Here is a 115,343-nt window from a genome sequence, read left to right on the forward strand (position 1 = left end):
GGACAACGGGGAACACGTCGCACGCTACATTACTATTTTGTGGCGCAGGATATTCATGAACGCGCAAGCTCCTCACATATTCAGTATCAAACGCTACGCGATCATTTCCGTCACAGCGATGTGATGTTCCGTTTCCAGCGGTTGATGTCGATGCAAGGGCAAGCCTGTTCACAATTATCTCGCTGTATTTTATTGCGCACGCCTTACCAGCACGATCCGCACTTTGAGCGAGCCTTCACCCATATAGATGCTGCACTTGAGCGCATGCGCGCCAGTGGTGAACCTGCCGACCTGCTCAATACGCTGGGTTTTTTACTGTCAAACCTACGGGCAATCGACGCGCAGCTTGCTACCATCGAATCCGAACAGGCTCAGGTACTCTCGCGCAATGAGTCTGAAAATCAGCTTGCCGATGACAGTCCCCATGGATTCAGTGATATCTGGTTACGTCTGAGCCGTAATTTCACCCCTGAGTCTGCTCTGTTTCGCCATGCCGTTCGCATGTCGTTAGTACTCTGTGTTGGTTATGCCATTATCCAGATAACCGGCATGAATCACGGATACTGGATCTTGCTGACCAGCCTGTTTGTCTGTCAGCCAAACTACAACGCCACCCGACATCGCCTGGCGCTCAGGATTATCGGCACGTTGGTTGGGATTGCCATTGGTTTACCGATCCTGTGGTTTGTGCCCTCTCTCGAGGGGCAACTGATACTCCTGGTGATCACTGGCGTACTGTTTTTTGCCTTTCGCAACGTCCAGTATGCGCATGCCACCATGTTTATCACGCTGCTGGTGTTACTGTGCTTTAACCTGCTCGGCGAAGGTTTTGAGGTTGCGCTGCCGCGTGTCATCGATACGCTAATTGGCTGTGCTATCGCCTGGGCTGCTGTCAGTTTCATCTGGCCAGACTGGCGTTTTCGTAACCTACCACGGGTAATTGAACGGGCGACTGACGCTAACTGCCGCTACCTTGATGCAATTCTCGAACAATATCATCAGGGTCGTGATAATCGTCTGGCCTACCGTATCGCTCGCCGTGATGCGCATAATCGTGATGCTGAACTCGCCTCCGTGGTATCAAACATGTCGAGCGAGCCGGATGTCACGGCCCAAACCCGCGAAACGGCGTTCCGTTTACTGTGTCTCAACCATACGTTTACCAGCTATATTTCTGCGCTAGGCGCACATCGCGAACAGTTGACCAATCCAGACGTTTTGGCATTGCTGGATGACGCTGTTTGCTATGTTGATGATGCCCTTCACCATCAACCCGCTGACGAGCAGCGTGTATACCAGGCGTTAGAAGGGCTGAAGCAGCGAATTCAGCATCTGGAACCACGCCCGGACAGTAAAGAGCCGCTGGTCGTTCAGCAAGTTGGGCTATTGATCGCTCTACTCCCGGAGATCCGGCGATTACAGCAGCAAATTGACGTGCTGCCGTCTAATACCCCGGTTCCGGCGTAAGAGAACTTACCCACTCAACCAGCTCCTGGCGACGCGTCGCCGGGAGTGCGGCTTCATGTATCCCCCCTACCGCGCCTTCAAGGGCATAGAGTACTTTTACCGTCAGAGCCGGGTTATTTTGCCGAAGTTTCAGCCAGCACATTTGTGCTCCCAACGATCGCATGGTCCCCTCATCTTTAATTCCAGCTTCATTCAGCAGGGTCTCCAGATGAAACGTCATATTCGGCAATTCCCGCAGACGATGCTGGGCAAAGCGACTTTGTTTCTCCTTAACCGCAGCATCCAACGAATATCGCGATAACGACACCAGTTGCTGCTGGTTTTGCCACAGGGCATCGTTCACCTGGTAATAATTAAGTACAAGAGGACGTCCGCGCTTAATAAATGTCAGCCAGACAGGAGAATTTTGTACACAATACTGGGCGCTCTGCTCACAGGCGCGAAGATACAGCTCACCATTAGCGACCATGGCAAAGACCGTATCGCCAACCGTCAGACTGTAGCCACCAAACAGTGAGCGATAGTGAATTGTCCCCAGAGAAGCCAGATATTCCTGCGATTTATAGATCCTTGCATAAGAAAGCTCTTTCATAAAAATCCTTTTTAAATCATAACGTAAGCAAATGATTTTCAGTAGCGGATCCGTTAATGACGAAAATAGGCAACTTATGCGTATGGGGCAAGATGAATTTTATTTTTCCCGTGACGACGACTAAAAATTGCGAACCTGTTTCCGAAAATAAGGTTGATCTTTGTTGATGGCAGGGTTACTGTATATCCATACAGTAACTCACAGGGCTGGATTGATTATGTACACTTCAGGCTATGCAAATCGTTCATCGTCGTTCTCTTCCACATCAAGCAACATTGCGCGCGTTTCATCAGAGAACGCAACCGCTGGGCTTATCAGTGAAGTTGTCTATCGCGAGGACCAGCCCATGATGACACAACTGCTGCTGCTTCCCCTGCTGCAACAGTTAGGGCAACAATCACGCTGGCAGCTGTGGCTGACGCCTCAGCAAAAATTAAGTCGGGAGTGGGTGCAGTCAGCTGGACTTCCATTGACGAAAGTCATGCAAATTAGTCAGCTCTCCCCCTGCAATACGCTGGAATCAATGATTCGTGCGCTACGCACGGGTAATTACAGTGTTGTCATTGGCTGGCTGGCGGAAGAATTAACGGAAGATGAACATGCCGAACTGGTCAAAGCGGCTGATGAAGGTAATGCGATGGGTTTTATCATGCGTCCGGTTCGCGCCCAGACACTTGCGGGGAGACAGCATTCCGGGCTAAAAATTCACTCGAATTTGTATCATTGAGTAAAATTAGGATTTATCCTGGAATTTTTTTTCATCTCTCAATTTGTCTTTGAGCTGTAATGTGTTTTTCGTCTGAACGCTTGTCAGAAGCGGTTTTCAGGATATCCTCAGTACATTTATTCAGCTATAAATGTTAAATATTGTGTATACAAGCCTTTTTTTTTCATATGCCTGACGGACTTCACACTTGTAAGTTTTCAACTACGTTGTAGACTTTACATCGCCAGGGGTGCTCGGCGTAAGCCGCAGATATCGGTAGAGTAACTATTGAACTGGTCCCCGGGTGAAGGATTTAACCGTGTTATCTCTCTTCGGAGATATTCATGGCGAATTTTGGATGATAACGAGGCGCAAAAAATGAAAAAGACAGCTATCGCAATTGCAGTGGCACTGGCTGGTTTCGCTACCGTGGCGCAGGCCGCTCCGAAAGATAACACCTGGTATACTGGTGCTAAACTGGGCTGGTCTCAGTTCCATGATATTGGCAACAACCGTATCGACAACAACGGTCCGACCCACGAAAGCCAACTGGGTGCCGGTGCGTTCGGTGGTTACCAGGTTAACCCGTACGTTGGTTTTGAAATGGGTTACGACTGGTTAGGCCGTATGCCATACAAAGGCAGCGAGCAGAATGGCGCTTTCAAAGCTCAGGGCGTTCAGCTGACCGCTAAACTGGGTTACCCAATCACTGACGATCTGGACGTTTATACCCGTCTGGGTGGTATGGTTTGGCGTGCAGACGCTAAAAACAACAAAGGCTTCAAAGACCACGACACTGGTGTATCCCCAGTATTCGCTGGTGGCGTAGAGTACGCAATTACTCCTGAAATCGCTACCCGTCTGGAATACCAGTGGACCAACAACATCGGTGACGCGAACACCGTTGGTGGTCGTCCAGATAACGGTCTGTTGAGCGTTGGTGTTTCTTACCGTTTCGGCCAGCAGGAAGAAGCAGCTCCAGTAGTTGTTGCTCCGGCTCCGGCTCCAGAAGTACAGACCAAGCACTTCACTCTGAAGTCTGACGTTCTGTTCAACTTCAACAAAGCAACTCTGAAACCAGAAGGCCAGCAGGCTCTGGACCAGATGTACAGCCAGCTGAGCAACCTGGATCCGAAAGACGGTTCCGTAGTGGTTCTGGGCTTCACTGACCGCATCGGTTCTGACGCTTACAACCAGGCGCTGTCCGAGAAACGTGCTCAGTCCGTTGTTGATTACCTGATCTCTAAAGGTATTCCTTCTGACAAAATCTCTGCACGTGGCATGGGTGAATCCAACCCAGTTACTGGCAACACCTGTGACAACGTGAAAGCTCGCGCTGCACTGATCGACTGCCTGGCTCCGGATCGTCGTGTTGAGATCGAAGTTAAAGGCATCAAAGACGTTGTAACTCAGCCTCAGGCTTAAGTTATCGTCTTATAAAAAACCCCGCTATGCGGGGTTTTTTTTCATCTGTTTTCATCCAAAGTAAGCCACGTGTTAAACCACCCGACCGCTACTCTTTTCCCAGCAACGCCTGTAAATCCTGTTTCAATGTCGACATTTTGTTCGCGTACTTCTCTTTATGCTCTGCGTCTTCAATTAGCTGCACAATAGTTTCAGAAAGCGTTTTTCCGCGCCGCTGCGCAAGACCAGCCAGACGCTGCCAGACCATGAACTCCAGATCGATGGATTTCTTCCGCGTATGCTGATGCTCAGCATTAAAGTGCCGCTTGCGCCTCGCACGTATGGTTTGTTTCATACGATTAAGCAGCGCAGAATTCATGTGTTCTTCAATCCAGGCATTAACCCGAACCGGTTCATTCTCGAGGGTTAGCAATAAATCAACGGCTTCTTTGGCAGCGCTGGCCTCGACGTAACGGGTGATTAATTCCCCCTCACGATGCTTCTTCACCAGATACTTCCATTTCCAGCCGCTTTCAAGGTTTTCAAGTTGTTGATATTTCATTGCGATCTCAATGTTACCGTGTAACTCTTATCAGAATATCAGCTTTTTCGGCATCTGAAGAAAAGAATATCCAGCCTGTGAACTGCCGCGCGTCATCACAACCGTTTCGCGGCGCTTTCCAGGTGTTTAGTGGTGAGGGTTACGGTATAATCTCGTTTTTTACAACAGACTAAAAAACATCAACTTTGACCATTACGAAACTTGCATGGCGTGATCTGGTTCCTGATACCGACAGTTATCAGGAAGTATTTGCACAGCCGCACGTCACTGACGACACCGACACCTTACTTAGTGATACTCAGCCACGTTTACAATTCGCGCTAGAGCAGCTTCTTCAGCACTGGACAACATCCTCGTTCATGTTGGTAAAAGCACCGGAAGAGCTTGAGTATCTCAACCTTATTGCAAAGGCTGCACGTCCCTTGCACACGGATGCAGGAAGCCTGACTGGCGGTCATTACGACATCTCCGGTCACACTATTCGTTATCGTACAGCAGAGAAAGCGGAAGACAATTTTGCGACGTTGACGCAGGTGGTCAGCGCTGACTGGGCCGAAGCCGAACAACTGTTTGGCTGTCTGCGTCAGTTCAATGGAGAAATTACGCTGCAGCCAGGTCTGGTACATCAGGCCAATGGAGGTGTGCTGGTTATCTCATTGCGCACGCTGTTGGCCCAACCTCTGTTGTGGATGCGCCTGAAAGCCATTGTCAGCCACGAACGTTTTGATTGGGTAGCTTTTGATGAGTCTCGCCCGCTGCCTGTCTCCGTTCCCCCTATGCCGCTTAAACTGAAAGTTATTTTGGTGGGTGAGCGTGAATCGCTGGCGGATTTCCAGGACATGGAACCAGAGCTGGCTGAGCAGGCCATTTACAGCGAGTTTGAAGATAATCTGCAGATAGTGGATGCCGAAACCATGACGCAATGGTGTCAGTGGGTCACGCATATCGCCATACGCAATAATTTGCCCTACCCCGCTCCTGATGCCTGGCAGGTTCTGATCCGTGAAGCCGTTCGCTATACCGGTGAACAGGATACATTGCCGCTTAACCCGCTGTGGATCACCCGACAGTTCAAAGAGGTGGCTCCGTTATGCGAGGGCGAAACCTGCAACGCTGAGCAGTTCAGCCTGATGCTGGCTCAGCGCGAATGGCGTGAGGGATTCCTGGCTGAACGCATGCAGGATGAAATTCTGCAAGAGCAGATCCTTATCGAGACAGAAGGCGAGCGTATTGGCCAGATCAACGCCTTGTCGGTAATTGAGTTTCCAGGCCACCCACGCGCATTTGGCGAGCCTTCTCGTATCAGTTGCGTCGTGCACATTGGCGACGGCGAGTTTACGGATATTGAGCGCAAAGCCGAGCTCGGCGGAAATATTCATGCCAAGGGTATGATGATTATGCAGGCGTTCCTGATGTCGGAACTCCAGCTTGAGCAACAAATCCCCTTCTCTGCCTCACTGACCTTTGAGCAATCTTACAGCGAAGTGGACGGTGACAGCGCGTCTATGGCAGAACTGTGCGCATTGATTAGCGCCCTCGCCGACGTTCCTGTTAATCAAAGTATCGCCATTACAGGTTCTGTCGATCAGTTTGGTCGGGCACAACCTGTCGGTGGTCTGAATGAGAAAATTGAAGGTTTCTTCACCATCTGCCAGCAGCGCGAACTGACAGGCACGCAGGGCGTTATCATTCCTTCGGCTAACGTCAGACACCTCAGCCTGCAGCCTGCGCTGCTACAGGCCATAGAAGAAGAAAAATTCACTATCTGGGCGGTGGACGACGTGACTGATGCGCTGCCACTGTTGTTAAATCTGGTGTGGGATGGCGAAGGCCAGACAACGCTGATGCAAACCATTCAGGAGCGTATTGCCACGGCAACGCAACAGGAAGGTCGTCACCGTTTCCCATGGCCGCTACGTTGGCTGAACTGGATTATTCCGAACTGATCGGACTTGTTCAGCGTACACGTGTTAGCTATCCTGCGTGCTTCAATAAAATAAGGCTTACAGAGAACATGGTAGATAAACGCGAATCCTATACGAAAGAAGACCTTCTTGCCTCTGGTCGCGGTGAGCTGTTTGGCGCTAAAGGGCCACAACTGCCAGCACCAAGCATGCTGATGATGGACCGTGTCATCAAGATGACCGAAACCGGTGGCAACTTTGACAAAGGTTATGTTGAAGCTGAACTGGATATCAACCCGGACCTGTGGTTCTTCGGTTGTCACTTTATCGGCGATCCGGTGATGCCGGGCTGTCTGGGTCTCGACGCCATGTGGCAACTGGTTGGATTCTATCTCGGCTGGCTGGGCGGTGAAGGTAAAGGCCGTGCGCTGGGCGTAGGCGAAGTTAAATTCACCGGCCAGGTTCTGCCGACCGCGAAGAAAGTCACTTACCGCATTCACTTCAAACGCATCGTTAACCGTCGCCTGATCATGGGCCTGGCAGATGGTGAAGTGCTGGTTGATGGTCGTCTGATCTATACCGCAAACGATCTGAAAGTGGGTCTGTTCCAGGACACTTCCGCGTTCTAATCCAGAACTGCGAAGCAGCCAGACATTAACGTTTCCCCGTTTTTTCAGGTGTGCAAAAAGGCGAAACCTCCGCTCTGCGGAGGTTTCTTTTATCTAAAGAGACAGAATCAGGCCATTAAAACCCTATCCCCCATGGCTTCTCGCCAGCCTCCCAGCCAGTATGACCTCTGATTCAGCGTCTGATAGGGACACATTTCTTTTGAGCGTCCGGCAATGCCGGCCTGATATCCACGTTGATGTGCCCGTTCCAGGCGATCTCGTTTTTGTCTCTTCATGCCTCGTTTCCCTCATTTTTGGGTCTGGTGGAAAAGAAAACAGTGATTACTAAGTGTGCAATCACACTAAACGAATACCCCTAAACATCAGGCTCGTCAATGCGCAAAATTCACGCCAGTGTCATATTTGTGAGCTACTCGCTAAATCATTTGTACAAAAATAGTCAGTCAGAACAGCTATCTCCACGGCTAAAAAAATAAAAAAAACCGCCCCGGGCAATGAACCAGGGGCGGTATAATTTACAATTATTTAAGCTTAAGGGATGCGTTTCAGCTCTTGAGCAATGGCCATTGCTTCCTGACTCCAGGCATTGGCAAGAACCTTCACCATCTCATCGTAGCCGTCTTTAGTCTGTACAGCTTCGATGTGGAATGGACGTTTGATCAGTTGTCCCTGATGATTCAGCAACCATTCACCGCTCACGATAACCTTACCATCGTACCGACCGTGGAAGCCGGTTACGGTAACGTTCAGCGTGTCCTGAGTGCTTCCCAGCGGCTGTGAAGCGACAACCCAGCCAGGCAACTGCATACTGAGGTTCGCAACCAGCGTATTGCGCAATTGCTGATCTAATGGGCTGGCCCAGAGATTATTATTGGCTATCACATATTGCACATCGCTGGTCTGGTAAACCACCCCATTACCGGCCAGATAATCAGGTACCGCAATCTGTTCAACCCACAGCAGACGGTTTCCCTGATTGGCAGAGCTCTGCACACCGCCTTGTGCGATAGGGAGCTGGTAATAGCTTTTATTTTCTCCGCTGGAGCTGCATGACGTCAGCCAGACCGCCATCATCACCACTAGCCACTTTTTCATTGTTTCGCCCTCTTCGGCTCTGGATCTTTTTTGTCCTTCGCTTCAAATACCAGCGCATTACTCTTATCGTTCAGCGTTTTCAGTACCGGTTGCAGTTCACGCAGTACCTGATCAAGACGCTGCATATCCGCTACCATCTTGTTGTAGGCCGCGGAACCAGGCTGGAAGCCCTGCATACTACGATTTAGTTCACGCAGCGTGTTCTGCATATCCGCCGGCAGATCCTGCATCGACTGACTGGACGTGATCTTGTTCATGTTATCCAGCGTGGTTTGCAGATGTTTCATTGTGCGCTGGCTTTCCGACAGCGTATTAGTTGCCTGCTCAATCATCGGGTTCAGCGGCAGATTGTTAATCTTATCCAACGCTTCCATCAGACGCTGTTGGATCTGCGCCAGACCACCGCTCACGGTCGGAATAATTTGATAACCATTAAATTCGCGCACACCAGTAATCGGCGGCTCTTTCGGGTAGAAGTCGAGATCGACATACAGCGCGCCGGTTACCAGGTTCCCGGTTTTGAGCGATCCTCGTAATCCGCGTTTAAGCAGTTGCTCCAAATGAGCGCCAACATCGGTATCCTCTCCCAGTTGCGCCTTCAGACGTTCTGGTTCAATACGCACCAGCACCGGAATGCGGTAATCATTGTTAAATACCTGACGCATATTCGGTGAGAAGAAAGGTACTTTACTCACCGTACCCAAGCGGATGCCACGGAATTCCAGCGGTGCACCAGGCTGTAGGCCACGAATCGAATCTTTAAAGAACATCAGGTAATCAATATGATCGGTATACAGTGAATCCTGAATACTTTTTTGATCGTCATAAAGATTAAACGCTGATTGTTGTGCGACCGGCTCGCCCTGCTCTAAACCTTCTGGCACATCAAAACTTACACCACCGCCAAACAGCGTGGAGAGCGATCCCATTTCTACGCGCATACCTGCTGAGGTAAGATCTACGGCGATCCCGCTGTCTTTCCAGAAACGTACATTGCTGGTCACCAGACGATCGTTAGGCGCATTGATGAAAAGCTGATAGCTGATCGTACGCTTTTGCGCATCAAATGTGCTGGTTTCAACCGAACCTACACGATAGCCGCGGAAAAGTACCGGATCGCCTGGACTCAACTGACCGGCTTTTTTGCTGTCCAGAATCACACGGATCCCTTTTGCATCTGGCGGGGCCAGCGGCGGTGAATCCAGCAGTTGGTAATTTTCCAGCTTACTGCCTTTATTGCCAGGCTGCAGTTCAATATAAGCCCCGGACAATAGCGTGCCGAGTCCACTGATACCTTCACGTCCAACCTGCGGCTTCACCACCCAAAAGACAGAATCTTTATGCAGCAGCTTTTCCATTCCGGAGTTAAGACGCGCTTTAATCTCCACATGGGTCAAATCATCAGTCAGGGTTGCGCTCTCGACGATACCGACATCCACGCTGCGGCTTTTAATCGTCGTTTTGCCCCCTTCAATACCTTCGGCATTGGTGGTAATAAGCGTGACCTGTGGCCCCTGATGACTGTAGTGATAAAACAGTACCCACGCGCCAATGAGTGCAGTGACGATAGGGAATATCCATACGGGCGACCAGTTTTTTACCTTTTGCACTTTGGCTTCCCCACTTTTAGATTCCATGCTGTCAGGACTCCTCATGGCCTGGTTCTGGTTCACGGTCCCACGACAGACGCGGATCAAATGTCATCGCAGAAAACATTGTCATAATGACGACTAAAGCAAACATCAAAGCACCCATTGCAGGATAAATGTTCATTAACCCTCCCATGCGCACCAGCGCAGAGAGTACCGCAATCACAAAGACGTCGATCATTGACCAGCGACCGACAAATTCCACAACTTCATAAATCAGGTGCATACGTTCGCTGTCGCGTTTGCCATGCCCTTTGGCATCCCAGCATAGCCAGGCAATGGCGATCATTTTCAACGTCGGCACCATAATACTGGCGATAAAAATAACCGCAGCCACCGGATAAGAGCCTTCGCTCCAGATTAAAACCACCCCCTCAAGTATCGTTGATGGCAGCTTTGACCCGAGCAGATCGGTAATCATAATCGGCAAAATATTGGCAGGAAGATAAAGCATGATTGACGTAAACAGTAATGCCAACGTCCATTGCAGACTGTTTTTACGCCGCACATAGCCTTTCGTCTGGCAGCGCGGACACACCCGTTCATTAGCGGGAAGTATCGCAGTGCAGCAAGAGCAGGAACGCAGTCCCTGTCGAATGCCGGGTACACCAGGTTTTAACTCCAGCTTAATCACTGGCATTGGCGCAATATCATCCCACAGCCAGCGACGGTCAACGCACTGGAATGCGCGCAGTTGCAAAACGCAAAAGAAGCACCACGGAATAAAGCTGCTGCCCACGCCGATATCGCCGTAAGCCATGAGCTTAACGAAGCTGACCAGCACGCCGGCGAGGAAGATTTCCGCCATCCCCCAGCTTTTTAACTGGAACAGGACGCGTGCAAGACCCGCCTTAAGTCTTGCGGGCATCTGCACCCGATTCACCAGCAGCAGGATAGTCAGCAGGCAAAACGCGGGGACCAACTGCACGAATAATAAAAAGAAGGTGCCGAGACTGGCGTAGTCTTCAGAAAAGAGAACGCTGGGGATCTCCAGCAACGTGACTTCGCTGCTCACCCCTGCAACGTTCATATTCACAAAGGGGAAGAGGTTTGACAGAAGCAGCATGAATAATGCTGCTAAAACATAGGCGGTAGGACGCTGCCGCGGCGCGTCCCACTCCACCGTTAACGTAGTGCCACATCGTGGACATGCCGCTTTCTGACCATGCTCAAGGCGAGGTAACGCCACCAGCATGTCACACTGCGAGCACAAAATATGCTTCGCGGCATGGTGATGTTCGCACATATGTGCTCCTTTAAATTATGCGCCGTTCTTCAAAGACTCAAGATACTCCCAGCGCTCAAAGGCTTGCTCAAGTTCTTGTTCCGCTTCGTTCAGACTAGCTAATACCTGTTGTGTTTGCTCATGTGGCTGACTGAAAAAAGCGGCGTCAGCAACCTGCGCTTGTAGCCTTTCCAGTTTAGCTTCCAGTTCTTCAAGCTGCGCGGGGAGTTGCTCGAGTTCGCGCTGCAGTTTATAGCTTAGTTTGCTCGTGCCACGTTTGACAATTTCTGCTTTAGGAGCAACGGCTTCCTCTGTTTTTTTCGTGACCGGTTGTTTAAACGCCACATACTGAGATTGCTGGCTGCGCGCATCATGATAACCACCGACATAACGACCAATTTTACCGCCGCCTTCGAAGATCCAGCATTCAGTTACAGTATTATCCACAAACTGACGGTCGTGGCTTACCAGCAGTACAGTCCCCTGATAGCTATCAATTAGTTCTTCGAGCAGTTCCAGCGTTTCGACGTCAAGATCGTTCGTTGGTTCATCGAGAATCAAAAGATTGCTGGGTTTCAGAAAAAGACGCGCCAACAGCAGGCGATTTCGTTCCCCACCAGAAAGCGCACGCACTGGCGTCATCGCGCGTTTCGGATGGAACAGGAAATCCTGCAGATAACCCAGCACATGGCGAGGTTTACCGTTAACCATCACCTCTTGCTTACCTTCAGCCAGGTTGTCCATCACGGTTTTATCTGGATCCAGTTCGGCGCGGTGCTGATCGAAATAGGCCACTTCCAGCTTGGTGCCGACGTGAATGCGTCCACTGTCAGCCTGAAGCTGGCCTAACATCAACTTCAGCAGCGTTGTTTTGCCGCAGCCGTTCGGTCCGATTAGCGCAATTTTGTCGCTACGTTGTACCTGTGCGGAGAAATCTTTTACCAGCTGCTTTCCATCAACCTGGTAATCCACGTTCTCCATTTCGAAAACAATCTTGCCTGAACGGCTCGCCTCTTCGACCTGCATCTTCGCCGTGCCCATCACTTCGCGGCGTTCGCCACGCTCGCGACGCATGGCTTTCAGTGCGCGCACGCGGCCTTCGTTGCGGGTACGGCGCGCTTTGATCCCCTGACGGATCCAGACCTCTTCCTGCGCCAGCTTGCGGTCAAACTCTGCATTTTGTAACTCTTCTACGCGCAGAGCTTCTTCTTTCTCCAGCAGATACTGATCGTAATTCCCCGGATAAGTCACCAGCTTGCCACGATCGAGGTCGACGATACGTGTCGCCATATTGCGTATAAATGAACGGTCATGGGAAATGAAGATGATTGTCCCATTGAAGGATTTCAGGAACCCTTCCAGCCAGTCGATGGTTTCAATATCCAGGTGGTTCGTTGGTTCATCCAGCAGCAGTACACGCGGATTACTCACTAACGCGCGGCCCAGCGCCGCTTTACGCAGCCAACCTCCTGAAAGCGAAGAAAGTGCGGCGTTTGGATCCAGCCCCAACTGCTCCAGCACTTCATTAATACGGCTTTCGAGCTGCCACAGATTGTGATGATCGAGCATTTCCTGAACCCGCGCCATCTCATTCAGATTTCTGTCACTCGGATCAGTCATCACCAGACGCGAAATATCGTGATAACGCTTGAGATACTCGGCCTGCTCTTCGATACCCTCGGCAACGAAATCATACACGCTGCCCTCAACATTACGCGGCGGATCCTGTTGCAGACGCGCCACAACCAGATCCTGCTCATAAATGATACGCCCGTCGTCAAGCCCCTGCTCACGGTTCAGGATCTTCATCAGCGTCGATTTACCTGCGCCGTTACGGCCAACCAGACAGACGCGTTCGTTATCTTCGATATGCAGTTCTGCATTATCAAGAAGCGGCGCATCGCTGAACGACAGCCATGCACCATGCATACTGATCAATGACATTTATTTATCCTTTCAGGCTGCGGTAATCAGCCAGCAATTGTGGATCTGACGGTTACGGGCAAAATCCTGGGAAAGCGTTTTTTGGGTAATTTCTTGTGCTTTCAATCCCAGTTCAGCCAAACCGTCGAGATCCATACGGAACCCACGTTTGTTGTTGGAGAACATGATCGTGCCGTCTTTACGCAGCAGACGTTTCAGATCTTTCATCAGCGCCAGATGATCGCGCTGCACATCAAACGAATCTTCCATACGTTTTGAGTTAGAGAACGTCGGCGGATCGATGAAAATCAGATCAAACTGTTCATTCGCATCACGCAGCCAGCCCAGGCAATCGGCCTGAATTAAACGGTGAGCGCGACCGCTCAGGCCGTTCAGACGCAAGTTGCGTTCCGCCCATTCCAGATAGGTACGCGACATATCGACCGTCGTAGTACTACGCGCACCGCCCAATCCTGCATGTACGCTGGCGCTGCCGGTGTAGGAAAACAGGTTGAGGAAGTCCTTACCTTTACTCATCTGCCCCAGCATGCGGCGCGCAATACGGTGGTCGAGGAATAAACCCGTATCAAGGTAGTCAGTCAGGTTCACCCACAGGCGCGCGTTGTACTCGCTTACCTCAATGAATTCACCCTTCTCATTCATCTTCTGATACTGATTCTTGCCTTTCTGTCGCTCACGGGTTTTCAGCACCAGTTTGTTTGGCGCGATTTCCAGTACTGACAGCGTGGCGGCAATGATGTCGAACAGGCGTTGACGTGCTTTTTGCGCATCAACCGTCTTCGGCGGGGCATATTCCTGAACCACGACCCAATCACCGTAACGATCTACTGCAACGTTGTATTCCGGCAGGTCAGCGTCATACAGGCGATAGCATTCAATGCCTTCCTGACGCGCCCATTTTTCCAGCTTTTTAATATTCTTGCGCAGGCGGTTGGCATAATCTTCCGCTACCGTAGCAGGCTTGCTGTCCGCAGTGGTCTCTGCGACGTGATAATTCTTCTGCACACAATCCAGCGGCCCGTTTTTCGCTTTGAACTGCTTGTCGGCACGTAATTGCAGGCTGCTGAGCAGATCCGGCGAGGCACTGAACAGCGACAAATTCCAGCCGCCAAACTGGTTTTTCATCGTACGGCCCAGCAGGCTGTGCAGGGCAATCAGCGCCGGTTCGCTATCCAGACGTTCGCCGTAAGGCGGGTTACTGATAACTGTCCCATAGGGTCCTTTCGGCAGCGGATTGCTCAATTTGGCGACATCTTTCACGTCAAACGTCATCAGATCGGCGATACCGGCGCGGCGAGCATTACTACGCGCTTTTTCAATCACGCGCGCATCGCTATCGGATCCATAAAAATGCGAGGTATAGTCAGCCAGTCCCTTACGCGCACGCACCTGCGCTTCGGCTTTAACTTCTTGCCAGACGGCTTCGTCGTGTTGCGCCCAACCGCTGAAGCCCCAGTATCCACGGTGCAGACCCGGCGCGCGATCGGTCGCCCACATTGCCGCTTCAATCAGCAGCGTGCCGGAACCACACATCGGATCGAGTAACGGGGTTCCCGGCTGCCAGCCAGAACGCATAACAATTGCCGCGGCCAGCGTCTCTTTAATCGGTGCCTGACCCGCGCGATCGCGATAGCCACGCTGATGCAAACCGTCACCGCTCAGATCGAGCGCAATGCTGGCAGTATCTTTGTTCAACCAGACGTTGATGCGCAGATCCGGAGATTCACGATCCACATTCGGACGCGACATATTTTTGCGGGTAAAGGCATCGACAATCGCATCCTTGACCTTCAGCGCGCCGTACTGGCTGTTACGAATGGTCTCGTTCAGTCCGCTAAAATGGACGGCAAACGTAGCACCAGGGTTAAATATCTCTGTCCAGTCGATTGCCTGAACGCCGAGGTACAGATCAAGATCGCTGTAGACCTTGCACTCTCCCATCGGCAGGATAATGCGCGAGGCCAGGCGGCTCCACATCAGGCTCTGGTAAACAAGCCGCGTGTCGCCCTTAAAATGGACCCCACCCTGAACGACCTGACACTCCAGCGCGCCGAGGTTTTCCAGTTCAGTTTTTAACAGCTCTTCCAGCCCGCGGGCCGTACTGGCAAACAGAGAATTCATAATGTCACTTTTACTCCGAGAAAATTGCTGCGCATTATAGCTAATATGGGCTGTATGTCATAAAGTTGAAGGCTTATTTTCATTCGAGGGGCTGTACAGTGGTCACGTTAACCCGACTTTTTATTCATCCGGTTAAATCAATGCGCGGCATTGGGCTTACGCATGCCCTGGCAGATATTAGCGGTCTCGCCTTTGATCGCATATTTATGATCACTGAACCTGACGGAACATTCATAACCGCCCGCCAGTTCCCACAAATGGTCCGTTTTACGCCTTCCCCATTCCATGATGGGCTGCATCTTACGGCGCCAGACGGCAGCAGTGCGCTCGTACGATTTGCCGACTTCGCCCCCCAGGATGCACCAACAGAAGTATGGGGAAACCATTTTACCGCGCGCATTGCGCCAGTGGCTATTAACCAGTGGCTTAGCGGCTTTTTCTCCCGTGAAGTGCAGTTACGCTGGGTCGGCCCGCAGCTGACGCGCCGTGTAAAACGCCATGTTGATGTTCCTTTATCCTTCGCTGATGGTTATCCCTATCTGCTGGCCAACGAAGCATCCCTGCGCGATCTGCAACAGCGCTGTCCGGCAAGCGTCAAAATGGAACAGTTTCGCCCCAATATAGTGGTTTCGGGAGCTGGTGCCTGGGAAGAAGATACCTGGAAAGTGATTCGTATTGGCGACGTCATTTTTGATGTAGCAAAACCCTGTAGCCGCTGTATTTTCACGACAGTTAGCCCGGAAAAAGGCCAGAAACATCCATCCGGTGAACCGCTTGCCACATTGCAAACCTTCCGTACTGCGGTAGATAACGGCGATGTCGATTTCGGTCAGAATCTTATCGCGCGTAACAGTGGCGTTATTCGCGTCGGCGATGAGGTAGAAATTTTGGCAACCGGCCCCGCCAGAGCGTACGGCGCGGCTGAATCAGACGAAACTACACCCGAACAACAACCTGATGCCACGGTGCTTATTGACTGGCAGGGACAGACCTTTCGCGGAAATAATCAGCAGGTATTGCTTGAGCAGTTGGAGAACCAGGGTATCCGGGTTCCCTATTCATGCCGGGCAGGCATTTGCGGATGCTGTCGAATTCGACTGGTAGAAGGCGAAGTTAGCCCGTTGAAGAAATCAGCGATGGGGGACGACGGAACGATTCTGTGCTGTAGCTGTGTTCCCAAAACGGCAATCAGGCTGGAGAGCTAAACCGCCTGCTCAAGGCTGAAACTGTCAACAACGGCCTGCGGTTTCAGTCTGTCATTCATTATTTTAATCGCATCGCCAAGCTGCATCGTACGCCCGGCGATAACCACACCAGGTTGCGCAAGCAGGCAAAGTGCGGCGTTTTCACCCGGCTCAACCACTAACAGGTTTACCTGTTCATCGGTATCGCTTAAATCAACACAGGCAGCGTCACCCACGACCGGCGACCAGTTAATACCGTGTGCGACAAAGTGCCAGCTTTTCGGCATTTGCGGTTTGAGATAACGGATCGCCACCAGCGCATTGAGCACCAGTTCCGCTTTTTGTTCTTTGGCTAAATCCAGGTAGCGACATTTTTCTTCAAAGGAAAAATAAAGCGCGGCGTCATCAACACAAAAGCCTGACGGAGAAAATGCATCAGGAGTGAGCATTTTACGAGCAAAACGCGAACGGAATAACATGCCATTGGCTAAATCGAGCATCATACGATCGTGCTCTTCATCATAATACCAGCGCCAGTTATCGTCGGGTTTAATTCGCATCAGTTTCTCTCCTTTCCTTAATCATCACCGTTACGACAGTATCCTTTTGCCGCTTCGTTTATTGCCCTAATAATAAAAGCTCAGAATGTTTAAATAAGCAACAGTAAAGGAATATAAAACAACCAGGGCTAGAAATAAAGCCCTGGTTTGTGATTAAGGTAGCATTCAGATATTGCTGACGATTTCTTTTATCAACGGCGGACCTTTAAAAATAAAGCCCGAATAAATCTGTACGAGGGTTGCACCAGCAGCTATTTTCTCACGTGCAGCAATCACCGAGTCGATACCACCAACGCCAATAATCGGCAGCTGACCTTTTAATTCCTGAGACAACTGGCGAATAATTTCTGTACTTTTTAATTGTAACGGTCGACCGCTCAGACCACCCATTTGATCGCAATTTTTCATTCCCTGAACAAGAGAACGATCGAGGGTGGTGTTAGTCGCAATTACGCCATCAATATTATGACGAACTAAACTATCGGCGACCTGGATCAGTTCTTCCACAGAAAGATCCGGCGCGATCTTTACCGCCACCGGAACATATTTATGGTGGATCGCTTGCAGATCGTTTTGCTTATTTTTAATTGCCGTCAGGAGATCGTCCAGCGCTTCGCCGTATTGCAGCGTACGTAATCCCGGCGTATTCGGTGAAGATATATTAATCGCGATATAACCAGCATAAGCATAGACTTTTTCCATACAAATCAGATAGTCATCTTTGCCGTTCTCTACTGGGGTATCTTTATTCTTACCAATATTAATCCCCAGAATACCGTCAAAATGCGATTTTTTAACGTTCTCAACCAGGTTATCAACCCCGTGGTTATTAAACCCCATGCGGTTGATCAGACCTTCTGCATCGACCAGACGGAACAGACGCGGTTTATCGTTACCCGGCTGAGGGCGTGGCGTCACGGTACCAATCTCAATGGAACCAAATCCCATAGCGCCGAGCGCATCAATGCACTCCCCGTCTTTATCCAGTCCGGCAGCAAGCCCGAGCGGATTTTTGAACGTCAACCCCATACAGGTGACCGGTTTTGCCGGTACTTTCTGGCGCACAAGCGCTTCAAGCGGCGTGCCGGTAATACGACGTAATTGCTGGAATGTCAATTCATGAGCGCGCTCTGGATCGAGCTGAAAAAGGGCTTTACGAACGAAGGGGTAGTACATGAACTCTCCTGGATTCCCGGTGTGCAAACCGGGGGCGTATTATGTGCTATCGCGAGCAAAAAGGGAATTGACCTGCGGCAATAAATAGCAATCGTTTTCCTTGCCTCTGCCTTTTTATTCAATTTCCAACTTTTCTATGCCGTATAAATCATTTCGATAAACAAAATCTCTCTGCCAGACTGCTCAAATTGTTATTGATGTTAACAAAAAGCAAACAATTGGTTATAAGGGGAGATTGAAAATATGCGCGTCATCACTTTGGCGGGAAGCCCACGCTTTCCCTCTCGCTCCAGCGCGTTACTGGAATATGCCCGAGAAAAACTGCACGGTCAGGATGTCGAAGTCTTTCACTGGAACCTGCACAATTTTGCCCCGGAAGATCTGATCTATGCTCGTTTCGACAGTCCAGCGCTGAACACATTTATCGAACAATTGCAGGATGCAGACGGGCTGATTGTCGCAACACCAGTCTATAAAGCCGCTTACTCTGGCGCCCTGAAAACCCTGCTCGATCTACTCCCCGAGCGGGCGCTGGAAGGGAAAGTGGTTTTGCCGCTGGCGACCGGCGGCAGCGTGGCGCATTTACTTGCCGTCGATTACGCGCTGAAACCGGTACTGAGCGCATTAAAGGCCCAGGAGATCCTGCACGGTGTGTTTGCTGATGATTCACAGGTAATTGATTATCAACATAAACCTCAGTTTACGCCCAACCTTCAGCAGCGTCTGGACAGTGCGCTCGATACCTTCTGGCTGGCGTTGCATCGTCGCGATGTCCAACTTCCTCAACTGAACACCCTGCGAGGTGCCGCCCATGTTTGATCTTCTCAAGCGTCACACGTCATGGCTGGCATTGACCGGGTTGTTGTCGCTGTCAACTCTGGGGCATGCCGCAGAATCGGCCCCCGATGCCCTGCGTATTGGTTACCAGAAAGGAAGCGTCAGTATGGTGCTGGCCAAAAGCCATCAGCTACTGGAGAAACGCTACCCGCAGACCAAAATCTCGTGGGTTGAATTCCCGGCTGGACCGCAAATGCTGGAAGCACTCAATATCGGCAGTATCGACCTCGGCAGCACCGGTGATATTCCACCAATTTTTGCCCAGGCCGCCGGAGCCGATCTGGTTTACGTGGGCGTCGAGCCGCCCAAACCGAAAGCCGAAGTGATTCTGGTGCCGAAAAATAGCCCGATCCAGAGCGTCGCGCAGCTTAAAGGACATAAAGTCGCCTTCCAGAAAGGTTCCAGCGCCCACAATTTACTGCTCCGGGCGCTGCAACAGGCCGGACTGAAATTTACCGATATTCAACCGACCTATCTGACTCCCGCCGATGCACGAGCGGCCTTTCAGCAAGGAAACGTTGATGCGTGGGCTATCTGGGACCCCTATTATTCCGCCGCATTACTGCAAGGTGATGTGCGCGTACTGAAGGACGGCTCAGACCTTAAGCAAACCGGTTCGTTTTATCTCGCCGCCCGTCCTTATGCCGAGAAAAATAGCGCTTTTGTACTTGGCGTACTGGATACCTTTAGCCAGGCCGATGCGTTAACGCTCAACCAGCGCCAGCAAAGCATTACCCTGCTGGCCAAAACCATGGGGCTGCCCGAACCGGTGATTGCGTCTTATCTGGATCACCGTCCGCCAACCACCATTGTGCCAGTCAACGCCTCCGTTGCTGCCCTGCAACAACAAACCGCCGATCTGTTTTATGACAACCGTTTGGTGCCGAAAAAAATCGATATTCGCCAGCGTATCTGGCAACCCACTCAGCAGGCAGGAGAAAAATTATGAGTCTGAACATGTTTTGGTTTTTACCCACCCACGGTGACGGTCATTATCTTGGAACGGAAGAAGGTTCGCGCCCGGTCGATCACAGTTATCTGCAACTAATCGCGCAAACGGCCGATCGTCTTGGATTTACCGGCGTCCTGATCCCAACCGGTCGCTCTTGCGAAGATGCCTGGCTGGTCGCCGCTTCGATGATCCCGGTCACCCAGAGATTAAAGTTTCTGGTCGCGCTGCGCCCAAGCGTCACCTCGCCAACGGTTGCCGCACGTCAGGCTGCGACGCTCGACAGACTCTCAAATGGCCGGGCGTTATTTAACCTGGTGACCGGCAGCGATCCACAGGAGCTGGCAGGTGACGGCGTGTTCCTCGATCACACAGAACGATATGAAGCCTCTGCTGAATTTACTCAGGTCTGGCGGCGCTTGCTGCAAGGTGAAACGGTGGATTTCAACGGCAAACATATTCATGTCCGCGGCGCGAAGCTGCTTTTCCCTCCCGTACAACAACCCCGGCCACCGCTTTATTTCGGCGGCTCGTCTGATGTCGCACAAGACCTTGCTGCCGAGCAGGTTGATCTCTATCTGACCTGGGGCGAGCCGCCGGAACAGGTGAAAGCGAAGATTGAACAGGTGCGGGCCAAAGCAGCGGCGCTCGGGCGCAAGATCCGCTTTGGTATTCGTCTGCATGTGATCGTACGGGAGACAACCCACGAGGCGTGGCAGGCAGCGGATCGTCTGATAGCCCACCTGGATGACGACACCATTGCCAAAGCCCAGGACGCCTTCTCAAGAACGGATTCGGTTGGTCAGCAGCGAATGGCTGCACTGCACAATGGTAAACGCGACAAATTGGAAATTAGTCCGAACCTGTGGGCAGGCGTTGGACTGGTACGCGGTGGCGCGGGTACCGCGCTGGTCGGAGATGGTCCGACTGTCGCGGCGCGTATCAACGAGTATGCCGCGCTGGGAATCGACAGCTTTGTGTTGTCCGGATACCCACATTTGGAAGAGGCATACAAGGTTGGCGAGCTGCTGTTCCCGCATCTGGATGTTGCTATACCGGAAATTCCGCAGCCGCAATACCTGCAACAACAAGGTGAAGCGGTGGCAAACGAATTTATCCCGCGCAAAGTCGCGCAAAGCTAAGGAGCGGCTAATGGCAACGCCGAAAAACAGATGGTTATTACGCCTCGCGCCCTGGTTTTTACCGGTAGGTCTGGTGGCGCTCTGGCAGCTCGCATCTTCAATGGGCTGGCTGTCCACTCGCATCCTGCCCTCTCCGGAGGGTGTTATCGAAGCCTTCTGGACGCTTTCCGCCAGCGGCGAGCTTTGGCAGCATCTGGCCATCAGTTCCTGGCGCGCGCTAATCGGATTCTCCATCGGTGGATCGATTGGCCTGACGCTGGGACTGATCAGCGGTCTTTCGCGTTGGGGAGAACGTCTGCTGGATACCTCAGTGCAGATGCTGCGTAACGTACCGCATCTGGCGCTGATCCCGCTGGTGATTCTGTGGTTCGGCATTGATGAATCCGCCAAGATCTTTCTCGTTGCGTTGGGCACGCTGTTCCCGATTTACATCAACACCTGGCATGGGATTCGTAGTATCGATCGTGCACTGGTAGAAATGGCGCGCAGCTATGGATTATCCGGCTTTTCACTGTTTGTTCATGTGATCCTCCCCGGCGCCCTGCCCTCGATTATGGTCGGCGTACGTTTTGCTCTCGGTCTGATGTGGCTGACGCTGATTGTGGCAGAAACCATTTCTGCCAATGCTGGTATTGGTTACCTGGCGATGAACGCCCGCGAATTTCTGCAAACCGATGTGGTCGTGGTGGCCATTATTCTCTACGCCTTGCTCGGCAAACTTGCCGACGTCAGCGCCCAATTGCTGGAGCGAGTCTGGCTACGCTGGCACCCGGCTTACCATGTAAAGGAGGCTACCGTATGAATACCGCTCGCTTGAACCAGGGTACGCCGCTATTGCTGAGCGCCGTGACAAAACAATACGCCGCCAATACGGTGCTCAATCAGTTAGATTTGCATATTCCGGCCGGACAGTTTGTTGCCGTGGTTGGCCGCAGCGGCGGTGGTAAAAGTACGTTGCTGCGTCTGCTGGCAGGGCTGGAATCGCCGACCTCAGGCGCATTACTTGCCGGAACCACCCCACTGGCGGAAATTCAGGATGATACGCGTATGATGTTCCAGGATGCGCGTCTGCTGCCATGGAAGACGGTTATCGATAATGTGGGCCTGGGTCTGAAAGGTCAGTGGCGCGATGCGGCCCGAGATGCGCTGGCCGCCGTTGGGCTGGAGAGTCGTGCTCACGAATGGCCGGCTGCGCTATCCGGTGGACAAAAACAGCGTGTAGCCCTGGCACGGGCATTAATTCATCGCCCCGGTTTGCTGCTGCTGGATGAACCCCTCGGCGCTCTGGATGCCCTAACCCGCCTTGAAATGCAGGATCTGATCGTCTCTTTATGGCAAGAGCACGGCTTTACCGTACTGCTGGTCACTCATGACGTCAGTGAAGCGGTGGCAATGGCCGATCGCGTGTTGCTGATTGAGGACGGAAAAATCGGACTGGATCTTACGGTGGATATTCAGCGCCCCCGCCGTTTGGGATCGGGACGGTTAGCCGATCTGGAAGCGGAAGTGTTGAACCGGGTTATGCAGCGTGGCGACAATGAAGTTCAGTTACGCAAGCAGGGTTAAAAATGCCGGATGGCGCTACCGCTTATCCGGCCTACGCGTGAATGGTAGGCCGGACCCATCCGGCAATATTATCAGGCTAACGCTTTAGAGATCTTCTCGAACAGATCGCCTGAGAGATTCTCCAGACCTTTCAGCTTTTCCAGCGCCGCACGCATTTTCGCCTGACGTTTTGCATCATAACGTTTTAAGCGAATCAGCGGCTCAATCAGACGTGACGCCACCTGCGGGTTACGACTATTAAGCTCAGTCAACATGTCGACCAGGAACTGATATCCACTACCATCTTCCGCATGGAATGCCGCCGGGTTGCTACCTGCAAAGGCACCGATCAGCGAACGGATTCGGTTCGGGTTACTCATACTGAAAGAGCGATGCTTCAGCAGGCCGCGTACGGTTTCCAGCACGTTTCTCGCCGGGCTGGTGGATTGCAGGATAAACCATTTATCCATCACCAGACCGTCATGGTGCCACTTATCATCATACTCTTGCATCAACGCGTCGCGACAAGGTAGCTGCGCCGCGACTGCCGCGGACAGCGCCGCCAGCGCATCGGTCATATTGTTCGCTTCACGGTACTGCTTGCTTACCAGCGTGTCAGCCAGATGGGTTTCGCCAAAGGCCAGGAAACGCAGGCAGGCGTTACGCAGCGTACGCTTGCCAATATCGGCATGCTCAACGCGGTACTCATCAAGATGATTAGCGTTATAGATGGCGAGGAATTCATCTGCCAGTTCGGCGGCCAGCGTGCGGGTTAATGCTTCGCGTACTTCGGTTATCGCCACCGGATCGATGATGTCGAACAGTTCAGCTATTTCATTTACTGAAGGCAGCGTCAGGATCTCTGCCGCCAGCGCCGGATCGATTTTCTCATCCAGTAAAATTGCGCGGAATGCATCAGCCACGTGTACCGGCAGCGACAGCGGTTGTCCCTGCTGATGACGGGCAACGTTAAGCTTAATATAGGTCGCCAGCAGGCTTTGCGCCGCGTCCCAACGAGAGAAATCGTTACGCGCATGACGCATCAGGAAGGTCAGCTGCTGATCGCTCCATTTGTATTCCAGTTTTACCGGCGCGGAGAATTCGCACAGCAGCGCCGGAACCGGCTGGAAGTAGACGTTATCAAAGACAAACGTCTGCTCTGCCTGGGTGACGTTGAGTACAGAATTCACCGGGTGCCCGCCTTTTTGTAGCGGGATCACTTTCCCTTCGTTGTCATACAACTCGAGGGCGAAAGGAATATGCAGCGGCTGTTTTTCGGCCTGATCCGGCGTGGCCGGCGTGCGCTGGCTGATCGTCAGCGTGTACTGCTCAGTTGACGGATTGTAGTCATCACGCACGGTCAGAATCGGCGTACCGGACTGACTGTACCAGCGGCGGAAATGGGAGAGATCAACGTTAGAAGCATCTTCCATCGCCTGCACGAAATCATCACAGGTTGCAGCACTGCCGTCATGACGCTCAAAGTACAGTTGCATCCCTTTCTGGAAGTTAGCCTCACCGAGCAGGGTGTGGATCATACGAATCACTTCAGCGCCCTTTTCATACACGGTCAGGGTATAGAAGTTGTTCATTTCAATGACCATATCCGGACGGATAGGATGTGCCATCGGGCTGGCATCTTCAGCAAACTGCAGACCACGCATGGTGCGCACATTGCTGATGCGGTTTACCGCGCGTGAGCCGAGATCGGAACTGAACTCTTGATCGCGGAACACGGTTAAGCCTTCTTTCAGGCTCAACTGGAACCAGTCACGGCAGGTCACACGGTTGCCGGTCCAGTTGTGAAAATACTCATGACCGATAACGCGCTCAATATCGAGGTAGTCTTTGTCGGTGGCGGTATCGGTACGTGCCAGCACATATTTGGAGTTAAAGATGTTCAGACCTTTATTCTCCATCGCGCCCATATTGAAGAAATCCACGGCGACAATCATATAGATGTCGAGGTCATACTCGAGGCCAAAGCGCTCTTCATCCCATTTCATGGAGTTTTTCAGCGAGGTCATCGCCCACGGCGCGCGATCCAGATTACCGCGATCGACGTAAAGTTCCAGCGCCACTTCACGCCCGGAACGGGTAGTAAAAGTGTCGCGCAGGACGTCAAAATCACCGGCCACCAGCGCAAACAAATAGCACGGTTTCGGGAACGGATCCTGCCACTGTACCCAGTGACGACCATTTTCCAGTTCGCCCTGCGCCACACGGTTACCGTTGGAGAGCAGGAACGGATATTGGGTTTTATCGGCGATAATTTTGGTGGTAAAACGCGCCAGGACATCAGGCCTGTCGAGATACCAGGTAATATGGCGGAAACCTTCCGCTTCACACTGGGTGCACAGCGCGTCGCCAGACTTGTACAGCCCTTCCAGCGCTGTATTGGCCGCCGGGCTAATTTCATTCACGATACGCAGCGTAAAACGTTCCGGCAACTGACTAATGACCAGAGCGCCCTCTTCTTCTTTATACTCTGTCCACGGCTCGTCGTTCACGTGGATCGACACCAGGGTCAGATCTTCGCCATTCAGGCGCAGGGGCACATCGGACGCGCCATGACGGACAGCCTGGCTCACTGCGGTGACCACGGTTTTTTCAGCATCCAGGTCAAAGGTCAAGTCAATATCAGTAATCTGGTAATCCGGCGCACGATAGTCGTGACGGTATTTGGCTTGTGGCTGTTGTGTCATAAAAAAACCTTTAGCATCTTTAATAGAGTCTCGGCTTCAGTCTATTCCTGTTGCGTAAATCGCGCTACGCAGAATGTTCATCTTTTCAGGCACAAACACCCTTTTTGCTACATTTTCATAACACGTGGCACGAATTGCCCTCGACCAGAAAGAGAGCTTATGGTGTGATCGGGGTTCAATAAATCGCTAAACAGGGTATACTCCAGCGGTTTTCTTAGTTGTTTATTGTACTAAACGCTCCCGTGAGAGGATGCTACTGCGCACCTATGACACAATTCGCTTCTCCTGTTCTGCACTCGCTGCTGGATACAGACGCTTATAAGTTGCATATGCAGCAAGCCGTTTTTCACCACTACTACGATGTACAAGTAGCGGCTGAATTTCGTTGCCGTGGCGATGACCTGCTCGGTATTTATGCCGATTCTATTCGTGAGCAGGTGAATGCTATGCAGCACCTGCGACTGCAGGAGGATGAGTACCAGTGGCTCTACGGCCTGCCTTTCTTTAAAGCTGATTACCTTACCTGGTTACGTAATTTCCGCTATAACCCGGAACAGGTTTGCGTCACCAATGATAACGGCAAGCTAAACATCCGCTTAACCGGTCCGTGGCGTGAAGTGATCATGTGGGAAGTCCCGCTGTTAGCGGTGATTAGCGAACTGGTACACCGTTACCGTTCACCTGAATCAGGCGTCCCGCAGGCACTCGATGAGCTGGAAAGCAAACTAGTAGAATTCTCTGCTTTAACGAAAGATGTCGATATGTCCCGCTTCCATTTGATGGATTTCGGTACGCGTCGTCGTTTTTCGCGCGAAGTACAGCAGGCTATCGTTAAACGCCTGCAGCAAGAGCCCTGGTTTGTTGGCACCAGTAACTACGATCTGGCCCGCCGCCTGTCATTAACCCCAATGGGTACGCAGGCGCATGAGTGGTTCCAAGCTCATCAGCAAATCAGTCCAGAACTTGCCACCAGCCAGCGCGTAGCCCTGGCAGCCTGGTTAAATGAATACCCTGATCAACTCGGCATTGCATTAACCGATTGCATCACCATGGACGCATTTTTACGCGACTTTGGCGTTGAGTTTGCTACCCGCTATCAGGGTCTACGCCATGACTCAGGCGATCCGGTGGAATGGGGTGAAAAAGCCATCGCCCATTATGAAAAACTGGGGATTGATCCGCTGAGCAAAACGCTGGTCTTCTCAGATAATCTCGATCTGAAAAAAGCGATTGAACTCTACCGCCACTTCTCTTCCCGCGTACAGTTGAGTTTTGGTATTGGGACACGGCTAACATGCGACATTCCGCAGGTTAAGCCACTCAATATTGTGATCAAGCTGGTGGAATGTAACGGCAAACCGGTGGCGAAGTTATCTGACAGCCCGGGTAAAACCATCTGCCACGATAAAGCATTTGTTCGTGCACTGCGCAAAGCCTTCGATCTCCCGCATATCAAAAAAGCCAGTTAAGCCTTCCAGGGAGCCATTTTGGCTCCCTTTTTCGCGTTTATTTCCGAAATCTTTCACTCCAGCTACGAATTCTGCTTGTCTGATTGCAGATGCCAGGTAACATAGGTATCCCCCCATTACGGGTGGACATGTGTTTATATATCCGACTATTAACAGAGAGAATATTATGAGCGTTGTGCCTGTAGCCGACGTACTCCAGGGCCGCGTAGCCGTTGACAGCGAAGTCACCGTGCGCGGATGGGTGCGTACCCGCCGAGATTCAAAAGCTGGCATCTCCTTCCTCGCCGTTTATGACGGTTCCTGCTTTGATCCTGTACAGGCCGTCATCAATAATTCTCTGCCCAATTACAATCAGGACGTACTGCGCCTGACGACGGGTTGTTCAGTTATCGTAACGGGTAAAGTCGTTGCGTCTCCTGGACAAGGACAGAGCTTTGAAATTCAGGCCACTGAGGTTGAAGTAACGGGCTGGGTTGAAGATCCTGACACTTACCCAATGGCAGCTAAGCGTCACAGCATTGAGTATCTGCGTGAAGTGGCGCACATGCGTCCGCGTACCAACATGATTGGTGCGGTAGCGCGTGTACGTCATACGCTGGCGCAGGCTCTGCATCGTTTCTTCCACGAGCAGGGTTTCTTTTGGGTATCGACTCCGTTGATCACCGCTTCCGATACGGAAGGTGCCGGTGAAATGTTCCGTGTTTCTACGCTGGATCTGGAAAACCTGCCGCGTAACGATCAGGGTAAAGTCGATTTCGACAAAGACTTCTTTGGTAAAGAGGCCTTCCTGACCGTTTCCGGTCAGCTGAACGGTGAAACCTACGCCTGCGCCCTGTCTAAAATTTATACTTTTGGCCCGACGTTCCGTGCAGAAAACTCTAACACCAGTCGTCACCTGGCAGAGTTCTGGATGCTGGAACCAGAAGTGGCTTTTGCTGACCTGAACGATGTTGCAGGCCTGGCTGAAGCGATGCTGAAGTACGCGTTTAAAGCCGTACTCGCAGAGCGTGCGGATGATATGAAATTCTTCGCTGAACGTGTCGACAAGGACGCGATTTCACGCCTGGAACGTTTCATTGACGCTGACTTCGCGCAGGTGGATTACACCGACGCGGTAAGCATTCTGGAAAAATGCGGTAAACAGTTCGAAAACCCAGTTTACTGGGGTGTGGATCTGTCTTCTGAGCATGAACGTTACCTTGCTGAAGAGCACTTTAAAGCGCCGGTGGTAGTGAAAAACTACCCGAAAGATATCAAAGCGTTTTATATGCGCCTTAACGAAGACGGTAAAACCGTTGCTGCAATGGACGTACTGGCCCCGGGAATCGGTGAAATCATCGGTGGTTCTCAGCGTGAAGAGCGCCTGGACGTGCTGGATGCCCGTATGCTGGAAATGGGTCTGAACAAAGAGGATTACTGGTGGTATCGCGACCTGCGTCGCTACGGTACCGTTCCGCATTCCGGCTTCGGATTGGGCTTCGAGCGTCTGATCGCTTACGTCACCGGCGTACAGAACGTCCGTGATGTTATTCCGTTCCCGCGTACTCCACGTAACGCCACCTTCTAAACGTGCGTTATTGTTTTGAAGGCCAGCATTGCTGGCCTTTTTTATACCCTTTTCGTGTTATCTGGATACCCATCTCACGTTAAACGCAACCTTTCAATCTCCTCCACCTGTTACGTAATATTTCATCGCAATACATTTGCACAAAAAATAATCAGCAATTTTATTGTGGATTAGCATTTTCTGATTAAATAGTACATTTTTCAGCCTCTCGCACGGCACTCCAGACGTCCAAAAATCGTTACCTGTAAAATCCGAACTTTCCGGCAGAACGGAGAAAAAATGACCTTAGCAAAATTAAACATAAGAAAATCATATAAATAGAAATAAAAACGAGAATTTTAAGCGCAGGAGCATCCGAAGTTTGACGCTGTTCACAAAGTTGCACAAAAATAACATTTTGTTACACATTTTTTCTTTTTGAAACCAAATCTTTATATTTGTAGCACTTTGACGGTAGCGAAACGGTAGTTTGAATGGAAAGATGCCTGTCAGACACATAAAGACACCAAACTCTCATCAATAGTTCCGTAAATTTTGATTGACGGAATTTATTGGCGGCAGTGGCAGGTGTCATATAAAAACCGATGAGGGTAATAAATAATGATGAAGCGCAATATTCTGGCAGTGGTTATCCCTGCTCTGCTGGTAGCCGGGGCAGCTAACGCTGCAGAAGTTTATAACAAAGATGGCAACAAAGTAGACGTATACGGTAAAGCCGTTGGTCTGCATTATTTTTCCAAGCACAACGGTGATAACGCCTACGCTGCTAACGGCGATCAGACATATGCCCGTCTTGGTTTCAAAGGGGAAACTCAGATTAACGACCAACTGACCGGTTACGGCCAGTGGGAATACCAGTTCAGCGGCAATAACGCAGAAGGCGGTGACGATGCCCAGAAAGGCAACAAAACCCGTCTGGCGTTTGCTGGTTTGAAATTTGGTGACGCAGGCTCCTTCGATTACGGTCGTAACTACGGCGTTGTATACGATGCTCTGGGTTACACCGATATGCTGCCAGAATTCGGTGGTGATACCGCTGCTTCTGACCAGTTCTTCTCCCAGCGTAACGGCGGTCTCGCAACCTACCGTAACTCTAACTTCTTCGGTCTGGTTGAAGGCCTGAACTTCGCTGTACAGTACCTGGGTAAAAACGAACGCTCTAGCAGCCCAACCCGTTCTAACGGCGACGGCGTTGGCGGTTCCGTAAGCTACGAAATGGATGGCTTCGGTATCGTCGGTGCTTACGGCGCAGCTGACCGTACCAACGCGCAAGAAACGCTGACCTACGGTCGCGGTGCAAAAGCTGAGCAGTGGGCTGCTGGTGTGAAATACGATGCGAACAACATCTACCTGGCGGCGAACTACAGCGAAACCCGTAACGCAACCCGTATCTCTAACGGTTACGCTAACAAAACTGAAGACGTACTGTTGGTTGCTCAGTACCAGTTCGACTTCGGCCTGCGTCCGTCCCTCGCCTATACCAAATCTAAAGGTAAGGACATCGAAGGAATCGGCGACGTAGATCTGGTGAACTACTTCGAAGTAGGTGCGACTTACTACTTCAACAAAAACATGTCCACCTATGTTGATTACATCATCAACCAGATCGATTCTGACAACAAACTGGGCGTAGGCTCTGACGACACCGTTGCAGTGGGTATCGTTTACCAGTTCTAATAGCAGACCTCTTTGTTAAATGCCTAAAAAACAGGACTTCGGTCCTGTTTTTTTATATCTGCTAGCGGATTCTTGCGTCTTAAAAAAACACCTCAGCTTTTCGTCAGTAACGGTTGGCATTTTGTAAATCTACCGTTAACCTGATAGCGGACTTCCCTTCTGTAATCACTATGGAACCTCGTCATGTTTGAGAACATTACTGCCGCTCCTGCCGACCCCATTTTGGGTCTGGCTGATTTGTTTCGTGCCGATGACCGCCCTGGAAAAATAAACCTGGGGATCGGTGTATATAAAGATGAGACAGGCAAAACGCCGGTACTGACCAGCGTTAAAAAAGCCGAGCAATATATACTAGAAAATGAAACCACCAAAAATTACCTTGGCATTGACGGTATTCCAGAGTTTGGTCGCTGCACTCAGGAATTACTGTTTGGTAAAGAAAGTTCGCTGATCAACGATAAGCGTGCACGTACCGCACAAACCCCTGGCGGCACTGGTGCACTGCGTGTGGCAGCTGATTTCCTGGCAAAAAATACGTCGGCTAAACGCGTATGGGTGAGCAATCCAAGCTGGCCGAACCATAAGAGCGTCTTTAACTCTGCAGGCCTGGAAGTTTGTGAATACAACTATTACGATGCAGCAAACCACTCGTTAGATTTTGATGCGCTGCTGGCAAGCCTCAGCGAAGCGCAGGCTGGCGACGTGGTGCTATTCCACGGCTGCTGCCATAACCCTACCGGTATCGATCCTACGCTGGAACAGTGGCAAACGCTGGCTCAGATGTCTGTCGAAAAAGGTTGGTTACCGCTGTTTGACTTCGCATACCAGGGCTTTGCCCGTGGCCTGGAAGAAGATGCAGAAGGTCTGCGCGCATTTGCGGCTCTGCACAAAGAGCTGATCGTTGCCAGCTCCTACTCCAAGAACTTTGGACTGTACAATGAGCGTGTAGGCGCCTGTACGCTGGTTGCTGCGGATGCTGAAACCGTTGACCGTGCGTTCAGCCAGATGAAATCAGCCATTCGCGCTAACTATTCCAACCCACCAGCACACGGTGCATCCGTAGTGGCCACGATTCTGAGCAACGACGCGCTGCGTGCCATCTGGGAACAGGAACTGACTGATATGCGCCAGCGCATTCAGCGCATGCGTTTACTGTTTGTGAATACGTTGCAAGAGAAAGGTGCAAACCGCGATTTCAGCTTTATCATCAAACAGAACGGCATGTTCTCGTTTAGCGGCCTGACCAAAGAGCAGGTTCTGCGTCTGCGTGAAGAGTTTGGTGTCTACGCTGTCGCTTCCGGACGCGTAAACGTGGCAGGAATGACGCCAGACAACATGGCGCCACTGTGCGAAGCGATTGTCGCAGTACTGTAATCTATCGCGCACAAAAAAGGCCGCAATAGCGGCCTTTTTATTTATTAAACGAATTACCAGACAGGCATTTCATCTTGCAGGAACGGGTTATGTAAGCGTTCATTACCCAGCGTAGAGAGTGGGCCGTGACCCGGAATAAACGTTACGTCATCGCCTAACGGCAATAGTTGACGTTTAATCGAATCGATTAGTTGGCTGTGATCACCGCGCGGGAAATCGCTGCGCCCTACGCCACCTTTGAAAATCACGTCACCAGAAATCAGTAACTTTGATTGCTCATCAAAGAAGACCACATGTCCCGGTGTATGACCCGGACAATGCAGAACCTGTAACGTCACGTTGCCAACGCTTATCCGGTCACCTTCATTCAACCAGCGATCGGGCGTCAGCGGCTCACAATCTCCCAGGCCAAACATGCGGCTCTGAGCAGGGAGTCCCTGTAACCAGAACTCATCTTCTTTTTCCGGACCAATAACCGGTACACCATAATGTTGTGCCAGTTCAGCCGCCGCTCCAACATGGTCAAGATGACCGTGAGTAAGCAGGATCTGCATTAACGTCAGACCGCTGGCATCCACTTCCTGTTTGATTTTCTCGGCATCGCCGCCGGGATCGACCAGCGCGGCCAGACGAGTCTGCTCACACCAGATTAGCGAGCAGTTCTGGGCGAATGCAGTGACCGGAATAATACGATAGTTCATACAGCTCCTGTTTCATTAAGCTTATGGATCACCAGTGCCGTGCAGGGCCGGTGTCAATATGCACAAAGTTACTGCTGGGGTAGTATCCTACACCACCTGCGCGCATAGATAACGCAGCTTTGCGAATATTACTTAATGCGATGCCTTCAATATGGAAATCCATGGCCTGACCTTTAGTGTGGTAGCTTTTCTTAGCCACACCACGGCTACGTGCACGGAGTTCATTATTGGTATCGATAGAGCGATAGCCTGAAATCAGCTGTACGGGTTTACGCGTGCCCAGCAGGCCCTGCAGACGGAAGAGTTGATCAAACAGTCCCGGGTCAATGGATTTCACTTTATTGGCCCGAAAATCACGGAAAAAGTGGTTAAGTTTTGCTAATTCGTCCTGAATATAGCCCCTGCCATCAAAAAACTCTGCTTTTATTGACTCACCGGTATGCAGGTTATTCAGAGTCAATATACGCGGACGTGGGGTAGAGAGTGTTGCAAACGCAGGCGTAGGCAAGATGGCAGCGCCGAGGGCAATACCACCAAGCGCCAGCAGTTTGCGGCGATTAGCGTCAAATTTGTCCATGGTATTAAGGTCTACAAGGTCAATGTTATCGTATGTATGCTCTAGCGCACGCGGGAAACCTTATCTGGCTAAGTAGTCCACGTCAAGGCTCCCAACCCCAGGAAATACGGGGCTCACAGCCATTTTGCCCCGTTTCCAGCATAACTTACGACAATCATTTTCCTCGAACTGCTTCATTTATCTGATTAATTGCTCGGCTTTTGACACAATTTGTGCGCTGGATCGCGCTGTCAGATCGTAATTGTAAATATCTGTACGATACTGCGTGCGCCCATCAGGGCCGACAAATGCGGTCAGATAGTAGAGGTTGACCGGAATATTCTGGCGAATATTCACATACCGCGTATCTCCTTGCTTCAGGGCATCCGAGATGCGTGAATCATTCCAACCCGCATCCTGTAGCAGCATATTCGCCAGCTCAGATGCCTTGTTCACACGCACGCATCCGGAGCTTAACGCCCGCGTATCTTTCTGGAACAGATTGTGGTTCGGCGTATCGTGCAGATAAATAGCGTCCGAACTCGGCATATTGAATTTATAGCGTCCTAGCGAGTTACGTGCGCCCGGAGCCTGCTGAAAGCGGAACGGCAGATTGGACGCAGTGATGGTCGCCCAGTCAACCTGCCACGGATCTATCGTCTCTTTACTGTTCCAGCCGCGCATTACGGTATAGCCGTGACGTTCAAGATATCCCGGATCATTCCATAACTTAGGCAGAATATCTTTACGTGCCAGCGTCGGCGGAACGTTCCACGGTGGGTTAACGACCACGTTATTCAGCGCACTGCTCATCATCGGCGTTTTACGATCGGGACGCCCGACAATAACTCGCGAGGCCAGCACCTGATTGCCATTCTGATAATAAACCAGCGAATAGGCAGGAATGTTCACCATGATACCGGTAGACAGCTCACTCGGCAGCAGACGCAAGCGCTGAATATTTAACGCTAGCACGCCCGCACGCTGAGCAGGCGTCACGTTCAGCCAGTCACGTGTGGCTGGGCCAATCGCGCCATCTGCGCCAAGTCCCTGCCACGTCTGAAAACGCTTTACCGCATCAACCAATTCACGATCGTAGGTACCACGCCCTTCTTTGCCAGACGTACTGACGGCAGGCTCCAGCATCCCGGTTCGACGCAAAATTTCACGCAGCGCGGGGATGTCATTACTCCACTCCCCCGGACGCAGCGTTGCTGTACTGGTGAGTTGCGGCCAGGGACGTGAATCGCCCACCAGCTTGAGCAGTGATTCATGCATGGCTGCATACTGCGGATGTTGAGGCGAAAGGCTGGCCACAAATGAAGTCAGTTGACCGTTATCCAGTGCGACCTGCCACTGGTTGATGACGGAAATCGGCGGCGTCGTTAGCGCATAGGGCTTATCGCTGTAAAGCCAGCGATTACCTTTGACAGGGATGTTAGCGATAAAGTGCAGATACCCCATCATCGCATCAGAGAGCACGATGTCTCTCGCCTGACCGGTTACTGCCGGGTCAGTCAGAAGTGCAACCCAGGTAGTGAACTGCGGCTGAAAGCCGGCAATTGCGATCTCGGCTAACTGTTGCTGAAATGCCTTTACCGCATCACGATTTTCCCACATCGGCTTCATTTCGCGTGCGGCATACAGCAGTTCCAACTGGCTCATGTAAACCGGCGTATAACCTGCTGGCAGTTGAGAGTGTATTTCGGCGCGGGCTTTATCGACAGACACGCCTTCTGGCAGCGGTTGAATACCCGCCATGATAGCCGTCGCAGAAGATTGAACCTGCGGCTGCGATAACGCTGTTGGCTGTTCACTGACGGTCGCAGAGCTATCGCCAGGGATCATTTCAGGCTCATCGGCCTGCGCATTGAACAGTGGAGCGAATGTTACGGCCAGGCACAAACTGATTGCCGACAGCCGACGACCACACATTTTATTAAGCAACATCCCTTGCCCCCTGTTTTCTTTATCATACTCTGAATAGCCAGGCCGTCTGTATTCCCCTTTATTTTGACGAGGGTCGGACCTGTAAAACGCCAATACAAACTGAAGTATGACGAGCAAGCCTGTGACGCGTTAGGCTCACCTTTAGTATATAAACATCAAAAACTTTTTGCCTAACCTAATGTAAAGAAGTCTAAAGAAATTACACCAGGCATGAAGTCTTTTCGGAAAAAGATAAGGCGGCCATGTAGCCGCCTTTTTACTTATTACTTAGCTTGCCTGCGAGGAGGCATCTTCAGTCCCCGGCAGCGGTTCCGGTAACTGAGGCGCAAATCCGCGCAGCCCCACCACGTGAACGTGTTCAGTGTTCTGGAAGACTTTACGCACCAGTTTGTAGGTGGTGCCTTTCTCTGGGCTGATGTTTTCCGGCGCAGCGATAATCAGCTGCATCTGCAAACGCTCACACAGCTCAAACAAGGTCGCAATAGAACGCGCATCGAGTCGTGCAGCTTCATCAAGGAACAGTAGGCGGCAAGGAGAGATATCTTTCCCGCGCAATCTGCGGCCTTCATCTTCCCAGCTTTGCACCACCATCACCAGAATAGACATCCCGGTCCCGATCGCTTCCCCCGTTGACAACGCACCAGACTCAGCACGCAGCCAGCCGTCAGAGCCACGGTTAACCTCAACTTCCATTTCCAGATAGTTACGATAATCCAGCAGCTCTTCACCAATGGTTTGCGGCGTGCGTTGCCCCATGTCTATCTGCGGATTCAGACGCTGATACAGCTTCGCCAGCGCTTCTGAGAAGGTCAGGCGATTGCTGTTAAACAGATCCTGATGCTGTTCATGCTGCTCTGAAAGTACGTCCAGCAAGGTAGCATGTGTTTCACGCACATTGACGTTCAGGCGAACGCTGTTGACCTGGCCAAACGACACGCTTTGCAGCCCCTGGTTCAGCATGCGAATACGGTTCTGTTCACGCTGAATAGTCTTACGAATAATGTTCGCCACGCTGCGTGAGCTGATCGCCAGCTTCTGTTCGCGTGAGGTTAACTCTTCCGTCAGACGGCTCAGCTCGATCTCCATCTGTTCAATGGCTTCAACCGGATCGTCGGTACGAATAATATCCTGGCGAATACGTTCGCGCAGATGCTGGTAAACCGCGACGAAGAACTGAATTTTACGCTCTGGACGTTTTGGATCTTCAGACAGACGCAACACATCGCGCAGGTGCTCGTTATCTGCAACCGCCAGACGTAGCGCACCGAGCGCCTTATCCGACATCGAACGCAGTTCGTCACCGGAAAGATAGGCCAACTCGCGACGGTGCAGACGACGTTCTACACCGTTATCTTTCACCATCCGCATGACTGCACACCAGCCGGCTTTGGCGGTGACTACTTGCTCGCGCATTTCATGATAATCACGTTCCAGCTTGCGCAGTCTGCGGGTCAGGTTTTCCATCTCCGCTTCGCAGAAGGTCAGCGCTTTCTCAAGTTGGTTGCGGCGTGCACGGTTGTTGCTGAGCTGCGCATGCAGTTCGTCACGGCGGATACGCGCGCGCTCTTCGGCACCGCTGTCCGCACGAACGCCGATATCCTGCAGTTCACGTTGTAAATCGTTAAGCAGCTCTTTTTTGGTGTCATAAGAGCTTTTTAGCGATGCCATCACCTGGTTGTACTGGCTTAACTGTGCTGCGTGGCTGCGCAGCGCTTCACGAGCGCGGGTACGTTCGGCTTCCGCCTGTTCCAGGCGTTCACGCAATTTTTCGTTCAGATCGCTATTGCCGCTCAGCATTTCGGCTGAGTCGGAATAACTAAAGTGCGCCCGACGCTGTACGACTTCGGTCAGCGCAAAAGCCTGCTGACGCGCATCGCGCTGCATCTGCTGGGAATACGCATAGTCTTCCTTCAGCTGTTCAAACTGCTCAGGGTCATTTTGCAGAACCGAAACGATAGGTTCCAGTTTCGCCAACTGATTACCATGTTGCTGTACAAAACGCGCGGCTTCCTGAGCTTCATCCAGACGCTCGCGAATTTCGTCAACGCGATCGGCCAGCGTGTCATCTGCCAGCAGATTCAAGCGCGGCAGCAGGCGGTTCAGCGCGGAGACGCCCTCTTTCGCCTGTTCAAACTGCATACGGCTTTGCTGGTTATCATTTTCATGATTGGTCAGCGCACGTTCCAGTTCAACTCGACGGCCATTCAGTTGGCGAATTTCCGCTTCTGGATCGGCTTCAAACGCCACCGACAGATGGCTGCCGATAAAGCGGCTGAACGCCTGATGCAGGCGCTGGGTTTTCTGAACGTCAAAGGAGAGCGTGGCGAAACGTTCAGACAGCCCTTCACGCTCGGCATGCAGGGTTTCGATACGGCTTTCGCGCGCAGCACGACCAAAAATCGGCACCTTCGGGAAGCGGGAATAACGCCACTGACGCTCGGCAGTTTTCACCACCACCGCATTTTCCAGTTCATCAACGCTGAAGACGCTGTCATCAAACGACTGCGGATCCCCTTCGATGAAATAGAGATCTTCCGGGCAATCCGTCAGCCCTTCAAGCTGTTCGGTAATCAGCGACAGATCCGGTACCACGATGGCATGGCGCGAAGGACCGTACAACGCAGAGAAGTACGGTGCATCTTCAAGGCTAACGTCATCATAAATTTCTGACAGCAGCACGCCGCCAAAGCGTTCCGCTAGCGCGTTCAGACGCTGATCTTCCGCCCCGCCCGGCTGACTTAAACGTTCAATCTCTTCATCAACCGCATTTTTACGTGCACCGACTTCATCACGCTCAACAATGGCCTCACGCTCGCGCTCCAGCAATTGTTGCAGATACTCGGTCACATCCTGGCTGGAGGTAAACTCTTCCCCACACTGCTCGCTAAGCTGGTTCAGGCTATTTTGCGCAGCCAGCCAGACGGGTGCCCGTTTCATCAAATGCTGAATACGGGATTGTAGCTGTTCCTGCTCCTGACGCAGCGTCATACGCTGTTCGCTGGCAGACGAGACGCTGTCCGACAAGGCGGCGATGCGCGCTTCCAGCTCCTGGTGCAGTGCTTCCAGCTCCTCGATATCGAACTGTTTACCCTGTCGCTTGCAGAATTCGGCCAGCAGACGCTCGGCGTCCTGCTGTTCGCGCAGACGCTGCTCCAGTTCGCTCAGTCGCATACGCAACGGCTGAACCTGTTCTGCCAGGTGGCGCTGTTCCACGCCTTCGCGCAGCAGTTCACGCGCCACGCTCCAGGCTTCACCGCGCGCCAGCGGGCCGTTGATAGCCGCCACCAGCTGATAAGCCTGTTCGAACTGGCTATGCGCGGTTTGCGCCACGCTCATTTTTTGTTCTAGCGTCAGCAGCTTTTCAGTGGCTTCCTGCTCTTTGGCCTGGAAAGTCTCCAGCCATTCGGCGGCGCTGTCGGCTGTCAGATCCGGTAGGTGGCAGAGCTCTTTCGCCCGATTTAGGGCCTGGATCGCCTGAGTATACTGGATGGCTCGCGTTTGCTGGACGTCCAGCGCTTGCTGGTAATCGGCAAGCTGGCTTTTCAGCTCATCCACTTCCAGCTCAGCGGCTTCCGCACGGGCTTCGTTTTCATCCTGGCGGTCAACGGCTTCCGCGACCACCTCGTTTTGTTCTTCCAGACGGACCTGCAGTTCTTCGAGATCCGCCTCATAGCGTTCAATTTTTTCCTGTTGACGCAGCGCGGTTTGCACCAGATTCAGGTGATCGCTCGCGGCCTGGTAATCAGCTTCCAGATCGCCTTCCGCACCGTTGTGCTCACCCAGTTCACGTGCCATATCCACGTGTTTGTACTGCTCTGCCGCCAGCTGCTTGCGCGAGGTATACAGTTCACGACGATATTCCAGTGCTTTATCCAGATGGATACGGCGTTCGTTGGCGTGGCGCATATAATCCGCGGCCACATAGTTGGTCGCTTCGCTGATTAAATGCTTAAACAGGTCGCGGTCAGACTGGGTTACGCGAATCGCTTCCAGCGTCATACGGTTTTCACGCAGCGCGGCTTCCATATCCTGGAACGCTTTACGTACGCCGCTGTTTTCCGGCAACAGGTAGTCACGAAGTGAACGGGTAATGGCGCTGGAGATCCCGCCGTACAGCGAGGCTTCAATCAGACGGTAGAATTTACTACGATCGGACGCGGAGCGCAGACGACGGGCAATGATGCCCAGATCGAACATCAACGAGTGATAATCGGTTATTGAGTTGAACTGCTTAAACTGCACGCCTTCCATCTCATCAAGCTTCTCTTTCAGCTCAGGTAGAGACAGTACGCGCGCCTGGCGTTCGTTCAGCGTTTCCGTCACCAGTTGGGTTGGCTGTACCGACATCGGCAGCCCCTGAATGGCAAACGGTTTGATATCCACTTTGCGATCGCGACCAGCAACCTGTTGCAGACGCACACCCACGACCACGCGCTGATGACGCGAGTTGAGGACGTCGAGCATTGAATAACAAACACCTGCTTTCAGCTTACCGTGCAGGCCTTTATCACGTGAACCGCTGGTTGCACCGGCTTCGGTGGTGTTACGGAAATGCAGCAGGGTTAAGTCCGGAATGAGCGCCGTAACAAATGCCGCCATGGTGGTGGATTTACCCGCACCGTTACCACCGGACAGCGTGGTGACCAGCTCATCGAGATCAAACGTACGGGCAAAAAAACCATTCCAGTTAATCAGCGTAAGTGAGCGAAATTTACCGCGTTCAATCATTATTCTTCTTCTCCACTGTCCGGCTGATTCTCTTCGGGCTCATCGTTAAGCTGCAGACGGTTCTCGACCGCCATCGCTTCACCATCACGAATTAAGCGACGCTGTGCTTCACGCGGATCGTCGCCGCTACGCACATCCGCGCCAAAGCGGAAGACAGATTCCGTAATACGGAATTTGCTGCTGTCGTGGCCCAGAAACCACACCATGCCTAAGCGGCGCAAGCGGTTGAGCGAAGAACGCACTTTTTCCTGTAGCTTCTGGCGGTCAACGTCAGAACCGGTTGAACGGTTGTTCACCAGCTTCAGGAGTTTCGCTTCATCAGCCAGCGTTAGCAGCTCGTCGTACAGCTCTTGCTGGGTAAAAATCCCTTCGTTCGCCAGGCGTTCCGGGCTGAGATAGAGATAACAAAGAATTTTACCCACCATCATGTCCAGTTCAGACAGGACCGAACGCGGAATGAGCGTCGTTGAACGCGGACGAAGGTAGAAGAACCCTTCCGGCGCACGGATCAATTCCACGTTATAGCGGCTGTAAAACTCTTCAAAATATTCCTGAAAATCCATCAGGAAGGCATGATTATCCAGTTCATCCAGACCGATATGGCGGCCCGAACGTAAGGCGCTATCCAGCGCCGGAAATAACGGATTCGCCAGCGCCTGCGCCAGCTTTACCGGCATCACTTGTTCAATATTTGTCAATGACATGCGCCTGTACCTTGGCTCCGTAATCATTAATCGGCTGCCATTTGGCTGGCAGTCCGGTGAAGTCTGCTTGCGCTACGCCAAGGCGTACCGCCTGATCGATAACAATACGCGCGACGTCGAAATGACGCGCACGTGGGTATTGCGCCAGATACTCGCGCACTACCAAACCGAGATCCAGTGGTGTTTGTCTGGATTTGTAGATAGCCAGCTGTTCTTCGATGATCGCCGCCAGCTGTTCACGGATCTCGTTAAATTCTTCATATTCCAGATCTTCCGGAAGTTCACCGGTGACCTCTTCGTCACGCAGCACCATCTCCTCGTCACGCATATCCAGCAGACGATCGGCGTTGGCATAGGTCAGCGCCCATGGGTCGTCAAAGTAGGTCTGCACGGACTGACGCAGACGCTGGGCGAAGACGCGGTTTTTATCCATGTCGATCGCGGTACGGATAAATTTATGCACGTGACGATCGTAGCCGATCCACAAGTCAATGGACTGCTGACCCCAGCTAATAATGCGGTCGAGCTTGCTTTGTAAATCAAACACCAGCCGATCGACAAAATGCAAATCGTCATGCGTCATCGTGGCGTCCTGGATGCGTAACAGGTTAGCCTGCAGCTTATCTCCTGCCGCTTCCAGCGTATCTTGCAGCTCACGCAGCGTACCAGATGTTTCTGACAGCAGCATTTCACAGCTGGAAATCGCCGCCCGCCAGTCTTTGTTCAACAACTGTGCGATGTCGTCTTTTACCTGCTGCTGCTGTTCATCCATGATGCGCTGGGTCAGATCGATACTGTCGAAAATCTCCGCCACCGAGTATTTTAATGGCGCATAGACGTTGCGATGCCAGTGGAACTCATCACCACCTTCCGCTGCCGCATCCGCCGCGCGCTTCAGTTCACCTGCCACAATTGACAGCTGCATAGAAAGACGCAGCGTAGAGAATTCGCGCTGACGAATATAGTAATCTGTGATGCCAATCCCGAGCGGCGTTAAACGGTAAATGGCGTTGCCTTCAGCCTGCTCGCTGGTAAAGCGGTTCAGCAGACGTTGACGCACCATATCGTTGATCGCGTTGTTGGCGCGGACGCCGATGGTTTCGCTGGTTTGCTCAAACGCATCACTAACATGGCGGAACGCATCCACCAGTTCACCTTCACTCATCTCACCGTCAAGTCGCTCACCGTTCAATGTGGCGACCGCCAGCAGGAACGAAAGTCTGTCTACCGGCAGAGAGATGGAGAAGTCATTTTTTCTGGCCCAGGCAACCAGTTCGGGGACTGTCTGGGAAAATTCACTCATAGGTTATCCTTGCATCTGCGGCTCGGGCCGGACGTTTAATCGCGGTGACATGAATATAGCGCCCAAGGCTGATATACGGTTCCTGGCGGCAATAACGTGTTTCTATTTCTGTTAAAGCATCAAAACAGTCATGCTGTTTTTGTTTATCACGCAGATAATCATGAAACACCCTCACGCCCGTTTTTCCGGTTATCTCCCAGCCAATCTCCTCCAGCCAGCCATAGACCTGCTGAGGGTCGCGCGGAAAATCGGGAGACAACGTGCGCCGTTTCTTTTTATACATTCCCTGCTGTACATAGCCGAAATTACCGACCAACACATTACGCATCAACAGACCGTTTGCATTGTAGAACATCAGCGATAAAGCACCGCCCGGGCGTAACATCGACCACAATGTTTTTAAGACGGCTTGCGGATCGGCCACCCATTCCAGCACAGCATGAAACAATATCAGATCAACCTGAGAATCCAAATGCTGTGGGATGTCCTGAGCGGCACAATGTATAAAATGCATGTTGTCGCTCACACCTTGCTCTTCTGCCGCCCGTTGCGCTCGCGCCACCATCTCAGCAGAAAGATCGCACAAGGTGACGTGATGGCCCCGCTGCGCCATCAGAATGGCTGTCTGCCCTTCTCCGCCACCCGCATCAAGCACACGCAAAGTTTGGCCCGCATAGTCGGCAAGAAGTTTGTCCAGATCCTGCCAGAGGATCGTCTGACGAAGCTGACCTTTGGTGGTGCCGTAAATGTTACGGGAAAACTTCTCTGCAATGTCATCAAAATTGCGATCCCGCATCGGGCTCTCCACATGCTGGCTTTAGGGTGACTAAGTAAAACCGCTATTTTGTCACACCCACGCCGAGAATGAACCTTCCTGGTGTAATATCCCTGCTGATCCCCTGCTGTATGGTTAAAAAAGGAACCAAAAAGGATGCTTTTTACGCTGAAGAAAGTGATTGGCGGTATGATGCTGCCACTTCCGCTAATGCTCATTATCATGGGTATAGGCCTGGCGCTGCTCTGGTTTAGCCGCTTTCAAAAAACAGGGAAAATGTGCATTAGCCTGAGTTGGCTGGCACTGTTACTTCTAAGCTTGCAGCCCGTCGCCGACAGTCTGCTGAAACCGATTGAGGATAGCTATCCAACCTGGCAGGATACACAAAAAGTGGAATACATTGTGGTGCTGGGCGGAGGGTATACCTGGAATCCTCAGTGGGCGCCAAGTTCAAACCTGATCAGCAACAGTCTTCCGCGTCTGAATGAAGGTATTCGCCTTTGGCGTGCTAACCCGGGATCGAAGCTTATCTTTACCGGTGCTGCGGCAAAGAGCAATAACGTCAGTACTGCAGAAGCGGGCGCCCGCGTAGCACAGTCACTGGGTGTGCCGCCCGGTGATATCATCACGCTGGATAAACCCAAAGACACCGAAGAAGAAGCCGCAGCGGTGAAGCAGGCCATCGGCAGCGCGCCGTTCCTGCTGGTGACCTCCGCATCGCACTTACCACGAGCAATGATTTTCTTCCAACAGGCCGGACTACATCCGTTGCCCGCACCAGCCAACCAGTTAGCGATTGACTCACCGCTTAATCCGTGGGAGCGCGCGATCCCCTCTCCCGTCTGGTTGATGCATAGCGATCGTGTTGGTTACGAAACGTTGGGGCGAATCTGGCAGTGGCTAAAGGGATCGGAACATTGACAGTAATGTTGCCTGATGGCGACACTAACGCGTCTTATCAGGCCTACGTGTTCAGCGCAGAATTGTAGGCCGGATAAGGCGTTCACATGTTCATCAGGCGAGCCACGGCAGCAGTGATTTCGTGGCCAGGTCAAAGTTAGATCGATTAAAACGTCCGGTGTTGACCAGTTGCGCCACCTCATCCCATAACACATACAGCCAGCGCCGCCAGATGAAGGACTCAGCCACTGGCGCGCGTTGCAGGTATTGCCAAAGCAGGCTTTCCGCCAGCGCGTTATCCATTAAACGGAACAATTCATACTCTCTGGGTGCCCACAGCATCAAACCCGGTCCGACCATCGCCAGAAGCTGATCGCTACGGGCGTCTTTGAGCATGCTACGTAAACTAAAATTACCGTGGATTAGCACGCAGTTATCATTGAATCCTTCAAATAAAGCGGGCAAACACTCACGGGTGCGAAACAGGATCCGCTTATCCTGCATCGTCAGCCCGGTATTGTTGAACTGATTTAACGTGGTCCACAACACTTCAACACGTTGGCGATACCAGGATGGCCAGATATTCTCTTGCGTGTTATCCACCATTCCCACACAGCCACGGCTATCCTGTCGATGCCATGACAGCAGACCTTCTACGATCTGATCTTTTAAATGTTCCCAGCGTTCGGGCGTTCGGGCTGGCGCTTCCACCGGCACGCCACGTAAACGCTCAAGCAGTAACACATCAGGACCGGGATGCTCTTCGTGGGTTAAGACCCCGTAAATGACGGGCATACGCACCGTACCGCTGCGCGCCAACATGGAGGTTTTCCAAGCCAGCTGCTGCGCCATACCTGGCGTGGTGAAACTTCTCGCCATCAGCGGCATCGGATTTCCCTGGCTGTCGTACAGTGACCACAGGGCCGTATCCACTTTTTCATTCACGCATTCTATGCGACTGAGTTTTTCGCCCAGCAGGTGGCTGAGTTCGGCACGCAACTGTTCCATTTCAGATTGCCCTCATAAATGCTACTGCTTTCATAATGAGCGTCGTGCAGACAGATGTCACCCGGATGAGATCAATTGATGAAAAGAAAAGTGGAGGGAAAGCGCAACGATACGACACTCCTCCCAAAAATACGCCTCAATATGGGGGGAGTGCCGTGAGAAAAACTAATGCATTTCGGCGCGAACGCGCTCAAGATCTTCGGCAGTGTCTACGCCGGTACCCGGGACTTCTTTTGCGACGGCAACGTGAATTTTTTCGCCGTACCACAGCACTCGCAGCTGCTCCAGCATTTCGATATGCTCAAGCGGGCTTGGCTGCCAGTTAACATAGCGGCGAATAAAACCAGCGCGATAGCCGTAAATGCCCAGATGGCGCAGGAAGGTGTCCCCCACCGTTTCCAGACTTTTGGCGAAACGATCGCGATCCCATGGGATGGTCGCGCGTGAAAAATAGAGAGCATATCCTTCTGCGTCCAACACGACTTTTACCGCATTCGGATTAAATGCCTCTTCGGCACTGTGAATCGGAGCCGCAAGAGTCGCCATACCGACCTGACGTTGCGCCAGATTCTCAGCCACCTGGCGAATAATGACCGCCGGAATCATCGGCTCATCACCCTGTACGTTCACAATAACGGTATCATCGCTAAAACCACATTTCTCGACGACTTCCGCCAGGCGCTCCGTACCGGACTGGTGATCGGCGCGAGTCATGCACACTTCGCCACCCACCGCTTCTACCGCGCGAGCGACATCCTCGTGATCGGTGGCAACGATGATACGTTCAGCGCCAGATTCACGCGCACGCTCCAGTACATGCACGATCATCGGCTTGCCGTTGATATCCAACAGCGGCTTACCCGGCAGACGTGTGGACGCATAACGCGCAGGAATAATGACCACAAAACTCATGATTTACTCTCATCAGCAGTCAGAACGCGGGCTTCGGTTTCCAGTAACACGGGAATGCCATCACGCAGTGGGAAAGCAAGGTTATCCAGTTTACAAATCAGTTCCTGTTTTTCCTGGTTAAACCAGAGTTTGCCATTGCATACCGGGCAGGCAATGATTTCAAGCAGACGATGATCCATAGTTCCTCCAGATGGACCGGATTGTGAATCCGTAAATATTAACATAATCGCTTAAAGGGCTGGGTCTATTTCCCAACCATGGCGTGCATCAGCAAATAAACCTTCAGGATAACGTCCCAGCGTCACGCGTGTTGCCTGTTGCCAGCGGGCAAAATCGTCAATCGCCTGAAACAATCCTTTTTGCAACGTTACTCCAGGCTTAACCCCATCCTGTAACCACAGCGAAATAACGTCCAGCACACCCGTTTTACGGTGCATTTTGGCATCCATCCTCCCAACCAACTGTCCACGATGCAGCAACGGCAAGACAAAATAACCATACTGACGTTTCGGTGCTGGCGTATAACACTCCAGCCGGTAGCTAAAATCGAATAGCTGCTCTGCCCGTTTACGATCCCAGACCACCGGATCAAAAGGTGATAATACTGCACTGTGGGTCGCCGTTAATTTGCCTGCCAGCGCCTGTTCAAGCAGCGGCTGAAGGTGGCTATGCAGCCACAAGGCTCCTAGCCCCTCAACGTCGACAGGAATAATCTGCCGCTGTTCCGCCCGTTCGTTGCACCAGTTTTTTAGCGCTGGGCGCTTCAGGCGGTAGTAGTCTGCCAGCCATTGTTCGCGGAAAATCCCCAGACTGCGGGCACTGTTATCCAGCATGACACTTTCAGCATCTTCCTGCGAAAGCAGGTCGCGTTCATCGTCCCAGTGCGGCATGACGCGATGGGTTAGATCATACACTCGCTGGAAATTACGCCGTTCCACCACCATGACTTTCCCGGCAGTGAACAGCCCTTCAAGATGACGCTTCTGCGGCTTCCATTCCCACCAGCCGCTGACCCCCTTGCGCGGATGCTCAAAATCGGCAGAGCGTACTGGTCCGTTATGTTGGATGTGCTGGAGCAGTTGCTCAATTTCATGCGCATGTTCTTTCATCCATGCCGCTTTATATTTCCAGCCCATTTTCTCCGGGGCCAGCATGCGGTGGCGTATCAGCATAAAGTCGCTGCGCGGCAAAAAACAGGCCTCGTGCGCCCAGTATTCCATCAATTCGCCCTGCTGCAATGCGTCATCCAGCCACTGGGGGGAATAATCGCCCAAACGACTAAACAGCACCAGGTAAGGGCTGCGCGCCACAATATTGATGGTGTCGATTTGCAGTAACGACATGCGAGAAATGGTGGTAAGAATATCTGCTGGGGTTGCCCGACGGCGTGTTTTTTTCAGCAGCCCTTGAGCGGAAAGGTGAAGATGACGGGCATCCATCAGAGAAAGGCGCGGCAACGACATTTATGGCCTCATAAATGATTCGCTGCCGCAGCGTGAATCAGTTAGCGAGTCAGCGAGATTAAGCTATTCAGCAATACATCAGGCCGATCGCCTGACAAATGTGCATCAACAGGTAAATACCACCAGTTTTCCTCGGCAAATGCCCGGCACTTAACCGCATCTTTTTCCGTCATTACCAGCGTTTGCCCGGCGTCTACAAACGCACTGACGTCACTGTAGGTCAGAGACTGATGGTCTGCCAGCGCTATAGTTTTTTGCACGCTGGCACCACATGCTTTCAGCGTGGCAAAAAAACGCGGTGGATGACCAATGCCCGCCATGGCGACAATATTGGACAATTGCGCCACATCACGGCGTTCACCGGTACGTAAATTAACGGCCAGCCCCGGTTCAAGTCGCATAGGGATTTCCCCTGGCTGCGCAACGCCACCGTTAACAATAGTCGCATCCACCGATTTAAGGCGACATGCACGTTCCCGCATTGGACCAGCGGGAAGCCACCAACCGTTGCCAAACCGACGTTCGCCGTCAATGACCACGATTTCAACATCTCGCGCCAGACGATAGTGCTGTAGTCCATCGTCCGTCACAATAATCTGCACATCGTGTTGGGCCAAAATGGCTTTTACCGCATCCGATCTTACCGGGGATACCGCTACCGGCACGCCGGTACGTTGGGCGATCAGCACAGGTTCATCGCCCGCTTCTGCGGTAGTAGTATCAGCGGTTAGCAACAGCGGGTAAGCAGTCGCTTTCCCGCCATAACCACGCGACACCACACCCACGCGGATCCCGCGTTGTCGCAGTTGTTCAACCAACCAAATCACCACCGGCGTTTTACCGTTTCCGCCCGCGGTAAGGTTTCCGACCACCACAACCGGGACTGGCGCGCGCCATGCGCGTTTAAGCCCCAACTTGTAGCATAAGCGGATCGCGCCACTCACCAGGCCATACAGCCAGGAGAGTGGAAGTAACAATCGCCACAGCGGCGATTCACCAGACCAGATACGTGCGATCATTGACCAAATTGCATTTTGTGTAATTGTGCATACACCCCGCGCTGCTCAATCAGCTCGCTATGGGTCCCGCGTTCGACAATCAGACCATCCTCCACCACGATGATTTCGTCGGCTTGTTCAATGGTTGAAAGACGGTGAGCAATGACCAGAGAAGTACGGTTTTTCTGTAGCTCATCCAGCGCAGACTGAATCGCGCGTTCAGATTCAGTATCAAGAGCCGATGTTGCTTCATCAAGGATCAGTATTGGGCTGTCACGCAACAAGGCACGGGCAATAGCGATACGCTGACGTTGTCCGCCGGAAAGCAGGACGCCGTTTTCACCAATCACCGTATCCAGGCCATTGTCCATCTTGTTGATGAAATCCATAGCGTAGGCCATCTGTGCCGCTTTTTCGATCTGCTCACGGCTGTACATATCGGTACGCGCGTAGGCGATATTGTTGGCAACCGTATCGTTAAACAAGTGCACATTCTGCGAAACCAACGCAACCTGATCGCGCAGTGATGCCAGGGTATATTCGCGCAGATCGTGTCCGTCCATCAGAATCTGCCCTTCATCAACATCGTAGAAGCGCGTAATCAGGCTGGCGAGAGTGGATTTCCCTGAGCCCGAACGGCCAACCAGAGCAACGGTTTTACCCGCTGGAATATTCAGGTTGATGTTACGCAGAGCCGGTACTTCACGTCCCGGATAAGTGAAAGTCACGTTGCGGAACTCGAGATCGCCGGTAGCACGATCGATCACACGTTTACCTTCATCTTTCTCCTGTTCGCTATCCAGAATCGTAAATAAGGTCTGGCATGCCGCCATACCGCGCTGGAACTGCGCGTTGACGTTGGTCAGAGATTTCAACGGACGCATTAATGCGATCATTGAGGAGAAGACAACCGTAATTGTACCTGCTGTCAGGTTTTCCATTACGCTTGGGAAGCTGGCCGCATACAACACGAAGGCCAGTGCCAAAGACGCAATCAGCTGGATGATAGGGTCGGAGATAGAAGAAGCAGAAACCATCTTCATTCCCTGCAAACGCATCTTGTTGCTGACATTATCAAAGCGCTTGGTTTCAACTTCCTGACCACCAAAAATCAGAACTTCTTTATGGCCTTTCAGCATCTGCTCCGCACTGGTCGTAACCTGCCCCATGGTGTTTTGCATGTTTTTACTGATGCTACGAAAGCGCTTGGAAACCACACGGATTGCCACTGACACAATTGGCGCCAGTACAATCAGGATCAGCGACAGCTGCCAGCTGTAATAGAACATCATGATAAACAGGCCAATGATTGAGGCCCCTTCACGTACCACGGTGATCAGCGCGCCGGAAGACGATGACGCAACCTGTTCTGAATCATAGGTAATACGTGATAACAATGTCCCTGTAGACTGTTTATCAAAAAAGGAGACGGGCATGCCCATCATATGACCAAACAGGCGGCGGCGCATGGTCATGACCACTTTGCCTGACACCCATGAGATACAGTAGCTGGAGACATAGCTGGTTAAGCCACGAACTATCATCAGCCCAATGACCACCAGCGGCATCCACAGCAGCACCGAGCGATCCGTTTTACCAAAACCATCATCCAGTAATGGTTTAAGGAGCGATAACATGAAGGTATCGCTGGCCGCGTTAAGGACTAACGCTATACCCGCCACGATCAGACCCGATTTAAAAGGCGCTATGGTTGGCCATAGTCGGCGAAACGTCTGCCACGTAGAGAGATCTTTATCGTTATGCATTCAAAAAACCAGCATTTGTTAGAATAGCCGCATATTCTACCCGTTATCCTCCGACACGCCAAACCACTGATGATACCAACGAGGTAAAATCTGATCCCGCATGCTGCGTATGCGCCAGTTTTTTTGATAAAAATCCAGCGTAATCTGTCCCTGATGGGGGGTATCCAGCCATTGATAATTTTGTTGCCGATAACGTTGCTTCACTTTCCAGGACGGCAGACGCCAGGCGTTGTAACGGGATGCAGAGGCGAGTGCGACCTGCCCGTCAACCCGCTGAATGAGTGCCAGTGATGATGAAGTATTGCTGCCATGATGTGGAACCTGCATCACCGTCGACTGAAGGTGCTGCCAATAGTGACTTAGCATTTTTTGTTCAGCAGGAGATTCGATATCGCCGGTCAGCAGAATACTCTGATATCCGTCATCGACCTTAACCACACAGGAGTGGTTATTCCCCTGGTCTGTATTTCCACGCACAGGCCAGTGCGCACTGAAGGTTAACCCTTGCCATTGCCAATGCTCTCCGCGAAAACACGGGAGATGACCTTTCCAGCTCAGCGGACTTCTTACCCATAGCGACGGCCAGGCTTGTTGTAAGGAGTGCAACCCGCCGCGGTGATCCATGTGCTCATGGCTTAAAATAATTCCTTCTGGCTCCAGATTATGCCAACGCAACCAGGGAATAATCAGATGTTGTGCGCTATCGCCTTCAGGCCATGCCAGACCGGTATCGTAAAGCAGCGCTTTCCCATTTCGCGCGATCACCATCGCCAGCCCCTGCCCGACATCCAGCATATGCACTTGCCACACATCAGTACGCGGTGCACGCCAAAGCGGCCCACTCAGCAAAAGGAGCACAGAGAAACAGATCACCGGTAGCGTACGCAAGATATTTAGTCGCCATGCGATAATCATCATTCCGGGTAAAAATGCGAGCCATTGCCAGCGTGCATCAATATTGATCCACCCTTCAGGCAGACTTCTGAGCCCCCAAAATAGCAGCGCCAGAGAACGATCCGCCAGATACCACAGGCTTGATTCAACCATCACCGTCCCGGCTAAATGCATGATCATGCCTGCTAATATCAAGGATACGGAAACAAACGTGACCAAAGGGACGGCAAACAAATTAGCCAGAAACGAGGTCAGACTAAAACCGTGAAACATTGCGATTTGCACGGGAAGAAGCAGAAGCGTAATACCCAATTGCAGATGAGCCAGCGCCAGAAATTGACGTCCAGCACGCGACAGCGGCCAGTCCGGGAGCGGTACCCATTGGTACCAGAACAGCAGTGCTGCAACGGCGGACGCAGACAACCATAGGCTTTGCGAAAGAACACCAACAGGATCCACCACCACGATGGCTGCCAGACAGCAAATCCAGACCGACCATCCACTCCACTGCCTGCCGCTAAGTCTCAGCGCTCCCCAGACTAGCAGCGCAACAACCGTTCGTAATGCCGGGGGTTGCAGCCCCGTCAGCCAGGCATAAAATGTGGCGCAGACAATTCCACCCACTAATGGCATCTGCCAGCAAATCCACCTTGTTGGCATAAAAAATTGTCCAGCACGTATCAATCCTGCGGTCAGTAATGCAGCAAGCGCAATATGCAGCCCGGAGATAGCCATCAAATGAGCCGTGCCGGTATCACGCATAATTATTTTCACCTCTTGTGACACAGACAAGCGCTCCCCCATTCCCAGACCCAGTATGACCTGCTGCCAGGGATAGTCGGTGAGTGCCGTTTTCAGCGAGGCGAGATACCGCGAACGCAAACTGCATTGTGGTGTGATTACCGAAGCCTGCAAGAATCGTCCCGTCAGCGGTTGATGCTGCGCCAATGCGTAACGCTGGCTATCAAATCCGCCTTCGTTTAATTGACCGTGTACAGCGCGGACTTTCAACGTCATCGCCCATGTCTGACCCGCACAAACATCACCGGGTAAATACTGCCCGTACAAGACGATTCCTTGCGCAGGAAAGATTCGTTTCCCCTGAAGGTGAGTGATCTGGCCGTAGTGCGTTGTCATATTGTCAGTTCCGGATATCCGCACAATGGCTTGCTGGGTTTTCGCAGGCAGCGTATTACCTGCCCACATAGCCTCTTCCGCGGCCAGGATTCCCCAAAGAAAAAACAGCAGGGTTAGTCCGGCGGAACGCATATATTTGTAGGGGAGAAAACAGAGCAGACATGTCAGACAAAATACAATGCCGATACACAACATGCCTGGCAGCATGGGTAATAGCATGAGTGGGAGGATACCGAGTAATGCGCAGGTACTCACCGTTGTTATTTTCATCAATCACCTCCCTGTTACAGGGAGTGTGCAGTACTCTTCGACGGTTGTCTGGCATCAATTTATCGTTATACGACCTGAGTTCCGCAGACATTTAGTGATGGTTGTAACGTACAAATTAACTGGGATGAGGATTCCAGGATAGGTGGACAGAAATGAAAAAAGCACCCATTTGGGTGCTTTTCTCGGCGTTAAGTCTCGTTAAAAACTTAACCGTAAATATTGGCGCGATCGCGCAATTCTTTACCTGGTTTAAAGTGCGGAACGTATTTCCCTTCCAGATCCACTTTATCGCCGGTCTTCGGATTACGTCCGGTACGTGGTGCGCGGTAATGCAAAGAGAAGCTGCCGAAACCGCGGATTTCAATACGCTCGCCCTGCGCAAGAGTCGAGGCCATATGTTCCAGCATCTCTTTAACTGCATCTTCAACCGCTTTCGCGGGAATATGAGGTTGCTGGGTTGCAAGTCTTTCAATCAATTCTGACTTGGTCATGATTCCTCCGGTTCCTTAAAGGCATAATTAGCTGCTGCATTGATTAAGGGCGGCCGTAGCCGCCCTTTGTCATTGATTACAGGACGAATCCTGTAATCTGTCAAGCTACTCGTCACCCTTTGTGCCGTTAACAGCACAAAGGATTTAGAGCACTCAATATTACTCGCCTTTAGCTGCTTTGAAAGCTTCAGCCATTGCGTTGTTAGAGAAGTTAGCATCTTCCTGTTTGTTAACAGTTGCGATTGCATCTTTCTCATCAGCTTCGTCTTTAGCACGAACAGACAGGCTGATTGCACGGTTCTTACGATCAACGCCGGTGAATTTAGCTTCAACGTCGTCGCCTACGCTCAGAACCAGAGTTGCATCTTCAACGCGGTCACGTGAAGCTTCAGAAGCGCGCAGGTAACCTTCAACGCCGTCAGCCAGTTCTACGGTTGCGCCTTTAGCGTCAACTGCAGTGACTTTACCGTTTACGATTGCGCCTTTCTTGTTCAGTGCAACCCAGTTGTTGAACGGATCTTCTGCGAGCTGTTTAACGCCCAGAGAGATACGCTCACGCTCTGCGTCAACCTGCAGAACAACTGCTGCGATTTCGTCGCCTTTTTTGTATTCACGAACTGCTTCTTCGCCTGCAACGTTCCAGGAGATATCAGACAGGTGAACCAGGCCGTCGATGCCGCCGTCCAGGCCGATGAAGATACCGAAGTCAGTGATAGACTTGATTTTACCTTCAACACGGTCGCCCTTGTTGTGGGTTTCCGCGAACTGCTGCCATGGGTTGTTTTTGCACTGCTTCAGACCCAGGGAGATACGACGACGTTCTTCGTCGATATCCAGAACCATAACTTCCACTACATCGCCAACGTTAACAACTTTGGACGGGTGGATGTTTTTGTTGGTCCAATCCATTTCGGAAACGTGAACCAGGCCTTCAACGCCTTCTTCGATTTCAACGAAGCAGCCGTAGTCGGTCAGGTTGGTCACGCGACCAGTCAGTTTGGTACCTTCCGGATAACGCTTAGCGATAGCTACCCATGGATCTTCGCCCAGCTGTTTCAGGCCCAGAGATACACGAGTACGCTCGCGGTCGAACTTCAGCACTTTAACAGTGATTTCGTCGCCAACGTTTACGATTTCGCTCGGATGCTTAACGCGTTTCCATGCCATGTCGGTGATGTGCAGCAGGCCGTCAACGCCACCCAGATCAACGAATGCACCGTAGTCAGTGAGGTTCTTAACGATACCTTTAACTTCCATGCCTTCCTGCAGGTTTTCCAGCAGCTGATCGCGTTCTGCGCTGTTTTCGGATTCGATAACGGCACGACGGGAAACAACAACGTTGTTACGCTTCTGATCCAGCTTGATTACTTTGAATTCAAGCTCTTTGCCTTCCAGGTGCAGCGTGTCGCGGACCGGACGAACGTCTACCAGGGAACCCGGCAGGAACGCGCGAATACCATTCAGCTCAACAGTGAAGCCACCCTTGACTTTGCCATTGATAACACCAGTAACGGTTGCAGCTTCTTCGTAAGCTTTTTCCAGCGTGATCCAAGCTTCGTGACGTTTAGCTTTTTCACGGGACAGCAGGGTTTCACCGAAGCCGTCTTCTACTGCATCCAGAGCAACGTCAACTTCGTCACCAACCTGGATTTCCAGCTCGCCCTGGGCGTTTTTGAACTGCTCTGCCGGAATGGCGGACTCAGATTTCAGACCAGCGTCAACCAGTACTACGTCTTTGTCGATAGCAACAACAACACCACGAACGATGGAACCCGGACGGGTTTCGATTTCTTTTAAGGATTCTTCAAACAGTTGAGCAAAAGATTCAGTCATGTTTAATCTTCAGGTTTCATATTTAACGTCCACCTGGCTCCATGCCGGATGGGGTTGTTTAACATACCCGCTGTCAATCCATTGCAACGGGGGTACTGCAAATTCGGTCGCACTTAAGCGAGAGCCAGTTTTTGGCGCGCGTATTGTAACGCTTTTTCAATCACTTGCTCAATGCTTAATCGGGTTGAATCCAAAACTAAAGCATCAGCAGCGGGAACCAGCGGCGCTACAGCACGATTACGATCGCGATAATCGCGTTCTTCGATCTCGGCCAAAAGGCGTTCAAAGTTAACACTAAAGCCCTTCTCCTGCAACTGTAGCATACGTCTATGCGCACGTTCTTGCGAGGAGGCGTCCAGAAAAATTTTCACCGGCGCATCCGGGAACACCACGGTGCCCATATCACGTCCATCAGCAATCAGACCTGGGGATTCGCGAAATGCGCGTTGACGACGTAATAACGCTTCACGCACGCGGGGAAACGCCGCAACCTGAGAGGCGGCATTCGCTACTTCCTGAGTACGTATTTCACCGCTGACATCTTCACCTTCAAGAATGACTTCCAGGTTGCCGTCTGTTGAGATAAAACGCACATCAAGGTGTGAGGCAAGCGGTACCAGAGCATCTTCAGATGTGACATCAACATGGTGATGTAACGCTGCGAGCGCCAGTACGCGGTAGATCGCGCCTGAATCTAACAGATGCCACTGCAATGCTTCCGCCATTGCCTTGCACAAGGTGCCTTTACCTGCACCACTTGGGCCATCAATGGTAATAACCGGGGCAATTGCCGTCATCTTTTTCTCCTTAAAAGGGCGTACATTAACGTGAACGCCGCGCATTATACGCGCCAACGCCAACGATCGTTATCTTTGTGTGAAAAATGCAGAATCATTGAAGCTGAGTGTAGAATAAATAGGCAATCGGAGATGTCAGAATGTGCCGCACCCGAAAGTGCGGCAATAAAATCAGGCAGATGTACTAATACGAGCAAGCTGTTCGAAATAATCCGGGAAGGTTTTGGCGGTACATTTTGGGTCAAGAATGGTCACCGGCGTGTCAGACAGCGCCACCAGCGAGAAACACATCGCCATGCGGTGATCGTTGTAGGTCGCGATGTCCGCAAATTGCAATGTTGCAGGCGGGGTGATGCGGATAAAGTCATGCCCCTCTTCCACTTCCGCGCCAACTTTGCGTAACTCCGTCGCCATCGCGAACAGACGATCGGTCTCTTTGACGCGCCAGTTGTAGATATTACGTAATGTCGTGGTGCCTTTAGCGAACAGCGCCGCCGTTGCAATGGTCATCGCCGCATCAGGAATATGGTTCATATCCATATCCACTGCGTTCAACTCGCCGTGAGTACAGGCAATAAAATCGTCTCCCCATGTAATGGTTGCACCCATTTTCTCCAGTACATCGGCAAAACGAATATCACCCTGCATGCTGTTGCGGCCAATCCCGGTAACTTTTACCGTACCGCCTTTAATAGCACCCGCCGCAAGGAAATAGGAAGCGGAAGAAGCATCACCTTCAACCAGGTATGCACCCGGTGACTGATACTGCTGCTGCCCCTTCACGACAAAGCGCTGGTAGTTTTGATTTTCAATTTCAACACCAAACGTTTTCATCAGGTTCAGTGTGATATCAATGTAAGGTTTGGATACCAGGTCACCTTTAATTGCGATCGTCGTATCCTGCGGCGCCAGCGGCGCAGTCATCAGCAACGCAGTGAGGAACTGGCTGGAAACGCTACCGTCTACCTCAACCTGGCCTCCGGTAAAGCCACCGCGCAGACGTAAAGGTGGATAGTTTTCCTGCTCCAGATAGTCAATTTTGGCTCCGCCCTGGCGCAACGCATCAACCAGATGGCCAATCGGGCGCTCTTTCATGCGCGGTTCGCCCGTCAGCACGATGTCATTGCTGCCCAGACATAACGCTGCGGCCAGCGGGCGCATTGCGGTTCCGGCGTTACCAAGGAACAGCTCAACTGCACCTTCTGCGTGCAACACACCGCCATTGCCAACTATCTCGCAGCGGGTACGATCGGCAGAAAGGGTATAGCTAATCCCTAACGCATTCAGAGCATTGAGCATATGGCGAACATCATCGCTGTCCAGCAGATTGGTCAGGACAGTGGTGCCATTGGCTAATGCAGCCAGCAGCAAAGCGCGGTTAGAAACACTTTTGGATCCAGGCAGATTGATGGTGCCATCCACCCGCGCAATGGGTTGTAACGTCAGGGATTCCATGAAACTCGACTCTCAAAAACAGACATAAAAACCCCACAGACGAGCTGTGGGGATGAAAAGTACAGCAGATTAGCCGCGGCGGCGTTCGAAATCGACCATGAAATCGGTCAGTGCTTTAACACCTTCAAGCGGCATGGCATTGTAGATGGACGCACGCATACCGCCGACTACACGATGCCCTTTCAGCGCGTGCAGGCCCGCAGCAAAAGACTCTTCCAGGAACAGTTTATCCAATGCGTTGTCAGCCAGCTGGAACGGTACGTTCATGCGTGAACGGTTGGATTTCGCCACATCGTTACGGTAGAAATCGCTGTTATCGATTACGCCGTAGAGCAATTCCGCTTTTTGCTGGTTAATTTTATCCATCGCATTAACACCGCCCTGCTTTTTCAGCCATTTAAAGACCAGGCCAGACAGATACCAGGCAAAGGTTGGCGGCGTATTGAACATGGAATCGTTGTCATTCAGCACGGTATAGTCGAGGATTGACGGGCATGAGACATGAGCTTTACCCAGCAAATCTTCACGGACGATGACAATCGTCAGGCCGGCCGGGCCGATATTTTTCTGTGCCCCAGCATAAATTACGCCATAACGGCTAACGTCAAGCGGTGCGGAAAGAATGGTAGAGGACAGATCCGCCGTGACCACAACGTTGCTGGCAAAATTCGGCGTTTCATCGATCGCAATGCCATCGATGGTTTCGTTCGGGCAATAGTGCAGGTATGCCGCGTTATCAGAAAGTTGCCATTCACTCATCGGCTTAACAGCACGCAGGCCGTCCACGGTGACTTTGGCATCAATAACGTTTGGCGTGCAGTATTTTTTCGCTTCTTTAATTGCGCTGGCGGCCCAATAACCGGCATCGACGTAATCCGCGGTGGTTTTATCGCCCAGAATATTTAACGGTATACCCGCGAATTGCCCACGACCACCACCATGGCAGAACAACACTTTATAGTTGGAGGGGATGCTGAGAAGATCGCGAAAATCCTGCTCCGCTTCCTCTGCGACCTGGATGAACTCTTTGCCACGGTGGCTAATTTCCATCACTGACGTGCCAAGACCGTTCCAGTCACAAAGATCCTGTTGAGCCAGTTTAAGTACTTCTGCCGGTAACATTGCCGGACCTGAACTAAAATTGAAGACCTGAGCCATTTCCCCTCACCACGTTGTGTTGTTGTCCAATCAACATCCTGTCATTGACGATAATCCGGTGACAGACATTGGTATAAGTTATTCCTGTGGATATCGGTTTTATCATTCAGTGACACGCGCCGCAATGGGTAAAACTGGCAAGGGTAAAAATGTGTCATCGGTCACACAACAGAATCTATCGGATTGACGGGTAAAAACCGAGATTTTTGCTGTCAGGTAACCCGTTTTGCCCGACTGGCCTTCGACCATTCTGGATTTGCACAGCGCGGACATAATTGATGATCTCCGGCGCTCATTTGCACCACTTCGCTACAACGTATGCAGGCATAGTCCCCTGCTTCAGGTATTACTTTAAATCGTTGCGTACAACGTTTAGGCAGAATACTGAGCCCCGGCTTTACGTCTTCATCAGCAAAGAAGTAGACGCTGATTTGCCCATTCGTCTCCAGAATAGCCAGTTTCACTTGTCCCAATTGCTCCACGCCGTTCAAACGCAGTTCCATAAAGAATTCAAATTCCGTCATATTGGCGCTATTGAGCTTTGACCATGCCAGCTCGCCGTCTTCAATGATCACGACGGGTTTGCCCTCCAGCAGGTCCTCCATTTTTTCACTATGTGCCATTAGCCACATTACCAGCCGATACAGCACAGCAAGAGTAATAAAGACCACCAGCACCGGCAGCATCGGAACATCGTCATAAAACGCCACGTCTCCCGCGGCGGAACCCAGCGTAAGGATGATAAGGACTTCAAAAAGCGACATCTGGCGTACGCCACGACGTCCGGTGATTTTTAAAAACAGAAAAACCAATATAAAGGTGTAAAGGCTGCGTAGCGCAACTTCCCCCAGAAAATCCATGGGCACCTTATCAAGCGCCATACGGTGTAAATCGAAAGCTTTCATTAATATGCTCTAAACGTGATTGGCTGTAAGAAAGCATAGCCAATGCTTTTATTTACGCATGGGCTCCGGCGACGATAGCGCCGTTCATTGAAAACCCGTATCATTGCGCGCTTTCCGTACGACAAAAGTGATTTTCATGACGCAAACATTTATCCCCGGCAAAGATGCCGCTCTGGAAGACTCCATCGCTCGCTTCCAGCAAAAATTGCTCGACCTCGGTTTTCAAATTGAAGAAGCTTCGTGGCTGAATCCCGTCCCTAACGTCTGGTCTGTACATATTCGCGACAAAGAATGCGCGCTGTGCTTCACCAACGGTAAAGGCGCGACAAAAAAAGCGGCGCTGGCTTCTGCGCTGGGTGAATACTTTGAGCGTCTGTCGACTAACTACTTCTTTGCAGATTTCTGGCTGGGCGAAACTATCGCCAATGGCCTGTTCGTGCATTATCCGAACGAAAAATGGTTCCCGCTGACTGAAGAAGACGATGTTCCAGAAGGTTTACTGGATGCGCGTCTGCGTGCGTTTTACGATCCAGATAACGAACTGACCGGCAGCATGCTTATCGATCTACAGTCTGGTAATGAAGAACGTGGCGTCTGCGGCCTGCCGTTTACCCGCCAATCTGATAACCAGACCGTCTACATTCCGATGAATATTATCGGCAACCTGTATGTTTCTAACGGCATGTCTGCGGGTAACACACCTAACGAAGCTCGCGTTCAGGGCCTGTCTGAAGTCTTTGAGCGCCATGTGAAGAACCGTATTATCGCCGAAAGCATCAGCCTGCCGGAAATCCCGGCCGAGGTGATGGCGCGCTATCCGGCAGTGGTGGAGTCCATCGCCACACTGGAAGCGGAAGGTTTCCCAATTTTTGCCTACGATGGCTCGCTGGGCGGCAAGTATCCGGTGATTTGCGTTGTCCTGTTCAACCCGGCCAACGGTACCTGCTTTGCCTCCTTCGGCGCACACCCGGATTTCGGCGTTGCGCTGGAGCGTACCGTGACTGAACTGCTGCAGGGCCGTAGTCTGAAGGATCTTGATGTCTTCACCCCACCGACCTTCGACGATGAGGAAGTGGCAGAACATACCAACCTTGAAACTCACTTCATCGATTCCAGCGGTCTGATCTCCTGGGATCTGTTCAAGCAGGATGCCAACTATCCGTTCGTTGACTGGAATTTCTCCGGCACCACGGAAGAAGAGTTCGCCACCCTGATGGCTATCTTCAATGCTGAAGATAAAGAAGTGTATATCGCTGACTATGAGCACCTGGGCGTTTACGCGTGCCGCATTATTGTTCCGGGAATGTCTGACATCTATCCGGCAGAAGATCTGTGGTTAGCCAACAACGCTATGGGCACCCATCTGCGTGACACCATTCTCTCGCTGCCAGGCAGTGAGTGGGATAAAGAAGACTACCTCAATCTGATTGAACAGTTGGATGAAGAAGGTTTTGACGACTTCACCCGCGTGCGCGAGCTGCTCGGTCTGGCGACCGGTGCGGATAACGGTTGGTACACCCTGCGTATTGGCGAGCTTAAAGTGATGCTGGCGCTGGCCGGTGGCGATCTGGAGCAAGCCCTGGTGTGGACCGAATGGACGATGGAATTTAACGCCTCCGTCTTTAGCGCGGAACGTGCAAACTACTATCGCTGCCTGCAAACATTGTTGCTGCTGTCTCAGGAAGAAGACCGTCAGCCGCTGCAGTATCTGAACGCATTCGTCCGCATGTACGGCGCTGAGGCGGTTGAAGCGGCAAGTGCGGCACTGAGTGGTGAAGCGCCGTTTTATGGACTTCAGCCAGTAGACAGCGATCTGCACGCATTCCCGGCACATCAGTCTCTGCTGAAAGCCTATGAGAAATTGCAACGCGCGAAAGCGGCACACTGGTCAAAATAGTGACAAACAACCTGCCTCGAGTAGGCTAAATGTATTGTCTGAGCTATATTACGGGGCGCTTAAAGCGCCCCGTTTTTTATTTTGGTCAAACCAAAAAATAAATGTAAAGGCAAGGTTAAATATTAGTAGTTGATATTAAAAAATTTAGCTTATTAATGTGTTTTTTTATCTCAATTACTCCATTTTAATTAACCGTCCCATAGGAGGCTGAAAGAAAAAATTCAACTCACTTTATAATTTTTAAAATTTATTTTTATATGGATAATCAACATGTTACACCGTAATCGCATAAAAACCATGCGTCTTACGGGCCTATAAGCCAGGCGAGATATGATCTATATCAAATTCTCATCTATAATGCTTTGTTAGTATCTCGTCGCCGACTTAATAAAGAGAGAGTTAGTGTGAAAGCTGACAACCCTTTTGATCTTATTCTACCTGCTGCAATGGCCAAAGTTGCCGAAGAAGCAGGCGTCTATAAAGCAACGAAACATCCGCTTAAGACGTTCTATCTGGCAATTACTGCCGGTGTATTCATTTCAATTGCCTTTGTTTTCTATATCACCGCCACAACCGGCACTGGTACTATGCCTTTCGGCATGGCGAAATTAGTAGGTGGTATCTGCTTTTCCCTGGGGCTGATCCTTTGTGTTGTCTGCGGTGCAGACCTCTTCACTTCAACCGTACTGATCGTCGTTGCTAAAGCCAGTGGTCGTATTACCTGGGGTCAGTTAGCGAAAAACTGGCTTAACGTTTATGTCGGCAACCTGATTGGCGCCCTGATCTTTGTGTTACTCATGTGGCTTTCTGGCGAGTATATGACCGCCAACGGCGCATGGGGGCTCAACGTTCTGCAAACAGCCGACCACAAAGTGCACCATACTTTTGTTGAGGCAGTGAGCCTTGGTATCCTGGCTAACCTGATGGTGTGTCTGGCCGTATGGATGAGCTACTCGGGCCGCAGCCTGATGGACAAAGCGTTTATCATGGTATTACCGGTCGCAATGTTTGTTGCCAGCGGTTTTGAGCACAGTATCGCAAACATGTTTATGATCCCTATGGGTATTGTAATACGCGATTTCGCCACCCCGGAATTCTGGACCGCAGTTGGGTCTTCTCCGGAGAATTTTTCTCACCTGACCGTGATGAATTTCATCACCGATAACCTGATTCCGGTTACGATCGGTAACATTATCGGCGGCGGTTTGTTGGTCGGGTTGACATACTGGGTCATTTATCTGCGTGGTAACGATCATCATTAATCTGTTGATGCCCATTACACGCAGTAAATAAAAAATCCACTTAAGAAGGTAGGTGTTACATGTCCGAGCTTAATGAAAAGTTAGCCACAGCCTGGGAAGGTTTTACCAAAGGTGATTGGCAGAATGAAGTAAACGTACGTGACTTCATTCAGAAAAACTACACTCCGTATGAGGGTGACGAGTCCTTCCTGGCTGGCGCAACTGATGCGACCACTGCACTGTGGGACAGCGTGATGGAAGGCGTTAAACAGGAAAACCGCACTCACGCGCCTGTTGACTTTGACACCTCCGTTGCTTCTACCATCACTTCTCACGACGCTGGCTACATCAACAAAGCGCTCGAGAAGATTGTTGGTCTGCAGACTGAAGCTCCGCTGAAACGTGCGATCATTCCGTTTGGCGGCATCAAAATGGTTGAAGGTTCCTGCAAAGCGTACAATCGCGAACTGGACCCGATGCTGAAAAAAATCTTCACCGAATACCGCAAAACCCACAACCAGGGCGTATTCGATGTTTACACCAAAGACATTCTGAACTGCCGTAAATCCGGTGTTCTGACTGGTCTGCCAGATGCGTATGGCCGTGGCCGTATCATCGGTGACTACCGTCGCGTTGCGCTGTACGGTATCGACTACCTGATGAAAGACAAATACGCTCAGTTCGTCTCTCTGCAGTCCGATCTGGAAAACGGCGTAAACCTGGAAGCAACTATCCGTCTGCGTGAAGAAATCGCTGAACAGCACCGCGCTCTGGGTCAGATCAAAGAAATGGCTGCTAAATATGGCTGCGATATCTCTGGTCCGGCTACCAACGCTCAGGAAGCTATCCAGTGGACTTACTTCGGCTACCTGGCCGCAGTTAAATCTCAGAACGGTGCAGCAATGTCCTTCGGTCGCGTATCCACCTTCCTGGATGCTTACATCGAACGTGACCTGAAAGCAGGCAAAATCACCGAGCAAGACGCACAGGAAATGATCGACCACCTGGTCATGAAACTGCGTATGGTTCGCTTCCTGCGTACTCCTGAATATGATGAACTGTTCTCCGGTGACCCGATTTGGGCAACTGAATCAATCGGTGGTATGGGCGTTGATGGCCGTACTCTGGTTACCAAAAACAGCTTCCGCTTCCTGAACACCCTGTACACCATGGGTCCTTCTCCGGAGCCGAACATCACTGTTCTGTGGTCTGAAAAACTGCCTCTGAACTTCAAGAAATTCGCCGCTAAAGTGTCCATCGACACCTCTTCTCTGCAGTACGAGAACGATGACCTGATGCGTCCGGACTTCAACAACGACGACTACGCTATCGCTTGCTGCGTAAGCCCGATGGTTGTTGGTAAACAAATGCAGTTCTTCGGTGCGCGTGCAAACCTGGCGAAAACCATGCTGTACGCAATCAACGGTGGCGTTGATGAAAAACTGAAAATGCAGGTTGGTCCTAAATCTGAACCGATCAAAGGCGACGTTCTGAACTTCGACGAAGTTATGGACCGCATGGATCACTTCATGGATTGGCTGGCTAAACAGTACGTCACCGCGCTGAACGTTATCCACTACATGCACGACAAGTACAGCTACGAAGCCTCTCTGATGGCGCTGCACGACCGTGACGTTATCCGCACCATGGCGTGTGGTATCGCTGGTCTGTCCGTTGCTGCTGACTCCCTGTCTGCAATCAAATATGCGAAAGTTAAACCGATTCGTGACGAAGACGGTCTGGCTATCGACTTCGAAATCGAAGGCGAATACCCGCAGTTTGGTAACAACGACTCTCGCGTTGATGACATGGCGGTTGACCTGGTAGAACGTTTCATGAAGAAAATTCAGAAACTGACTACTTATCGTAACGCTATCCCGACTCAGTCTGTTCTGACCATCACCTCTAACGTGGTTTATGGTAAGAAAACTGGTAATACCCCAGATGGTCGTCGTGCTGGCGCGCCGTTCGGACCGGGTGCTAACCCAATGCACGGTCGTGACCAGAAAGGTGCTGTTGCCTCTCTGACCTCCGTTGCTAAACTGCCGTTTGCTTACGCTAAAGATGGTATTTCTTACACCTTCTCTATCGTTCCGAACGCTCTGGGTAAAGACGACGAAGTTCGTAAGACCAACCTGGCTGGTCTGATGGATGGTTACTTCCATCACGAAGCGTCCATCGAAGGTGGTCAGCACCTGAACGTGAACGTCATGAACCGCGAAATGCTGCTGGATGCGATGGAACATCCGGAAAAATATCCGCAGCTGACCATCCGTGTTTCTGGCTACGCAGTACGTTTTAACTCCCTGACTAAAGAACAGCAGCAGGACGTTATTACTCGTACCTTCACTCAGACCATGTAATTGGTTTTGACTGAAATCGTACTTTAAAAAGCGTACAATAAAGGCTCCACGTAAGTGGGGCCTTTTTAATAGCCTGCTTTGTCAGCTATCTATACTTATATACTCGATGGATTTCGAGGTGCATTGAGGCGGCAACGGAGTGAATCCCCTGGAGCGTACAGAAGTAGGTGACTGGGGTGAGCGAAGGAAGCTAACAAAGATGCAGCTTGAAAGACGAAAAGTATGGATAGCAGCCAAAACAGACTCGACACAGTTAATAACTGTGCACTAACACTGGCCCCGGATGGGCCACACCTGGAGAAACACCGCAATGTCAGTTATTGGTCGCATTCACTCCTTTGAATCCTGTGGCACTGTTGATGGCCCGGGCATCCGCTTTATTACCTTCTTTCAGGGCTGCCTGATGCGCTGCCTGTATTGCCATAACCGTGACACGTGGGATACACACGGCGGTAAAGAAGTCACCGTCGACGAATTAATGAAAGAGGTGGTGACCTATCGCCACTTTATGAACGCATCCGGCGGCGGCGTGACGGCGTCTGGCGGCGAAGCTATCCTGCAAGCTGAATTCGTACGTGACTGGTTCCGCGCTTGTAAAAAAGAAGGTATTCATACCTGTCTGGATACCAACGGTTTTGTTCGCCGCTACGATCCGGTGATCGATGAGTTGCTGGAAGTCACCGACCTGGTCATGCTCGATCTCAAACAGATGAACGATGAAATCCATCAGAATCTGGTCGGCGTATCTAACCATCGCACGCTGGAGTTCGCGCGTTACCTGTCAAACAAAGACATCAAAGTGTGGATCCGCTATGTTGTCGTACCTGGCTGGTCTGATGACGATGACTCCGCACACCGCCTCGGCGAATTTACCCGCGATATGGGTAACGTTGAAAAAATCGAGCTGTTGCCTTACCACGAGCTGGGCAAACACAAATGGGTGGCAATGGGCGAAGAGTACAAACTGGATGGCGTCAAACCACCGAAGAAAGAGACCATGGAGCGCGTGAAGGGCATTCTCGAGCAATATGGACATAAAGTGATGTATTGAGTTTTAGCCACCACGAAACGGCTGCCCTGAACGGCAGCCGTTTTGCTATCTAAGCGACAATATTTGAGTCGAAGGCGCGGTTAACAGGAGAAAGCGACGCTATCTCCTGCCCTCGTCTTTAGCGCCCTCTTCTCGCCAGTAGCGGGAAAATCAATCCCAGTCCAACCAGCACAAATGGCGTCACGATATTCAGCGTGAGCTGGAATGTCCACTCAGGGGTAAAGGCTTCCATTTTCGGGAAGATCCCGGTCAGACAGGCAAATGCGGTAAAGGCAAAGCACCAGATCCCCACGGTCATCGCAAGCGAGCGGTTGCGAATAAAGACATATTCCGATTTATATTTTTGCGCCAGGCGAATAACGGCAATAAACGCCACAAACACCCATAAATAACGCAATGGCATCACGACAGAGTTAAGATTCAATAGCCATTTATACAGGTTGTTCATGTCGCCAATTCCCAGTGTTGGCAACATAATCAGAATCGCCACCAGCACCAGCGTCAGAATATAACCATTGACTGGCGTACCGGAAGCGTTGGTTTTACACAGGCTCTCGGGAATATATTTACGATCAGCATCACCCAGAAGAACTTTAAGCGGTGCATCAATAGAAAATACCAATGCCGCAATCTGTCCCAGCGTATTGGCAATCGCGTAAATAACCATCAGCGAATTACCCATACCATAATACTCACCCAATTTCTGGAAGGCGTAATATTGACCATTCGTCATCAGGTCATCTGGAATATGCCGGGAGTCAAACATCATTCCCATAGCCAGCGACCCGAGAATCGCGCATACCGCTACCATAACAGCCAGAACGAGCATCCCTTTTGGAAATTCTTTGCCCGGATTACGTGTCTGATTAACGTATGGCGAAATTTTCTCCGCACCGCCCACGGCAAAGACCAGCATGGAGATCGTAGTAATGTAGGTAAAATCGATGTGCGGGATAAACGATTCCCAGGTGATATTGGTTGTCGCTATTTGCACATCCGTAATTGCAGGCGCGGTTACCGCCATCACGACATACAAAATGGACATCACAAACATCGCGATGCCAGCAACTGACCCAACAATTTTCAGTGACTTCATGCCACGGGACGCAACCCACATGAAAAAGACAAACAGCGCCAGCGTCAGTCCCTGCAACGCCACGACGGTGTACTCTTTAATCAACGAACCATCGCCCTTCAGCGCCCATCCCAGCGCAATCAGAATAGCCTGCGGTTTTTGCGCCAGATAAGGTATATGCACAACCCAATAGGTCCAGGCAGCAAGATAGGCCAACCCTGGCCCCATGGTATGTTTAATCCAGGTACTGACGCCGCCTTTACCCTCTTTAAAGGTTGAGCCAAGCTGCCCGACGATCAACGCATAAGGAATAAAATAGAGCGCGAAAATAAATATCCAGGAGGAGACAACAACCAATCCCTGATTAGCATAGTTGTTGACGACGTTACCAAAACCCCAGACGGTAATAAATGACATCAATGCAATGTTGTACCATCGCAATTGTTTTTCCTGCACACCAGCCATACGCAATCCTTTGTGGAAGCTTTTTGATTATCAATATATGAGGCGTGGGATTATGCGCGGTAAAATGAGCGAGCGGAAACGGCAGGATGTAAAACTATAACCTTCTGCACACTTTATTTTCAGGATAGACGTGTGCAATTAAATAATGCAGGTTCCCATAAAGCATACATAAACAGTATGTATGGGAACCTGTTCATATTCTGTTAAATCAGGTCAAATGTGCGCAATAGAATTAGGCGTATGGCCCGTCTTACGCAACAGCATCAGTAAATAAATAAACGATACGCTGGCGATCATGATAAACAGCAAGCTATCTGAATAATTCTGCATCAGCATCGCAGTAAATGAAGGTCCCAGCAGGCTGCCCACGGTATAGCTCAATAACAATGCCTGATTCATGGCGACCAGCTGATGATGTTCCACCTTTTCACAGGCCCAGGCCATCGCGACCGGGTAGAGGGTAAAGCCTGCCGCACCCAACATAAACAACGCGGGCGCCATCGCCGCCTGGTTCAGCATGGCGATACTCCCGACGATCACCACGAAGACCTGGACGCGTAAAACCAGCAGACGTCCCAGCTTGTCCGCCAGACGGCCAATCGGCCATTGACCCAGAATACCGGCACTTACCAGGACCGCCATCCAGAAACCAATGCTGGCGTTGCTCACCCCCTGATGGTTGAGATACAGCGGCATCAGGCCATACAAAGACCCCAGCACGATCCCGGAAATAATGCAGCCATTAACGCCCAAGCGCGCCTGACGCAACCTCAGCATGGAGACAATAGGCGTAGACTGCTGTTCATCGCCCTGCTGATTAGCAATGCGCGTAAAGAGCAGTGGCAAAACACCCGCCAGGATAGTACCCGTCACCCACGGCAGGACGTTCATCAATTCTGTTGATACTTTACTAACCAGCAGTTGGCCTAAAAACGTTCCCACATAATAGATCATCATATAGGCGGCAAGTAACCGTCCGCGATTACGGGACGTCCCGCTGCACATCAGCGCGCTTTCCACGACCACCCAGATCATGGCGCAGCCAACACCGGCGACAAAACGCCATATCATCCAGCTCCAGAATCCCACCATAATCCCCAGCCCGACACAGCCCGCGGCGAAAATAAGCGAGGCGATGTAATAGCTGCGATTAAAACCAAGGTGTTTTATTAAATAACCTGTCAGCAACGTCCCTACCAGATTACCGGTAAAGTAAGACGAGCTCACCACGCCTACCTGCCAGGTGGGCAGATTTTCATGGGCGAGCCAAAGCGGGACGAGCGTGTTTAACACGGCGATCGCCAGGGTCAACAGAAGTAGCCCGCACAGCAATAGCATGACGGGACGGGTATAGGTGGACATGAATAAAAACCGTGAGGAAGTTCAAATTTCATGCGCATCATGCCACTGCTAAAAACATTGTCAATCGGCGGAATCAGAGGGCTGAGGCGCTTTCTGGTCGTTCGATTTGCATTACTGATTCTTAATGTGAATAGATAAAAAATACAAAAACACATCTGCTTGTTTTTATTGATCTAAAACAAAAATCTCGCGTTACGTTCAGTCGAAAAATTTCATGGACTCCCCTTACTTTTATTTCTTACTAAACTCTATGCGGGATGCTGAGCTGCATTGTCTTCAAAATAGAACAGTGAGTTCCTATTTATCTATCTAATCCAAATATCGTTCTTTTCGTAGACTTAAACTCATCAAATTTCCCCCACTGATACTGAACAGGAGAAATACCATGACTAAACCTTACGTAAGACTTGATAAAGACAATGCGGCAGTACTGCTGGTCGACCATCAGGCTGGCCTGCTCTCTCTGGTTCGGGATATCGATCCCGATAAATTTAAAAACAACGTGCTTGCGCTCGGTGACTTAGCAAAATACTTCAACCTCCCAACCATTCTGACAACCAGTTTTGAGACAGGACCAAACGGACCGCTGGTACCGGAACTGAAAGCTCAATTTCCCGATGCGCCCTACATTGCTCGCCCAGGAAACATTAACGCATGGGATAACGAAGATTTCGTGAAAGCAGTAAAAGCGACCGGCAAAAAGCAGCTGATTATCGCTGGTGTCGTGACGGAAGTTTGCGTCGCTTTCCCAGCGCTCTCGGCTATTGAAGAAGGTTTTGACGTCTTTGTTGTCACCGATGCTTCAGGCACGTTTAATGAAATTACCCGCCATTCAGCATGGGATCGGATGTCTCAAGCAGGCGCTCAATTGATGACATGGTTCGGAGTAGCATGCGAACTGCACCGCGACTGGCGCAACGATATCGAAGGTCTGGCGACGTTGTTCTCTAATCACATTCCGGATTATCGCAATCTGATGACCAGCTATGACACGTTAACTAAGCAGAAGTAAAGACTGGGGCAAAACCCTAGCCTAACATGTAGCCGGATAGCGCGCAGCTTTGAGGCCTACGGATATTGTAGGCTTGATAAAGCACGAGCCGCCATCCGGCATATTATGGATTAACTCGCCACCGCCATACCGACGGTCATATGCAGCCCGTAGAACACGCCACGACCAATCAGCTCGCCGACTAACAGCAGAATAAACGCGACAGAAAGCAACGGAACGGCAGGCTGGTAACCCTTCACTTGCGGTACTATCCAGCAGCATAGCGCTAAGGCCAGTGCCACAATCCGCCACGCCATCAGCGAACCGTAATCCGGAACCAGCGCAGAGGCCTGTTGAATCGAACTGTGGATTGTCGCCAGTTCAGTCCCCTGCATTACCGACATGATGGCGCTCACGACCAGAGCAAGCACTGATATAGCCGGCAGCAGACGCATCGCCCAACCATCCACGCCAGCAATTCTCAGTAACAGATATCCCAGCAGCGGACCGCCCATAAACATCGTCAGGAAGAAGCCCAGCGGTGTCCAGACGCTGTACCAGGTCGGTACGGTATCGATGGTGTTATACACGCGCACCATCATCCAGACAAAAACCACACCCAGCACCATGGTGACAACTAACCACAGATTGCGTAATGCGGGCGACATTTTCTTCAACATAGCCAGCAGCCAGCCGATACCGCCAACGGCAAAGAAGAGTGAGCCGCTGGCAATTTCGTTACTCAACGCAGATGACCCAACGCGATTGAGTGAGTTAAAGGCGCGCATCGGTGAGCCCAAATGGAGCATGGAAGCAATAAATCCAATGCCCATTAATACCCACAGCCCAAACATGCAGGTAATTACGCGTTGCTGCGATTCTGGGCGTAAGCCCCCTTTCATCAACGCCAGCGCCAGAACGATAAAACCGCCAACCACACACTGCCCGAAGACCGTGAAGATCATCAGCGGCCATTCATGCCATCCACTTCCCATCTTACACCTCCTTCGGATTAGCCAGATAACCTGTGGTATCGCCGGTCGGGCGGCTATTGGCGTTAGGTTTGATAACAATGCTCGGTTTGGTAAAGTGCGCGCCCGGCAATGGCGCAACCGCAGCCAAAGTACCGTGTTTTTTGCGCAGTTCATCAATTGGGCCAAAATCCAGCGCACGCAGTGGACAGGACTCGACGCAAATAGGTTTCTTACCTTCAGCGACGCGCTCATGGCAACCATCGCATTTGGTCATATGTCCTTTGTCAGCATTATACTGTGGTGCGCCGTAAGGACAGGCCATGTGGCAATAGCGACAGCCGATGCACACATCTTCATCGACAACGACAAAGCCATCTTCACGTTTGTGCATCGCACCGCTCGGACACACTTTGGTACAGGCCGGGTCTTCACAGTGGTTACACGCAATGGAGAGGTAATAGGCAAAGACGTTCTGATGCCAGACGCCGTTGTCTTCCTGCCAGTCACCGCCCGCGTACTCATAAATGCGGCGAAAGCTGACTTCAGGGGTTAAATTTTTGAAATCTTTGCACGCCAGTTCGCAGGTTTTGCAACCGGTGCAACGGCTGGAATCAATAAAAAATCCATACTGGGTTGTCATCGGTTACTCCTTACACCTTTTCAACCTGAACAAGGTTCGTGTGTGATGGGTTCCCCTTCGCGAGAGGAGACGGACGCTGGGTCGTCAGGACGTTAATACAACCGCCCTGGTCCACGCGTTTTGCGTCCGGGTCATACCACGCCCCTTCGCCCAATGCCACCACGCCAGGCATCATACGCGGCGTTACTTTCGCCTCGATGTGCACTTCACCACGATCGTTAAAGATGCGCACCTTGTCGCCGTTGTTAATGCCGCGTCGCTGTGCATCCATCGGGTTGATCCACATTTCCTGACGGCAGGATGCTTTCAGAACATCCACGTTGCCATAGGTCGAGTGGACGCGAGACTTATAGTGGAAGCCGGTCAACTGCAGAGGGAATTTCTCCACCAGCGGATCGTTTAAGCTCTCAAAGCCTGGGGTATAAATCGGCAGTGGATCAATCACATCACCTTCCGGCAGTTCCCAGGTTGACGCGATCTCGGCAAGCTGCTGCGAATAAATTTCGATCTTACCTGACGGCGTGGTCAGCGGATTGGCGTTAGGATCCTCACGGAACGCCTTGTAGGCCACGTGATGTCCCTGTGGGTCGCGCTGTTTAAAGATCCCCTGCTTGCGGAATTCTTCAAACGTTGGCAGTTCAGGAATGGCTTTTCGCGACTGCTCGTACAGATGACGCATCCACTCTTCCTGAGTACGACCTTCTGTAAACTGCTGCTCAACACCAAGGCGTTTCGCCAGCTCACTGGTCATCTGGTAGATAGTCTTGCATTCGAAGCGTGGTTCGATCGCCTGATCGGTGAAAATCACATACGACATATTTCCGCAGGAGGCATCCAGTGCGAAGTCCATCTGCTCAGATGCGGTGCAGTCCGGCAGCAAAATGTCCGCGTATTTCGCCGAGGAAGTCATATGGCAGTCGATGACGACGATCATCTCGCACTTCTTATCATCCTGTAGGATTTCATGTGTGCGGTTGATATCAGAGTGCTGGTTAATCAGACAGTTACCGGCATAGTTCCAGATCATCTTAATCGGAACATCGAGTTTATCTTTACCACGAACACCGTCACGCAGCGCCGTCATCTCCGGACCTCGCTCAATGGCGTCCGTCCACATAAACATAGAGATGCTGGTTTCGACTGGGTTTTCCAGCGTAGGCATACGTTCAAACGGCAAACTGTATGAGCCCTCACGCGCCCCGCTGTTGCCGCCGTTAATCCCAACGTTACCGGTAAGGATTGCCAGCATAGAAATGGCACGGGTCGCTATTTCACCGTTAGCATGGCGCTGCGGTCCCCACCCCTGACTGATATATGCCGGTTTAGCGCTACCGATTTCACGGGCCAGTTTGACGATTCGATCAGCAGGAATACCGGTAATTTGCGCTGCCCATTCCGGGGTCTTGGCGATACCGTCTTTGCCCTGCCCAAGAATATACGCTTTATAGTGACCGTTTTTCGGTGCGTCGGCCGGTAAGGTTTTCTCGTCGTAACCCACGCAGTATTTATCAAGGAACGGTTGGTCAACCATGTTTTCGGTGATCAAGACATACGCCAGACCATTCACCAATGCCGCATCGGTACCTGGGCGGATCGGGATCCACTCATCTTCACGACCCGCGCCGGTATCCGTGTAGCGAGGATCGATAATAATCATGCGGGCATTGGATTTTTGTCGCGCCTGTTCAAGGTAATAGGTTACCCCACCCCCGCTCATACGGGTTTCACCTGGGTTATTCCCGAACAGAACCACCAGCTTGCTGTTTTCAATGTCGGACGGGCTGTTACCGTCTGCCCAGCCGCCGTAGGTGTAGTTCAACCCGGCAGCGATTTGCGCTGAAGAGTAGTCACCGTAGTGGTTCAGGTAGCCGCCACAGCAGTTCATCAGACGTGCTACCAGCGTTTTGCCTGGCGGCCAGGAGCGTGTCAGGGTGCCGCCCAGCGTACCTGTGCCGTAGTTCAGGTAGATAGACTCGTTGCCGTAGTCTTTGATAAGACGCTGCATATTGCTGGCAATGATGTCGTAGGCTTCATCCCAGCTGATGCGCTCAAATTTCCCTTCGCCACGTTTACCGACGCGTTTCATCGGGTATTTCAGACGGTCGGGATTATAAACGCGACGACGCATGGAGCGACCACGCAGACAGGCGCGTACCTGGTGCAAGCCGTCATAGTTGTCATCACCGGTGTTGTCGGTTTCAACATACTTTATTTCACCGTCTACCACGTGCATACGCAGAGGACAGCGGCTACCACAGTTCACCGTACACGCGCTCCATATGACTTTCTCATTGGCCTGTGTCGGATTAAGGGCTTCTGCAGCATTTGCAATACGGGTAAATGGCAGGGTAAACGCGCTACTGGCCGCCGCCAGTCCGCCTATCGCCGTCGTTTTCACCAAACCTCGGCGACTAACCTCAGCTGCCAGCATGGCATCGGGGATCTTAGTTTTCATAGTGGCTCACTCTGCTGCTCACAATAAACAAAAGAGAAATACTCGTTATGTAGATTTTTATATAGCACATATGTCGATATACAGACTGGTAGATACCGAATTTGCGAAAAGACAGAGATAAATACTGACTTTCATTCGAAGGCAGTATTACTCCTATAGAGGTAGGCGTTATTGTCCGACGTCAAACGGGCATAAAAAAAGCGCCCTAAGGCGCTTTTTTAGCAAAGAAAGGTAGCTTAGCCGATAAATTCCAGGCCATTCATGTACGGGCGTAACACTTCCGGAACCTGAATACGACCATCAGCCTGCTGATAGTTTTCCATCACCGCAACCAGCGTACGTCCAACCGCCAGACCGGAACCGTTCAGCGTATGTACTAAACGGGTCTTTTTGTCGGATTTGCTGCGGCAACGCGCCTGCATACGGCGAGCCTGGAAATCCCACACGTTGGAGCAAGAGGAGATTTCGCGATAGGTGTTCTGCGCCGGGATCCACACTTCCAGATCGTACGTTTTGCATGCGCCGAAGCCCATGTCGCCTGTGCACAGGATGATCTTACGGTACGGCAGGCCCAGCAGCTGAAGAACCTTCTCGGCATGGCCGGTCATCTCTTCCAGCGCGTCCATAGAGTCTTCCGGGCGAACGATCTGCACCATTTCAACTTTATCGAACTGGTGCATACGGATCAGACCACGGGTATCACGACCGTAAGAACCTGCTTCAGAACGGAAGCACGGCGTATGCGCGGTCATTTTGATCGGCAGCGCATCTTCGTCAATGATTTCGTCGCGAACCAGGTTGGTCAGCGGAACTTCTGCCGTTGGGATCAGCGCATAGTTGCTGCTGTCAGCTTCTTCATCCAGCGGACGGGTGTGGAACAGATCGCCAGCAAATTTCGGCAGTTGCCCTGTTCCGTACAACGTGTCATGGTTAACCAGATACGGAACGTAGTTTTCGCTGTAACCATGCTGCTCGGTATGCAGATCCAGCATGAACTGAGACAGCGCACGGTGCATGCGCGCGATCTGCCCTTTCATCACGACGAAACGAGAGCCGGTCAGCTTAACCGCAGCGGCAAAATCAAGACCCGTGTGCATTTCACCCAAGGTAACGTGATCGCGCACTTCGAAATCAAACTCACGCGGAGTACCCCAACGGCTGACTTCAACGTTGTCATTTTCATCTTTACCCACCGGAACGTCGTCCGCTGGCAGGTTAGGAATGGTCAGCGCAATGTCGCGGATCTCGGCCTGTAAGGTATCAAGTTCAGCTTTCGCGGCATCCAGCTCTTCGCCCAGTTTGTTCACTTCCAGACGTAAAGACTCGATATCTTCCCCGCGCGCTTTTGCCTGGCCGATGGATTTCGATCGAGAGTTACGCTCTGCCTGCAGGTTTTCAGTTTGTACCTGCAGAACTTTACGACGCTCTTCAAGAGCACGCAGCTTATCTACATCCAGCTTAAAGCCCCGGCTTGCCAGTTTTTCTGCGACTGCGTCTGGCTCATTACGCAGCAGATTGGGATCGAGCATGCTTATCCTGTGCTTATCGAATTAAAATAGGAGAAAGTGACCACAGCCTGCGGTCACAGGGATACAGAGACAACATTACCGCAACGATAACACTAACGGTAGCGTTTTATAGGGCTATTTTGATCCTGTCCGGCGAGCCAGGCGAGCTTTTCGCCAATCTTGCCTTCAAGACCTCTGTTTGTGGGGTGATAATAGCGCGTTTGTGCCATTTCCTGCGGGAAGTACTCTTCTCCGGCGGCATAGGCATTTGGTTCATCATGGGCGTAACGATACTCCTGACCATAGCCCATTTCTTTCATCAGCTTAGTTGGCGCATTGCGCAGATGGACCGGCACGTCGTAATCCGGACGTTCGCGGGCATCAGCCAGCGCGGCTTTGAAGGCGGTGTAAACCGCATTACTTTTCGGCGCGCAGGCCAGATAAACAATCGCCTGAGCAATCGCTCGTTCACCTTCCGCGGGTCCCACTCGGGTAAAGCAGTCCCATGCGGAAATTGCCACCTGCATGGCGCGAGGATCGGCATTGCCCACATCTTCAGAGGCAATTGCCAGACAGCGACGAGCAACATACAGCGGATCACCACCTGCACTAATGATGCGCGCATACCAATAAAGTGCCGCATCCGGGGCGCTGCCGCGAACCGATTTGTGTAATGCGGAGATGAGATCGTAAAAGCGATCGCCTTTATTATCGAAACGCGCGCTGCGTTCACCGGCAATTTCAGTGAGCAACTTGGCCTTCAATACGCGCTTGCCAGAATCATCAACTTCGGCCATATCGGCCATCATTTCCAGCGTATTCAGCGCTCGCCGCGCGTCGCCATTAACCAGTTCGGCAATCGCCCGACGCGTCTCTGGCGGCAGTACGATATCCTGGCCGCCGTAACCACGGGCTTTGTCTGACATCGCCTGGTCCAGCACCTGTTCAATATCGTCGGTGGTTAACGACTTCAGTAAATAAACACGCGCACGCGACAGCAGTGCCGAGTTCAGTTCAAACGAGGGGTTTTCTGTGGTGGCGCCAATAAACGTGATGGTACCGTCTTCAATATGCGGTAAAAACGCATCCTGCTGGCTTTTATTAAAACGGTGAACTTCGTCCACGAACAGGATAGTACGTCGACCTGCGTTACGATTCTGACGCGCACGCTCAATCGCTTCACGAATTTCTTTTACGCCAGACGTAACCGCAGAAATTCGTTCAACATCGGCGTTGGCGTAACGGGCAATAACTTCGGCTAGCGTGGTTTTCCCCGTCCCCGGCGGCCCCCATAAAATCATGGAGTGCAGGTGCCCGGCCTCGATGGCGCGCGGCAAGGGTTTACCCGCAGCCAGCAGATGCTGCTGGCCGATGTACTGCGCTAAATTTTCTGGCCGCATACGTGCGGCCAGTGGCTGAAAGGTATTATCAGAAAAGTCGAGCGACAGATTGCTCACTCACACGCCTCTACTTACGTTGATCGTCAACCGTTACACCTTGCGGCGGGGTAAAGGTAAATTTCGAAGGTTCAATCGCACCATTTTGCTGGGATTTCAGCTGATAGCTGCTGCGCTGATCGTCTTGCTCAACGGCACTAAACTGGTGGATCGTCCCGTCCCGCCCAACATTGATAGTAAACTGCTTCAGGTTACCGCTGCTGGTTTTTGGCGTCAGCACGAAATCGTCGCCGTTTTGCTTAATGTTGTACTGTTGCCAGTCGCTGGCCTGGTTACGCGCAATCAGCATAAACGGAGTGTTACCCGTGGCGTCTTTCAACCAGGTCGCAGTCGCCTGCTCAACAAACGGGTTAAAGAACCACAGCGTTTTACCATCGGAAACCAGGATGCTCTCGTCAGGCTGCGTCATATGCCAGTTAAACAGATTAGGGCGTTTAACCCATAAGTCGCCCTGACCTTCCTGCACCGCCGCGCCGCTACCGTCCGTGACCTTCTGAGTAAAGCTGGCATGGAAGCTACTGACTTTATCCAGACGGCTTTTCAGGTCGCTGGCAGCGTCAGCCCAGACGCTGCTCACCACAAAGCTAGACAGTAATGCACAGGTGATTGCGATTCTTTTCATCGTTATTCCTCAAAATACGTCACTCCCAACGGGGAGATCCCTCTGCTATCCATTTCAGGCCAAAAATCAGCATGAGGAAAGTAGAAAATACTGAATTACTTAACTTTGCAATCATTCGAAGGGCGGCGGAGCCAGCACTTCACGATTACCATTATGCCCTTGTTCGCTGACTATTCCCTGCGCTTCCATCTGTTCGATGATGCGCGCCGCTCGGTTGTAACCGATACGGAACTGACGCTGGACGCCGGAGATTGAGGCTTTGCGTTTCTGAGTAACAAAGTTCACCGCCTGATCGAACAGCGGATCCAGTTCTTCGCCACCATCAAAGCCGCCACCGCCGCCTTCGCTTTCGCTGTCAGAGGTAATGCCATCAACGTATTGTGGACGGCCGCGCGCTTTCCAGTCCTGCACCACCGCGTGAACTTCTTCATCGCGTACAAAGGCGCCGTGTACACGTACAGGGATCGTCGAGTTTGGTGCAGAATAAAGCATGTCACCCATACCCAACAGCGATTCCGCGCCGCCCTGGTCAAGGATGGTACGCGAGTCAATTTTACTGGACACTGTAAAGGCGATACGCGTCGGGATGTTCGCTTTAATCAGACCGGTGATAACGTCAACTGATGGTCGCTGGGTTGCCAGCACCAGATGGATCCCCGCCGCACGCGCTTTTTGCGCCAGACGAGCGATCAGTTCTTCCACCTTTTTGCCAACGGTCATCATCAGGTCAGCGAATTCATCCACCAACACCACGATATACGGCAGTTTTTCCAGCACCGGATGCTGAACATCCATGCTGTCGCCCGGCTTCCAGTATGGGTCTGGAATCGGACGTCCCATACGGGCGGCTTCAGCAATCTTATCGTTATAACCGGCAAGGTTACGCACGCCAAGCGCCGACATCAGTTTGTAGCGACGTTCCATTTCATTGACGCTCCAACGCAAGGCATTGGCGGCATCTTTCATGTCGGTCACAACTTCAGTCAGCAGATGTGGAATACCTTCATAAACAGAAAGTTCCAGCATTTTCGGGTCAATCATGATAAAGCGAACGTCTTCCGGCTGCGCTTTGTACAGCATGCTGAGGATCATGGCATTCACCCCAACAGACTTACCGGAACCGGTTGTCCCTGCCACCAGCAGGTGCGGCATTTTAGCCAGATCGGCCACCACCGGTTCGCCTGCAATATCTTTGCCCAGCACCACAGTCAGCGGAGATGAGTTATCACGGAATTTAGCGTTATCCAGCACTTCACGCAGATAAACGGTTTGACGTTTTTTGTTCGGTAACTCCAGTCCGACATACGGTTTGCCTGGAATAACCTCGACCACACGTACCGCCGCGGTCGACAATGAACGCGCCAGATCTCGTGACAGGTTAGAAATACGCGCCGCTTTAACCCCTGGAGCCAGATTAAGCTCAAAGCGGGTAATCACCGGGCCAGGAGAGTAGTTCACCACATCGGCTTTAATGCGGAAATCCGCCAGACGCGCTTCCACCAGACGTGCCATTTGTTCTAGTGCGAACGTATCTATCGGCTCAACTTCGCTCGGCGGCGGCGTGAGCAGATCTAACGATGGCAGCGGCGTGCTTGGACGGTGCGCCGGACGACTATCCCCATTACGCATCAGCAGCGGATGGATCAGACTATCCTGCGGCGGTGTAACAGGCTGCGCTGGTTGCTGATAATGCTGCTGTGGTGCAACTGGCTGTGCCGGTTGCTGATAATGCTGCTGTGGTGCAACTGGCTGTGCCGGTTGCTGATAGTGCTGCTGTGGTGCAACTGGCTGTGCCGGTTGCTGATAGTGCTGCTGCGGCGCAACTGGTTCCTGGTACTGCGGCGCGGGCTCCGGCATTACGCCAGGCGTAAACAGCGGCTCATGCGGACCCTCATCCACTAGCGTTTTCATTGGCGAAAATTCAAAGTCATCGAGGGAGAACGGATTCGCTCCGGCAGGCTGTTCACCGGAATAACGCTGCTGCTGAGAAGAAGCAAACTGGCGAGCAAGCTCCGCTTCTGCGGCTGAATCTTCGTCATCAGTCTGGTGGGTATCGTCCTGATACTCTTCGCCATAACGATGCTGCTGCGACTGAGCGAACTGACGTGCCAGCTCGTCCTGCTGCATTGCATCCATTTCATCGTCACTGTACGCATCTGTATCAAGCTGCTCTTCGCGCGCTTTCTCTTCAGCCATACGCTGTGACGGCAGTTTTATGCCATATGACGCCAGCTCACGACGAGTAGGCACGCGCACACGATTCGGACGCGGCAACTGCGGGCCAATGCCCTCTTTCACCTGCGGACGCGGCGTACCGCTGCCTGCAAGGCTAAAGACAGGAGCTGCGGCAGCGGCACCTGCCCCTAACGCGGCGCTTTTTACGCCAGCGGCCAGCGGTGCAACGGCAGCAACAGACTCAACCGGTGGTATGGATGTAGTCGTCGGCATTGATGGCGTAGACGGCTTAACACGCTCAGGCTCCTGAGCAGGTTCTGGAATCGGCTGATACCATGCGGCCAGTTGCTCACGCTCACGCGCACGTTTCTCTTCGACTTCTTCAAAGTAATAAAGCGGCGGACGAGTCGGTTTAACTTCTTCAACCACGGGCTCAGGTTCCACCACCGGCGGTTGTTCAACCACAGGCTGCTGGAACGGGTTGCTCTGTTGAAAAGTTTGATCCTGCTGATAGACAGGTTGCTGCACAGGCTCCGGCTGATAAGCCGGCTGCTGGAATGCGGCGTTCTGTTGAGAGATCGGATCCTGTTGATAGACAGGTTGCAGCACGGGCTCCGGCTGATAAGCAGGTTCCGGCTGCGGCGCGACAGGCTGCGTATAAACAGGTTCAACGGGCTGCTGTGCGTAATATTGCGGCTGCGGACTCTGCTCCACAACCGGCTGTTGCCATGGCTCATACGGCTGCTGCACCGGAGGTTGCGCGTACTGGGCTGGCTGCGGATAACCTTCAGGCGCTGGTGCAATCGCGGCATCACCGGTTTGCGGGCCAGGCACGGGTTGCCAGGCCACAGTTGGGACCGGTTGCTCCATAACAGTGTTGGTCACGGGCGACGTTTGCAGCAACGGATCAACCGGTGCGCTCCAGGCCTGAGCGGCCGTTGTAGCTGCAGCTGCTGCAGCTACAGGCTCGGTCACCGAGTGGCCGTTAAGGAGCGGATCAAGTTCGTCATATTCAGGCAGCGTCGCGCGATTACCGGAAAACAGCACATCATTAGGATCGGCAACCACGCCACGGGCGCTGTATTCAATTTCGTCTTCATCATCCATGCGTTTGCCGGAGAACAGCGCCGCATCGGTATGACGACCAAGCGGGTTGGTAAATTTCTCAGCCAGACGTTTACGGCGCGCTAACGCACCGCGCAGGATACGAGCTCGGCGCGATTCATGGGGTTTGCCATCAGCGGCGTCGACAGACTCTTCTTCGTCTTCATATTCTTCGTCATCGACCCAAGTATCGTCGCGGCGGGTACGGTTGCTGGCAAACGTCAGGATATTGAGTAACCAGCCGCCCAGTTTTTCCGCAATGCTCACCCATGACCAACCGGTGAACAGCGTTAATCCCGCAGCCCAAATGCACAACAACGTCAGCGTGCCGCCGCTGCTGTGCAGCAATGGTTGTAGCGTGGTGCTGAGCAGACTGCCGATCACGCCGCCAGAGGCGAAATACCAGATGTCATCGGCGTTAATTGCGGCCAGCCCGCAGGAAGTGAGAATCAGCGCCAGAACGCCAATAATGCGCAGCGAGACGGCAAAATAATCGACGTATTCGTCGCTGGCCTGATGTCGCCAGGCAAACCAGCAGCCACCGACAATGATGACGGGGATAGTGTAGGCCATGACGCCAAAAATAAAGAACAGCGTGTCCGCCAGCCATGCTCCAGGTATTCCGCCCAGATTATGGATAGGCTCATGCCACGCGGTTTGCGACCAACTGGGATCCGAAGGGTTAAAGCTGAGTAAGGCAGCCATCAACCAGACGGCAAAAAGGGCAATAAGGATCAGTAGCGCTTCCAGAAGTCGGCGCCCGCTGCTTAACTTCGTCAATGTGACGTCTTTGTCTTCAGTGTATTCCTGGCTCAAAAACGGCTCTCCAGGTTTCGGGCTTTTCCTGCCCGATGCTAAAACGGACAACAGCACCGGGTTGCCCCGGCACTGTTGCTGTATGGATTAACAGGAGTGTAATCAAACTGCGTCGATTTTGCACCTGTTCCGTGTTAGCGCGTCTTAATTACCAGACGATTGCTCTGTTTGACTTCTTCCATTACTACATAAGTACGTGTGTCATTCACGCCAGGCAGACGCAGCAGGGTTTCCCCCAACAGCTTACGGTATGCTGACATATCCGGTACGCGTGTTTTCAGCAAATAGTCGAAATCACCGGAAACCAAATGACACTCTTGAATTTCTTCAAGTTTTTGTACTGCAGAGTTAAATTGTTCAAACACATCCGGGGCGCCACGATTCAGAGTAATCTCAACAAAAACCAGAAGTGATGCATCCAGATAATGCGGGTTTAACAGCGCTGTATAGCCCTGAATAAAACCCTGTCTTTCCAACCGACGCACACGCTCAAGGCAGGGCGTTGGTGAAAGTCCCACACGTTTAGAAAGCTCGACGTTAGAAATACGCCCATCCTTTTGCAGCTCATTAAGAATGTTACGATCGATACGGTCGAGATCTTTGCCAGGGCGCTTCTTACTATCTACCATTATTATTGTCTCTCTGTATTCCTTCCCTACTCCTGCCTGACTCTACCAACATCACTGTTCAGAGTCGCTACCCATCAAGATAAACCGCAACCCAGAGGGATTTTCGGTTCGCAATGTCTGGGTTTATGGTGAGAAGACCGTTGCCTGTCGGCGGCTATCGACATCACGAATGGCATCTGTCCACACCATGCGTAGATTTCGCTAACACGGTAAACATGGTATCTACATGCATGATTATGCAGCACATACATGACACAGTTTTTTTCTTCCTTGAATGTTTTCGCAAAACAGCAGGGGATTGTCAAAGCAAAACATCGATTTTTAGTACAACATGCCAGTTATTCATTCGCAGTGATGGAAAATCGTCATTTTATCACCTTATAACTGACCGATTTTAAGTAGAAATCGTTATAGTATTACGACTAATTCTGCCGTTCATCGGTTCCCGCTATTACACATATTGTTAACAAAATCGCCATACTCTTTTTTTACGCCTGTAAATTCCCTACAATCCTGCTCATTGCCTGCTAACAACTATGGGGATCTCATGGGCGCAACCAAACACAGTAAACTTCTTATTCTGGGCTCTGGCCCTGCGGGGTATACCGCTGCGGTCTACGCTGCACGCGCGAACCTGCAACCGGTACTGATTACCGGTATGGAAAAAGGTGGTCAGTTGACCACAACAACAGAAGTGGAGAACTGGCCTGGCGATCCGCACGATCTCACAGGCCCATTGCTGATGGAACGCATGCACGAACATGCGACCAAATTTGAAACTGAAATTATTTTTGATCATATCAGCAAAGTTGATCTGCAAAACCGCCCTTTCCGTCTGACCGGCGACAGCGGTGAATACACCTGTGACGCACTGATCATCGCCACCGGTGCGTCAGCACGCTACCTGGGTCTGCCTTCAGAAGAAGCCTTCAAAGGCCGTGGCGTTTCCGCCTGCGCGACCTGCGACGGTTTCTTCTACCGTAATCAAAAAGTTGCGGTGATCGGCGGCGGCAACACTGCTGTTGAAGAAGCGCTGTACCTGGCGAATATCGCATCTGAAGTGCATTTGATTCACCGTCGCGACAGCTTCCGCGCCGAGAAAATCCTGATCAAGCGTTTGATGGATAAAGTCGAAAACGGCAACATCGTGCTGCATACCCACCGCACACTGGAAGAAGTGACCGGCGATCAAATGGGCGTAACCGGACTGCGCCTGCGCGATACGCAAAACACTGACAACGTCGAGTCACTTGACGTTGCAGGGCTGTTTGTCGCTATCGGTCACAGCCCGAATACCGCCATTTTCGACGGTCAGCTAGAACTGGAAAATGGCTACATCAAAGTTCAGTCCGGTATTCATGGTAACGCCACCCAAACCAGCATTCCGGGTGTATTCGCCGCCGGTGACGTGATGGACCATATTTATCGCCAGGCGATCACTTCAGCAGGCACCGGTTGCATGGCTGCGCTTGACGCAGAGCGTTATCTCGACGGTCTGGCAGACGCTTGCAAATAAGTTTTACAAATCAGTAACAAAAGTAAAAAAGGCGACTATAAGTCGCCTTTATTTTTGCCTCGTTGTAACATTGTCCTGCCCAAAAATTCCAATAACTCACCTGCTAAGCGTGCAATGAATAAAACCCGTCAAAAAGAGCTGACCCGCTGGTTAAAACAGCAAAGTGTAATTTCCCAACGATGGCTGAACATTTCACGCCTGTTGGGGTTCGTGAGCGGCCTGTTAATTGTCGCTCAGGCCTGGCTCATGGCCCGAATTCTCGACCATATGATCATGGACAATATCCCCAGAGAGGCGCTTCTGCTCCCTTTCATTGTGCTGGTATTGATTTTCATCCTGCGAGCATGGGTCGTCAGGTTACGCGAACACGTCGGGTTTCATGCTGGCCAACATATCCGCTTTGAGATTCGCCGCCAGGTGCTTGACCGTCTGCAACAAGCAGGTCCCGCCTGGATACAAGGCAAACCAGCCGGGAGCTGGGCTACGCTAATCCTGGAACAGATTGATGACATGCATGATTACTATGCACGTTATCTGCCGCAAATGGCGCTGGCCGTATGCGTCCCCTTATTGATCGTGGCAGCGGTATTCCCGTCAAACTGGGTAGCCGCCCTTATTCTGCTTGGAACTGCCCCGCTGATCCCGTTGTTTATGGCGATGGTTGGTATGGGTGCAGCCGACGCTAACCGCCGCAATTTTCAGGCTCTTGCTCGCCTCAGTGGCCATTTTCTCGATCGCCTGCGGGGTATGGAGACGCTAAGAATCTTTGGTCGCGGTGAAGCTGAAACAGAAAGCATCCGCGCAGCGTCACAAGATTTCCGCCAGCGCACCATGGAAGTCCTGCGCCTGGCGTTTCTGTCATCCGGTGTCCTTGAGTTCTTTACCTCCCTGTCCATCGCACTGGTCGCGGTTTACTTCGGTTTTTCCTACCTCGGTGAACTCGATTTTGGCCACTACGGGACAGGCGTCACATTGGCTGCTGGCTTCCTCGCGCTCATTCTGGCGCCGGAATTTTTCCAGCCCCTGCGCGATCTGGGCACGTTTTATCACGCCAAAGCGCAAGCCGTTGGTGCCGCGGATAGTCTGAAAACCTTCATGGAAACCCCGCTTGCACATCCTGAGCGTGGCGATATTGAGCTGACAACAAAAGACGCAGTTTCAATTGAAGCAGAAGATCTGGTCATCACCTCGCCGGAAGGTAAAGTGCTTGCAGGTCCGCTCAACTTTACCCTGCCAGCGGGCCAACGCGCGGTGCTGGTTGGCCGCAGCGGTTCCGGCAAAAGTTCGTTGCTCAATGTCCTGTCCGGTTTTCTCTCTTATCAGGGTTCGCTGCGGATTAACGGCTTTGAGCTGCGCGACCTGTCGCCTGATTGCTGGCGCAAACAGCTGTCCTGGGTTGGACAAAATCCGCAGCTCCCTGCCGCCACGTTACGCGATAACGTGCTGCTCGCTCGCCCCGATGCCAGCGAAGAACAGCTGCAGGCCGCACTCGACAGCGCCTGGGTCAGTGAGTTTTTACCACTTCTGCCACAGGGTGTGGATACACCAGTAGGCGATCAGGCTGCTCGACTTTCTGTCGGACAAGCGCAGCGCGTTGCCGTGGCTCGCGCCTTACTCAATCCATGTCAGTTGTTGCTGCTTGACGAGCCCGCCGCCAGCCTTGATGCACACAGCGAACAACGCGTGATGCAGGCGTTGAAAGCAGCGTCACGCCGCCAGACCACGCTGATGGTGACACACCAACTTGAAGATCTTGCCGACTGGGACGTTATCTGGGTGATGCAGGACGGACAGATCGTTGAACAAGGCTCTTATGCCGAACTTAGCGCAGCCAACGGGGCGTTTGCGACATTACTGGCTCATCGTCAGGAGGACATCTAAATGCGCGCTTTGCTACCTTATCTGACGCTGTATAAACGTCACAAATGGATGTTAACCCTGGGGATCGTTCTGGCGATCGTCACACTGCTGGCAAGTATTGGTTTGCTGACGCTTTCCGGCTGGTTCCTGTCGGCTTCTGCTGTGGTGGGTGTCACCGGAATTTACAGTTTTAACTATATGCTCCCTGCTGCCGGGGTACGCGGTGCGGCAATCACCCGAACCGCGGGCCGCTATTTCGAGCGGCTGGTCAGCCACGATGCGACGTTCCGCGTGCTGCAACATTTGCGTATTTATACCTTCAGCAAACTGCTGCCGCTCTCCCCTGCTGGCCTGTCCCGTTATGGACAAGGTGAATTGCTTAACCGCGTAGTGGCAGATGTCGACACGCTCGATCATCTTTATTTGCGCGTGCTCTCCCCGCTTGTGGGCGCTTTTGTCGTCATCATGGTGGTCACGCTGGGGCTAAGCGTTCTCGATTTCACGCTGGCTATCACTCTCGGCGGTATTATGCTGCTGACCTTATTTATCCTGCCCCCACTCTTTTATCAGGCAGGTAAAAGCACCGGGCAAAGCTTGACGCATTTACGTGGGCAGTATCGCCAGCAGTTAACATCCTGGCTGCAGGGCCAGGCTGAACTGACCATCTTTGGCGCCAGTGAACGTTACCGCGCCCAAATGGAAGCCACCGAGTTGCAGTGGCATGAAGCCCAACGACGTCAGTCTGAATTAACGGCGCTATCACAGGCGGTCATGCTGTTAGTCGGCGCACTGGCAGTGGTTGTGATGTTATGGATGGCCTCCGGCGGCGTGGGTGGCAATACCCAGCCTGGCGCGCTGATCGCGCTGTTTGTCTTCTGTGCGCTGGCCGCGTTTGAAGCATTAGCACCCGTCACCGGCGCGTTTCAGCATCTCGGACAGGTTATTGCCTCTGCGCTGCGCATCACCGAACTGACCGAACAGCAGCCAGAAGTCACCTTCCCGGATGCCAGTTCTCCAGTTTCTGAGCAGGTCACTCTCACGCTACGCGATGTTTCATTCAGCTATCCGGGGCAAGCACAAAAAGCGCTCGACACCCTTTCGCTGCAGGCTCAGCCCGGTGAACACATTGCGATTCTCGGTCGCACCGGCTGCGGTAAGTCAACGTTACTACAATTGCTGACCCGCACATGGGATCCGCAGCACGGCGAAATTCTGATTAATGAGCAGCCGATTTCAGCCCTCAGTGAAGCCATTCTGCGCCAGAGCATCAGCGTCGTGCCACAGCGCGTGCACCTGTTCAGCGCGACGCTGCGTGATAACCTGCTGCTGGCAGCACCGCACGCCAGTGATGACACATTATCCGCAATGCTGTGCCGCGTCGGTCTGAACAAACTGCTAGAGGGTGATGGACTCAATGCCTGGTTAGGCGAAGGCGGTCGTCAGCTTTCTGGCGGCGAACTCCGTCGTCTGGCTATCGCCCGCGCCTTATTGCACGATGCCCCACTGATGCTGCTGGATGAACCGACCGAAGGGCTTGATGCCACAACAGAAAGCCAAATGCTTGAATTAATTGGCGATGTCATGCGCGATAAAACCGTACTGATGGTGACACATCGTCTGCGCGGCTTGTCACGTTTTGATCAAATAATAGTGATGGACAACGGACACATTATTGAGCAAGGTAATCACGCAGATTTGTTAGCCCGGCAGGGGCGTTATTACCAGTTTAAGCAACGTCTGTAAGCTATTATTGAACGATCAAACTCGCGTAGTGGAGTTTCGCTGTCATGCGCCTGGTGCAATTGTCCCGCCATTCTATAGCCTTCCCTTCACCGGAAGGCGCTTTACGCGAGCCTAACGGTTTGTTGGCGCTTGGCGGCGATCTCAGTCCAGCCCGACTGTTAATGGCCTACCAGCGCGGAATTTTCCCGTGGTTTTCACCTGGCGACCCCATTCTTTGGTGGTCGCCCGATCCACGCGCCATTCTTTGGCCCGAGAAATTTCATCTCAGCCGCAGCATGAAACGTTTTCATAAAAACTCGCCTTATCGCGTGACGCTCAATTACGCGTTCGGTCAGGTGATTGAAGGCTGCGCGAACAACCGGGAAGAAGGCACCTGGATAACGCATGATGTAGTCGACGCCTACCATCGCCTGCACGAGCTGGGCCATGCGCACTCCATTGAAGTATGGCGACAAAATGAGTTAGTGGGCGGTATGTATGGCGTGGCGCAAGGTACGCTATTTTGTGGCGAATCAATGTTCAGCCGTCAGGAAAATGCGTCCAAAACCGCACTGCTTGTTTTTTGCACTGAATTTATCCGTCAGGGCGGAAAATTAATCGACTGCCAGGTATTAAATAGCCATACAGCTTCGCTGGGCGCCGTCGAAACCCCACGTCGGGAGTACCTTGAACACCTGAGCAGACTGCGCCAGCAGCGGCTACCGAGCCATTTCTGGGTTCCCAGGACGTTATTTTCGCCTCAGGGGTGAATGTTTTCGGCACATTTTTTGTCGGGGTGTTATAATTGTCGCGCAGAGTTGGTTTAGCCCATTACCCCGCCGCCGTTAAGGAACAGTTCGCGTCAGGCAACGCCTATCGTTTATCTCCTCGTTCCCTTACACGTTGCGCTTTAAGTGCGGCTTTGCCGTGTGTGGTTAGAGTAATGCGCCAAACCCGATTTGCTGTGTTTTAAACGCACAAATCTTTACTTATTAAAAGAACTTCGGCATTATCTTGCCGGTTCAAATTACGGTAGTGATACCCCAGAGGATTAGATGGCCAAAGAAGACAATATTGAAATGCAGGGTACCGTTCTCGATACGTTACCTAATACCATGTTCCGCGTAGAGTTAGAAAACGGTCACGTGGTTACTGCACACATCTCCGGTAAAATGCGTAAAAACTATATCCGCATCCTGACGGGCGACAAAGTGACTGTTGAGCTGACCCCGTACGACCTGAGCAAAGGCCGCATTGTCTTCCGTAGTCGCTGATTGTTTTTAACGCCCGAATGGCGTCCAGATAATAAAAGGTCGGTTTAACCGGCCTTTTTTGTGGGCCAAGGTCAGGTATTTAATCCTCAATCATCCGCGCATATTCTTCCGTTAAGAAATCCACTAATGTGCGTACTGACGGCAATAATCCCCTGCGTGATGGAAAGACTGCGTGAATTATTTCTCGCTTCGGTTCCCAGCCGTCGAGCAATGCCACCAGTTCACCCGCAGCTACTTGATCTTTTACCATCAGCTGTGGAAGTTGAACTACCCCCACACCGGCAACTGCGGCTTCACGTAACGCCAGCATATCGGTGGTGATCATACGCGGCGTGAAATGCACCTCCGCACGTGCGCCCTGCGGCCCGAATAACTCCCAACGATGCACATGTTTACCCGTCGCCAGACTCAGGCCCGGCCAACGCGTCAGCTCCGCCGGAGAATGTAGCGTTCCCATTTGCTCGATTAACTGCGGGCTGGCATACAAACGATGCCCCCTGTCCGCCAGCACACGCATCACCAGGTCGCTATCCTCAAATGGTCGGGGCCTGACGCGAATCGCCACGTCCAAGCCCTCTCCAACAACGTCCACGCGGCGGTTAGTAGCCTCCAGTTGCACTGATACGTCAGGATAACGCGCCATAAAACGGGCAAGCATCGGCCCGATATGCACATGCAGCAGCGTGACCGGACACGTCAACTTCACCACGCCACGCGGTTCAACCTGTAACGCGGCAATCGCATCCTGCGCTGCCTGCGCTTCCACCAGCATCGCCTTACAGTGTTCGTAAAAGGTTTGCCCAACTTCCGTCACGTTAAACTGGCGGGTGGTTCGCTGAATCAGTCGAACTCCCAGCCTCTCTTCCAGCTGCGCTATCCGTCGGCTCAGTTTTGATTTTGGTTCATCAAGCGCCCGACCCGCCGCCGCGAATCCCCCTTCCTCTACAACATGCACAAACCATGCAAAATCATTGAGATCTGGCTTCGTCATCCAATTGTCCTATTTATGAGACAGTGAGGACTATTTTAGCTACTACTCAGCTCGCTGTCATGAATATAAGCTTATTCACATCAAGACAACGCTACTGAGGAGACACATATGAAACAAGTAACAGGCGTCTACACCGCACCTCGCCCGCACTGGGTTGGCGATGGATTTCCGGTTCGCTCGATGTTTTCTTACCAGTCTCATGCTGAACAGCTAAGTCCGTTCCTGCTGCTGGATTACGCCGGTCCACATACGTTTACGCCGGGTAACGAAAAACGCGGCGTAGGCGAACACCCTCACCGTGGTTTTGAGACGGTGACCATCGTGTACAGCGGCGAAGTTGAACACCGTGATTCAACCGGTCGCGGCGGCATTATCGGCCCCGGCGACGTGCAGTGGATGACCGCAGGAGCAGGAATATTACACGAAGAGTTCCATTCACCTGAATTTACCCGTCAGGGTGGCGAATTGGAAATGGTACAGCTGTGGGTCAATCTGCCAGCAAAAGACAAAATGGCCGTTCCGGGTTACCAGGGCATCAGCAGCGATGTGATCCCCACTGTCGCCCTGCCTGATGAAGCAGGGAGCGTTCGTGTGATTGCGGGCAGCTATCAGGATACAAAAGGCCCGGCACATACCTTCTCGCCGCTGAACGTCTGGGATATGCGTTTGCAACGTAATCATCAGCTCACGTTGTCCCAGCCGGAAGGATGGAGCACTGCCCTGGTGGTATTGAAAGGGAATATCACCGTAAACGGCACTACGTCTGCCAGCGAAGCACAACTGGTGGTGCTGAGCCAGCAGGGGAAAACGCTGCATATTGAAGCCTCCAGCGACGCCAGCGTGCTGCTGCTTTCTGGAGAACCGTTGAACGAGCCGATTGTAGGTTACGGTCCGTTTGTAATGAACACGAAACAAGAAATCGCTGAAGCCGTACGCGATTTTAACTCCGGCCGCTTTGGCCAAATCTGAATCGAAGGAGAAGAATATGTCCAGTCCTGCAAACTTTAATGGTTCACGTCCAGTCATCGATGTGAATGATTCCGTCATGCTGCTTATCGATCATCAGAGCGGGCTGTTCCAGACCGTCGGCGACATGCCAATGCCAGAACTGCGTGCGCGTGCCGCCGCGCTGGCTAAAATGGCGACTCTGGCGAAGATGCCGGTGATTACCACGGCATCCGTACCGCAGGGACCTAACGGCCCGCTGATCCCTGAGATCCACGCCAATGCGCCGCATGCCCAATACGTGGCGCGTAAAGGCGAAATCAACGCCTGGGATAACGAAGATTTCGTGAAAGCGGTCAAAGCAACTGGTCGTAAAACGCTGATTATCGCCGGTACGATTACCAGCGTGTGCATGGCTTTCCCGGCTATCAGCGCGGTTGCGGAAGGCTATAAGGTTTTCGCTGTAATCGACGCTTCCGGTACTTACAGCAAAATGGCGCAGGAAATCACCCTGGCTCGAGTTGTTCAGGCTGGCGTTGTGCCGATGGATACCGCCGCCGTCGCTTCTGAAATTCAGGGCACATGGAACCGTGAAGACGCCGCCGAATGGGCTGAAGTGTATACCAAAGTCTTCCCGGCTTATCAGTTGCTGATCGAAAGCTACAGCAAAGCTCAGGAAGTCGTGACCAACGGCGAAAAACTGGACTCTCAGCGCTAATCCAATCCTCTGCGCCTGCCTGGGCGGAGGAATATGTATAATGCGTAACCAAACGAGAGTTAACACGTAAATTCTGCTTGACCGTTTTAGCGCAACTCCCTATAGTAGCGCCCCGTTGCCCCCCAAGCGGTCAGGCAGCAATACAATATGGTGAGGTGTCCGAGTGGCTGAAGGAGCACGCCTGGAAAGTGTGTATACGGCAACGTATCCGGGGTTCGAATCCCCGCCTCACCGCCATATTTTAAGAAGAGCTCGTACGAAAGTACGGGCTTTTTTTTCGCATGTTGCATTTGCCGGATGCGGCGCAAGCACCTTATCCGGCCTACATTGCTACAGCCGTGAATATCTCCGTAGGCCTGATAAGCGAAGCGCCATCAGGCATGGCAGTTATTGTCGGCTGAGCAGCGTTAACACTTCATAGTGCGCGGTGTGTGGGAACATATCGAAAAGTTGGACGCGTTCAATGCGATACCCGGGCAACTCACAAATATCCTTCGCCATGGTTTGCGCATTACAGCTGGAATAAATGATAAAACGCGGTGCCATGCGGGAGAGAAAATCGCACAGCGGCTTTCCAATCCCGCGACGCGGCGGGTTCACCAGCACCAGGTCAGGTACTTCGCCCTGAGCGGTAGCAAACTGGGTTGAATCCAGCGCCTGAAAATGCAGATTCTGCAATCCAAGCTCCTGCGCTGACTGCTTCGCGCAGGTAATCGCTTCTGGCGCGATTTCAATCCCCGTCAGTTTCATTTGCGGTGTAGCACAGTGCAGACCAAAACCCCCAACACCGCAAAAGAGATCCCACATGTGATTAACCGGAAGCTGACGCACCCAGTCGCGCGCCGTGGCATATAACTGCCCCGCCACCACCGGGTTGGTCTGGAAGAAACTCTGCGGGCGGATCCACAACGGCACATCGTTAAAGCGTTCCGCCAGTGCCTGTTGTTCAGTCAGGAAGATTTCGGTCTCCCCTTCCATAATCGCCATATGCACCGGCTGAATATTGGCAGTAATTACTTTTAACTGTGGGAGTTGTGCCTGCAACCAGGGTAGCGCCGCGCGCAGTTGTGCCAGTTTTGCGTCAGAACGCAGGACAAAACGCAGCATCATACCGCCGTCGTACCGGCTTTCCGTTAACAGCAGATATTTCAGTTCCCCGCGTTTGCGCGCCACGTTATAGGGCGTCAGCCCCGCCCGAGCGATAAACGGCTTAAGCGCGGCAAATACGGGCGCAAAAGACTCAGGATAGAGCGGACAGTCGCACAAATCCTCAGGCGTACCGTCACGATGCAGCATTCCCAGCAGAGGTTTTTCCACGCTGCCGCTGACCACCATTTTAGCTTTATTACGAAACTCGCTTTCCGGACCACTGATCGGCGCGCACCATTCTCCGACCGGATGCTCGGCAAGCAGATTCTGCAGATCGGCTGTTTTAGCGAAGAGTTGATCGGCGACAGGCTGAGTTATCCACTGACAGGAGCGGCAGCGCTCGGCGTCATATAGTGCGCACTGCATACAAAAACCTATAAATTAACAGGGGGCCAATATTATACACGTTATTGCAAACGAAAGAACCGCCTGCTGGACGCAGGAACAAACAGTAACAGCAATACCAGCATATCCGGCAGTTTTTGCATCACCAGCGTATGCAGGATTTCGCGTCTGGACTCCCCCGCAATACTGAATAGTTCTGGGTATCCGTAGCCCAGCGAAGCAGCCCACAGATAGACGCTGGCGATAATCTGGGTCAACAGATAGATCCAGCGTGCCCAGTTCCGTCCTTTTACCAGCGAAAATGCGCAGTAAATTTCGATAAAAAGCAGCACCAGACTGCCCAGAAACACCAGCGTCAAATTCCAGGTCTGCACGCTGCGATGAATAAACTCACTGGTTCCACGAAACCCAAGCGTATTAAAAATCATCAACAGATCGAGACAGCGGATCATGATAATAGCCAGCGCCGCCACCTGCACCAAAGCAGGGACGTTTAAGCGAGCATGTGATGTGGATGATTTCTTAAAAAATCCCAACGCGTCGTCTTCCATGAAAACGGCGCAACCACCACAGCTGCGCCGTATAGACAGGTTGGCAGATTTTAGTTTTTTCAGCCGCGTCTTGCACGTTGGATATCGCGGATCCGTTGTTTTTCTGTTCGCGCCATCAGATACCACGCGATAAATCCGATAATTCCTACCACACCAAGGATCAGCGTCGCCAGCGCGTTGATTTCCGGGTTCACCCCCATACGTACGCTGGAGAACACCAGCATCGGTAACGTTGTGGCGCCAGGACCAGAGACAAAGCTGGCAATAACCAGATCATCGAGCGACAGCGTGAAGGCTAATAACCAACCGGAAATCACCGCCGGCATAATCATCGGCAGGGTGATGACGAAAAAGACCTTCAGCGGCGTGGCGCCGAGATCCATCGCCGCTTCCTCAATGGAGTGATCCAGTTCGCGCAAACGTGAAGAAATCACCACCGCCACATATGCCGTACAGAAAGTGACATGCGCCAGCCAGATGGTCAGCATGCCGCGATCCGCTGGCCAGCCGATGGCGTGAGCCAACGCAACAAACAGCAGCAGCAGCGACAAACCGGTAATAACATCCGGCATTACCAGCGGCGCGGTGATCATAAAGGCGAAACCATTCGAACCACGAAAACGACCAAAGCGCACCATAACCACAGCCGCTATAGTGCCAAGGATTGCCGCCATCGTCGCAGCACCCGCAGCAATCGTTAAACTCATGCCGACGGCGCTTATCATCGCGCTATCGTGGAAAAGCTCACCATACCAACGGGTTGACCAACCCGCCCATACCGTCACCAGCTTCGAGCTGTTAAACGAATAGATAACCAGCATTAGCATCGGCGCATACAGGAAGGTAAAACCCAGCACCAGGATAAAAATACGCCACGGCGAGCGAACGACCGGTAAGTTATTCATCCGTGTTCCCCCACGCTTTTTTGCTGATATTTATGGAACCACATGATTGGCACAATCAGTAACAGCAGCATAATAATGGCGACAGCAGAAGCCACCGGCCAGTCGCGGTTATTGAAAAACTCCTGCCAAAGCACACGGCCAATCATGATGCTATCCGGGCCGCCCAACAGTTCCGGGATCACAAACTCGCCAACAGCCGGAATAAATACTAGCATTGACCCGGCGATAATACCGCCCTTAGTCAACGGCACAATCACGCTAAAGAAGGTCTTCAGCGGCCGGGCACCTAAATCCAGCGCCGCTTCCACCAGCGAGTAATCGATACGGGTCAGCGCGGTATAAATCGGCAGCACCATAAAGGGCAAATAGGCGTAAACAATACCGATGTAGACCGCCAGATTGGTGTGCAAAATCGTCAACGGTTGGTCGATGACGCCCAGCCACATCAGGAAGTTGTTCAGCACGCCGTTGTTTTTCAGGATCCCCATCCAGGCATATACGCGAATTAAAAACGAGGTCCAGGACGGCAGGATCACCAGCAACAGCAGAATATTACGCGTTGAGGGTTTACTGTGCGCAACGGCCCATGCCAGTGGGTATCCCAGCAGCAGGCAACAGATTGTCGAAATTCCCGCCACCTGTAACGATTGCAGGTAGGCATCGAAATAGAGCGGATCGTCCGTTAACTGCAGGAAGTTGGCTAAGTTGAGCGTGATGGATAGCTGATCATCAGCCCATGAAACGAGGTCCGTATAGGGAGGAATAGCGCGCGCCATTTCAGCCAAACTGATTTTGAAGACGATCAGAAAAGGCAGCAGAAACAGGAGCAGCAGCCACACATACGGCAGCGCGATCACCAGCTTGCGCCCGTGCTTCATTTGCAGCCGCGACATAAACAGCGTGAATCGCCCTGCTTTATCCACGCGTGCCGGAGGTTCAAGTGTACTCATCTTCGCTCCTTAAACCGTCAACACCACACAGCTGTCCGCATCCCAACATAAACGGACTTCGTCACCCCAGGTTGGTAATCCCTTGCGATAACGATGCTCATTTTGTAGCTGGGCGCTCAACATCTGGCCGCTTTTCAAACGTACGTGGTACACCGACAAATCACCCAGATAGGCAATGTGCACCACTTCGCCTACCGCGAAGTTATAACCCTCTGGCGGAGGGGCTTCGCAGAGCATGATTTTTTCCGGACGCAGCGCAACATACACAGGGACGTTATCGACAACAGAAGCATCGGCGTCCACTTTCAGCGGATGTACCAGACCAGGAGACTCAATCACCAGACCATCTTCCTGGCGTTCTTTTAGCAGTCCCTCAAAAACGTTTACCGAACCGATAAACTCTGCGCTGTAACGCGTAGTCGGATGCTCATAGATCTCTTCCGGCTCGCCAATCTGGACAAATTTGCCACGGTTCATGATCGCAATACGGCCCGCCATCGTCATGGCTTCTTCCTGATCGTGTGTCACCATCACGCAGGTCACGCCGACGCGTTCAAGGATATCCACCACTTCCAGTTGCATGCGGTCTCGGAGTTTTTTATCCAGCGCCCCCATTGGCTCATCCAGCAGCAGCAGTTTTGGACGTTTTGCCAGGCTGCGCGCCAATGCCACGCGCTGACGCTGGCCGCCAGAAAGCTGATGTGGCTTGCGTTTGGCGAACTCCTGCATATGCACGAGTCCCAGCATCTCATTCACCCGACTGGCGATTTCAGCCTTCGGCAGTTTGTCCTGCTTGAGGCCAAAGGCAATGTTCTGCTCCACCGTCATGTGCGGAAACAGGGCATAGGACTGAAACATCATATTAATCGGACGCAGATAAGGCGGGACATGCGCTAAATCGACGCCATCAAGCATGATTTGCCCGGTAGTCGGCAATTCAAACCCCGCCAGCATGCGCAGCAGAGTCGATTTGCCACAGCCGGACGCGCCGAGCAATGCAAATATTTCACCTTTGTAGATAGTAAGATTGACGTCATCAACGGCGTGCTGACCGTCAAATGACTTGGTCAGATTGCGAATTTCAAGCAGCGGGGTCAGCGCCTTGCGGATTTTCGCTTGTGGGCGTGGGGTTGCATCATTCACTCAGGTGCTCTCCGGCATAAAACAAAGAAACGGTGCAAATAACGCACCATAACGGTGCGTATTGCCGGGTTATATGTGTCCGGGCTCAACACTGCCCGGCAGGCACAAATCCTGCCGGGTCATGTCCCAAACATCGGTTTATTTCCCGCTTTTTACCTTCGTCCATGCGCGGGTACGTACACGATCGATCTTCGGATCCTGTACTTTCAGTGTGAACAGCTTGGCGCGAACATCCGCAGGCGGGTAGATACCCGGGTTGTCACGAACCTCAGGGCTGACCAGAGCCGTCGCTTCTTTGTTGGCATTGGCATAAAACACGTGGTCGGAGATATGCGCAATCACATCAGGGCGCAGCAGGTAATTGAGGAACTGATAGGCTTCATCTTTGTTTTTCGCATCGGCAGGCATCGCGAATACGTCAAAGAACGCCATTGCACCTTCTTTAGGAATTGAGAAGGAGATATTGACGCCATTTTTCGCTTCTTTCGCACGGTTTGCCGCCTGCCATACGTCCCCTGCCCAGCCAATCGCGACGCAGGTATCACCGTTTGCCAGGTCGTTAATATATTGCGAGGAGTGGAAGTAGCGAATATTTGGACGCAGCTTCAACAGCAGATCGGTTGCTGGCCCGGTGTAATCATCCGCTTTGGTACTGTTTGGGTCTTTACCCAAATAGTTCAGCACCGTGGCAAATACCTCTTCTGGCGCATCGAGGAAAGAGACGCCGCAGCTTTTGAGTTTTTCCAGATTTTCCGGTTTGAGGATCAAATCCCAGCTGTTAACCGGCGCATCCGGCCCAAGCACCGCTTTGACTTTATCCACGTTATAGCCAATACCGGTCGTAGCCCACATATACGGCATCGCGAACTTGTTGTCCGGATCGTGTTTACCCACCAGCTTCAGCAGTTCAGGATCAAGATTTTTCCAGCCCGGCAATTTGCTCTTATCCAGCGGCTGGAATACGCCCGCAGTCAGTTGACGCTCAAGGAAGCTGGCAGAAGGAACGACAAGGTCAAAGCCGGTACTGCCAGCCATGAGCTTACCTTCCAGCACTTCATTGGAATCAAATACGTCATAGATAACTTTAATTCCGGTCTCTTTTTCAAAATTAGCAACCGTATCCGGGGCAATATAATCAGACCAGTTATAAATATGCAGCGTTTTTTGTTCAGCAGCGAGCGTGCCGGCAGAGATGGCCATCAGAGCACCCGCAACCAGGCCTGATAACCATTTTTTATTTAAGGCGGTCATAATCTCTTTCCTTCTGAAAGTTCGTTAACAAACGAACAAAAATGTCACACTCTAATGATATGCAAGAAACGTGCATATTCTTTCATGCAGCACCGATGAAAAGAGAGACCTCTCCTCATGCCGCTGTTGCTCGCTGGCATCCGCCTATGCATTCAACACACATTGTGGCCACAGGTCAGGTCACAAGGGGCTGTTTAAATGATGACGTTGGTAAGCTTCGCAAGAATAACTTTAGCCAGGAATTGTGGATATAGCCCAGATTAAAAAACGTCTTTTATCAATTTTTTATGCAGGAATTGTCTATGACATAAAGCGGAAGGCGCTGAATCGAGGTGAATAATTCTTTAATGAAAGGTTAAACACAGAATAAAAACGTGCAATACGCAACCGCTCTGGCAGCGGCTGCGCAATATATGTCCAGATTCAGGAAGAATTAATGGAGGAAATGAATTTCAGCGGTGCTGTTTTGCGCATCTTCTTCAGCATTAAATAACAGCTGATGCGCACCGGCTTCAAGGATCACCATCGATATCTGCTCTTCGCTCTGGCGAACAAAACATTCAAACTGCTCAAACGTCACGCCCGGCGTAACGGATAAAGACTGGCAAACCACCAGTTTTGGCAGATTATCATCCTGCATATCCAGAAAAGCTTTCACCGTCAGTGAACTGGCATTTATCGCGGACAAATCGGCTGCCAGTGGCAGCAGTGCAGAAGGTCTGACTTCCGCCATCGCAGAAAACAGAATGACGTTATCGACCAAATCAACTTTTGCATCAAAGATGCCGTCAAAATTCTGCATGTGTGGCAAGTGCAGCGCCTGACAGGTATCGCATTCAAAAAAACTCATGCCCAGGTCGTCGAGCCATTGACGCAACGTATCCAGAGTGGGAACGACCAGTGATGTCATAATAATGTGCGACCTCTATTGATGAAAAAAATACCGGCACAGCTTACGCAAAAAGAGCGTGTCATACCACGATCGCAATCGATATTGCGCTTAGCCGCCGATTTTAAGACAAAATTCAGGAGTAGCATGGCGCTCGATCCACTGGATCATTTTCGCGGCAATGTCTATCCCGGTAGTTTTCTCTACGCCTTCCAGCCCCGGAGACGCGTTGACCTCCATGACCAGTGGCCCTCGATCAGCGCGCAGAATATCAACGCCTGCAACGTCCAGGCCCATAGTCCGGGCGGCTTTGAGCGCAATTTCTCTTTCGCGCGGCGTGATACTCGCAATAGTCGCCACACCACCGCGATGGAGATTAGAACGAAAATCGCCCTCTTTAGCCCGTCGTTCAATGGCGGCCACTACTTCATCGCCCACCACGAAACAGCGAATATCGCGCCCCTTCGCTTCTTTGATATATTCCTGAACCAGAATATGGGCATTCACCCCACGAAACGCATCTACCACACTTTCTGCAGCCTGCCGCGTTTCCGCCAGCACCACGCCAATACCCTGGGTGCCTTCAACCAGTTTCACCACCAACGGCGCACCGCCAACCATGTCAATCATGTCGCTGGTATCGTCCGGAGAGTGAGCAATTCCGGTGATGGGTAAATCAATTCCCTGACGCGCCAGCAGCTGTAGAGAACGCAGCTTATCGCGCGCTCGCGTAATCGCTACCGATTCATTCAACGGATAGCTACCCAGCATCTCAAACTGGCGCAGCGCCGCCGTCCCATAAAAGGTAATCGCGGAACCAATCCGCGGGATCACCGCATCGAAATGAGGAAGCTGACGGCCCTTGTAATGAATAGAGGATGCCGCTGGGCTGATGTTCATATAGCAAGAAAGGGGATCGATAACTTCAACCAGGTGACCGCGCTGCATCGCCGCTTCACGCAGGCGTTTACAAGAATAGAGCGTTCCGTCCCGGGACAAAATGGCAATTTTCACCCTGCACCTCTCTGAATGACCTGGTAAAAGCTGGCGTATCATACACTGGGTTAAAATCTTTAGCGCGTGGCCCATCCCTGTTTATGCAAATATTCCAGGATAAAGGGGCGACTTTCTTTAATGATGGTACGGCGAATATGATCGCTCCAGGTGTCGCGGCGGGTATTGCTGCCTCGGGTCAGATAGTACTGCGCGAGCTGCTCATCATATTGCGCCAACACATCGCTGTTGAGTGGCTGATATTGATTTTCGTGCACCACAAGCGACGCGGGCAGCCGCGGCTTGATATCCGGGTTATCCGCAGGCCAGCCGAGGCACAAACCAAAGAGCGGAAGAACATGTTGCGGAAGCTTCAGCAGTTCGGTGACCGGCTCAATATTGTTACGCAGGCCACCAATAAACACGCCGCCAAGTCCCAGCGACTCTGCCGCCGTCAACGCATTTTGCGCCATCATTGCGGTATCAACCACACCCAGCAGCAGCTGTTCCGCCAGCCCAAGTTGCGCGTCAGGGCAAATCTGCAAATGACGATTAAAATCAGCGCAAAACACCCAGAACTCAGCGGCCTGCGCCACATGCTTTTGGCCGCCAGATAAGGTGGCCAGCGATTCGCGCAGGGATTTATCCGTTATGCGAACGATCGTTGTGCACTGTAGAAAACTGGAGCTTGACGTTCCCTGAGCGGCGGCAATAATCGCCTCACGCTGCGCATCCGAAATGGCATCATCGGTAAAATGGCGAATGGAACGGTGGCTGCGGAGTAAATCAATGGTTGGAGTCATCTCTTTTGTCTCTGTCTGAATCAGTTGAATCACCGGGTGCGCGTGACATCAGTTGCGGTGCCAGCAGTTGAGCAATACGCCACATCAACGCCACCGCAGCAGGGAGCATCAGCAGTACGCCCAGAAATATCATCACCACGCAGGCTAACGGGCTGTTAAGCGGTGCGGGCAAGGTCAGGTAATCGTTAAGCGATAGCAGCGCCAGCGATAACAAAACCATCCCAATTATTTCCAGCATCAATACGCTTTTGGGTAATACACCAATTGTGCGCATACGCGGCCTCCCGGCAAAATGGCTTTCATTATAAAACGTTCCGGCTTGCCGTGTTTAACAGATATAGCTTGAGGATATCAAAGCAACAGGCTGAACCTGCTTTCCATCCGTCACAAATCGCGGCATCATAACCAGTATTGCCATCCGGCCTGATAAGTTCGAGGAGAAAGAGATGTTTGCCGTTATTTTTGGTCGCCCAGGGTGCCCGTATTGCGTGCGCGCAAAAGAATTAGCAGAAAAATTAAGCAGTGAGCATGACGATTTTAACTTCCGCTACATTGATATCCATGCTGAAGGAATTACCAAAGCAGATCTGGAAAAGACGGTAGGTAAGCCAGTTGAAACCGTTCCGCAGATTTTTGTCGATCAAAAACACATCGGCGGCTGCACGGATTTTGAAGCTTGGGCAAAAGAGAACATGAATCTGTTCGCCTGATAGCTGTTTCTACGCCCTCACCTTGAGGGCGTCATCAGTTCTTTTTCCGCCGTTGATGCTGATTGAATAAGCTACTGATAAATAAAAAACATAATGCGCCAAGCGCGCACCAAAACACCGCACTAAACAACCACGCCAGCTCTTGCCACAATGAACGCGTCGGCATAAAAACGAACCGCATCAGTAACAGGCAGCACGGCGCCGCCAACATTGCACCAAGAAGGGGTTTGAGCACTTCCCGACGATGGGAAAAAAAGCTTGCTGCAGCACCAGGTAAGATAAAAAACAACAATCCGACCTCAGGATGCCCTGCCGCTCTGAATGCCCCTTTCACGTTCAGCGTTAATGAAAGACACACCACAATAAAGAGCACAAAGCAGCAGACCGCACTCGCCCAACTTTGCTTATGTTTCAATCGTTCCTCCTGACACATTCTCTATCGAACACTCTTTTCGCCCGCAGGCGTCCAGTCAGATAAAGTAACTCGGCATTCCATGCCAAAAACACACCCACACGATTCTTATAGCCGTTGATACGTAATGAGATTAAACTAACCGCATATATTGTTATGCTGCATTATTCGGGGCTGTGTACGATGCTATCGCCCCTTAATTTCTGGCAAAAACATTAGCGTAAATTGCCATTTCTTTCAATAGCTTACTAGTAAACAAGAAGTTAGTCTCCGTGAATATAAACGTCGCAGATTTGTTAAATGGGAATTACATCCTGTTATTATTTGTGGTCCTGGCTCTGGGCCTGTGTCTGGGCAAATTACGTCTGGGTTCAGTCCAACTCGGTAATTCCATTGGCGTTTTAGTGGTCTCCCTATTATTAGGTCAGCAGCACTTTAGTATTAACACCGATGCATTAAATCTCGGCTTTATGCTGTTTATTTTTTGCGTCGGCGTCGAAGCCGGTCCCAACTTTTTTTCGATTTTTTTTCGCGATGGGAAAAATTATCTAATGCTTGCCCTGGTGATGGTCGGTAGCGCAATGCTGATCGCGCTGGGGCTGGGTAAGCTATTTGGCTGGGATATCGGCCTGACGGCGGGCATGCTGGCTGGCTCGATGACCTCAACGCCGGTGCTGGTCGGCGCGGGTGATACCTTGCGCCATTCAGGAATGACAGGGACACAACTTTCAAGCGCTCTCGATAACCTGAGCCTGGGTTACGCCCTCACCTATTTGATTGGTCTGGTCAGCCTGATTGTTGGTGCGCGCTATTTGCCGAAACTGCAGCATCAGGACCTGCAAACCAGCGCCCAACAAATCGCGCGTGAACGAGGTCTGGATACCGACGCTAATCGTAAAGTGTACCTCCCGGTGATCCGCGCCTATCGCGTTGGCCCTGAGCTGGTGGCATGGGCCGATGGTAAAAATCTGCGCGAACTGGGTATTTATCGCCAGACCGGTTGTTACATTGAACGCATCCGTCGCAACGGCATTCTGGCCAACCCGGATGGCGACGCGGTATTGCAAATGGGCGATGAGATAGCCCTGGTGGGTTATCCGGACGCCCATGCTCGCCTCGATCCCAGCTTCCGTAACGGTAAAGAGGTGTTCGATCGCGATCTGCTCGATATGCGCATCGTCACTGAAGAAATTGTGGTAAAAAACCACAATGCCGTTGGTCGTCGCCTGGCCCAGTTGAAACTGACCGACCACGGTTGTTTCCTGAACCGCGTGATCCGCAGCCAGATTGAAATGCCTATCGATGACAACGTCGTGCTCAATAAAGGCGACGTATTGCAGGTCAGCGGTGATGCTCGTCGCGTGAAAACCATTGCCGATCGTATCGGCTTCATTTCCATTCACAGTCAGGTGACCGATCTGCTTGCCTTCTGCGCCTTCTTTATCATCGGTCTGATGATCGGGATGATCACATTCCAGTTCAGCAATTTCAGCTTCGGCATCGGGAATGCGGCTGGACTGCTGTTCGCTGGGATCATGCTGGGATTCCTGCGAGCCAACCACCCCACATTTGGCTATATCCCACAGGGTGCGCTGAATATGGTGAAAGAGTTTGGCCTGATGGTATTCATGGCAGGCGTCGGTTTAAGCGCAGGCAGCGGCATTGGCAATGGCCTGGGCGCGGTCGGTGGTCAAATGTTGATTGCCGGCCTGGTGGTCAGCCTTGTTCCAGTTGTCATCTGTTTCTTGTTTGGTGCTTACGTATTGCGCATGAACCGTGCCCTGCTGTTTGGTGCCATGATGGGCGCACGTACCTGTGCTCCGGCAATGGAAATCATCAGCGACACCGCACGCAGCAACATCCCTGCGTTAGGCTATGCCGGGACCTACGCGATTGCTAACGTTCTGCTGACATTAGCGGGGACACTCATCGTCATTGTCTGGCCAGGCCTTGGTTAGCGCTGAAATTTTCCCTTAATTGAAAAAATTTTTGCAGGTAAGCAGAACTTTTCTTCAAGGCGTCAGTCATAACTATTGCCACTGCTTTTCTTTGATGTCCCCAATTTGTGGAGCCCATCAACCCCGCCGTTTTGGTTCAAGGTTGATGGGTTTTTTGTTGCCTGAAATTTAAGCTGTTTAAGATCATGATGTTAGAAGCACTGTTTTTTAACGATGGCGACAAAATGGCGGCAGCGTCAAAGAGAGAGCGCTACCTGTCCTGATTTCATTGGATGCGGCTGAACCGGATTTGACTCTTTTGGCGTTGCAATCGAACGAACAAAAGTTTCATGGGTAACAAAAGTATGGCTGCAGTTAATGTTCTGGCACTGGTTGTAACGCTCTTTGGTCAATGAAGATACCTGAAAACTGCTGCGAGTATGGGCGGCACTTCCACACAGTGGGCAAATCATCATTTTTCGAGTTCTCCCCATTTTTGCTAAATTCACAATAATGATACCGCATTATTCCATTTTGAAAACTTAAAAGTTCTCCATTGCGAAGAATCATTCCATTTCGAAATCATCAATCTTCACTTCAAGCTCCAGACTGGTCGTAAAACCGTTATCCGGGCTGACGGTATGTGTCAGAGTCGTAATAGTCCATTCCGCATCATCTATCGGCTGTTTAAAACCACTGACCTTCACAGGCATTTCCGTGTAGAGATCTGCCCGCCCTTCCGCCAGTTGTAGCGAGAATGACGCAACGCCACGTTGCAGGCGTTCCCACTGCATTTTCGCTGCCCGTTCAGCGTTGCTCCGGTTGGCATAAGTGCGATTAAGTACCAGCACGTTTTCATCCGTCCCCACCAGGTAATCGCCCTGCTTCGCTTCCGGCTCTTTCTTCTGCTTCTTAGTCCTGCGCTTACGCTTCACCGTAGTGCTTTCTTTCTTCGCGGGTTCGCGGGTATGCAACCAGCTGGCAATTACCCCCGTGTAAGCTCCGCGATCTGCCAGGGTAAAGCGGTGACTGTCGCCGTCCTTACGTGTGATAGTAATCACCGGCAGTGGTTTACCGCTGGCGCTTTTGCCCTGTCCCTGCCGGATGAATAACAGATTGCCATTTTTCACCGATGCAATGGCACCGTACTGGCGCGCCAGCCGCATCAAAAAACTGCCGTCACTCTCATTAGTCTGGTCTATATGCTCCACGGGCTTATCCGACAGGTCTTTACCCAGTGCCATCTTCAGCTTGTGCCGCGCGGCTATTTCCTTCACCACTTCCCCGATAGTGGTGTTATGCCACGATTTTTCACGGCGGGTATTCAGCGTTTCCCGAAAATCAGCACTTCGCGCTCGGATAGTCAGGCGGTCCGGTGCGCCAGTGTGTTCAATCTCGTCCACCGTGAATGCCCCTTTCGGGAAAAGCGGCTGCCCCTTCCAGCCCAGCGCCAGCGTAATGACCGCACCACGGCGCGGCAGCACGATTTTTCCGTCGGCGTCGTCCAGCTCCAGATCAAGCTGGTCCGCTTCAAAGCCCCGGTTATCCGTCAGCGTAAGCCCCATCAGGCGTTTGTCCAGCACAGTGGTGATATCCTTCCCCTCAATACTGATGCTGAATGCGGGAGTTTTGTTGCCTTTGTTAAGCAGTTCAGAGCTGAAATTCACGACAGCAGCCCTCCCACCGTTTTACTGATATCGCTTAAGGCAGACGTTGCCGTATCCTGCAAATTATTCAGCTGCGCACTGAGATCACCGAACATATCGGACAGGGATTCATCCACCCGTTTGAGCGACAGGGTAAACTCAATCCGGCGCGGCATACCATCGCGGAAAAACTCCGTTTTAGTCTGATTCAGTCCCTCAATCACATACATGCCGTAAATCGTGCCGCTGCCTTCAATCAGGGGCCATGCTTTTCCCTGTTCTGCCATCTGCTCCAGAGCCAGCAACGACAGCCTGCCGCCCGTTATCTCCGGCATAAGAACACCAGAAAGCGTCAGCATGTCGTTGTCCGGTCCCAGAAATTGCGTGGACGGACGACGGTTTACCCGGCTGTTTGCCGCATGTCGCCAGCTGCGTTGATACTGCAGTTCCTGATACGGAACGGTGCGCAGCATAAACACGTACAATCCCAGCACCATCATCATGCGTCGTATCCCCCCTGATCGCTGTAGTTACTCCTGGCTTTTGCCTTCAGCCTGCGTTCACGTTCATCAAGCTGGCGTGCCACCTCCCGCGCAATATCCTGCGCACTTTGTCCTGGCTGCGTCTGAATGATGATCTGCGTCGGTGCCTCAATCCGGTGAACGGGCGGTACAGTGGCTGCACGACTCACCATCGCTTCGCCGCCTTTCGCGGGAAGTGCCAAAGGATGCAACGGTGGAAGCTCTGCAGGCGCGGCAGCAACGCCCATCATTCCGGCAACAACGGCAGCCAGTGCAGCTGTATTTCTCCGGCTGGTCACATTTGCCGGGCCGTTAACAATTTCCGGCCCGTTTTCACCGACGATGCCAAACTGCCCGCGCGGGATATAGCCGCCGCTGTCATACATCCCCGCAAAGCCATATCCCCATGACGGAAAACCACCCGGTGGCATCATCACTTTACCGTCTGCATTCACCGTCGCAGGTTGCTGACGCGTCACTCTTTCCGGCAGTTTCGCCTTTGCAGCCTCTTTACTGACAATGCCGAGTTTCTCCAGCAACCAGGAAACGCCGGATTTCAGGGAGTCCAGCGGATGCATGACCATATTCAGCCCTTCCGCCAGAGCCTCCCCGAATCGTCGCCCCATTGCCGCTGCACTCTGCAGTTCGGCAGAGGTCGACTTAACGGGCGTCAGCAGATCAGTAAACCAGCCCCACAGCGCCTGTACTTTGTCGCCAATCCACTGGAACACGGGCTTAAGCGGTTCGAATGCTGCACTGACGGGACCTGCCGCCGCTTTGAATCCTTCCACCACGCCACCAAGAAATGCGGTGATGGGTTGCCAGTATTTCCAGACAACCAGCGCCACGCCCGCCAGTGCAGTAACCACAAGACCTATCGGACTGAGCAGAGCACCTAACAGACCAGATACGGCATACAGGACAACGCGCAGCATCGCCAGTGGACCAGATGCCAGTACTCGCAGCACCGTGCCTGCGGAGGCCAGTCCACCGCGCAGTACCGCCAGAGGATTCATAAACATCACAGCAACAGCACGTAAACCGGATAATCCAGACCGCAAAAGTGCAACCGGCGCACCTGCTACAGTTTTCAGGACATTTCCCGTCAGTGATGCCGTGCGGCGCAAAGACGACAACGGCGCAGTAAGTAAACCTGCGGCGTTGCCCGATGAAGCAAGCCCGCGTCGCAGCAGTGCAAGTGGTGCGCCAGCCAACCAGGACAACGCGCTGCTGGTTCGCGTTACTGCTGCCGTAACGGAAGGTAACGTTTTGATACCCAGCACAGAGAATCCCAGACGGATGACTGCCAGCGGCCCCAGCACAGCAGCCAACACCACAGCCAGGGTGCCGAGGCCCACAGTAACAGCAGCCACAACCGCGGCTACTTTCATCAGTGTGCCCGTCAGTTCAGGGTTAGCTTCCACCCAGCGACGCAACGCCCCCGTGATGCTTTTCACCGTGTACAGAATATCCATCAGCGGCTGGCGCAGCGTTTCGCCCAGGCTGCTGAAGGTGTTCTGCGCTCCGGTTTTGACCAGCAACCACTGCGCAGAAAGTGAGTCCTTGTTAATGTCGGATTCTTTCTGCATCGAACCGAGCGCATCATTGCCCGCTGTCAGTTTTAGCTGGCGCTGCAGTTCCGGCAGGTTGTTTGCCAGTTTCGCCGCATCATCGCCAAACTCTTTACCAAACAACATGGTCATGGCAGACAGGCGCTTATCCTGCGGCAGTGCGTTCACCTTCTCCAGTACGCGCTGGATAGTTCCCATCGCATCCTTCGTCATCTGCTTTTCAATCACTTCAGGATTGAGTTTCAGCAGATTCATTCCTTCAAAGAAACTCTTGCTTTGCATGGTCGCAATGGACAATTCACGCACCATCGCGTTGGCAGCACTGGCAGCGACCTCCGGCGCAGCCCCCAGTGTCAGGAAGGTGGAACCCAGCGCCGCCGCTTTACGATAATCCAGACGATCAGCCACACCGCCCAGGCGTTGCATGACATCAATGATGTCTGCCCCTTTCGACATAGCGTTATCATCCAGATAGTTCAGCGCATCACCGAGCTGTTCAATATTGCGGGTTGGTATTTTGTAGAGCTGGGCGATTTTCCCCAGACTTTCTGACAGTTCATCCGCTGGCAGCTCAAAGGCTGTTGCCGCCTTTGCTGCCGTACTGGCGAAGGCCAGCAGGTCACGTTTCTGGTCCTCCCAGCTGTCGTCAGGGTTTGCCACATTCATGCGCGCACCACCTTCAACCAGTGCGGCGAAGTCCACAGCACCGTTTTCCATTGGCAGCTGTTCACTGGCAGCTTTGATGGCATCCTGCATTTCGTAAAAACGCGCAGTGCGGTTGCCATTATCGTCACGCAGACCATTGACCTGCTTTGCCACACCTTTCATGGCATCTTCCATGCTGGTATAGCTTTTTACCGCCGCCATCACTGGCGCGCCCATTGCCAGCCCTGCAGCCGTGGTGGTGGCTCCGGCTCCTGCGATGCGATCGCGCACTTCAAGCCGTCTTGAGTATTGTTCTCTGGCAGCGTTCATCCGTGCCTGTTGTTCACCCAGACGTTTAAGTGCTTTTTGCTGGCCCTCCAGTGCCTGACGAGTTTCTTCGGCATTTTTCTTAAGTTCTCGCTGGGCACTACTGAGTTGTCTGGTATCAATCCCTGATTCTTTAAGTGCCTGACGTTGTCTCTGGACCGCCCCCAACAAGCCGTTATAGGTCTGCTGAAGTTCCTGTACTCGTGTTTTGGCCTGACTGAATAACTTTGCCTGCGCGGCGGTTGGCCTGTTAGTGGCAGCAAATTGTGTGGCGAGTTTTGCCGCCTCTTCGCGGGCTGCGTTCAGGTTGTTGGCTGTTATGGCTAGTTGCGAGCGCGTCTTGCGAAATTCATCAATTCTGCCAGCCTGCTTATTCAGTTCTTTGAGGCTGTTTCGGGTATTCTGAATTGCGCCAGCCAGCTCTTTCGAACTGGCCTGTGCAGCACGGAATGGGCGGGTGAGTTTGTCAACCGCATTAAGAATGACCTGCAGGCGCAGGTTATTATCACTCATCGTTGGCCCCGCTTCTCTGAATCGCTTTATACCGCCATTCCAGCACTTCGGTCAGCGGCATAACGTCAGTAACGGATGGCGGCCAGTGAAAGATGGTGGCGATATCAGCCACCAGATCGTCAACCGTCAGGCTGTCGGTAAACCGGCAAGCACCGACTTCTTCAACAAAAAAGTGACAACCTCAACCGACATGGCAGTGAGATCTGCCGGGTCCATCTCTGCAATTTCCTGTGCAGTCAGTGCCGGACTGGAGATGCGGGGGATCACGGTCATCATCGCGTTCACATCCATATCCATAATGGCCTGCAGGCGTGTACCGCGCAGCGCACCGGACTGCGGTTTACGCAGCACAATTTCGGTGATTTCTGTTTTACCGCGCTTGATGGGGGTATCCAGTTGAATAGTCTTTTCAGTCTGCTTATCGCTCATTTTGCTGTCCTGTAAATTGGGTTCTGGCGCGGTATCCCGCGCCGTTCAGATACATCAGAGGCCGAGGGCGTTGCGGTGCGCTTCCATCAGGTCCACACCGTCCACAATTTCCACCATGTTGATAAGGTCCACTTCATAGAGCACCTCACCATTTATAGTCAGCTTCGCGTAGCTGTTGGTACTGGTCACTTTGGTGGTGTTGCTTTCGCCCGTCTTCCACTCGCCGGAATCCACTTCTTTGTGACGTCCACGCACCACAAGCTCCACGGCCTGCACTTCCCCGGTATCGTCACGCTGGATAGAGCCGGTAAAGCGCAACTGGATACCATCCACCGTGGCTTTGCCCATCTGCTTAAACAGCAGCAGTTCAGTACCACCAATGGAAAATTCCGTATCCAGTGCGCCGTCATCCAGCCCCAGATCCACATCCACTGCACCCGGCATTCCGCCGCCGCGATACTTCTCATATTTGCGGGTAAATTTCGGCAGCGTCAGCGACTCAACGATCCCCTGCCAGTTGTTCCCGTCATTAAACAGGTTCAGGTGTTTTAATTTGCGTGGTAAAGCCATGTTGTCCCCTTACGCGCTGACCTGGCTGGAGAAATTCACCAGGTACTGATCGGTGATGCGCTGACGCAGCATCAGGTTTTCAAGTGGCGGCACTGGCGTGTAGTCGTAGTCGATAGTGAGTTTTCCGGCTTTCAGCGTGTCTTTGTCGTTCACCGACTCATCCAGCCAGCAATCACCACCAATGAGATAGCCCTGACTGACCAGGCTGCGCATTTTGGCGCGGATACCCTCGATAATGTCGCGGGCCAGCGACGGATTCAGCGGTTTATCCACCGCCCACATGTGCGCTTCTGCCATCGTGTCCGTCAGCACCTGCGCCGTGCGGGTGTAGTTTTCGAAGGCAAAGAGCGGGTCATCACTCAGGCAGCGGGAACCCCAGAAGCGAAAACCGTCTTTGCGGATAAGGGTGGTGACGTCGTTCTGGTTCAGCAGTCCCGCATCGGTTGCCGGGTCCTGCAGATCCCAGAACACATCAGCAGAAATTCCGGTGACACCGTTAACGCCCACGTTGGACAGGCTTTTGTGCCATCCGGTCTGCTCGTCAATTTTGGCGCGCAGACCAAGCGCACGGGCGGTGGCATAAGCCGTTGCTTCGGCATTCAGCACCGTGTCCCAGCCAGTAAAGTCGGGCCAGATCAGCATTCCTTCACGCTGACTGAAGTTTTCACGGTAAGTGATTGCTTCCTGCACTGTCTTGCAACCATACGCTGACAGGTAAGCAAATCCACGCAGGCTTTGCGCCACGCTCAGCAACTCAGTAGCTACCGCCTTCGTGTCGTGACCTGGCACGCCGAGAATGCGCGGTTTAACGCCGAGCTGTGACTGGGCAGATAACAGGGCTTTCATGCCTGTTTTTTTACCTTCAGCGGTCACTGCTCCGATGATATTGGTCGTGGTTTCTTCTTCCGTTTCACCCTGCGGCACACGCACAACAACGGTCACGGGTTTTGCCTGGTCAGCGATGGCATCCAGCGAACGAGCCAGCGTGCCTGACTCACCCGCTTTACCGCTGGCAGTCAGCACATCAGTGATCAGCACGGGTTTATTAAGAGGAAACATTTTTGCATCGGCATCATCGCCCGTGCAGACCATACCCACGATGGCGGTGCTCACCGTGGTAATGGATCGGGTGCCTTCGTTGACTTCAACAACGCGCACCCCGTGGTGGTAATCCTGAGCCATAGTGGCGAACCTCCTGATTGGATTAGGCTTCGCCCTATGTTGAAGTGATTGTGCCTGACAAACAGCTAAGCGCAGTTGTACCGTTATTCACACAAAATGACGGTATTTGTCTGCTTTCAGGGATAATCAAAATAAAGCTGATTCAGGGAGATTTATTGTTCTTATTTGCCGGAAATTTTCGATAAATGGTAGAAACGCCTACATCAAAAATCAGTGCAATACGCTGTCTTGATTCTCCGGCCTCGAGTAAACGCCCAATCTGTGCCCACTGTTCGCTGGTCAACTTAGGACGGCGTCCACCTACTCTGCCTTTAGCACGAGCTGCAGCCAGCCCCGCCCTGGTACGTTCAACTATCAGTTCGCGTTCCATTTCAGCCAGGGCACCCATGACATGAAAAAAGAAACGGCCCATTGGGGTGCTGGTATCAATACTGTCAGTCAGGCTTCGGAAATTCACGCCACGCTGGCGCAGCTCTTCTATCAGCGTAACAAGATGCCGCATACTGCGCCCCAGTCTGTCCAGCTTCCAGACAACAAGCGTGTCTCCTGCCGATAGTGTCCTGAGCAGCTTTTTCAGCCCCGGTCTGTCGGACTTGGTGCCACTGATTTTATCCTCAAAAATCCGCTCACATCCCGCACAGTTCAGTGCATTGCGTTGCAAATCGGTGTTCTGGTCATTTGTTGACACGCGTACATAGCCAATAAGCATGATCATCCCCCTGAATAAAAACCGGAGATGATGCCAGTTAGCCGTTATCTCTGCATTTTCATAAACGTTGGTTTGGAAGATTTAGCAAAAACAAGCGGAAACAACACATTTGCTGGTGACCAGAAATTCACGGGAGGCGTATCACTTCCGGCCAATACTGCTTACAAAGGGATTGGTTTACAGGCCTGGTTTGATTATAAACAAGACAAAGACGATACATTAACAGCGTTATCTGGAAAGGATGTTGCCGGATTACTTTCATATCTCGGCTTAACCAGCGCCGCGAAAACGGATGCTAAAAATACATTTACTCAGAAGCAAACATTTTCAGGTTCAGTAGCTCTCCCGTCTGATACAACTCTGAACGGGATCGGACTTGAATCTCTGTTTGACAGTAAGTTAGATGCCTCTAATGCACTGGGAACGGGACAGAACTGGGTGGATGTTACCGCTTCACGAACTGCCGGGGTGACTTACACCAACACCACAACCAGACCGATCTGCGTATCTATTCCTGAAACGGCTGATGGTCAGCGTGGATTGTATGTTGGAGGTGTATTAACGGCGTTTGCGCGAGGGGCAGATTCAGATTCAACATTATTTGCCATTGTGCCACCTGGTGCGCAATACATATTTTCTGGCGCATTTTCTTCATGGGCGGAGTTACGGTAATGCAATATTTCAAAAATAAAAGCAATGCAGTGTTTGCATATGAAGATGACTGTGATGAGGAATTTATTCTGGAAGGGTTAATTAAAATATCGGAACCGGAAGCGATGGCCCTTTTAGCTCCAACAGTTGAGGAGCAAATTGCTGCCGCTGAAGCTAAAAAAGCACGACTCCGTTCTACAATCAATTCCCTTTCCATTTCGGCCAGTGCGCCCATGACGTGAAAGAAAAAACGCACCATAGGGGGATAGGTATCAATACTGTCTGTCAGGCTACGAAAATTAACACCATGCTGGCGCAATTCCTCGATCAGAATGACAAGATGGCGCATGCTCCTTCTAAAACATAGATGTGACTTTATCTGCAGCGTTATTATCTTTTTCTCAAATGCTGCTTAATGGTTTCAAACTCTCATTGGTCGGTGACTTATACAAGGACTCCAGTTGCTGATCTGTAAGTTTCTCTAACTGCAGTTTTTTTAAATCTAAGCTTTCCGCTACTGAAATTTCTTCGCCTGTTAATCGGTACTTAATCAGCTTTGCTGGATTTCCGCCTATAACTGAGAACGGAGGGAATGACTTTGTTACAACACTGCCAGCAGCGACCACACACCCTCTTCCAATATTTACACCTGATAATATTATGACGTTCATGCCAATCCACGTATCATCACCAATGATTATCCCTCCTTTATTGATGGCGTCTGTATCAGGATCTAATGCACGTGATTTCGACTTAAAAGGGAATGTACAAAAGCCGGAGATATGATGATTTCCCCCCAACAAAAATGTAACATTTTCTGCGATTGATACATAGTCACCAATAGATAACTGTTCACCCGCACCATTCCAAGTATGAGCGTTGATCACACCATATGAATACCGACCCACAGATACTGCTCCCATGTTAAATAAATTCCCTGCATGAGTATCGTTATGAGAGTTGGCCTTTCGGTATTTCCTCTTAAAAAATAAAAGTTTTAATTTATTTTTAACAAATGACATCAACATTTTTATAACACCCAGAAAGTAACACTAATCTATATTTTTACCTATAGTATATACCTTCGTGAAATATGTCATTATGTTATTAAATGTCATCATTCACTACATACATAAAAACAACACGATCGCGCACTGTTATTAACAAATAAGTATCTCCCAAAATCGTATTAAATAACAGGATATCAACAATTACAAAAGACAGGCGTCATAGCTCGACTAAGTTCACAAGATTATTCATGCCCCATCAGACCACCATCCCCATGTTTCTAAGTATCCACAGCCTGATGCCGCTTTATCCACTGATTGGCGTCGACCTAGCTGAAATGCCAGTGCTCCTTCGCCAGTTCGCGAATGAAGTCCTCAGTACGCAAGCATTGATACCCTTTCGGGTCTGCTGTATGGCGGCGATAAAAGCCGATTTAACTTCTGCTATGCGGGGCATGATCTGCACTCTATTAATGCTATTTTTATATAAAGTGATTTTAATGTGAGTGCAGATCAAGATGGTTTACACTTCGGGAATGGCTGGCCAGTAAATATCTGTCTCAGAAGTATTCACGCGCATAAGCAAAACGCGGAACTTCTTCCATGCAGCGAGTGCAACTCTCTCTTCGTCAGTCGCAATTCCCGCATCAATGGCATCCTGCCGCCATGAGATTTCCACATCCGCTTTAGCGCGTAACGCCGACTTCTTACGCTCAGCATCCTCCGCTTTGATCTGGGCGGTATCTTCTGGGGATAGATACCATTCATGGGCATCAGCATCCCACGTGTGCCACTGAGATGGCTTGCTGTCTGATAGCGTTAGTTCACCATTCTTACCGATGTAAACACGTCTCTCACCATCGTTCATACCACTAATCAGCGATAGATGCTGCTCATTGGTAATAACCACTGCATCCTCGGGTATAACATCTGTATTTTCATCATAAAATGCCTGTTTATTAACACTAAATTTAATTGTCATTATTAACTCCCAATAGCGAACCAGCGCAGGCTGAGGTTGTATCCCTGCGCCATCGTAAATGAACCAGTGTTAATAGCCAGGGCATTAACCATGAATTGCGACTTATTGATAATGCTGGCAACACCATATGCCATCACACTGTCGATGGGATTATCATGGGTAACAACTATCTGCTGCCCGGCCTCGGGAAATGCGACAGGAAATGTCCCTGTCGAGGATCCTGCCGGAGCAGACCTCAATCCAACGGTTCCCCACTGCAGAAGCGTGCCGTTTGGAAAATACTGATATCCCGCAGCGCCTTTCAACCCCGCAAAAAACGTCATATCAGGAATTTCACTTCCACCGGAGCTAAAACCAGCCCCAACATTTCTGCCACCTGCACTCCCCACACCAAGGTGCCCCTTGGCTGTCGCAGCATCTGCTTTCCCCAAAAGCCCTCGTGCGAAAGCTGTCAGGTCAGTTGCCGCCATCTGGTCAACTCCCGAGAAATACGGGAGTTTATCTGCGCCATTAACTAACCCGGAAAGTGCCGTCAATGTTGCATCCGCCTGTTGCTTGCTGTTAAGTGCGTCAACCAGTCCCAAATATTGCCAGGTAGACCACTGATCAGCCTGGCCAATCAAGCCTTTTATATATGATGAGAAACCAAGGTATGCGAGAAGACCCGCTACATCCTTTCCACTCAAATTAGTCAGCGTATTGTCCAGCGGTTGTTTACCTGCCAGTGCATTAAGCATTGTCGTGGCAAAGTTCGGGTCATTCCCCAGCGCCGCCGCCAGTTCGTTCAGTGTATCCAGTGCCGCAGGTGCAGAACCCACCATTGCCGCAATCGCCGATTTCACAAAAGCCGTAGTGGCAATCTGTGTATTGTTGACCGACTGCGCCGCCGTGGGGGCTGTTGGCGTTCCGGTGAGTGCCGGACTCAACAGCGGCGCTTTCAGTGCCAGCGCATTATTAATGGTGGTACTGAATTTCGGATCATTGTTAATGGCTACGGCTATTTCTTTCAGCGTGTCCAGCGTGGCTGGCGCACCATTAATAATAGCCGTCAGTGCAGCCTGAACAAACGCGGTGGTCGCAACCTGCGTGGTGTTATTCCCCGCCGCTGGCGTTGGCGCTTTGGGTGTCCCGGTAAACGTAGGACTTTCTTTCTGTGCATACTGTGAATGCGGGTCCGGTGCGGCAAGATGTTTTGCCATCAGGTCATCCACGTACACCTTCAGCTCCAGTACCTTATCATCCACATACTTGCGGGTTGCCAGCACGACGGCAGGGTCGATTTTCAGGGTGATATTGTCCGTGCTGCTGGTTATCAGCACCATGCGCACGGTCTGGGTGCGCCCGCTGCCTTCAGCCAGTTGCGGCTTATAGCTTTCCGGGCAGTTGCCCACGGCAATCAATGCCCCGGACTCATCAAACAGGCCCACTTCACGTATCCACCAACCGCCCTCGTTTTCAGGGATCACCTGTTCAGCAATAATCTGGCTGCTGTTCTGCGGGTCGATATAGAGCATATTCAGCGCAGCCCGGCGTTTCTCATTTACCAATGCTGTCTGCTTGGCGTCCGGCGTTGGCAATGTTCCGCCGCCATCGCCGACCGCCATATGGGTAATTTTTAAAGGCACACCGAGCGCGGCGGCACTGGCAAGTTTCGCCGCGCCAATATCCGTCAGCAGGGTATAAAATTTTGTGCTCATGGATTCACTCTCATTGTGTCAATTACATGGACCGCCCCGCCTTCATGCGCGGTGCCACCGGAAATAATCGTTTCGTTGATATACGGATAGATCGTGATTTCTTCGCCAAGATAGCTGGCGGCTCCCACCCAATGCGGGCCGCTGGTCTGCAGATTGATGGACATGCCGATCATGTGACGGCTACATGGTTTGGCATCGCTTATCAGTCGCTCAAGTTCCAGATAGGTATCTTCAGTGATGCCCTGGTCCTGCACACCAATGTCCAGACGAAACGTGCCCGGTGTTTCTCCGGTCTGCCACCACTCAATAATGCGGATCAGGAAGCCGAACGGCTCCACCACCCGCCGTACGGCACTGGTGGTTCCTTTGTGCTGATGAATATAAAAAGCATCCTTCACTACCTGGCGTTTGACGCTTTCTGTCCAGCCCTCGTCCCAGCGATCCACAGAGAACGCCCAGGCGAGATAAGGCAGGAAGCTGACCGGACAGGTAGCCGGATTCCACAAGTCACGCAGCGGCACCTGCAAATCAGAAATCCCGCTACAGGTTTGCGCCAGTCGGCGCTCCAGTGAAGTTGAACCCGGTGGCAGCAGACTATTCATCCGTTCCTCCGTTGGCTACGCTCCACTGCGTACATGATGCCGCCTGTGTTTTGTTCAGGACCACATCCGCCAGCGGAGAAGCCAGTTCCACACGTTGAACACCCTCAACATGCAGAGCAGCAAAGATGGCGCTACGGCGAATATCCCGACCAAGCCTCGTCTGGCTGGCAATGTACTTCTGCAGACTGGCTTTTGCCGCTGCCATTACCGGCTCT

99 protein-coding genes, 1 tRNA gene and 3 pseudogenes (2 of these 103 only partly in view) are annotated in these 115,343 nt (G+C 51.9%); 35 read left to right on the forward strand and 68 right to left on the reverse strand.

Features of this window, described 5'->3' with window-relative positions:
- On the forward strand, positions 1-1,467 hold the 3' portion of the coding sequence (gene yccS, locus IB222_RS14695) for a YccS family putative transporter (protein ID WP_003831997.1). 687 nt of this gene lie to the left of the window's left edge; the window shows 1,467 of its 2,154 coding nt (coding positions 688-2,154); its start codon lies beyond the left edge, outside the window; the stop codon is at positions 1,465-1,467.
- Here the strand turns inward: yccS and IB222_RS14700 are convergent.
- Positions 1,445-2,059, reverse strand: a complete 615-nt coding sequence (locus tag IB222_RS14700; RefSeq protein WP_003831996.1) for a TfoX/Sxy family DNA transformation protein — start codon at positions 2,057-2,059, stop codon at positions 1,445-1,447. The genes yccS and IB222_RS14700 overlap by 23 nt on opposite strands.
- A 217-nt stretch (positions 2,060-2,276) precedes the next feature.
- Between IB222_RS14700 and sulA the strand changes: the two genes are divergently transcribed.
- Together sulA and ompA are read left to right on the forward strand one after the other, a co-directional pair.
- Positions 2,277-2,786 carry an SOS-induced cell division inhibitor SulA gene (sulA, locus tag IB222_RS14705; RefSeq protein WP_008784287.1) on the forward strand — a complete coding sequence of 170 codons (510 nt, stop codon included), beginning with the start codon at positions 2,277-2,279 and terminating at the stop codon, positions 2,784-2,786.
- Between the two features lie 357 nt (positions 2,787-3,143).
- Positions 3,144-4,190 carry a porin OmpA gene (ompA, locus tag IB222_RS14710; RefSeq protein WP_149384719.1) on the forward strand — a complete coding sequence of 349 codons (1,047 nt, stop codon included), beginning with the start codon at positions 3,144-3,146 and terminating at the stop codon, positions 4,188-4,190.
- A gap of 88 nt (positions 4,191-4,278) precedes the next feature.
- Here the strand turns inward: ompA and matP are convergent, their stop codons facing one another.
- The gene (gene matP / locus IB222_RS14715) at positions 4,279-4,731 is read right to left on the reverse strand and encodes a macrodomain Ter protein MatP (RefSeq protein ID WP_003831992.1); all 453 of its coding nucleotides are present in this window, start codon (positions 4,729-4,731) and stop codon (positions 4,279-4,281) included.
- 185 nt (positions 4,732-4,916) lie between these two features.
- Between matP and IB222_RS14720 the strand changes: the two genes are divergently transcribed.
- Both IB222_RS14720 and fabA read left to right on the forward strand, forming a co-directional pair.
- Positions 4,917-6,677 carry a Lon protease family protein gene (locus IB222_RS14720; RefSeq protein ID WP_149384720.1) on the forward strand — a complete coding sequence of 587 codons (1,761 nt, stop codon included), beginning with the start codon at positions 4,917-4,919 and terminating at the stop codon, positions 6,675-6,677.
- A 68-nt stretch (positions 6,678-6,745) separates the two neighbouring features.
- Entirely contained in the window at positions 6,746-7,264 is a 519-nt protein-coding gene (fabA, locus tag IB222_RS14725; protein WP_003035875.1) for a bifunctional 3-hydroxydecanoyl-ACP dehydratase/trans-2-decenoyl-ACP isomerase, read from the forward strand.
- Positions 7,265-7,371: 107 nt separating this feature from the next.
- Here the strand turns inward: fabA and rmf are convergent, their stop codons facing one another.
- The 6 genes from rmf to rlmKL all read right to left on the reverse strand — a co-directional run bounded on the left by rmf (position 7,372) and on the right by rlmKL (position 15,298).
- Positions 7,372-7,539: a ribosome modulation factor gene (gene rmf, locus IB222_RS14730; protein WP_003035871.1), complete on the reverse strand. Its 168-nt coding sequence runs from the start codon at positions 7,537-7,539 to the stop codon at positions 7,372-7,374.
- Positions 7,540-7,795: 256 nt separating this feature from the next.
- Positions 7,796-8,359 (reverse strand): membrane integrity-associated transporter subunit PqiC, encoded by a 564-nt coding sequence (pqiC, locus tag IB222_RS14735; RefSeq protein WP_003831985.1) that lies wholly within the window; start codon positions 8,357-8,359, stop codon positions 7,796-7,798.
- A complete protein-coding gene (gene pqiB / locus IB222_RS14740) occupies positions 8,356-9,996 on the reverse strand; it encodes an intermembrane transport protein PqiB (protein WP_003831983.1) in 1,641 nt (546 codons plus the stop codon). Before pqiB ends, pqiC begins: the two co-directional genes overlap by 4 nt.
- Before the next feature lie 4 nt (positions 9,997-10,000).
- Positions 10,001-11,254 carry a membrane integrity-associated transporter subunit PqiA gene (pqiA, locus tag IB222_RS14745; protein ID WP_148362157.1) on the reverse strand — a complete coding sequence of 418 codons (1,254 nt, stop codon included), beginning with the start codon at positions 11,252-11,254 and terminating at the stop codon, positions 10,001-10,003.
- 15 nt (positions 11,255-11,269) lie between these two features.
- Positions 11,270-13,177 (reverse strand): ABC transporter ATP-binding protein, encoded by a 1,908-nt coding sequence (locus IB222_RS14750; RefSeq protein WP_003831978.1) that lies wholly within the window; start codon positions 13,175-13,177, stop codon positions 11,270-11,272.
- A gap of 12 nt (positions 13,178-13,189) precedes the next feature.
- Positions 13,190-15,298, reverse strand: a complete 2,109-nt coding sequence (rlmKL, locus tag IB222_RS14755) for a bifunctional 23S rRNA (guanine(2069)-N(7))-methyltransferase RlmK/23S rRNA (guanine(2445)-N(2))-methyltransferase RlmL (RefSeq protein WP_148362158.1) — start codon at positions 15,296-15,298, stop codon at positions 13,190-13,192.
- 98 nt (positions 15,299-15,396) lie between these two features.
- On the opposite strand from rlmKL, the gene IB222_RS14760 reads away from it, so the two are divergent.
- Positions 15,397-16,503, forward strand: coding sequence for a YcbX family protein (locus IB222_RS14760; RefSeq protein WP_149384721.1), 1,107 nt, complete (start codon positions 15,397-15,399; stop codon positions 16,501-16,503).
- Here the strand turns inward: IB222_RS14760 and zapC are convergent.
- Together zapC and pyrD are read right to left on the reverse strand one after the other, a co-directional pair.
- On the reverse strand, positions 16,500-17,042 hold the full coding sequence (gene zapC / locus IB222_RS14765) for a cell division protein ZapC (protein WP_003035852.1): 543 nt from the start codon (positions 17,040-17,042) through the stop codon (positions 16,500-16,502). The genes IB222_RS14760 and zapC overlap by 4 nt on opposite strands.
- A 165-nt stretch (positions 17,043-17,207) precedes the next feature.
- The gene (gene pyrD, locus IB222_RS14770) at positions 17,208-18,218 is read right to left on the reverse strand and encodes a quinone-dependent dihydroorotate dehydrogenase (RefSeq protein WP_003831973.1); all 1,011 of its coding nucleotides are present in this window, start codon (positions 18,216-18,218) and stop codon (positions 17,208-17,210) included.
- A 243-nt stretch (positions 18,219-18,461) separates the two neighbouring features.
- Here pyrD and ssuE point away from each other — a divergent pair, with 243 nt between their 5' ends.
- From ssuE to ssuB, 5 genes are read left to right on the forward strand one after another with little or no spacing between them, the layout of a single operon-like run.
- On the forward strand, positions 18,462-19,037 hold the full coding sequence (ssuE, locus tag IB222_RS14775) for an NADPH-dependent FMN reductase (protein WP_149384722.1): 576 nt from the start codon (positions 18,462-18,464) through the stop codon (positions 19,035-19,037).
- Positions 19,030-20,004 (forward strand): sulfonate ABC transporter substrate-binding protein, encoded by a 975-nt coding sequence (locus tag IB222_RS14780; RefSeq protein ID WP_126318587.1) that lies wholly within the window; start codon positions 19,030-19,032, stop codon positions 20,002-20,004. Before ssuE ends, IB222_RS14780 begins: the two co-directional genes overlap by 8 nt.
- A complete protein-coding gene (gene ssuD / locus IB222_RS14785) occupies positions 20,001-21,146 on the forward strand; it encodes an FMNH2-dependent alkanesulfonate monooxygenase (RefSeq protein WP_003831965.1) in 1,146 nt (381 codons plus the stop codon). The genes IB222_RS14780 and ssuD overlap by 4 nt, the downstream gene beginning before the upstream one ends.
- Before the next feature lie 10 nt (positions 21,147-21,156).
- Positions 21,157-21,948, forward strand: a complete 792-nt coding sequence (gene ssuC / locus IB222_RS14790; protein ID WP_149384723.1) for an aliphatic sulfonate ABC transporter permease SsuC — start codon at positions 21,157-21,159, stop codon at positions 21,946-21,948.
- Positions 21,945-22,712 carry an aliphatic sulfonates ABC transporter ATP-binding protein gene (ssuB, locus tag IB222_RS14795; RefSeq protein ID WP_149384724.1) on the forward strand — a complete coding sequence of 256 codons (768 nt, stop codon included), beginning with the start codon at positions 21,945-21,947 and terminating at the stop codon, positions 22,710-22,712. Before ssuC ends, ssuB begins: the two co-directional genes overlap by 4 nt.
- Positions 22,713-22,783: 71 nt before the next feature.
- Here ssuB and pepN read toward each other — a convergent pair whose 3' ends face one another.
- A complete protein-coding gene (gene pepN, locus IB222_RS14800) occupies positions 22,784-25,396 on the reverse strand; it encodes an aminopeptidase N (RefSeq protein ID WP_149384725.1) in 2,613 nt (870 codons plus the stop codon).
- Between the two features lie 266 nt (positions 25,397-25,662).
- On the opposite strand from pepN, the gene pncB reads away from it, so the two are divergent.
- From pncB to aspC, 4 genes are all read left to right on the forward strand, one after another.
- Positions 25,663-26,865, forward strand: coding sequence for a nicotinate phosphoribosyltransferase (gene pncB, locus IB222_RS14805; protein ID WP_149384726.1), 1,203 nt, complete (start codon positions 25,663-25,665; stop codon positions 26,863-26,865).
- A 166-nt stretch (positions 26,866-27,031) separates the two neighbouring features.
- Positions 27,032-28,432 (forward strand): asparagine--tRNA ligase, encoded by a 1,401-nt coding sequence (gene asnS, locus IB222_RS14810; RefSeq protein WP_020996514.1) that lies wholly within the window; start codon positions 27,032-27,034, stop codon positions 28,430-28,432.
- A 600-nt stretch (positions 28,433-29,032) separates the two neighbouring features.
- On the forward strand, positions 29,033-30,109 hold the full coding sequence (gene ompF, locus IB222_RS14815; protein WP_286546973.1) for a porin OmpF: 1,077 nt from the start codon (positions 29,033-29,035) through the stop codon (positions 30,107-30,109).
- A 183-nt stretch (positions 30,110-30,292) separates the two neighbouring features.
- Positions 30,293-31,483, forward strand: coding sequence for an aspartate transaminase (aspC, locus tag IB222_RS14820; RefSeq protein WP_003831950.1), 1,191 nt, complete (start codon positions 30,293-30,295; stop codon positions 31,481-31,483).
- Between the two features lie 53 nt (positions 31,484-31,536).
- Here the strand turns inward: aspC and IB222_RS14825 are convergent, their stop codons facing one another.
- From IB222_RS14825 to cmoM, 7 genes are all read right to left on the reverse strand, one after another.
- On the reverse strand, positions 31,537-32,184 hold the full coding sequence (locus IB222_RS14825) for an MBL fold metallo-hydrolase (RefSeq protein WP_149384727.1): 648 nt from the start codon (positions 32,182-32,184) through the stop codon (positions 31,537-31,539).
- A 28-nt stretch (positions 32,185-32,212) separates the two neighbouring features.
- The gene (locus IB222_RS14830; RefSeq protein WP_003831948.1) at positions 32,213-32,761 is read right to left on the reverse strand and encodes a YcbK family protein; all 549 of its coding nucleotides are present in this window, start codon (positions 32,759-32,761) and stop codon (positions 32,213-32,215) included.
- Between the two features lie 177 nt (positions 32,762-32,938).
- Positions 32,939-34,690 carry a L,D-transpeptidase gene (ldtD, locus tag IB222_RS14835; protein WP_063940615.1) on the reverse strand — a complete coding sequence of 584 codons (1,752 nt, stop codon included), beginning with the start codon at positions 34,688-34,690 and terminating at the stop codon, positions 32,939-32,941.
- A 267-nt stretch (positions 34,691-34,957) separates the two neighbouring features.
- Complete coding sequence (gene mukB / locus IB222_RS14840; RefSeq protein WP_149384728.1) at positions 34,958-39,418, reverse strand: chromosome partition protein MukB; 4,461 nt, start codon at positions 39,416-39,418, stop codon at positions 34,958-34,960.
- Positions 39,418-40,122, reverse strand: a complete 705-nt coding sequence (gene mukE / locus IB222_RS14845; RefSeq protein ID WP_003035809.1) for a chromosome partition protein MukE — start codon at positions 40,120-40,122, stop codon at positions 39,418-39,420. Before mukE ends, mukB begins: the two co-directional genes overlap by 1 nt.
- A complete protein-coding gene (mukF, locus tag IB222_RS14850) occupies positions 40,103-41,425 on the reverse strand; it encodes a chromosome partition protein MukF (RefSeq protein ID WP_003831939.1) in 1,323 nt (440 codons plus the stop codon). Before mukF ends, mukE begins: the two co-directional genes overlap by 20 nt.
- The gene (cmoM, locus tag IB222_RS14855; RefSeq protein WP_003035803.1) at positions 41,418-42,221 is read right to left on the reverse strand and encodes a tRNA uridine 5-oxyacetic acid(34) methyltransferase CmoM; all 804 of its coding nucleotides are present in this window, start codon (positions 42,219-42,221) and stop codon (positions 41,418-41,420) included. The genes mukF and cmoM overlap by 8 nt, the downstream gene beginning before the upstream one ends.
- A gap of 135 nt (positions 42,222-42,356) precedes the next feature.
- On the opposite strand from cmoM, the gene elyC reads away from it, so the two are divergent.
- A complete protein-coding gene (elyC, locus tag IB222_RS14860; protein ID WP_063940617.1) occupies positions 42,357-43,121 on the forward strand; it encodes an envelope biogenesis factor ElyC in 765 nt (254 codons plus the stop codon).
- Between the two features lie 93 nt (positions 43,122-43,214).
- Here the strand turns inward: elyC and IB222_RS14865 are convergent, their stop codons facing one another.
- The 13 genes from IB222_RS14865 to IB222_RS14925 form a co-directional block, all read right to left on the reverse strand.
- Positions 43,215-44,108, reverse strand: a complete 894-nt coding sequence (locus IB222_RS14865; RefSeq protein WP_003831934.1) for a YcbJ family phosphotransferase — start codon at positions 44,106-44,108, stop codon at positions 43,215-43,217.
- A 165-nt stretch (positions 44,109-44,273) separates the two neighbouring features.
- Positions 44,274-45,020: a 3-deoxy-manno-octulosonate cytidylyltransferase gene (gene kdsB / locus IB222_RS14870; protein ID WP_003831932.1), complete on the reverse strand. Its 747-nt coding sequence runs from the start codon at positions 45,018-45,020 to the stop codon at positions 44,274-44,276.
- Complete coding sequence (ycaR, locus tag IB222_RS14875) at positions 45,017-45,199, reverse strand: protein YcaR (protein ID WP_003035793.1); 183 nt, start codon at positions 45,197-45,199, stop codon at positions 45,017-45,019. The genes kdsB and ycaR overlap by 4 nt, the downstream gene beginning before the upstream one ends.
- Positions 45,200-45,250: 51 nt before the next feature.
- Positions 45,251-46,483: a winged helix-turn-helix domain-containing protein gene (locus tag IB222_RS14880; protein ID WP_149384729.1), complete on the reverse strand. Its 1,233-nt coding sequence runs from the start codon at positions 46,481-46,483 to the stop codon at positions 45,251-45,253.
- Between the two features lie 41 nt (positions 46,484-46,524).
- A complete protein-coding gene (lpxK, locus tag IB222_RS14885) occupies positions 46,525-47,502 on the reverse strand; it encodes a tetraacyldisaccharide 4'-kinase (protein WP_149384730.1) in 978 nt (325 codons plus the stop codon).
- Complete coding sequence (gene msbA / locus IB222_RS14890; protein WP_003831926.1) at positions 47,499-49,247, reverse strand: lipid A ABC transporter ATP-binding protein/permease MsbA; 1,749 nt, start codon at positions 49,245-49,247, stop codon at positions 47,499-47,501. Before msbA ends, lpxK begins: the two co-directional genes overlap by 4 nt.
- 36 nt (positions 49,248-49,283) lie before the next feature.
- Positions 49,284-51,548 carry a ComEC family protein gene (locus tag IB222_RS14895; RefSeq protein ID WP_149384731.1) on the reverse strand — a complete coding sequence of 755 codons (2,265 nt, stop codon included), beginning with the start codon at positions 51,546-51,548 and terminating at the stop codon, positions 49,284-49,286.
- 206 nt (positions 51,549-51,754) lie between these two features.
- The gene (gene ihfB, locus IB222_RS14900; protein WP_003035780.1) at positions 51,755-52,039 is read right to left on the reverse strand and encodes an integration host factor subunit beta; all 285 of its coding nucleotides are present in this window, start codon (positions 52,037-52,039) and stop codon (positions 51,755-51,757) included.
- 159 nt (positions 52,040-52,198) lie between these two features.
- A complete protein-coding gene (gene rpsA, locus IB222_RS14905) occupies positions 52,199-53,872 on the reverse strand; it encodes a 30S ribosomal protein S1 (RefSeq protein WP_003035776.1) in 1,674 nt (557 codons plus the stop codon).
- Between the two features lie 113 nt (positions 53,873-53,985).
- The gene (cmk, locus tag IB222_RS14910) at positions 53,986-54,669 is read right to left on the reverse strand and encodes a (d)CMP kinase (RefSeq protein WP_003831921.1); all 684 of its coding nucleotides are present in this window, start codon (positions 54,667-54,669) and stop codon (positions 53,986-53,988) included.
- A gap of 171 nt (positions 54,670-54,840) precedes the next feature.
- A complete protein-coding gene (gene aroA / locus IB222_RS14915) occupies positions 54,841-56,124 on the reverse strand; it encodes a 3-phosphoshikimate 1-carboxyvinyltransferase (RefSeq protein WP_003831919.1) in 1,284 nt (427 codons plus the stop codon).
- Positions 56,125-56,193: 69 nt separating this feature from the next.
- The gene (serC, locus tag IB222_RS14920) at positions 56,194-57,282 is read right to left on the reverse strand and encodes a 3-phosphoserine/phosphohydroxythreonine transaminase (protein WP_063940621.1); all 1,089 of its coding nucleotides are present in this window, start codon (positions 57,280-57,282) and stop codon (positions 56,194-56,196) included.
- A 212-nt stretch (positions 57,283-57,494) separates the two neighbouring features.
- Complete coding sequence (locus IB222_RS14925; protein WP_003831913.1) at positions 57,495-58,187, reverse strand: DUF421 domain-containing protein; 693 nt, start codon at positions 58,185-58,187, stop codon at positions 57,495-57,497.
- A gap of 136 nt (positions 58,188-58,323) precedes the next feature.
- On the opposite strand from IB222_RS14925, the gene ycaO reads away from it, so the two are divergent.
- The 4 genes from ycaO (at position 58,324) to pflA (ending at position 64,739) form a co-directional block, all read left to right on the forward strand.
- On the forward strand, positions 58,324-60,084 hold the full coding sequence (gene ycaO / locus IB222_RS14930; RefSeq protein WP_149384732.1) for a 30S ribosomal protein S12 methylthiotransferase accessory factor YcaO: 1,761 nt from the start codon (positions 58,324-58,326) through the stop codon (positions 60,082-60,084).
- Positions 60,085-60,488: 404 nt separating this feature from the next.
- Positions 60,489-61,346, forward strand: coding sequence for a formate transporter FocA (focA, locus tag IB222_RS14935; protein ID WP_003831909.1), 858 nt, complete (start codon positions 60,489-60,491; stop codon positions 61,344-61,346).
- 59 nt (positions 61,347-61,405) lie between these two features.
- Positions 61,406-63,688 (forward strand): formate C-acetyltransferase, encoded by a 2,283-nt coding sequence (gene pflB / locus IB222_RS14940; protein ID WP_003035753.1) that lies wholly within the window; start codon positions 61,406-61,408, stop codon positions 63,686-63,688.
- 310 nt (positions 63,689-63,998) lie between these two features.
- Positions 63,999-64,739 carry a pyruvate formate lyase 1-activating protein gene (pflA, locus tag IB222_RS14945; protein ID WP_003035751.1) on the forward strand — a complete coding sequence of 247 codons (741 nt, stop codon included), beginning with the start codon at positions 63,999-64,001 and terminating at the stop codon, positions 64,737-64,739.
- Positions 64,740-64,857: 118 nt separating this feature from the next.
- Here pflA and IB222_RS14950 read toward each other — a convergent pair whose 3' ends face one another.
- Both IB222_RS14950 and IB222_RS14955 read right to left on the reverse strand, forming a co-directional pair.
- Positions 64,858-66,279, reverse strand: coding sequence for an amino acid permease (locus tag IB222_RS14950; RefSeq protein ID WP_003035749.1), 1,422 nt, complete (start codon positions 66,277-66,279; stop codon positions 64,858-64,860).
- A 213-nt stretch (positions 66,280-66,492) separates the two neighbouring features.
- Entirely contained in the window at positions 66,493-67,641 is a 1,149-nt protein-coding gene (locus tag IB222_RS14955) for an MFS transporter (protein WP_149384733.1), read from the reverse strand.
- A 385-nt stretch (positions 67,642-68,026) separates the two neighbouring features.
- On the opposite strand from IB222_RS14955, the gene ycaC reads away from it, so the two are divergent.
- The gene (gene ycaC / locus IB222_RS14960) at positions 68,027-68,653 is read left to right on the forward strand and encodes an isochorismate family cysteine hydrolase YcaC (RefSeq protein WP_003035746.1); all 627 of its coding nucleotides are present in this window, start codon (positions 68,027-68,029) and stop codon (positions 68,651-68,653) included.
- 110 nt (positions 68,654-68,763) lie between these two features.
- Here the strand turns inward: ycaC and IB222_RS14965 are convergent, their stop codons facing one another.
- The 8 genes from IB222_RS14965 to lrp form a co-directional block, all read right to left on the reverse strand.
- On the reverse strand, positions 68,764-69,627 hold the full coding sequence (locus IB222_RS14965; protein ID WP_003831906.1) for a dimethyl sulfoxide reductase anchor subunit family protein: 864 nt from the start codon (positions 69,625-69,627) through the stop codon (positions 68,764-68,766).
- Between the two features lies 1 nt (position 69,628).
- Positions 69,629-70,246: a dimethylsulfoxide reductase iron-sulfur subunit DmsB gene (gene dmsB / locus IB222_RS14970; RefSeq protein ID WP_003831905.1), complete on the reverse strand. Its 618-nt coding sequence runs from the start codon at positions 70,244-70,246 to the stop codon at positions 69,629-69,631.
- Positions 70,247-70,256: 10 nt separating this feature from the next.
- Entirely contained in the window at positions 70,257-72,701 is a 2,445-nt protein-coding gene (dmsA, locus tag IB222_RS14975) for a dimethylsulfoxide reductase subunit A (RefSeq protein WP_149384734.1), read from the reverse strand.
- Positions 72,702-72,937: 236 nt separating this feature from the next.
- A complete protein-coding gene (gene serS / locus IB222_RS14980) occupies positions 72,938-74,230 on the reverse strand; it encodes a serine--tRNA ligase (protein ID WP_003831902.1) in 1,293 nt (430 codons plus the stop codon).
- Positions 74,231-74,322: 92 nt separating this feature from the next.
- Complete coding sequence (gene rarA / locus IB222_RS14985) at positions 74,323-75,666, reverse strand: replication-associated recombination protein RarA (protein WP_148362177.1); 1,344 nt, start codon at positions 75,664-75,666, stop codon at positions 74,323-74,325.
- 10 nt (positions 75,667-75,676) lie between these two features.
- Positions 75,677-76,288: an outer membrane lipoprotein chaperone LolA gene (lolA, locus tag IB222_RS14990; RefSeq protein ID WP_003831898.1), complete on the reverse strand. Its 612-nt coding sequence runs from the start codon at positions 76,286-76,288 to the stop codon at positions 75,677-75,679.
- Positions 76,289-76,399: 111 nt separating this feature from the next.
- On the reverse strand, positions 76,400-80,383 hold the full coding sequence (ftsK, locus tag IB222_RS14995; protein WP_149384735.1) for a DNA translocase FtsK: 3,984 nt from the start codon (positions 80,381-80,383) through the stop codon (positions 76,400-76,402).
- Between the two features lie 134 nt (positions 80,384-80,517).
- A complete protein-coding gene (lrp, locus tag IB222_RS15000; protein WP_002439523.1) occupies positions 80,518-81,012 on the reverse strand; it encodes a leucine-responsive transcriptional regulator Lrp in 495 nt (164 codons plus the stop codon).
- Between the two features lie 547 nt (positions 81,013-81,559).
- Here lrp and trxB point away from each other — a divergent pair.
- From trxB to infA, 6 genes and pseudogenes are all read left to right on the forward strand, one after another.
- Complete coding sequence (trxB, locus tag IB222_RS15005) at positions 81,560-82,528, forward strand: thioredoxin-disulfide reductase (protein WP_003831889.1); 969 nt, start codon at positions 81,560-81,562, stop codon at positions 82,526-82,528.
- A 114-nt stretch (positions 82,529-82,642) separates the two neighbouring features.
- Positions 82,643-84,409, forward strand: a complete 1,767-nt coding sequence (cydD, locus tag IB222_RS15010) for a cysteine/glutathione ABC transporter permease/ATP-binding protein CydD (protein WP_149384736.1) — start codon at positions 82,643-82,645, stop codon at positions 84,407-84,409.
- Complete coding sequence (gene cydC / locus IB222_RS15015) at positions 84,410-86,131, forward strand: cysteine/glutathione ABC transporter ATP-binding protein/permease CydC (protein ID WP_149384737.1); 1,722 nt, start codon at positions 84,410-84,412, stop codon at positions 86,129-86,131.
- A gap of 44 nt (positions 86,132-86,175) precedes the next feature.
- Positions 86,176-86,880, forward strand: a complete 705-nt coding sequence (aat, locus tag IB222_RS15020) for a leucyl/phenylalanyl-tRNA--protein transferase (RefSeq protein ID WP_003831883.1) — start codon at positions 86,176-86,178, stop codon at positions 86,878-86,880.
- Positions 86,881-87,238, forward strand: a pseudogene (locus IB222_RS15025) (hypothetical protein). It begins immediately after the preceding gene.
- Positions 87,166-87,384, forward strand: a complete 219-nt coding sequence (infA, locus tag IB222_RS15030) for a translation initiation factor IF-1 (RefSeq protein ID WP_002211347.1) — start codon at positions 87,166-87,168, stop codon at positions 87,382-87,384. The pseudogene IB222_RS15025 and the gene infA overlap by 73 nt, the downstream one beginning before the upstream one ends.
- Before the next feature lie 79 nt (positions 87,385-87,463).
- On the opposite strand, the gene IB222_RS15035 is transcribed toward infA, so the two are convergent.
- Complete coding sequence (locus IB222_RS15035; protein ID WP_149384738.1) at positions 87,464-88,375, reverse strand: LysR family transcriptional regulator; 912 nt, start codon at positions 88,373-88,375, stop codon at positions 87,464-87,466.
- Between the two features lie 108 nt (positions 88,376-88,483).
- Here IB222_RS15035 and IB222_RS15040 point away from each other — a divergent pair, with 108 nt between their 5' ends.
- The 3 genes from IB222_RS15040 to IB222_RS15050 all read left to right on the forward strand — a co-directional run bounded on the left by IB222_RS15040 (position 88,484) and on the right by IB222_RS15050 (position 90,275).
- Positions 88,484-89,344: a pirin family protein gene (locus IB222_RS15040; protein WP_003831674.1), complete on the forward strand. Its 861-nt coding sequence runs from the start codon at positions 88,484-88,486 to the stop codon at positions 89,342-89,344.
- Positions 89,345-89,360: 16 nt separating this feature from the next.
- Positions 89,361-90,038, forward strand: coding sequence for an isochorismatase family protein (locus IB222_RS15045; protein ID WP_032939929.1), 678 nt, complete (start codon positions 89,361-89,363; stop codon positions 90,036-90,038).
- 149 nt (positions 90,039-90,187) lie between these two features.
- A tRNA-Ser gene (locus tag IB222_RS15050) sits at positions 90,188-90,275 on the forward strand.
- 150 nt (positions 90,276-90,425) lie between these two features.
- Here IB222_RS15050 and rlmC read toward each other — a convergent pair.
- The 10 genes from rlmC to IB222_RS15100 all read right to left on the reverse strand — a co-directional run bounded on the left by rlmC (position 90,426) and on the right by IB222_RS15100 (position 99,291).
- Positions 90,426-91,553 carry a 23S rRNA (uracil(747)-C(5))-methyltransferase RlmC gene (gene rlmC, locus IB222_RS15055; RefSeq protein WP_149384739.1) on the reverse strand — a complete coding sequence of 376 codons (1,128 nt, stop codon included), beginning with the start codon at positions 91,551-91,553 and terminating at the stop codon, positions 90,426-90,428.
- A gap of 41 nt (positions 91,554-91,594) precedes the next feature.
- Complete coding sequence (locus tag IB222_RS15060) at positions 91,595-92,083, reverse strand: YbjO family protein (protein WP_003035378.1); 489 nt, start codon at positions 92,081-92,083, stop codon at positions 91,595-91,597.
- A gap of 59 nt (positions 92,084-92,142) precedes the next feature.
- On the reverse strand, positions 92,143-92,988 hold the full coding sequence (potI, locus tag IB222_RS15065; protein WP_003831669.1) for a putrescine ABC transporter permease PotI: 846 nt from the start codon (positions 92,986-92,988) through the stop codon (positions 92,143-92,145).
- Positions 92,985-93,938 carry a putrescine ABC transporter permease PotH gene (gene potH, locus IB222_RS15070; protein WP_003831667.1) on the reverse strand — a complete coding sequence of 318 codons (954 nt, stop codon included), beginning with the start codon at positions 93,936-93,938 and terminating at the stop codon, positions 92,985-92,987. Before potH ends, potI begins: the two co-directional genes overlap by 4 nt.
- Before the next feature lie 9 nt (positions 93,939-93,947).
- Entirely contained in the window at positions 93,948-95,081 is a 1,134-nt protein-coding gene (gene potG, locus IB222_RS15075) for a putrescine ABC transporter ATP-binding subunit PotG (protein ID WP_003831665.1), read from the reverse strand.
- A 138-nt stretch (positions 95,082-95,219) separates the two neighbouring features.
- Entirely contained in the window at positions 95,220-96,332 is a 1,113-nt protein-coding gene (gene potF / locus IB222_RS15080) for a spermidine/putrescine ABC transporter substrate-binding protein PotF (protein WP_003831664.1), read from the reverse strand.
- Positions 96,333-96,765: 433 nt separating this feature from the next.
- Positions 96,766-97,242, reverse strand: coding sequence for a YbjN domain-containing protein (locus tag IB222_RS15085; protein ID WP_003831662.1), 477 nt, complete (start codon positions 97,240-97,242; stop codon positions 96,766-96,768).
- A gap of 90 nt (positions 97,243-97,332) precedes the next feature.
- Positions 97,333-98,235 carry a 30S ribosomal protein S6--L-glutamate ligase gene (rimK, locus tag IB222_RS15090; protein ID WP_003831660.1) on the reverse strand — a complete coding sequence of 301 codons (903 nt, stop codon included), beginning with the start codon at positions 98,233-98,235 and terminating at the stop codon, positions 97,333-97,335.
- 59 nt (positions 98,236-98,294) lie between these two features.
- Complete coding sequence (gene nfsA, locus IB222_RS15095) at positions 98,295-99,017, reverse strand: nitroreductase NfsA (protein ID WP_008784243.1); 723 nt, start codon at positions 99,015-99,017, stop codon at positions 98,295-98,297.
- On the reverse strand, positions 99,001-99,291 hold the full coding sequence (locus tag IB222_RS15100; protein WP_149384740.1) for a DUF1418 family protein: 291 nt from the start codon (positions 99,289-99,291) through the stop codon (positions 99,001-99,003). The genes nfsA and IB222_RS15100 overlap by 17 nt, the downstream gene beginning before the upstream one ends.
- Positions 99,292-99,463: 172 nt before the next feature.
- Here IB222_RS15100 and IB222_RS15105 point away from each other — a divergent pair, with 172 nt between their 5' ends.
- Entirely contained in the window at positions 99,464-99,727 is a 264-nt protein-coding gene (locus IB222_RS15105; protein WP_003035358.1) for a GrxA family glutaredoxin, read from the forward strand.
- A 34-nt stretch (positions 99,728-99,761) separates the two neighbouring features.
- On the opposite strand, the gene IB222_RS15110 is transcribed toward IB222_RS15105, so the two are convergent.
- Entirely contained in the window at positions 99,762-100,142 is a 381-nt protein-coding gene (locus tag IB222_RS15110) for an inner membrane protein YbjM (RefSeq protein WP_003035356.1), read from the reverse strand.
- Positions 100,143-100,411: 269 nt separating this feature from the next.
- On the opposite strand from IB222_RS15110, the gene IB222_RS15115 reads away from it, so the two are divergent.
- Positions 100,412-102,097 carry an aspartate:alanine antiporter gene (locus IB222_RS15115; RefSeq protein ID WP_003831652.1) on the forward strand — a complete coding sequence of 562 codons (1,686 nt, stop codon included), beginning with the start codon at positions 100,412-100,414 and terminating at the stop codon, positions 102,095-102,097.
- 236 nt (positions 102,098-102,333) lie between these two features.
- Here the strand turns inward: IB222_RS15115 and IB222_RS15120 are convergent, their stop codons facing one another.
- The 9 genes from IB222_RS15120 to IB222_RS15160 form a co-directional block, all read right to left on the reverse strand.
- Positions 102,334-102,552, reverse strand: coding sequence for an ogr/Delta-like zinc finger family protein (locus IB222_RS15120; RefSeq protein ID WP_000972391.1), 219 nt, complete (start codon positions 102,550-102,552; stop codon positions 102,334-102,336).
- A gap of 90 nt (positions 102,553-102,642) precedes the next feature.
- On the reverse strand, positions 102,643-103,743 hold the full coding sequence (locus IB222_RS15125; protein ID WP_149384741.1) for a phage late control D family protein: 1,101 nt from the start codon (positions 103,741-103,743) through the stop codon (positions 102,643-102,645).
- Positions 103,740-104,225 (reverse strand): phage tail protein, encoded by a 486-nt coding sequence (locus tag IB222_RS15130; RefSeq protein ID WP_000980391.1) that lies wholly within the window; start codon positions 104,223-104,225, stop codon positions 103,740-103,742. The genes IB222_RS15125 and IB222_RS15130 overlap by 4 nt, the downstream gene beginning before the upstream one ends.
- Complete coding sequence (locus tag IB222_RS15135; RefSeq protein ID WP_149384742.1) at positions 104,222-107,299, reverse strand: phage tail tape measure protein; 3,078 nt, start codon at positions 107,297-107,299, stop codon at positions 104,222-104,224. Before IB222_RS15135 ends, IB222_RS15130 begins: the two co-directional genes overlap by 4 nt.
- Positions 107,292-107,411, reverse strand: coding sequence for a GpE family phage tail protein (locus tag IB222_RS15140; RefSeq protein WP_000763311.1), 120 nt, complete (start codon positions 107,409-107,411; stop codon positions 107,292-107,294). Before IB222_RS15140 ends, IB222_RS15135 begins: the two co-directional genes overlap by 8 nt.
- 14 nt (positions 107,412-107,425) lie before the next feature.
- The gene (locus tag IB222_RS15145; protein ID WP_001281009.1) at positions 107,426-107,728 is read right to left on the reverse strand and encodes a phage tail assembly protein; all 303 of its coding nucleotides are present in this window, start codon (positions 107,726-107,728) and stop codon (positions 107,426-107,428) included.
- Between the two features lie 54 nt (positions 107,729-107,782).
- Positions 107,783-108,298: a phage major tail tube protein gene (locus IB222_RS15150; RefSeq protein ID WP_001207656.1), complete on the reverse strand. Its 516-nt coding sequence runs from the start codon at positions 108,296-108,298 to the stop codon at positions 107,783-107,785.
- Between the two features lie 9 nt (positions 108,299-108,307).
- Positions 108,308-109,480: a phage tail sheath protein gene (locus IB222_RS15155; protein WP_000046140.1), complete on the reverse strand. Its 1,173-nt coding sequence runs from the start codon at positions 109,478-109,480 to the stop codon at positions 108,308-108,310.
- Between the two features lie 142 nt (positions 109,481-109,622).
- The gene (locus IB222_RS15160; RefSeq protein WP_000905027.1) at positions 109,623-110,189 is read right to left on the reverse strand and encodes a recombinase family protein; all 567 of its coding nucleotides are present in this window, start codon (positions 110,187-110,189) and stop codon (positions 109,623-109,625) included.
- 198 nt (positions 110,190-110,387) lie between these two features.
- On the opposite strand from IB222_RS15160, the pseudogene IB222_RS15165 reads away from it, so the two are divergent.
- Together IB222_RS15165 and IB222_RS15170 are read left to right on the forward strand one after the other, a co-directional pair.
- A pseudogene (locus IB222_RS15165) lies at positions 110,388-110,483 on the forward strand (phage tail protein); the annotation flags it as partial.
- Positions 110,484-110,860: 377 nt separating this feature from the next.
- Positions 110,861-111,082 carry a hypothetical protein gene (locus tag IB222_RS15170; RefSeq protein WP_223240814.1) on the forward strand — a complete coding sequence of 74 codons (222 nt, stop codon included), beginning with the start codon at positions 110,861-110,863 and terminating at the stop codon, positions 111,080-111,082.
- On the opposite strand, the pseudogene IB222_RS15175 reads toward IB222_RS15170, so the two are convergent.
- A pseudogene (locus tag IB222_RS15175) lies at positions 111,007-111,195 on the reverse strand (recombinase family protein); the annotation flags it as partial. The gene IB222_RS15170 and the pseudogene IB222_RS15175 overlap by 76 nt on opposite strands.
- Before the next feature lie 46 nt (positions 111,196-111,241).
- Complete coding sequence (locus tag IB222_RS15180) at positions 111,242-111,868, reverse strand: CatB-related O-acetyltransferase (RefSeq protein ID WP_149384743.1); 627 nt, start codon at positions 111,866-111,868, stop codon at positions 111,242-111,244.
- A gap of 230 nt (positions 111,869-112,098) precedes the next feature.
- On the opposite strand from IB222_RS15180, the gene IB222_RS15185 reads away from it, so the two are divergent.
- A complete protein-coding gene (locus IB222_RS15185) occupies positions 112,099-112,353 on the forward strand; it encodes a hypothetical protein (protein ID WP_149384744.1) in 255 nt (84 codons plus the stop codon).
- Positions 112,354-112,370: 17 nt separating this feature from the next.
- Here IB222_RS15185 and IB222_RS15190 read toward each other — a convergent pair whose 3' ends face one another.
- The 4 genes in view from IB222_RS15190 to IB222_RS15205 are tightly spaced (at most 2 nt apart) and all read right to left on the reverse strand, a layout consistent with a single transcriptional unit that may run on beyond the window.
- Entirely contained in the window at positions 112,371-112,829 is a 459-nt protein-coding gene (locus IB222_RS15190; RefSeq protein WP_348925383.1) for a tail fiber assembly protein, read from the reverse strand.
- Between the two features lie 2 nt (positions 112,830-112,831).
- A complete protein-coding gene (locus IB222_RS15195) occupies positions 112,832-114,526 on the reverse strand; it encodes a phage tail protein (RefSeq protein WP_348925384.1) in 1,695 nt (564 codons plus the stop codon).
- Complete coding sequence (locus IB222_RS15200) at positions 114,523-115,128, reverse strand: phage tail protein I (RefSeq protein ID WP_001086836.1); 606 nt, start codon at positions 115,126-115,128, stop codon at positions 114,523-114,525. The genes IB222_RS15195 and IB222_RS15200 overlap by 4 nt, the downstream gene beginning before the upstream one ends.
- On the reverse strand, positions 115,121-115,343 hold the end of the coding sequence (locus tag IB222_RS15205) for a baseplate assembly protein (RefSeq protein WP_104806764.1). 686 nt of this gene lie beyond the right edge of the window; the window shows 223 of its 909 coding nt (coding positions 687-909); its start codon lies beyond the right edge, outside the window; the stop codon is at positions 115,121-115,123. Before IB222_RS15205 ends, IB222_RS15200 begins: the two co-directional genes overlap by 8 nt.

This window comes from Citrobacter sp. C13 (assembly GCF_014596815.2).
Classification (GTDB): Bacteria; Pseudomonadota; Gammaproteobacteria; order Enterobacterales; family Enterobacteriaceae; genus Citrobacter; species Citrobacter portucalensis.

Excerpts from the sequence above, each read along its gene's own strand:
- IB222_RS14880 (WP_149384729.1), bottom strand. The coding sequence starts at position 46,483 with ATGTCGTTGCCGCGCCTTTCTCTGATGGATGCCCGTCATCTTCACCTT.
- IB222_RS15145 (WP_001281009.1), bottom strand. The coding sequence starts at position 107,728 with ATGAGCGATAAGCAGACTGAAAAGACTATTCAACTGGATACCCCCATC.
- lolA (WP_003831898.1), bottom strand. The coding sequence starts at position 76,288 with ATGAAAAGAATCGCAATCACCTGTGCATTACTGTCTAGCTTTGTGGTG.
- ycaR (WP_003035793.1), bottom strand. The coding sequence starts at position 45,199 with ATGGATCATCGTCTGCTTGAAATCATTGCCTGCCCGGTATGCAATGGC.
- IB222_RS15045 (WP_032939929.1), top strand. The coding sequence starts at position 89,361 with ATGTCCAGTCCTGCAAACTTTAATGGTTCACGTCCAGTCATCGATGTG.
- fabA (WP_003035875.1), top strand. The coding sequence starts at position 6,746 with ATGGTAGATAAACGCGAATCCTATACGAAAGAAGACCTTCTTGCCTCT.
- pqiC (WP_003831985.1), bottom strand. The coding sequence starts at position 8,359 with ATGAAAAAGTGGCTAGTGGTGATGATGGCGGTCTGGCTGACGTCATGC.
- ycaC (WP_003035746.1), top strand. The coding sequence starts at position 68,027 with ATGACTAAACCTTACGTAAGACTTGATAAAGACAATGCGGCAGTACTG.
- asnS (WP_020996514.1), top strand. The coding sequence starts at position 27,032 with ATGAGCGTTGTGCCTGTAGCCGACGTACTCCAGGGCCGCGTAGCCGTT.
- IB222_RS15180 (WP_149384743.1), bottom strand. The coding sequence starts at position 111,868 with ATGTTGATGTCATTTGTTAAAAATAAATTAAAACTTTTATTTTTTAAG.
- pqiA (WP_148362157.1), bottom strand. The coding sequence starts at position 11,254 with ATGTGCGAACATCACCATGCCGCGAAGCATATTTTGTGCTCGCAGTGT.
- IB222_RS14825 (WP_149384727.1), bottom strand. The coding sequence starts at position 32,184 with ATGAACTATCGTATTATTCCGGTCACTGCATTCGCCCAGAACTGCTCG.
- trxB (WP_003831889.1), top strand. The coding sequence starts at position 81,560 with ATGGGCGCAACCAAACACAGTAAACTTCTTATTCTGGGCTCTGGCCCT.
- matP (WP_003831992.1), bottom strand. The coding sequence starts at position 4,731 with ATGAAATATCAACAACTTGAAAACCTTGAAAGCGGCTGGAAATGGAAG.
- dmsB (WP_003831905.1), bottom strand. The coding sequence starts at position 70,246 with ATGACAACCCAGTATGGATTTTTTATTGATTCCAGCCGTTGCACCGGT.
- IB222_RS15190 (WP_348925383.1), bottom strand. The coding sequence starts at position 112,829 with ATGACAATTAAATTTAGTGTTAATAAACAGGCATTTTATGATGAAAAT.
- IB222_RS14830 (WP_003831948.1), bottom strand. The coding sequence starts at position 32,761 with ATGGACAAATTTGACGCTAATCGCCGCAAACTGCTGGCGCTTGGTGGT.
- IB222_RS14955 (WP_149384733.1), bottom strand. The coding sequence starts at position 67,641 with ATGTCCACCTATACCCGTCCCGTCATGCTATTGCTGTGCGGGCTACTT.
- IB222_RS15135 (WP_149384742.1), bottom strand. The coding sequence starts at position 107,299 with ATGAGTGATAATAACCTGCGCCTGCAGGTCATTCTTAATGCGGTTGAC.
- IB222_RS15160 (WP_000905027.1), bottom strand. The coding sequence starts at position 110,189 with ATGCTTATTGGCTATGTACGCGTGTCAACAAATGACCAGAACACCGAT.
- ssuB (WP_149384724.1), top strand. The coding sequence starts at position 21,945 with ATGAATACCGCTCGCTTGAACCAGGGTACGCCGCTATTGCTGAGCGCC.
- cmk (WP_003831921.1), bottom strand. The coding sequence starts at position 54,669 with ATGACGGCAATTGCCCCGGTTATTACCATTGATGGCCCAAGTGGTGCA.
- aat (WP_003831883.1), top strand. The coding sequence starts at position 86,176 with ATGCGCCTGGTGCAATTGTCCCGCCATTCTATAGCCTTCCCTTCACCG.
- mukF (WP_003831939.1), bottom strand. The coding sequence starts at position 41,425 with ATGAGTGAATTTTCCCAGACAGTCCCCGAACTGGTTGCCTGGGCCAGA.
- rlmKL (WP_148362158.1), bottom strand. The coding sequence starts at position 15,298 with ATGAATTCTCTGTTTGCCAGTACGGCCCGCGGGCTGGAAGAGCTGTTA.
- rlmC (WP_149384739.1), bottom strand. The coding sequence starts at position 91,553 with ATGCAGTGCGCACTATATGACGCCGAGCGCTGCCGCTCCTGTCAGTGG.
- nfsA (WP_008784243.1), bottom strand. The coding sequence starts at position 99,017 with ATGACTCCAACCATTGATTTACTCCGCAGCCACCGTTCCATTCGCCAT.
- ssuE (WP_149384722.1), top strand. The coding sequence starts at position 18,462 with ATGCGCGTCATCACTTTGGCGGGAAGCCCACGCTTTCCCTCTCGCTCC.
- IB222_RS14895 (WP_149384731.1), bottom strand. The coding sequence starts at position 51,548 with ATGAAAATAACAACGGTGAGTACCTGCGCATTACTCGGTATCCTCCCA.
- serS (WP_003831902.1), bottom strand. The coding sequence starts at position 74,230 with ATGCTCGATCCCAATCTGCTGCGTAATGAGCCAGACGCAGTCGCAGAA.
- cmoM (WP_003035803.1), bottom strand. The coding sequence starts at position 42,221 with ATGCGGGATCGCAATTTTGATGACATTGCAGAGAAGTTTTCCCGTAAC.
- IB222_RS15100 (WP_149384740.1), bottom strand. The coding sequence starts at position 99,291 with ATGCGCACAATTGGTGTATTACCCAAAAGCGTATTGATGCTGGAAATA.
- IB222_RS14700 (WP_003831996.1), bottom strand. The coding sequence starts at position 2,059 with ATGAAAGAGCTTTCTTATGCAAGGATCTATAAATCGCAGGAATATCTG.
- ompA (WP_149384719.1), top strand. The coding sequence starts at position 3,144 with ATGAAAAAGACAGCTATCGCAATTGCAGTGGCACTGGCTGGTTTCGCT.
- rmf (WP_003035871.1), bottom strand. The coding sequence starts at position 7,539 with ATGAAGAGACAAAAACGAGATCGCCTGGAACGGGCACATCAACGTGGA.
- infA (WP_002211347.1), top strand. The coding sequence starts at position 87,166 with ATGGCCAAAGAAGACAATATTGAAATGCAGGGTACCGTTCTCGATACG.
- mukB (WP_149384728.1), bottom strand. The coding sequence starts at position 39,418 with ATGATTGAACGCGGTAAATTTCGCTCACTTACGCTGATTAACTGGAAT.
- aspC (WP_003831950.1), top strand. The coding sequence starts at position 30,293 with ATGTTTGAGAACATTACTGCCGCTCCTGCCGACCCCATTTTGGGTCTG.
- dmsA (WP_149384734.1), bottom strand. The coding sequence starts at position 72,701 with ATGAAAACTAAGATCCCCGATGCCATGCTGGCAGCTGAGGTTAGTCGC.
- aroA (WP_003831919.1), bottom strand. The coding sequence starts at position 56,124 with ATGGAATCCCTGACGTTACAACCCATTGCGCGGGTGGATGGCACCATC.
- IB222_RS14950 (WP_003035749.1), bottom strand. The coding sequence starts at position 66,279 with ATGGCTGGTGTGCAGGAAAAACAATTGCGATGGTACAACATTGCATTG.
- pqiB (WP_003831983.1), bottom strand. The coding sequence starts at position 9,996 with ATGGAATCTAAAAGTGGGGAAGCCAAAGTGCAAAAGGTAAAAAACTGG.
- ihfB (WP_003035780.1), bottom strand. The coding sequence starts at position 52,039 with ATGACCAAGTCAGAATTGATTGAAAGACTTGCAACCCAGCAACCTCAT.
- potH (WP_003831667.1), bottom strand. The coding sequence starts at position 93,938 with ATGAGTACACTTGAACCTCCGGCACGCGTGGATAAAGCAGGGCGATTC.
- ompF (WP_286546973.1), top strand. The coding sequence starts at position 29,033 with ATGATGAAGCGCAATATTCTGGCAGTGGTTATCCCTGCTCTGCTGGTA.
- IB222_RS15150 (WP_001207656.1), bottom strand. The coding sequence starts at position 108,298 with ATGGCTTTACCACGCAAATTAAAACACCTGAACCTGTTTAATGACGGG.
- pepN (WP_149384725.1), bottom strand. The coding sequence starts at position 25,396 with ATGACACAACAGCCACAAGCCAAATACCGTCACGACTATCGTGCGCCG.
- pyrD (WP_003831973.1), bottom strand. The coding sequence starts at position 18,218 with ATGTACTACCCCTTCGTTCGTAAAGCCCTTTTTCAGCTCGATCCAGAG.
- IB222_RS14750 (WP_003831978.1), bottom strand. The coding sequence starts at position 13,177 with ATGTCATTGATCAGTATGCATGGTGCATGGCTGTCGTTCAGCGATGCG.
- ssuD (WP_003831965.1), top strand. The coding sequence starts at position 20,001 with ATGAGTCTGAACATGTTTTGGTTTTTACCCACCCACGGTGACGGTCAT.
- IB222_RS14965 (WP_003831906.1), bottom strand. The coding sequence starts at position 69,627 with ATGGGAAGTGGATGGCATGAATGGCCGCTGATGATCTTCACGGTCTTC.
- elyC (WP_063940617.1), top strand. The coding sequence starts at position 42,357 with ATGCTTTTTACGCTGAAGAAAGTGATTGGCGGTATGATGCTGCCACTT.
- rpsA (WP_003035776.1), bottom strand. The coding sequence starts at position 53,872 with ATGACTGAATCTTTTGCTCAACTGTTTGAAGAATCCTTAAAAGAAATC.
- IB222_RS15120 (WP_000972391.1), bottom strand. The coding sequence starts at position 102,552 with ATGATGATTTGCCCACTGTGTGGAAGTGCCGCCCATACTCGCAGCAGT.
- lrp (WP_002439523.1), bottom strand. The coding sequence starts at position 81,012 with ATGGTAGATAGTAAGAAGCGCCCTGGCAAAGATCTCGACCGTATCGAT.
- IB222_RS15130 (WP_000980391.1), bottom strand. The coding sequence starts at position 104,225 with ATGATGATGGTGCTGGGATTGTACGTGTTTATGCTGCGCACCGTTCCG.
- serC (WP_063940621.1), bottom strand. The coding sequence starts at position 57,282 with ATGGCTCAGGTCTTCAATTTTAGTTCAGGTCCGGCAATGTTACCGGCA.
- mukE (WP_003035809.1), bottom strand. The coding sequence starts at position 40,122 with ATGTCATTGACAAATATTGAACAAGTGATGCCGGTAAAGCTGGCGCAG.
- ssuC (WP_149384723.1), top strand. The coding sequence starts at position 21,157 with ATGGCAACGCCGAAAAACAGATGGTTATTACGCCTCGCGCCCTGGTTT.
- IB222_RS15040 (WP_003831674.1), top strand. The coding sequence starts at position 88,484 with ATGAAACAAGTAACAGGCGTCTACACCGCACCTCGCCCGCACTGGGTT.
- IB222_RS15200 (WP_001086836.1), bottom strand. The coding sequence starts at position 115,128 with ATGAATAGTCTGCTGCCACCGGGTTCAACTTCACTGGAGCGCCGACTG.
- IB222_RS14780 (WP_126318587.1), top strand. The coding sequence starts at position 19,030 with ATGTTTGATCTTCTCAAGCGTCACACGTCATGGCTGGCATTGACCGGG.
- ldtD (WP_063940615.1), bottom strand. The coding sequence starts at position 34,690 with ATGTTGCTTAATAAAATGTGTGGTCGTCGGCTGTCGGCAATCAGTTTG.
- IB222_RS15085 (WP_003831662.1), bottom strand. The coding sequence starts at position 97,242 with ATGACATCACTGGTCGTTCCCACTCTGGATACGTTGCGTCAATGGCTC.
- cydD (WP_149384736.1), top strand. The coding sequence starts at position 82,643 with ATGAATAAAACCCGTCAAAAAGAGCTGACCCGCTGGTTAAAACAGCAA.
- pflB (WP_003035753.1), top strand. The coding sequence starts at position 61,406 with ATGTCCGAGCTTAATGAAAAGTTAGCCACAGCCTGGGAAGGTTTTACC.
- pflA (WP_003035751.1), top strand. The coding sequence starts at position 63,999 with ATGTCAGTTATTGGTCGCATTCACTCCTTTGAATCCTGTGGCACTGTT.
- potF (WP_003831664.1), bottom strand. The coding sequence starts at position 96,332 with ATGACCGCCTTAAATAAAAAATGGTTATCAGGCCTGGTTGCGGGTGCT.
- IB222_RS15155 (WP_000046140.1), bottom strand. The coding sequence starts at position 109,480 with ATGGCTCAGGATTACCACCACGGGGTGCGCGTTGTTGAAGTCAACGAA.
- IB222_RS14925 (WP_003831913.1), bottom strand. The coding sequence starts at position 58,187 with ATGAAAGCTTTCGATTTACACCGTATGGCGCTTGATAAGGTGCCCATG.
- sulA (WP_008784287.1), top strand. The coding sequence starts at position 2,277 with ATGTACACTTCAGGCTATGCAAATCGTTCATCGTCGTTCTCTTCCACA.
- ycaO (WP_149384732.1), top strand. The coding sequence starts at position 58,324 with ATGACGCAAACATTTATCCCCGGCAAAGATGCCGCTCTGGAAGACTCC.
- IB222_RS15185 (WP_149384744.1), top strand. The coding sequence starts at position 112,099 with ATGCCCCATCAGACCACCATCCCCATGTTTCTAAGTATCCACAGCCTG.
- IB222_RS15035 (WP_149384738.1), bottom strand. The coding sequence starts at position 88,375 with ATGACGAAGCCAGATCTCAATGATTTTGCATGGTTTGTGCATGTTGTA.
- pncB (WP_149384726.1), top strand. The coding sequence starts at position 25,663 with ATGACACAATTCGCTTCTCCTGTTCTGCACTCGCTGCTGGATACAGAC.
- msbA (WP_003831926.1), bottom strand. The coding sequence starts at position 49,247 with ATGCATAACGATAAAGATCTCTCTACGTGGCAGACGTTTCGCCGACTA.
- potI (WP_003831669.1), bottom strand. The coding sequence starts at position 92,988 with ATGAATAACTTACCGGTCGTTCGCTCGCCGTGGCGTATTTTTATCCTG.
- IB222_RS14865 (WP_003831934.1), bottom strand. The coding sequence starts at position 44,108 with ATGGAACAGTTGCGTGCCGAACTCAGCCACCTGCTGGGCGAAAAACTC.
- IB222_RS15170 (WP_223240814.1), top strand. The coding sequence starts at position 110,861 with ATGCAATATTTCAAAAATAAAAGCAATGCAGTGTTTGCATATGAAGAT.
- lpxK (WP_149384730.1), bottom strand. The coding sequence starts at position 47,502 with ATGATCGCACGTATCTGGTCTGGTGAATCGCCGCTGTGGCGATTGTTA.
- IB222_RS15060 (WP_003035378.1), bottom strand. The coding sequence starts at position 92,083 with ATGGAAGACGACGCGTTGGGATTTTTTAAGAAATCATCCACATCACAT.
- zapC (WP_003035852.1), bottom strand. The coding sequence starts at position 17,042 with ATGCGAATTAAACCCGACGATAACTGGCGCTGGTATTATGATGAAGAG.
- IB222_RS15195 (WP_348925384.1), bottom strand. The coding sequence starts at position 114,526 with ATGAGCACAAAATTTTATACCCTGCTGACGGATATTGGCGCGGCGAAA.
- cydC (WP_149384737.1), top strand. The coding sequence starts at position 84,410 with ATGCGCGCTTTGCTACCTTATCTGACGCTGTATAAACGTCACAAATGG.
- IB222_RS15105 (WP_003035358.1), top strand. The coding sequence starts at position 99,464 with ATGTTTGCCGTTATTTTTGGTCGCCCAGGGTGCCCGTATTGCGTGCGC.
- kdsB (WP_003831932.1), bottom strand. The coding sequence starts at position 45,020 with ATGAGTTTTGTGGTCATTATTCCTGCGCGTTATGCGTCCACACGTCTG.